General features: G+C 71.2%; 91 protein-coding genes, 1 tRNA gene and 1 pseudogene (2 of these 93 running past the window's edge). 70 read left to right on the forward strand and 23 right to left on the reverse strand.

Annotated elements, in window-relative coordinates:
• Together ACFZBB_RS16400 and ACFZBB_RS16405 are read left to right on the forward strand one after the other, a co-directional pair.
• Nucleotides 1–698, forward strand: the 3' end of a protein-coding gene (locus ACFZBB_RS16400; protein ID WP_391122558.1) for an aromatic amino acid lyase. The gene continues 994 nt to the left of window position 1, outside the view; the window shows 698 of its 1,692 coding nt (coding positions 995–1,692); its start codon lies off the left edge, out of view; it ends in the stop codon at nucleotides 696–698.
• Nucleotides 699–786: 88 nt separating this feature from the next.
• Complete coding sequence (locus tag ACFZBB_RS16405; protein ID WP_391122561.1) at nucleotides 787–2,289, forward strand: IMP dehydrogenase; 1,503 nt, start codon at nucleotides 787–789, stop codon at nucleotides 2,287–2,289.
• Nucleotides 2,290–2,325: 36 nt separating this feature from the next.
• Here ACFZBB_RS16405 and ACFZBB_RS16410 read toward each other — a convergent pair whose 3' ends face one another.
• Entirely contained in the window at nucleotides 2,326–3,618 is a 1,293-nt protein-coding gene (locus ACFZBB_RS16410) for a DUF4032 domain-containing protein (RefSeq protein WP_391122564.1), read from the reverse strand.
• A 176-nt stretch (nucleotides 3,619–3,794) separates the two neighbouring features.
• Between ACFZBB_RS16410 and ACFZBB_RS16415 the strand changes: the two genes are divergently transcribed.
• The 15 genes from ACFZBB_RS16415 (at nucleotide 3,795) to ACFZBB_RS16485 (ending at nucleotide 25,921) form a co-directional block, all read left to right on the forward strand.
• Nucleotides 3,795–5,516, forward strand: a complete 1,722-nt coding sequence (locus ACFZBB_RS16415) for a hypothetical protein (protein WP_391122567.1) — start codon at nucleotides 3,795–3,797, stop codon at nucleotides 5,514–5,516.
• 290 nt (nucleotides 5,517–5,806) lie between these two features.
• The gene (locus tag ACFZBB_RS16420) at nucleotides 5,807–7,417 is read left to right on the forward strand and encodes a DHA2 family efflux MFS transporter permease subunit (protein WP_391122570.1); all 1,611 of its coding nucleotides are present in this window, start codon (nucleotides 5,807–5,809) and stop codon (nucleotides 7,415–7,417) included.
• A gap of 792 nt (nucleotides 7,418–8,209) precedes the next feature.
• Nucleotides 8,210–9,568 carry a TrpB-like pyridoxal phosphate-dependent enzyme gene (locus ACFZBB_RS16425; RefSeq protein WP_391122573.1) on the forward strand — a complete coding sequence of 453 codons (1,359 nt, stop codon included), beginning with the start codon at nucleotides 8,210–8,212 and terminating at the stop codon, nucleotides 9,566–9,568.
• Complete coding sequence (locus ACFZBB_RS16430) at nucleotides 9,565–11,169, forward strand: aldehyde dehydrogenase family protein (protein ID WP_355344320.1); 1,605 nt, start codon at nucleotides 9,565–9,567, stop codon at nucleotides 11,167–11,169. Before ACFZBB_RS16425 ends, ACFZBB_RS16430 begins: the two co-directional genes overlap by 4 nt.
• Before the next feature lie 4 nt (nucleotides 11,170–11,173).
• Nucleotides 11,174–12,751 (forward strand): FAD-dependent monooxygenase, encoded by a 1,578-nt coding sequence (locus ACFZBB_RS16435; RefSeq protein ID WP_391122576.1) that lies wholly within the window; start codon nucleotides 11,174–11,176, stop codon nucleotides 12,749–12,751.
• A 2-nt stretch (nucleotides 12,752–12,753) separates the two neighbouring features.
• Nucleotides 12,754–14,193: an FAD-dependent oxidoreductase gene (locus ACFZBB_RS16440; protein WP_355344315.1), complete on the forward strand. Its 1,440-nt coding sequence runs from the start codon at nucleotides 12,754–12,756 to the stop codon at nucleotides 14,191–14,193.
• Nucleotides 14,183–15,307, forward strand: a complete 1,125-nt coding sequence (locus ACFZBB_RS16445; protein WP_391122580.1) for a hypothetical protein — start codon at nucleotides 14,183–14,185, stop codon at nucleotides 15,305–15,307. Before ACFZBB_RS16440 ends, ACFZBB_RS16445 begins: the two co-directional genes overlap by 11 nt.
• Before the next feature lie 37 nt (nucleotides 15,308–15,344).
• Nucleotides 15,345–15,719, forward strand: a complete 375-nt coding sequence (locus ACFZBB_RS16450) for a hypothetical protein (protein WP_188281828.1) — start codon at nucleotides 15,345–15,347, stop codon at nucleotides 15,717–15,719.
• Entirely contained in the window at nucleotides 15,719–17,095 is a 1,377-nt protein-coding gene (locus ACFZBB_RS16455) for an NAD(P)-binding domain-containing protein (RefSeq protein WP_391122584.1), read from the forward strand. Before ACFZBB_RS16450 ends, ACFZBB_RS16455 begins: the two co-directional genes overlap by 1 nt.
• Nucleotides 17,096–17,100: 5 nt before the next feature.
• On the forward strand, nucleotides 17,101–18,810 hold the full coding sequence (locus ACFZBB_RS16460; RefSeq protein WP_391122587.1) for an AMP-binding protein: 1,710 nt from the start codon (nucleotides 17,101–17,103) through the stop codon (nucleotides 18,808–18,810).
• Nucleotides 18,811–18,882: 72 nt separating this feature from the next.
• A complete protein-coding gene (locus ACFZBB_RS16465) occupies nucleotides 18,883–20,322 on the forward strand; it encodes an FAD-dependent oxidoreductase (protein ID WP_391044485.1) in 1,440 nt (479 codons plus the stop codon).
• Nucleotides 20,323–20,361: 39 nt separating this feature from the next.
• Nucleotides 20,362–21,093, forward strand: coding sequence for a spheroidene monooxygenase (locus ACFZBB_RS16470; RefSeq protein ID WP_391122590.1), 732 nt, complete (start codon nucleotides 20,362–20,364; stop codon nucleotides 21,091–21,093).
• Nucleotides 21,094–21,175: 82 nt separating this feature from the next.
• A complete protein-coding gene (locus tag ACFZBB_RS16475) occupies nucleotides 21,176–22,015 on the forward strand; it encodes an alpha/beta fold hydrolase (RefSeq protein WP_391123200.1) in 840 nt (279 codons plus the stop codon).
• 211 nt (nucleotides 22,016–22,226) lie between these two features.
• Nucleotides 22,227–24,449: an FAD/NAD(P)-binding protein gene (locus ACFZBB_RS16480; RefSeq protein ID WP_391122593.1), complete on the forward strand. Its 2,223-nt coding sequence runs from the start codon at nucleotides 22,227–22,229 to the stop codon at nucleotides 24,447–24,449.
• Nucleotides 24,446–25,921 carry a lyase family protein gene (locus tag ACFZBB_RS16485; RefSeq protein ID WP_391122596.1) on the forward strand — a complete coding sequence of 492 codons (1,476 nt, stop codon included), beginning with the start codon at nucleotides 24,446–24,448 and terminating at the stop codon, nucleotides 25,919–25,921. Before ACFZBB_RS16480 ends, ACFZBB_RS16485 begins: the two co-directional genes overlap by 4 nt.
• Before the next feature lie 260 nt (nucleotides 25,922–26,181).
• Here ACFZBB_RS16485 and ACFZBB_RS16490 read toward each other — a convergent pair whose 3' ends face one another.
• Nucleotides 26,182–26,721, reverse strand: a complete 540-nt coding sequence (locus tag ACFZBB_RS16490) for a DinB family protein (protein WP_391122598.1) — start codon at nucleotides 26,719–26,721, stop codon at nucleotides 26,182–26,184.
• 53 nt (nucleotides 26,722–26,774) lie between these two features.
• Nucleotides 26,775–27,455: a hypothetical protein gene (locus ACFZBB_RS16495; RefSeq protein WP_391122601.1), complete on the reverse strand. Its 681-nt coding sequence runs from the start codon at nucleotides 27,453–27,455 to the stop codon at nucleotides 26,775–26,777.
• 288 nt (nucleotides 27,456–27,743) lie between these two features.
• Here ACFZBB_RS16495 and ACFZBB_RS16500 point away from each other — a divergent pair, with 288 nt between their 5' ends.
• The 9 genes from ACFZBB_RS16500 (at nucleotide 27,744) to ACFZBB_RS16540 (ending at nucleotide 38,832) form a co-directional block, all read left to right on the forward strand.
• Nucleotides 27,744–29,006 (forward strand): HupE/UreJ family protein, encoded by a 1,263-nt coding sequence (locus ACFZBB_RS16500; RefSeq protein ID WP_391122604.1) that lies wholly within the window; start codon nucleotides 27,744–27,746, stop codon nucleotides 29,004–29,006.
• A 120-nt stretch (nucleotides 29,007–29,126) separates the two neighbouring features.
• Nucleotides 29,127–31,103 carry a fibronectin type III domain-containing protein gene (locus tag ACFZBB_RS16505; RefSeq protein ID WP_391122607.1) on the forward strand — a complete coding sequence of 659 codons (1,977 nt, stop codon included), beginning with the start codon at nucleotides 29,127–29,129 and terminating at the stop codon, nucleotides 31,101–31,103.
• A gap of 126 nt (nucleotides 31,104–31,229) precedes the next feature.
• A complete protein-coding gene (locus tag ACFZBB_RS16510) occupies nucleotides 31,230–32,294 on the forward strand; it encodes a WxL protein peptidoglycan domain-containing protein (protein ID WP_391122610.1) in 1,065 nt (354 codons plus the stop codon).
• A gap of 109 nt (nucleotides 32,295–32,403) precedes the next feature.
• Nucleotides 32,404–32,931 carry a hypothetical protein gene (locus tag ACFZBB_RS16515; RefSeq protein WP_391122613.1) on the forward strand — a complete coding sequence of 176 codons (528 nt, stop codon included), beginning with the start codon at nucleotides 32,404–32,406 and terminating at the stop codon, nucleotides 32,929–32,931.
• Nucleotides 32,932–33,060: 129 nt separating this feature from the next.
• Nucleotides 33,061–33,426, forward strand: coding sequence for a WXG100 family type VII secretion target (locus ACFZBB_RS16520; protein WP_223186817.1), 366 nt, complete (start codon nucleotides 33,061–33,063; stop codon nucleotides 33,424–33,426).
• A 27-nt stretch (nucleotides 33,427–33,453) separates the two neighbouring features.
• The gene (locus ACFZBB_RS16525) at nucleotides 33,454–33,768 is read left to right on the forward strand and encodes a WXG100 family type VII secretion target (RefSeq protein WP_188281815.1); all 315 of its coding nucleotides are present in this window, start codon (nucleotides 33,454–33,456) and stop codon (nucleotides 33,766–33,768) included.
• A 161-nt stretch (nucleotides 33,769–33,929) separates the two neighbouring features.
• Nucleotides 33,930–35,276 (forward strand): EsaB/YukD family protein, encoded by a 1,347-nt coding sequence (locus ACFZBB_RS16530; protein WP_391122616.1) that lies wholly within the window; start codon nucleotides 33,930–33,932, stop codon nucleotides 35,274–35,276.
• A 268-nt stretch (nucleotides 35,277–35,544) separates the two neighbouring features.
• Complete coding sequence (locus tag ACFZBB_RS16535; RefSeq protein WP_391122619.1) at nucleotides 35,545–38,334, forward strand: right-handed parallel beta-helix repeat-containing protein; 2,790 nt, start codon at nucleotides 35,545–35,547, stop codon at nucleotides 38,332–38,334.
• A gap of 174 nt (nucleotides 38,335–38,508) precedes the next feature.
• The gene (locus tag ACFZBB_RS16540; RefSeq protein ID WP_355344257.1) at nucleotides 38,509–38,832 is read left to right on the forward strand and encodes a WXG100 family type VII secretion target; all 324 of its coding nucleotides are present in this window, start codon (nucleotides 38,509–38,511) and stop codon (nucleotides 38,830–38,832) included.
• A gap of 43 nt (nucleotides 38,833–38,875) precedes the next feature.
• On the opposite strand, the gene ACFZBB_RS16545 is transcribed toward ACFZBB_RS16540, so the two are convergent.
• Nucleotides 38,876–39,499, reverse strand: coding sequence for a hypothetical protein (locus ACFZBB_RS16545; RefSeq protein WP_391122622.1), 624 nt, complete (start codon nucleotides 39,497–39,499; stop codon nucleotides 38,876–38,878).
• A gap of 147 nt (nucleotides 39,500–39,646) precedes the next feature.
• Here ACFZBB_RS16545 and ACFZBB_RS16550 point away from each other — a divergent pair, with 147 nt between their 5' ends.
• From ACFZBB_RS16550 to ACFZBB_RS16570, 5 genes are all read left to right on the forward strand, one after another.
• A complete protein-coding gene (locus tag ACFZBB_RS16550) occupies nucleotides 39,647–40,087 on the forward strand; it encodes a WXG100 family type VII secretion target (RefSeq protein WP_391122625.1) in 441 nt (146 codons plus the stop codon).
• A gap of 63 nt (nucleotides 40,088–40,150) precedes the next feature.
• Nucleotides 40,151–44,533 (forward strand): type VII secretion protein EccCa, encoded by a 4,383-nt coding sequence (eccCa, locus tag ACFZBB_RS16555; protein WP_391122628.1) that lies wholly within the window; start codon nucleotides 40,151–40,153, stop codon nucleotides 44,531–44,533.
• Nucleotides 44,526–54,512: a hypothetical protein gene (locus ACFZBB_RS16560; RefSeq protein ID WP_391122631.1), complete on the forward strand. Its 9,987-nt coding sequence runs from the start codon at nucleotides 44,526–44,528 to the stop codon at nucleotides 54,510–54,512. Before eccCa ends, ACFZBB_RS16560 begins: the two co-directional genes overlap by 8 nt.
• Nucleotides 54,513–54,927: 415 nt before the next feature.
• Complete coding sequence (locus ACFZBB_RS16565) at nucleotides 54,928–55,812, forward strand: RICIN domain-containing protein (protein WP_391122634.1); 885 nt, start codon at nucleotides 54,928–54,930, stop codon at nucleotides 55,810–55,812.
• A 775-nt stretch (nucleotides 55,813–56,587) separates the two neighbouring features.
• The gene (locus ACFZBB_RS16570) at nucleotides 56,588–57,526 is read left to right on the forward strand and encodes a phosphotransferase (RefSeq protein ID WP_391122638.1); all 939 of its coding nucleotides are present in this window, start codon (nucleotides 56,588–56,590) and stop codon (nucleotides 57,524–57,526) included.
• Nucleotides 57,527–57,536: 10 nt separating this feature from the next.
• Here ACFZBB_RS16570 and ACFZBB_RS16575 read toward each other — a convergent pair whose 3' ends face one another.
• Nucleotides 57,537–58,787 carry a hypothetical protein gene (locus ACFZBB_RS16575; RefSeq protein ID WP_391122641.1) on the reverse strand — a complete coding sequence of 417 codons (1,251 nt, stop codon included), beginning with the start codon at nucleotides 58,785–58,787 and terminating at the stop codon, nucleotides 57,537–57,539.
• A gap of 382 nt (nucleotides 58,788–59,169) precedes the next feature.
• Here ACFZBB_RS16575 and ACFZBB_RS16580 point away from each other — a divergent pair, with 382 nt between their 5' ends.
• The 4 genes and pseudogenes from ACFZBB_RS16580 to ACFZBB_RS16595 all read left to right on the forward strand — a co-directional run.
• Nucleotides 59,170–59,679 carry a bifunctional DNA primase/polymerase gene (locus tag ACFZBB_RS16580; RefSeq protein ID WP_391123203.1) on the forward strand — a complete coding sequence of 170 codons (510 nt, stop codon included), beginning with the start codon at nucleotides 59,170–59,172 and terminating at the stop codon, nucleotides 59,677–59,679.
• Complete coding sequence (locus tag ACFZBB_RS16585) at nucleotides 59,669–59,992, forward strand: hypothetical protein (protein WP_391122644.1); 324 nt, start codon at nucleotides 59,669–59,671, stop codon at nucleotides 59,990–59,992. Before ACFZBB_RS16580 ends, ACFZBB_RS16585 begins: the two co-directional genes overlap by 11 nt.
• Entirely contained in the window at nucleotides 59,989–60,288 is a 300-nt protein-coding gene (locus ACFZBB_RS16590) for a hypothetical protein (RefSeq protein WP_391122647.1), read from the forward strand. The genes ACFZBB_RS16585 and ACFZBB_RS16590 overlap by 4 nt, the downstream gene beginning before the upstream one ends.
• A gap of 85 nt (nucleotides 60,289–60,373) precedes the next feature.
• Nucleotides 60,374–60,562, forward strand: a pseudogene (locus tag ACFZBB_RS16595) (site-specific integrase); the annotation flags it as partial.
• Between the two features lie 254 nt (nucleotides 60,563–60,816).
• On the opposite strand, the gene ACFZBB_RS16600 reads toward ACFZBB_RS16595, so the two are convergent.
• A tRNA-Arg gene (locus ACFZBB_RS16600) sits at nucleotides 60,817–60,888 on the reverse strand.
• Nucleotides 60,889–61,077: 189 nt separating this feature from the next.
• On the opposite strand from ACFZBB_RS16600, the gene ACFZBB_RS16605 reads away from it, so the two are divergent.
• The 25 genes from ACFZBB_RS16605 to ACFZBB_RS16725 all read left to right on the forward strand — a co-directional run bounded on the left by ACFZBB_RS16605 (nucleotide 61,078) and on the right by ACFZBB_RS16725 (nucleotide 88,542).
• Nucleotides 61,078–61,470 carry a response regulator gene (locus ACFZBB_RS16605; protein WP_391122650.1) on the forward strand — a complete coding sequence of 131 codons (393 nt, stop codon included), beginning with the start codon at nucleotides 61,078–61,080 and terminating at the stop codon, nucleotides 61,468–61,470.
• A gap of 307 nt (nucleotides 61,471–61,777) precedes the next feature.
• Nucleotides 61,778–62,764, forward strand: coding sequence for an ArgS-related anticodon-binding protein NrtL (gene nrtL / locus ACFZBB_RS16610; protein WP_391122653.1), 987 nt, complete (start codon nucleotides 61,778–61,780; stop codon nucleotides 62,762–62,764).
• A 116-nt stretch (nucleotides 62,765–62,880) separates the two neighbouring features.
• Complete coding sequence (gene lysA, locus ACFZBB_RS16615) at nucleotides 62,881–64,272, forward strand: diaminopimelate decarboxylase (protein ID WP_355344221.1); 1,392 nt, start codon at nucleotides 62,881–62,883, stop codon at nucleotides 64,270–64,272.
• A gap of 302 nt (nucleotides 64,273–64,574) precedes the next feature.
• Nucleotides 64,575–65,867 (forward strand): homoserine dehydrogenase, encoded by a 1,293-nt coding sequence (locus ACFZBB_RS16620; protein ID WP_355344218.1) that lies wholly within the window; start codon nucleotides 64,575–64,577, stop codon nucleotides 65,865–65,867.
• Nucleotides 65,868–65,875: 8 nt separating this feature from the next.
• Nucleotides 65,876–66,982 carry a threonine synthase gene (gene thrC, locus ACFZBB_RS16625; protein ID WP_391122656.1) on the forward strand — a complete coding sequence of 369 codons (1,107 nt, stop codon included), beginning with the start codon at nucleotides 65,876–65,878 and terminating at the stop codon, nucleotides 66,980–66,982.
• A 564-nt stretch (nucleotides 66,983–67,546) separates the two neighbouring features.
• Nucleotides 67,547–68,470, forward strand: coding sequence for a homoserine kinase (gene thrB, locus ACFZBB_RS16630; protein WP_391122659.1), 924 nt, complete (start codon nucleotides 67,547–67,549; stop codon nucleotides 68,468–68,470).
• Between the two features lie 341 nt (nucleotides 68,471–68,811).
• The gene (gene rho / locus ACFZBB_RS16635) at nucleotides 68,812–70,875 is read left to right on the forward strand and encodes a transcription termination factor Rho (RefSeq protein ID WP_391122662.1); all 2,064 of its coding nucleotides are present in this window, start codon (nucleotides 68,812–68,814) and stop codon (nucleotides 70,873–70,875) included.
• Nucleotides 70,876–71,185: 310 nt separating this feature from the next.
• A complete protein-coding gene (locus ACFZBB_RS16640) occupies nucleotides 71,186–72,955 on the forward strand; it encodes a trypsin-like serine protease (RefSeq protein ID WP_391122665.1) in 1,770 nt (589 codons plus the stop codon).
• A 223-nt stretch (nucleotides 72,956–73,178) separates the two neighbouring features.
• Nucleotides 73,179–74,351, forward strand: a complete 1,173-nt coding sequence (locus ACFZBB_RS16645) for an LCP family protein (protein WP_391122667.1) — start codon at nucleotides 73,179–73,181, stop codon at nucleotides 74,349–74,351.
• Between the two features lie 228 nt (nucleotides 74,352–74,579).
• Nucleotides 74,580–74,804, forward strand: a complete 225-nt coding sequence (gene rpmE, locus ACFZBB_RS16650; RefSeq protein WP_188281959.1) for a 50S ribosomal protein L31 — start codon at nucleotides 74,580–74,582, stop codon at nucleotides 74,802–74,804.
• A 112-nt stretch (nucleotides 74,805–74,916) separates the two neighbouring features.
• A complete protein-coding gene (gene prfA / locus ACFZBB_RS16655; RefSeq protein WP_355344200.1) occupies nucleotides 74,917–75,996 on the forward strand; it encodes a peptide chain release factor 1 in 1,080 nt (359 codons plus the stop codon).
• 13 nt (nucleotides 75,997–76,009) lie between these two features.
• Entirely contained in the window at nucleotides 76,010–76,855 is an 846-nt protein-coding gene (prmC, locus tag ACFZBB_RS16660) for a peptide chain release factor N(5)-glutamine methyltransferase (protein ID WP_188281957.1), read from the forward strand.
• Between the two features lie 31 nt (nucleotides 76,856–76,886).
• Nucleotides 76,887–77,534 (forward strand): L-threonylcarbamoyladenylate synthase, encoded by a 648-nt coding sequence (locus tag ACFZBB_RS16665; RefSeq protein ID WP_188281956.1) that lies wholly within the window; start codon nucleotides 76,887–76,889, stop codon nucleotides 77,532–77,534.
• Complete coding sequence (locus ACFZBB_RS16670; RefSeq protein ID WP_188281955.1) at nucleotides 77,531–78,193, forward strand: protein-tyrosine-phosphatase; 663 nt, start codon at nucleotides 77,531–77,533, stop codon at nucleotides 78,191–78,193. Before ACFZBB_RS16665 ends, ACFZBB_RS16670 begins: the two co-directional genes overlap by 4 nt.
• Before the next feature lie 191 nt (nucleotides 78,194–78,384).
• Entirely contained in the window at nucleotides 78,385–79,689 is a 1,305-nt protein-coding gene (locus tag ACFZBB_RS16675) for an MraY family glycosyltransferase (protein ID WP_188281954.1), read from the forward strand.
• Nucleotides 79,690–80,020: 331 nt separating this feature from the next.
• Nucleotides 80,021–80,434 (forward strand): hypothetical protein, encoded by a 414-nt coding sequence (locus ACFZBB_RS16680; protein ID WP_391122671.1) that lies wholly within the window; start codon nucleotides 80,021–80,023, stop codon nucleotides 80,432–80,434.
• Nucleotides 80,435–80,650: 216 nt separating this feature from the next.
• On the forward strand, nucleotides 80,651–81,475 hold the full coding sequence (gene atpB, locus ACFZBB_RS16685) for a F0F1 ATP synthase subunit A (RefSeq protein ID WP_391044822.1): 825 nt from the start codon (nucleotides 80,651–80,653) through the stop codon (nucleotides 81,473–81,475).
• A gap of 74 nt (nucleotides 81,476–81,549) precedes the next feature.
• Nucleotides 81,550–81,801, forward strand: a complete 252-nt coding sequence (gene atpE / locus ACFZBB_RS16690) for an ATP synthase F0 subunit C (RefSeq protein WP_188281952.1) — start codon at nucleotides 81,550–81,552, stop codon at nucleotides 81,799–81,801.
• A 40-nt stretch (nucleotides 81,802–81,841) separates the two neighbouring features.
• Nucleotides 81,842–82,405: a F0F1 ATP synthase subunit B gene (locus tag ACFZBB_RS16695; RefSeq protein WP_188281951.1), complete on the forward strand. Its 564-nt coding sequence runs from the start codon at nucleotides 81,842–81,844 to the stop codon at nucleotides 82,403–82,405.
• A complete protein-coding gene (locus ACFZBB_RS16700; protein ID WP_355344188.1) occupies nucleotides 82,402–83,217 on the forward strand; it encodes a F0F1 ATP synthase subunit delta in 816 nt (271 codons plus the stop codon). Before ACFZBB_RS16695 ends, ACFZBB_RS16700 begins: the two co-directional genes overlap by 4 nt.
• 180 nt (nucleotides 83,218–83,397) lie before the next feature.
• Nucleotides 83,398–84,969 carry a F0F1 ATP synthase subunit alpha gene (gene atpA / locus ACFZBB_RS16705; RefSeq protein ID WP_355344185.1) on the forward strand — a complete coding sequence of 524 codons (1,572 nt, stop codon included), beginning with the start codon at nucleotides 83,398–83,400 and terminating at the stop codon, nucleotides 84,967–84,969.
• Between the two features lie 4 nt (nucleotides 84,970–84,973).
• Nucleotides 84,974–85,900: a F0F1 ATP synthase subunit gamma gene (locus ACFZBB_RS16710; RefSeq protein WP_391122674.1), complete on the forward strand. Its 927-nt coding sequence runs from the start codon at nucleotides 84,974–84,976 to the stop codon at nucleotides 85,898–85,900.
• 5 nt (nucleotides 85,901–85,905) lie between these two features.
• Nucleotides 85,906–87,348: a F0F1 ATP synthase subunit beta gene (gene atpD, locus ACFZBB_RS16715; protein WP_355344179.1), complete on the forward strand. Its 1,443-nt coding sequence runs from the start codon at nucleotides 85,906–85,908 to the stop codon at nucleotides 87,346–87,348.
• A 174-nt stretch (nucleotides 87,349–87,522) separates the two neighbouring features.
• On the forward strand, nucleotides 87,523–87,897 hold the full coding sequence (locus ACFZBB_RS16720; protein WP_355344176.1) for a F0F1 ATP synthase subunit epsilon: 375 nt from the start codon (nucleotides 87,523–87,525) through the stop codon (nucleotides 87,895–87,897).
• A 183-nt stretch (nucleotides 87,898–88,080) separates the two neighbouring features.
• Nucleotides 88,081–88,542, forward strand: a complete 462-nt coding sequence (locus tag ACFZBB_RS16725; protein ID WP_391122677.1) for a DUF2550 family protein — start codon at nucleotides 88,081–88,083, stop codon at nucleotides 88,540–88,542.
• A gap of 222 nt (nucleotides 88,543–88,764) precedes the next feature.
• On the opposite strand, the gene ACFZBB_RS16730 is transcribed toward ACFZBB_RS16725, so the two are convergent.
• The gene (locus tag ACFZBB_RS16730; RefSeq protein WP_391122680.1) at nucleotides 88,765–89,337 is read right to left on the reverse strand and encodes a cob(I)yrinic acid a,c-diamide adenosyltransferase; all 573 of its coding nucleotides are present in this window, start codon (nucleotides 89,335–89,337) and stop codon (nucleotides 88,765–88,767) included.
• A 206-nt stretch (nucleotides 89,338–89,543) separates the two neighbouring features.
• Between ACFZBB_RS16730 and ACFZBB_RS16735 the strand changes: the two genes are divergently transcribed.
• The 3 genes from ACFZBB_RS16735 (at nucleotide 89,544) to ACFZBB_RS16745 (ending at nucleotide 93,992) form a co-directional block, all read left to right on the forward strand.
• Complete coding sequence (locus tag ACFZBB_RS16735) at nucleotides 89,544–90,392, forward strand: 3-hydroxybutyryl-CoA dehydrogenase (protein ID WP_391122683.1); 849 nt, start codon at nucleotides 89,544–89,546, stop codon at nucleotides 90,390–90,392.
• Nucleotides 90,393–90,619: 227 nt separating this feature from the next.
• Complete coding sequence (locus ACFZBB_RS16740; protein ID WP_188281939.1) at nucleotides 90,620–90,919, forward strand: STAS domain-containing protein; 300 nt, start codon at nucleotides 90,620–90,622, stop codon at nucleotides 90,917–90,919.
• Between the two features lie 184 nt (nucleotides 90,920–91,103).
• Nucleotides 91,104–93,992 carry an ATP-binding protein gene (locus ACFZBB_RS16745; RefSeq protein ID WP_391122686.1) on the forward strand — a complete coding sequence of 963 codons (2,889 nt, stop codon included), beginning with the start codon at nucleotides 91,104–91,106 and terminating at the stop codon, nucleotides 93,990–93,992.
• A 2-nt stretch (nucleotides 93,993–93,994) separates the two neighbouring features.
• Here ACFZBB_RS16745 and ACFZBB_RS16750 read toward each other — a convergent pair whose 3' ends face one another.
• The gene (locus tag ACFZBB_RS16750; RefSeq protein ID WP_391122689.1) at nucleotides 93,995–94,960 is read right to left on the reverse strand and encodes a WYL domain-containing protein; all 966 of its coding nucleotides are present in this window, start codon (nucleotides 94,958–94,960) and stop codon (nucleotides 93,995–93,997) included.
• Nucleotides 94,961–95,030: 70 nt separating this feature from the next.
• Between ACFZBB_RS16750 and ACFZBB_RS16755 the strand changes: the two genes are divergently transcribed.
• The gene (locus ACFZBB_RS16755) at nucleotides 95,031–95,480 is read left to right on the forward strand and encodes a VOC family protein (protein WP_391122692.1); all 450 of its coding nucleotides are present in this window, start codon (nucleotides 95,031–95,033) and stop codon (nucleotides 95,478–95,480) included.
• A gap of 121 nt (nucleotides 95,481–95,601) precedes the next feature.
• Here ACFZBB_RS16755 and nucS read toward each other — a convergent pair whose 3' ends face one another.
• Nucleotides 95,602–96,264, reverse strand: coding sequence for an endonuclease NucS (gene nucS / locus ACFZBB_RS16760; protein WP_355344154.1), 663 nt, complete (start codon nucleotides 96,262–96,264; stop codon nucleotides 95,602–95,604).
• Nucleotides 96,265–96,539: 275 nt separating this feature from the next.
• Between nucS and ACFZBB_RS16765 the strand changes: the two genes are divergently transcribed.
• Entirely contained in the window at nucleotides 96,540–96,941 is a 402-nt protein-coding gene (locus ACFZBB_RS16765; RefSeq protein WP_188281928.1) for an SCO5389 family protein, read from the forward strand.
• A gap of 100 nt (nucleotides 96,942–97,041) precedes the next feature.
• Here ACFZBB_RS16765 and ACFZBB_RS16770 read toward each other — a convergent pair whose 3' ends face one another.
• On the reverse strand, nucleotides 97,042–98,088 hold the full coding sequence (locus tag ACFZBB_RS16770) for an LLM class flavin-dependent oxidoreductase (RefSeq protein ID WP_391122695.1): 1,047 nt from the start codon (nucleotides 98,086–98,088) through the stop codon (nucleotides 97,042–97,044).
• Between the two features lie 195 nt (nucleotides 98,089–98,283).
• Between ACFZBB_RS16770 and ACFZBB_RS16775 the strand changes: the two genes are divergently transcribed.
• Nucleotides 98,284–98,607 (forward strand): ATP/GTP-binding protein, encoded by a 324-nt coding sequence (locus ACFZBB_RS16775; RefSeq protein ID WP_391122698.1) that lies wholly within the window; start codon nucleotides 98,284–98,286, stop codon nucleotides 98,605–98,607.
• A gap of 99 nt (nucleotides 98,608–98,706) precedes the next feature.
• On the opposite strand, the gene ACFZBB_RS16780 is transcribed toward ACFZBB_RS16775, so the two are convergent.
• The 7 genes from ACFZBB_RS16780 to mce form a co-directional block, all read right to left on the reverse strand.
• Complete coding sequence (locus ACFZBB_RS16780; protein WP_391122701.1) at nucleotides 98,707–99,624, reverse strand: ABC transporter permease; 918 nt, start codon at nucleotides 99,622–99,624, stop codon at nucleotides 98,707–98,709.
• Nucleotides 99,621–100,856, reverse strand: a complete 1,236-nt coding sequence (locus tag ACFZBB_RS16785) for an ATP-binding cassette domain-containing protein (RefSeq protein WP_391122704.1) — start codon at nucleotides 100,854–100,856, stop codon at nucleotides 99,621–99,623. The genes ACFZBB_RS16780 and ACFZBB_RS16785 overlap by 4 nt, the downstream gene beginning before the upstream one ends.
• Before the next feature lie 172 nt (nucleotides 100,857–101,028).
• On the reverse strand, nucleotides 101,029–101,802 hold the full coding sequence (locus tag ACFZBB_RS16790) for an ABC transporter permease (protein WP_391122707.1): 774 nt from the start codon (nucleotides 101,800–101,802) through the stop codon (nucleotides 101,029–101,031).
• Between the two features lies 1 nt (nucleotide 101,803).
• The gene (locus ACFZBB_RS16795) at nucleotides 101,804–102,814 is read right to left on the reverse strand and encodes an ATP-binding cassette domain-containing protein (protein WP_391122709.1); all 1,011 of its coding nucleotides are present in this window, start codon (nucleotides 102,812–102,814) and stop codon (nucleotides 101,804–101,806) included.
• Nucleotides 102,815–102,996: 182 nt separating this feature from the next.
• Nucleotides 102,997–103,935 (reverse strand): cellulose-binding protein, encoded by a 939-nt coding sequence (locus tag ACFZBB_RS16800; protein WP_188281921.1) that lies wholly within the window; start codon nucleotides 103,933–103,935, stop codon nucleotides 102,997–102,999.
• 103 nt (nucleotides 103,936–104,038) lie between these two features.
• Entirely contained in the window at nucleotides 104,039–107,581 is a 3,543-nt protein-coding gene (gene scy, locus ACFZBB_RS16805) for a polarized growth protein Scy (protein ID WP_391122712.1), read from the reverse strand.
• 180 nt (nucleotides 107,582–107,761) lie between these two features.
• Nucleotides 107,762–108,232: a methylmalonyl-CoA epimerase gene (mce, locus tag ACFZBB_RS16810; protein WP_391122715.1), complete on the reverse strand. Its 471-nt coding sequence runs from the start codon at nucleotides 108,230–108,232 to the stop codon at nucleotides 107,762–107,764.
• A gap of 140 nt (nucleotides 108,233–108,372) precedes the next feature.
• Between mce and ACFZBB_RS16815 the strand changes: the two genes are divergently transcribed.
• Together ACFZBB_RS16815 and meaB are read left to right on the forward strand one after the other, a co-directional pair.
• On the forward strand, nucleotides 108,373–109,572 hold the full coding sequence (locus ACFZBB_RS16815) for an acetyl-CoA C-acyltransferase (RefSeq protein WP_391122719.1): 1,200 nt from the start codon (nucleotides 108,373–108,375) through the stop codon (nucleotides 109,570–109,572).
• 94 nt (nucleotides 109,573–109,666) lie between these two features.
• A complete protein-coding gene (gene meaB, locus ACFZBB_RS16820) occupies nucleotides 109,667–110,641 on the forward strand; it encodes a methylmalonyl Co-A mutase-associated GTPase MeaB (protein ID WP_355349662.1) in 975 nt (324 codons plus the stop codon).
• 51 nt (nucleotides 110,642–110,692) lie between these two features.
• Here the strand turns inward: meaB and ACFZBB_RS16825 are convergent, their stop codons facing one another.
• The 5 genes from ACFZBB_RS16825 to ACFZBB_RS16845 form a co-directional block, all read right to left on the reverse strand.
• Nucleotides 110,693–111,148 (reverse strand): MarR family transcriptional regulator, encoded by a 456-nt coding sequence (locus ACFZBB_RS16825; protein ID WP_391122723.1) that lies wholly within the window; start codon nucleotides 111,146–111,148, stop codon nucleotides 110,693–110,695.
• 88 nt (nucleotides 111,149–111,236) lie between these two features.
• The gene (locus tag ACFZBB_RS16830; RefSeq protein ID WP_391123206.1) at nucleotides 111,237–112,016 is read right to left on the reverse strand and encodes an AIM24 family protein; all 780 of its coding nucleotides are present in this window, start codon (nucleotides 112,014–112,016) and stop codon (nucleotides 111,237–111,239) included.
• An 11-nt stretch (nucleotides 112,017–112,027) separates the two neighbouring features.
• Complete coding sequence (locus ACFZBB_RS16835; protein ID WP_391122726.1) at nucleotides 112,028–112,678, reverse strand: AIM24 family protein; 651 nt, start codon at nucleotides 112,676–112,678, stop codon at nucleotides 112,028–112,030.
• Nucleotides 112,678–113,316 (reverse strand): AIM24 family protein, encoded by a 639-nt coding sequence (locus ACFZBB_RS16840; RefSeq protein WP_355349653.1) that lies wholly within the window; start codon nucleotides 113,314–113,316, stop codon nucleotides 112,678–112,680. The genes ACFZBB_RS16835 and ACFZBB_RS16840 overlap by 1 nt, the downstream gene beginning before the upstream one ends.
• A gap of 6 nt (nucleotides 113,317–113,322) precedes the next feature.
• Nucleotides 113,323–114,147 carry a DUF2127 domain-containing protein gene (locus tag ACFZBB_RS16845; RefSeq protein ID WP_391122729.1) on the reverse strand — a complete coding sequence of 275 codons (825 nt, stop codon included), beginning with the start codon at nucleotides 114,145–114,147 and terminating at the stop codon, nucleotides 113,323–113,325.
• A 209-nt stretch (nucleotides 114,148–114,356) separates the two neighbouring features.
• Here ACFZBB_RS16845 and ACFZBB_RS16850 point away from each other — a divergent pair, with 209 nt between their 5' ends.
• Both ACFZBB_RS16850 and ACFZBB_RS16855 read left to right on the forward strand, forming a co-directional pair.
• Nucleotides 114,357–114,701, forward strand: a complete 345-nt coding sequence (locus ACFZBB_RS16850; protein ID WP_391122732.1) for a DUF3817 domain-containing protein — start codon at nucleotides 114,357–114,359, stop codon at nucleotides 114,699–114,701.
• Nucleotides 114,698–114,991 (forward strand): MTH1187 family thiamine-binding protein, encoded by a 294-nt coding sequence (locus tag ACFZBB_RS16855; RefSeq protein WP_391122735.1) that lies wholly within the window; start codon nucleotides 114,698–114,700, stop codon nucleotides 114,989–114,991. Before ACFZBB_RS16850 ends, ACFZBB_RS16855 begins: the two co-directional genes overlap by 4 nt.
• Nucleotides 114,992–115,076: 85 nt before the next feature.
• On the opposite strand, the gene ACFZBB_RS16860 is transcribed toward ACFZBB_RS16855, so the two are convergent.
• On the reverse strand, nucleotides 115,077–115,343 hold the final stretch of the coding sequence (locus ACFZBB_RS16860; RefSeq protein ID WP_391122738.1) for a DUF5937 family protein. The gene runs 720 nt beyond the window's last position; only the last 267 of its 987 coding nucleotides appear in the window; its start codon lies beyond the right edge, outside the window — the gene reads right to left on this strand; the stop codon is at nucleotides 115,077–115,079.

Consider the following 115,343-nt stretch of genomic DNA (forward strand, 5'->3'; position numbering starts at 1 on the left):
GCATCCAGGACCCGTACGGCTTCCGGGCCTTTCCGCAGGTGCACGGCCCCGCGCTGGAGGCGGCCTGGTCACTGCGCCGGATTCTGGACGTCGAGGTCAACTGCCCCTCGGAGAACCCGCTGATCGGCGAGGAGGGACCGGACGGCGGCCCGGTCGCGTACCACCACGGCGGTTTCATGGCCACCCCCGTCGGGCTCGCGCTCGACCACCTCTGCCTCGCCGTACTCCAGACCGCGCAGCTGTCCGCCGCGCGGCTGACCGCCTTCGGCGACCCCGAGATCACCGGCCTGCGCTCCTACCTCGCCGGGGGCTCGGCGGCCAGCTCGGGCATGATGATCCTGGAGTACAGCGCCAATTCCGCCCTCGCGGAGATACGCGCCAGCGCCGTACCGGCCTCGGCCGGGCACGCGGTGCTCTCGCGCGGGGTCGAGGAGGCCGCGAGCTTCGCCTCCCAGGCCACCCGCCAGGCGCTGCGCGCCGTGGACGCCTACCGGCTCGTGCTCGCCTGCGAACTCGTCGCCGCCGTACGGGCGTTGCGCCTGCACCCGGCGCTTCCCGCGCTGTCGGCGGGCGCCGGTACGCACGCGCCGGTCTTCGCCGTCCTGGACTCCGCGCTGCCGACGGCCACCGAGGACCGGGCGCTGACCCCCGACGTGTCGCTCGCGGTGGACCTGCTGCCGGAGCTGGCGGCGCTGTGACATCCGCCGCCGGGACCGCGCGGAAGGCGACTGACCTGCGGCAGGGCGCCGCGCGGACGGACGGGCGGCACCTGTAGAGTCCGGGTGCATGGCTCAGATCATCGAAGGGGTCTCGCGCACCTTCAACGAGTTCCTGCTGCTGCCCAACCGGACGCGGACGGACTGTTCGCCGGAGGCGGTGGACCTGCGGACGCCCCTGGTCCGGCACGCACGGGACGAGCCGTCGCCGATCGAGCTGCGGACCCCGTTCACGTCCGCGATCATGCAGTCGGTGAGCTCCCCCGAACTGGCCATCGCGCTCGCGCGCGACGGCGGGCTGAGCTTCCTGCACCACAACCGGCCGGTGGCCGACCAGGTCGCGGACGTCCGCGCGGTGAAGAACTTCAAGGCCGGATTCGTGGTCAGCGACACCAACGTACGGCCGCAGGACCCGCTGGGCCGGCTGCGGGAGCTGATGCGGACCACCGGTCACAGCACGGCCGCCGTCACCCACGACGGCACCGGCACCGGGCGGCTGCTGGGCCTGGTGACCTCCCGCGACTTCCACCCGCAGCGCCACCGGTCCGACGAGCCGGTCTCCAGCCGGATGGTCCCGGTCGACGTCCTCGCCTGCGCGACCGACGACATCACCTTGTCGCAGGCCAACTCCCGGCTGTGGGACGAGCGTCTGGACTGCCTGCCGGTGGTCGACGCCGAGGGCCTCCTGCGCTATCTGGTCTTCCGCTCCGACTACTCGGACAACAAGCGCTTCCCCCACCAACTGGTCGACCAGGACAAGAGGTTGCGGGTCGGCGCGGGCGTCAACACGCACGACTACCGCGAGCGCGTCCCACGACTGGCCGAGGCCGGGGCCGACGTGCTCTGCTTCGACTCCTCCGACGGCTTCAGCGACTGGCAGGCCCAGGCCATCGCGTGGTCCAAGGAGCACTTCCCGCAGATCCCGGTCGGCGGCGGCAACGTCGTGGACGGCGAGGGCTTCCGCTTCCTCGCCGAGGCGGGCGCCGACTTCGTCAAGGTCGGCGTCGGCGGCGGTTCCATCTGCATCACCCGCGATCAGAAGGGCATCGGCCGCGGCCAGGCCAGCGCCGTCCTCGACGTCGCAGCGGCCCGCGACGCCTTCGCCGAGCGGACCGGCCAGTACGTGCCGATCTGCTCCGACGGCGGCCTGGTGCACGACTACCACATGTCCCTGGCCCTCGCGATGGGCGCCGACTTCGTCATGATGGGCCGCTACTTCGCCCGCTTCGACCAGGCGCCCGGCGCCAAGCTCCCCACCCGCGACGGCTTCGTCAAGGAGTACTGGGGCGAGGGCTCCAGCCGCGCCCGCAACTGGCAGCGCTACGAACAGGGCGGCCAGGGCCTGGTCTTCGAAGAGGGGGTGGACGGTTACGTCCCCTACGCGGGCGACCTCAGCGAAGGTCTCGCCGTCACCGTCGCCAAAATGAAGGCGACCATGGTCTCCTGCGGCGCCCTGACCGTCCGCGACTTCCAGGCCACCGCCCGCCTCACCGTCGTCTCCGAACAGAGCTTCCAGGAAAGCCACGCCACGGTCGCCCTCCGCGACGCCACCGACTCCTTCGACCGCGCCTGACGGTCCGCCACCGACTCCTTCGACCGCGCCTGACGGTCAGTCGCCCGCTGCGGGCGACATGGTCTCCGCCGGTTCCACGGCTTCCGCCGCCTCGACGGGCGCCAGGACCGCCGCCGGGTCGGGGAGGTGGGGGAGGACTTCGGTGGTGTAGCTCTCGACCGTGGCGTCGAGGCCCACGTCGTGCTGGGCGCGTTCGGAGAGGTACCAGCGGTGTTCGAGGAGTTCGTGGTAGATCTGCGCCGGGTCGATGCGGGCGCGCAGGTCCTGGGGGACGGAGCGGACGGCGGGGCGGAAGACGTCGCGCAGCCAGCGGTGGGCGAGGACTTCGGGGCGGGCGGCGGGCAGGCCGTCGGCGGGGGCGTGGTCGTCCTGGGTGGCCATCCAGGACTCCAGGTCGTTGAGGAGGCTGCGGGCCTGGTTCTCCTCGGTGTCGAGGCCGGTCAGGCGCAGGAGTTGGCGCTGGTGGTGGCCCGCGTCGACGACCTTGGGCAGGAAGGTCACGGTGTCGCCCGCGGGTGAGCGCTCGATCTGCATCTCGGCGACGTCGAAGCCGAGGTCGTTCAGGCGGCGGATTCTGCGGTCGATGTAGTGCCGCTTGCTGGCCGGGTAGACGGACTCGCGGGTCAGCTCGTGCCACAGGTCGGCGTAGCGGCGGACGATCGCCTCGCCGAACGGGACCGGGTCGACCGAGGGGTGCAGGGAGCCGCCCGCTTCGAGGTCCATCAGCTCGCCCGCGATGTTCACCCGGGCCAGCTCGATGTCGTACTCCCGCTGTCCGCGCGTGAGTTCGGGCTGGATCTGCCCCGTCTCGGCGTCCACCAGGTAGGCGGCGTACGCGCCCGCGTCCCGGCGGAAGAGCGTGTTGGACAGCGAGCAGTCGCCCCAGGCGAAACCGACCAGGTGGAGCCGTACGAGGAGGACGGCGAGCGCGTCCAGCAGGCGGTTGACGGTGTCGGGGCGCATCGTCGTCTCGAACATCGAGCGGTACGGCAGCGAGCCGTTCAGGTGCCGGGTGATGAGCGCGGGCTCCAGCGGGGTGCCGTCGGCGGCGGCCCGGCCGGTCACCACCGCGATCGGGTCCACGGCCGGTATCGCGAGCCGGTCGAGGTCGCGCAGCAGCCCGTACTCGCGTACCGCCGCCCACTCGCTGACCTCCTTGATCGCCACGACCTCGTCCCCGGCCCGCGCGAAGCGCACGACGTGCCGGGAGATGCCGCGCGGCAGCGCGACCAGTGAGGTGTCCGGCCACTCCTCCAGCGGCAGGTTCCACTCCAGGTCGAGCAGCGCCGACGGGTGCTCCGCGTCGGTGGCGGTGATCTGCAACGGCATGGTGTGCGCCTCTCGCTTCCTTGTCCGGTCCGGCCGTCCCCGATGCTGCCATGCCCCGCCGGGGAAGCGGTGGCGCCCACCCGGCCATACTCGGTATACATACTCGGTATGCATACCGAGTATGGTCTTTCCCGGTCGACCCGCTGTACCCGCCGCTTCCGGGGAAGGCGTCCGCTATGAGTGACGTGTCGGTCGTTCAGCCCGCGGTGCTGCCGCGGCCCACGCAGCGGACAGGTCAGGTACAGCCGGTCCCACGACGCAGGCGCTGGCCCGTCCCCGCGGTGGCGGTCGCCTGCGCGGCGCCGCTGTACGCGCTCTGGGCGTGGCTGCTGGCCACGGGCGGCGGCGACCTCGCGGCCCAGGTCGCGTGGGCCGGTTTCGCGGGGCGGCATCCGGGTGCGCCGTACAACCTCGCCTGGTACGGCGGCATGCACGCGATGGACTACAGCGTGCTCACCCCGCCGCTGATGGCGTACGCCGGGGTCCGGGCCGTCTCGGTCGCGGCCGGTCTGGTGGCGACCTGGGCGATGGCCGTCCTCTTCGTCCGGTCCGGCGTGCGGCGGCCGATGGTCCCGGCGCTGCTGGGCGCCGTGTGCCAGTGGTGCGACGTGGCCTCGGGGCGTACGACCTTCGCGGTCGGCGCGGCCTTCGGGCTGCTGGCGCTGTGCCGGGTGCGACGGGCGCCGGACCGCTGGGCGGGCGCCGCGGTCCTCGCGGCGGTGACGGCGATGTCCAGCCCGGTCGCCGCCCTCTTCTTGTGGGTCGCGGGCGCGGGCCTGTCGGCGGCGGGCCGCCGCACCGCCGCGCTCGCCCTGGCGGTGCCGCCGGTGCTGGTGCTGGGCGCGGTGTACGTGCTCTTCCCCTTCCAGGGCGAGCAGTTGATGAGCGCCGACGCGGCGGTCTGCCCGCTGGTGACCTCCCTGGCGCTGGCCCTGGCCGCGCCGCGGTCCTGGCGCACGGTCCGCGCGGGCGCGGTCGCGTACGCGCTCGGCACGGCGCTCACCGCGTGCGTGGCCTCGCCCGTCGGCACCAACGTCGAGCGGCTGGCCGGGATCGCCGGACTGCCGCTGCTGGCCGCCGCGCTGATGGAACGCGTGGCCCGACGCCCGCGCCGTAGCCCTTACGTGCGCCTGGACCGGGGCCCGACCCGTACGGCCGCCCGCGCCCCCGTGCTCGGCGCGGTCCTCGTCGTCGTGCTGACCGGCGCGCTCGGCCACAACGGCTACGCGCTGGCCGCCAAGACCGGCAGGGAACTGCGCATGTCCACCGCCGTCCCCGACTGGGCCTCGCACACCGAGGGGGTGACCCGCGCGCTGCGCGGACTGCGCGCCGAGCGGCACCGTATCGAGGTGGTTCCGGCCCGCGATCACCGCGAGTCGACGCTCTTCGCCGACGTCGCCCAGATCGCCCGCGGCTGGAACCGCCAACTCGACGTGAAGAGAGACCGGTTGTTCTACGGCGGGACGCTGCCGGACGGGACGCTTCCGGCCGCCGCCTACCGCCGCTGGCTCGACGACTGGGCGGTGGCGTATGTCGTGCTGCCCCACGGCGACGTGGGCGGCCCCGGCGAGGCGGAGGCCGCGCTGCTCGCGCCCGCCGCCCGCCCCGACTGGCTGCGGCCGATCTGGCGGGACCGGTACTGGACGGTCTTCGCGGTGGAGCGCCCGGTGCCGCTGGCCTCGGAGCCCGCGCGCGTGCTGCGGGCGGGTGAGGCCGACGTGACGGTCCGGCTGCCGAAGGCCGGGAGCACCGTCGTCCGCGTCGCCTGGTCGCCGTGGTTCCGGGTGACCGGCGGATGCGTGAGCCGCGCGGGCCGCTGGACGCGGATCACCGTGCCGTCCGCCGGCGACTACCGCCTATACAGCATATACAGTCGCGCTAAAAGGAGTTGCGGATAAAAAAGACGCTGTCTTTGCGAATCCGCGCGCATATGCCGACACCCGACGTACATCTTCGTGCGGGTGCGCGCGAGCATGTGTAGGGTATACGTTGTACACATGCTCAACCATGCCCCATGGGGCAATTGACGGCACCGGCGCCGACCGCGATCATCGGCCAGCACCCTGGATCGGCCTGTCCGCCGACGCGGGGCGCCTCGGCAGCGGTGCTTCCACCACGGCATGGTCACCATCCATAGTCAGCAGCCAGATTCGCCGGATACGGCGACTTTCCACACTCTGGAGTCGGCATGACCGAAACGCCCCACCCCCCCGCTGCTTTAAGGTGGTGGACCCTGGCAGTGGTATCCGTCGGCACATTCATGCTGATGCTGGACCTGAGTGTGGTCTCGGTCGCCCTGCCCGGCATTCATGATTCACTGCACGCCAGCTTCAGCGGTATGCAGTGGGTGTTCGACGCGTATGCGCTGACGCTCGCGGCTTTCCTCGTGACCGCCGGATCGGTGGCGGACAGGACCGGCCGCAAGCGGCTCTTCCTGATCGGCCTGGTCATCTTCACCGCGGCTTCCCTCGCCTGCGGACTGGCCGGGAATATCGGGGTATTGAATGTCAGCCGCGGAGTCCAGGGTGTCGGCGCGGCCATCATGTTCGCCGTGGGCCCCGCTCTGCTCGGTCACGAGTTCCGCGGCAAGGAACGCGCCACCGCGTTCAGCGCGTTCGGCGCCGCGGTGGGTCTCGCCGTCGCCACGGGACCGCTGATCGGCGGCGCGCTGACCAATGGCCCCGGCTGGCGCTGGATCTTCTATCTGAATGTGCCGGTCGGCCTGATCACCGTCCTGATCGCGATGCGCCAGGTCCGTGAATCGCGGCTGCCCAGCGCCGCCGCCCCCGACTTCGTCGGAATGGTCTCCTTCACGCTCTCGCTGGCCGCCCTGGTGCTGGCCATCATCCGCGGCAACACCGACGGCTGGTTCTCCGGCAGCAACATCGCGCTGTACGCGGTGGCCGCGGTGTGCCTGGCGGTCTTCCTCGCGGTCGCGCGCTCCCGCGGCGAGCAGGCGATGTTCGACACCCAGCTCTTCCGCAACCGCACCTTCCTGGGCCTGTCCGCGACGACCTTCCTGGCCAACGCCGCGGGTCTGCCGCCGATCTTCCTGGTCACGACGTATCTGCAGAGCGTCGAGGGCGCCTCCGCCTGGTCCGCCGGCCTGCGCTTCCTGCCGCTGACGCTGGCGATGTTCTTCTTCGGCGCGCTGGCCGGCGGGCTCACCGGCAAGGTGCCCTTCCGGGTCATCATGGCCACCTCCCAATTCGCCCTGGGCATCGGCCTGTTGCTCATCCACCTCAGCGGCGCGGGCGACAGTTGGACCTCGCTCATCCCCGCCCTGGTGGTCATCGGCCTGGCCTTCGGCCTGTTCAACCCGACCCGCGCCGCGCTCGCCATCGGTGTCGCGGAACCGGCCAAGGCCGGTGTCGCCTCCGGTATCAGCGAGACGTTCCAGCAGGTGGGAACGGCTCTGGGCATCGCGGTCGCGGGCGCGTTCTTCGAGAACCACGTCACCAGCGCCTTCAAGGCGTCCGACGCCGCGGCCACGCTCACCAGCGCCCAGAGCGACAAGATCGCCAACGGGATCAGCGCGGGCAGCATCGACGAGGCCGCGCACTCGGCGGGCCCCGGCCTGGCCGACAAGGTGCTGGCCGCCGGGCGCGACGCGTTCACCACCGGCTTCCACGACGCCATGACCCTGTGCGCCGTGTTCGCCTTCGTCGCCGCGGTGATCGCCGCGCTGACGCTGCGCCACAAGGACCTGCACGAGAGCGCGTTGACCGGCATCCTGCCCGAGCTGCCGGAAGAGGGCGAGGAGTCCGTTCGCGAGACGGCGCCGGCCGGACAGCGCTGACGGCACCCGCCGGACAGCGCTGACGGCACCGCCGGGCAGTGCTGACGGCACCCGCCGGGCGGCAGTGACCCGGCTCAGGAGGACCGCCCGCGGCGCCGTACGACAGGCGTCCGCACGGCGAGCGTGACAGTGGCGGCGGGCCCGCGGAAGCGGCCCGCCGCCACTGTCGTTGTCGCCGGGCTTCACAGGAATTCACTTTGACCGATCTGGTCAGTAATGCGACGGCGTCCCGGTGACCAGCCCATTTTGACTCCCGTAGGGAAAATGCGCTGGTCACCGGGATGAGTTCCGGTCATCGGGACGCGTTCCAGTATGGTATTGCCATCGGAACTGCCGGACGCTAGGCTGTCAAACAATTCCAGTACTGATACGGGGGTATGCGAGTGCTGGCACGAGAATATTCGAGGTCCGACACCTGGTCGGCCTCTCACGCACGGCTGATCGACCCCGCACCACCAGGCCGTACGGCCGGTGACGCCCGGACATCCCGTCCCTCCGTGCCTTCGGGCACGAATCCACGGGAACAGCAATCCGTGATCTCGCACAACTCGTGACTTCGGCTGGAGCCTGACGCGCCGCCGAGGCACTGAGTAACCGTTGTGCCGAGGCACGACTCCACCGCGCTTCACCGTTCCTCTCGCCGAGATTTTTCGCACCCAAAAGCCCAATGCCTGACTTTGTCATGCCGGAAATCAATTCCCCACGAGGGTGCCGGCCCGGTCAAGCATGCGCAGGTCCGTACGAGTGTCACTGCATTTCGTCAGCAACCACGCTCTTAAGGGGACGCAAGGTATGAAGCCGCTCGGCTTAATCGACCGTGTCGATCTTCCGGTCGATAAGATTCCCACCCGTTGGTACAACGTCATCCCGGATCTGCCCCGCTTGCCCGAGGAGTACATCGACAACTCCACCGGCAAGAAGGTCACGCGGGAGTGGCTGGAGCGGCTGTTCGTCAAGTCGATGGCCGCGCAGGAGACCTCGCTGGAGCGCTGGATCACGATCCCCGAGCCGGTACGCGAGGCGTACAAGCTCTGGCGGCCGACCCCGCTGATCCGCGCCATCGCGCTGGAGCGGGAGTTGGGCACTCCGGCCCAGATCTGGTTCAAGTACGAGGCCACCTCGCCCAGCGGCAGCCACAAGCTCAACTCCGCCCTGGCGCAGGCGTACTACGCCAAGCGCGACGGCCACACCCGGCTGGTCACCGACACCGGCGCCGGCCAGTGGGGCAGCGCCCTGGCCATCGCCTGCCAGATCTTCGGCCTCGACCTCACGGTCTTCATGGTGCGGGCGAGCTACCACACCAAGCCGTACCGCCGGAATCTGATGGAGACCTACGGCGCCGAGGTGCGGCCCAGCCCGGGCGACACCACGGACTACGGCCGCAAGCTCCTCGCGGAGTACCCCGACCACCCCGGCAGCGAGGCCACCGCGGTCAGCGAGGCGCTGGAGTGCGTCGACGCCGACGAGGGCACCCGCTTCGCGGTCGGCGCCTTCTCCAACCACTGCCTGCTGCACCACTCGGTGATCGGCCTGGAGCTGAAGGAACAGCTCAGGATGATCGGCCGGACCCCCGACTACCTGATCGCCTCGGTCGGTTGCGGGTCCAACCTCAGCGGCTTCGCCTCGCCCTTCGTCGAGGACAAGCTCAACGGCGCCGACATCACCATCCTGGCCGCCGAGCCGGAGGCGTGCGCGCCGCTGACCTACGGCGAGTACCGGCTGGACTTCGCCGACTCCAACGGCCGCGGCCCCGGTGTGCACACCTACACCCTCGGCCACGAGTTCGTGCCGCCGCCCATCCACGCGGGCGGCCTGCGCTACCACGGTTGCGCCCCGATCGTGGGTCTCATGCGGCACGAGGGGCTGCTCGACGCCGAGGCGTACGGGCAGGTGTCCGTCTTCGACGCGGGCACCACGTTCGCGAAGCTCCAGGGCTACCTCCCGGCCCCCGAGACCTCGCACGCCATCCGGGCCGTCATCGACAAGGCCCTGGAGTGCAAGCGGACCGGGCGCGAGGCCACCATCGTGTTCAACTACAGCGGCCACGGCCTGCTGGACCTGGGCGCGTACGGCCGGTACAACGAGGGCCTGCTGCGCGACGTCGAGAAGGAAGACTTCGTCGCCCCCAGCATGGAGGGCCTCCAGGCATGAGGTCCTACCCTCAGTACATCGACGGCAAGGACGTCGAGGGTGCTCGATGGACGTACGTCCTGCGCGCCTCGGCGTACCTGAAGGAGAACCGCCCGACGTTCAACCTCAAGCGGGCGCTGGAACTCGGGCGGCCCGTGGAGTCGACCGAGGCCGTGGTGGCCCGGTGCGCGGTGGGCGCCCCCGAGGACAACGACCGGGCGCTGGAAGCGGCCCGCAGGGCGAGCCGGACCTTCCGGCTCCTCCCGCAGGAGACCCGCAGTCAGATCGTCCTGGAGTTCAACGAGACGCTGGCCGAACGGTCAGAGGAACTCATCGACATCCTGATCGCCGAGGGGCACCCGCGCCGGCTCGCCCAGTGGGAAGTCAGCGGCATGCTGCGCTGCTGCGACGAGCCGACGGTCCGCTGGTACGAGAGCCAGCTCCACCAGGAGTTCGCGCCGCAGGGCCGCACGCTGGAACTGGTGCGCAAGCCCGACGGCGTGGTGTGCGTCAACCCCCCGCAGAACGCGGCGGGTTCGAACTCCACGCTGGGCGTGCTCGCCCTCCTGGCGGGCAACACGCTGGTGGTGAAGGCGCCGCGCACCACGCCGCTGAGCGTGATGTTCGTCTACCGCGACATCCTCGCGCCGATCCTGGAGAAGCACGGCGCCCCTCCTGGGACGCTCAACGTGATCTGCGGTCACACCGAGGCCGTGCTGCGGACCTGGCTCGCCAGTCCGCTGGTGGACGACATCCTGTTCTTCGGCGACAGCGCCGCGGGCCTCAAGCTCGGCGAGGACTGTCTGCGCAACGGCAAGAAGGCGATCCTCGAACTCGCGGGCAACGACGGCTTCGTGGTCTGGAAGGACGCGGATCTCGAAGCCGCCGCGCGGGCCCTGGAGGAGTCGTTCTACGGCTCCAGCCAGATCTGCATGGTGCCGAAGTACGCGATCGTGCACCCCGAGGTCGCCGACCGCTTCCTCGAGGTGTTCGTGGAGCGCGCCAAGGCCATCGTGCCCGGCTACCCGGAGAACCCGGAGATCCTGCTCAGCCCGGTACTGAAGGTCGACGGCTTCTTCGACTTCCTGTCCGAGGCCGAGACCAAGGGTGCGTCCGTGCTCTGCGGCGGCACGCGCGTGGACGTCGACGGCGAGACATCGAGCACCGGGATGTTCTGCCTGCCGACGGTGGTCAGGGTCGACGGACTCACCGAGTCGCGGGACCTGTCCTGCGTACGCGAGGAGACCTTCTTCCCGCTGCTGCCGGTCGTGGTGCCCGAGGCGACCACGGACGACGACGCGCTGCTGGAAGACATCATCGACTTCCTCAACGCCAACAAGTACGGGCTGCGCAACTCGGTGTGGACCGGCGACGAGCAGACCGCTCACCGGTTCGCCGACGGCGTGACCAACGGCGGCCTGCTGAAGGTCAACGACTCGCACATCGGGTTCAACTCCATCCTCTCCACCCACGGTGGCAACGGCCTCACCGGCGGACCGTACGGAGAGCTGAACTACGCGGGACTGCGCACCACGCACCTCCAGGGCATTTCGTGGGGTGACGGTGATCCGCGTCCGCTGGACTCGCAGATCGTCCCGGCCGGCGAAAGGGCGCGGAGCTAAGACCATGACGACCAAGGGCCTGGCCGGGAGCGAAATCCGGCGAAACCGTACGGACGCCGAGCACTTCGACGTCATCATCGTGGGCGCCCGCTGTGCCGGGTCGCCGCTCGCCACGCTGCTCTCGCGCGCGGGCCTGAAGGTCGTCGTGGTCGAGCAGGCGACGTTCCCCCGTGAGGTGCTCTCCTCGCACCTCATGGAGGCCGACGGACTCCTGTTCCTCAAACGCCTCGGTGTGCTCGACTCCGTCGAGAAGACCGGTGTGCGTTTCATGCGCCGCGCCGACACCAAGCTCAACGACTTCCACGTCGTCTCGCAGTTCCCGCTGCGCTTCGACGACGTGGGCGGCGCGACCTTCCTGCGTCGGCACCTGCTCGACTCGATCCTCCACGAGGCCGCGGTCGAGGCCGGCGCCGACGTCAGGATGGGCACCAAGGTCGTCGAAATGATCTGGGAGCGCGGCCGGGTGGCCGGTGTGCGCGCCCAGCACGACGGCAAGGAGACGGTGCTGCGCGCGCCGCTCGTCGTGGGCGCGGACGGCCGCAACTCGACGGTCGCGTACATGGTCGGCTCGCGCAAATACAACGTTGTACCCAACGAACGCTCCTACTACTTCACCTTCTTCGAGGGCGCCCACCCGTCCTCCGACGACACCTTCGTCTTCCACCGCTGGGGCGACCGGATGGTGTGGGCGGGCCCCGCGGACAACGGCCTGTACCTGGTCGGCGTCTCACCCGAGGGACACGAACGCGAGTACTTCCGGCGCAACACCGAAGCGGGTCTGCTGGCCCACATGCGGTCCTGCGAACCGACCGCGGAGGCGCTGGCCGACGCGAAGATCGCCACCAAGATCTCCGGGATCGTCAAATTCGAGGGCTACTTCCGGCAGTCCTCGGGACCCGGCTGGGTGCTGGTCGGCGACGCGGGCCACTTCAAGGACCCCTCCGCCGGCCGCGGCATCGGCGACGCCTTCCGCCAGGTGGAGCGCCTCGCGCCCGCCATCGTCGCCGCCCTCGGCCGCTCGGGCCCCGGTGTGTCGGCGCTCGGCCAGGACGAGACGCTGCGGCAGTGGACGCAGTGGCGCGACCGCCGCTTCGAGGGCCACTACTGGCTCGCGAACATCCTCGGCGAGGCGGGCGCGCTGCCCGCCGCCGTCCCCGAGGCGCTCAAGGGCATGGCCGAGCGCGGCGAGATCGGCCGCTTCCTCGACCTCTACCACCACCGCTCGAAGTACTACGAGGTCTTCCCGCTGACCGACATGGCCGTGATCACCGGACGGATGATGCTGTCCGGCAAGCACAAGCGGCTGCCGTTGGTGCGGGAGACCGTCAAGCTGCTGGCCCGCGAGCCGCGCCGCCGGTGGATCAACCGCCACCCGCAGTTGGTGTCCTCCGACGTCACCGCGGCCCCGCCGGTACGCGTACGGCCCGTCCCGGCCGCCGCCGCCGACCCGCTCCCGGCCCCGGCCCCGCAGAACGGCTCCAACGGCTCCACCGGCGCGAACGGGACCAACGGCTCCTCCGGCGACAACGGCTCCAACGGCTCCGTAGTGAAAGACGCCGATCAGAAGAACGCGGAGGTCTGAACGTGCTGCATGTGACAGACGAGCCCAGCGCGGAAGCCGATGTCATCGTCGTCGGCGCGGGCCTGGCGGGACTGACGGCGACCCGCGAGCTGAAAGAGGCCGGGTGGACCGTCAAGACGCTCGAAGCGCGCGAGCGCGTCGGCGGACGGCTCAAGGGCCTCGACGTGGGCGGCGGCAAGGCGGTCGACCTGGGCGGCGAGTACTTCGGCGACAAGAGCACGATGATCGCCGAGACCGCCAAGTCCGTCGGCGTGACCGGCTTTCGCAGCTACGACGAGGGCGAACGCCTCACCTTCGTCAACGGCCGCCGCCACGCGTACTCCGGCCTCTTCCCCTGGCGGATGGGCCCGGCCGCCATCGCCGATCTCGGCCAGGCGATCCTGAAGATCGAGCGCATGGCGCGCACGGTCCCGCCCGACGGCCCGTGGAACGCGCCGAACGCCGAGAAGCTGGACAGCCAGACCCTCTGGTCGTGGATGCAGCGCAACGTCACCACCTCCACCGCGCGGGCCTTCATCACCATGATGATCGAGGCCGCCTTCTGCGCCCGCCCGGCCGACCTGTCGCTGATGCACGTGCTCTACTACGCCAACGCCTCGGGCGGCTTCCGCTACCTGCTGGAGGTCAGCGGCGGCATCCAGCGCTACCGCTTCGACGGCGGCGCGCACAGCATCCCGAAGAAGATGGCCGCGCGGATGCCCGACGAGGTACGCGTCGGCGCCGCCGTCCGCACCATCGAGCAGCGCTCCGACTCCGTCGTGGTCTCGGGCCCCGGCTTCGAGTACCGCGGCCGGTGGGTCGTCGTCGCCATCCCGGTCACGCTCGCCGGACGCATCACGTACGCTCCCTCGCTGCCCGGCTACCGCGACCAGTTCGCGCAGCGGATGCCCGCGGGCGCCGCCATGAAGTGCCTGGCGGTCTACGACGAGCCGTTCTGGCGCGCCGCCGGGCTCAGCGGCCAGATCACCAGCAGCGACGGCCCGTTCCGGGTCGCCTTCGACACCTCGCCCGCCGACGGCAGCCCCGGCGTGATGTCGGCCTTCGTCACCGGCTCCGCCGCCCGCGCGCTGACCCGCCTGTCGCCGTCCGAGCGGCGTACCGCCGTACTCGACGGACTGGTCGCAGGGCTCGGCGCGAAGGCGGGCAAGCCCCGTGAATTCGTCGAACAGAACTGGCTGGACGAGGAGTTCACCCGCGGCTGCTACCACGGCTTCGGTCCGCCCGGACTGTACACGGCGTACGGCAAGGCGCTGCGCGAGCCGATCGGCCGGATCCACTGGGCGGGCACCGAGAGCGGTGTCCACCAGATGGGTTCGATGGGCGGCGCCGTCGACTCCGGCCGCCGGGTGGCCCGCGAGCTGTTCGCGCGGGCGGCCGAGGAACGCGGCGAGGAGCGCAAGCCGGACACCACGATCAGCGGCGCGGTGAGCCATGGCCAGTAGACCCAGACGCGCCGCCGCCCGGCCGCCGCTGCTCATCGTGGGCGGTTACGGAGTGGTGGGCGAGCACGCGGCGCGGCTGATCCGGCAGCGCCACCCCGACCTGCCGATCGTGCTGGCGGGCCGCAACCCCGAACGGGCGACGGCGCTGGCCGCGCGGATCGGCGCGAGCACCGCCGTCATCGACGTACGCGCCGAACGCCCGCTGGGGGCGCTGCCCGAGCGGCCCGCGGCCGTCCTCGCCGTCGTCAGCGATCCCGGCGACCACCTCATCGTGGACGCCATGCGCCGGGACATCCCGATCGCGGACATCAACCGCGCGGGCCACGCCGGGATTCTCGACGTCACCGTCGCGGTCTCGCGTGAACGGCCCACGTCCCCGGTGCTGTTGTCGGGCGCCTGGTACGCCGGGCTCAACGCGCTGATGGCCGCCGCGGCCGTCCGCGAACTCGGCCAGGCCGAGCGGGTGGAGATCGCGGTGCTGTCCTCGTCCGACGACAAGGTCGGTCCCGACTCCTGGGGCTTCGCCGAACGGCTGGCCTGGCCGTACTACGCGATGCGCGACGGCAGGCGGCAGCCCACGCACCCGCTGACCGGCCGCCGCCTGGTGCGCTGCGCCGACGGCAACGAGCGGCCCGCCGCGTATGTGAGCACCCTGGAGCAGACCACCGTGCCGCTCACCCTCGGCGTGCCGACGGTCGAGACCCGGATCGCGCTCCAGAGCGTGCCGTCGCTGTACGCGATGATCGGGCTGAAGCGGTCGGGCGCGCTGCGGGCGCTGACCAAGCCGCCGCTGCACGGGGTGCGGGCGGCGCTCTTCCAGAGCGCGGGCACCGGCGACTTCTGCGGGCTCACCGTCACCGCGCACAGCGCGAACCGCTCGGTCTCCATCGACCTGCTCGACACCCGCGGCCAGGGCCACCTCAGCGCGATGGGCGCCGTCCGCGCGGCCGAACGCGTGCTGAGCCGGGACCTGCCGGCCGGGATCTCGTTCCCCGAGCAGTCCGCGGAACCCGAGACGGACATCGAGATGTTGCGGCAGGCCGGAGTCGTCGTCCGGCTCACCGGCTTCGCCAAGGAATTCCCACCGACACCGGCTCCCAGTGCCACGACGTGATGTCGATGGCCGAGGCGCGAGAGGAACTCGCATCACTATGAACAAGAGCGATACGCCGGCTGTTCTGCTCAGCACCCTGCGTACGGTCGGCGCGGCGGCGTTCCTGGCGCCCGCCATCGGGGCGAAGAAGCTGCACATCAACGAGGACGCCGACGGCGAGTACCTGGTCCGGCTGTTCGCCGCCCGCAACATCGCCCTGATCGTGGGCGTCCTGGCCAGCAGGGGCGAGACCCGCAGGCTGCTGCTCAAGGCCGGCATCCTCTGCGACGGCCTCGACGTCGCGGCCGGCATCCTCGGCCACCGCAAGGGCCGGCTGAAGAAGTCCACCGTGGTCGACACCAGCGCCGCGGCCACCGCGACCCTGCTCGGCCTGCTGGCCCTGGCGAGCACCGAGCGCGCGGGGGAGTCCTGATGACCACCACGCACGAGTCGGCGGCCGATGCCGCGTCCGCGCCCGAGGACCGCAGGGACAAGGTCTGCGTCATCGGCGCGGGCTCCGCGGGCATCGCGATGTGCCGCTCGCTGAAGATCCGCGACATCGCCTTCGACGCCTACGAGCGGCGCTCGGAACTCGGCGGCCTGTGGCGGTATCCCGCGCAGGGCGGCAAGAGCTGCGCGTACCCGGCGCTGTTCGCCAACACCTCCAAGACCGTCATGCAGTTCCCGAGCTTCCCGATGCCGGACGACTACCCGGACTACCCCCACCACACCCAGGTGGCGCGGTACTTCGACTCCTACGTCGACCACTACGGGCTGCGCGAGCACATCCAACTGGACACCGAGGTCAGCCGGGTCGAGCAGGCGGCGGGCGGCGGCTGGGCGGTGACCTTCGGCGACGGCACGACGCATCTGTACCGCGCGGTGATGGTCGCCTCCGGCGGGCGGCACGGGCTGCCGCTCTTCGGCTCGTACGAGGGCAAGTTCACCGGCACCGAGATGCACTCCTACGACTACGAGGGTCCGGCGGACCTCGCGGGCAAGAAGGTCGTGATCATCGGCCTGGGCGCCACCTCCGCCGACATCGCCACCGAGGTGTCCCGGGTCGCGGAGGCCACGTACCTGTCGGTGCGCACCGGCCACTACGTCGTCCCGAAGATCCTCGAAGGCGGCCCGATCGACAAGCTGTCGCCGATGATGAAGAAGCTCTCGGTCGAACAGCGGCGTCCGCTGGTGACGTTGATGATCAAGCTGGTGCACGGCCACATGTCGGCGTACGGGCTGCCCGACCCGCCGTACAAGGTCGGGCAGGGGCCGCTGGTCGCCAGCAGCGAGCTGCTGCCCGCCATCGCGCACGGCAGGATCACCGCCAAGCCGGTGATCGACACGGTCGACGGCCGTACCGTCCGCTTCTCGGACGGCACCGAGACCGAGGCCGACGTGATCATCCACTGCACCGGTTACAAGATCGACTACCCCTTCCTCGACGACACGCTCGTCGGCGACGGCGACGACGCGCCCGCGCTCTACCACCAGGTGGTGCCGCCGGAGACCGAGGGCCTGTACTTCATCGGCCTGCTGCACTCGATGATGTCGCTGATGCCGCTGGCCGAGTTCCAGTCGGAGTGGGTCGGCGACCTGCTGACCGAGACCGTCAGCCTCCCCTCGCGCGCGCAGATGTGGTCGGAGCTGAGGAACGCCCGCCGCCGCCAGGACAAGAGGTTCCACGACTCGTCCGGCCATCTGCTGGTCGACCCCAACGAATACGAACGGCTCATGGCGGACGAGCGCCGCAAGTACGCAACCACCGATCGCACGGGTGTCGGCACGGCAACCCGCAGGAAGGGATGAGTCGTATGGGTTCGATCGCTGGCGACCGGACACGGTCCAAGATCCCGCTCTCCGCCCGGCGTCTGGACGCGGCCAAGATACTCAAGGCCCAGTTCAAGCCCGACCGGGTCGCCCTGGTCAAGCCGCTCAACGTCGGCCTGGTCGCCGAGCGCGCGGCCGAGAAGCACGGCCGGGTGCCGATCTACCTCGACCAGCCGTTCACCTGGGACCCCGAGCAGCGCGTCGAACTCGACTTCGTCGAATTCGCCACCCTGGTCGACCAGATGGCCGCCGTCCTGAAGTCCGCGGGCGTCAAGCGCTGGGACCGGGTCGCGATCGTCAAGTCGCCCAACTACGACATCCAGGCGTTGGCTTGGGCGGCCGCCAGGATCGGCGCGATCCCCGCGCTGCTGTCGGCCCGCCTGGACCCGGACATCATCAACATCCTGCTGGAGCGCCTCCAGGCGAAATTCCTGGTCACCGACCCCGAGGTCGCCAAGTACGCCCGGCTGGACGGCGAGCGGCTGCGGCACCTGGGCATGACCGCCATCGCCGACATCGAGGGCGGCATACCGGTGGCGGACCTGTGGGGCGGCCGGATTCCGGCGCCGAGTCCGCTCAAGGACGACGAGCCGATGCTGATCACCCACACGTCGAGCACCACCGGGGTGTCCAAGCTCGCCGAGGCGTCCGCCAAGGGCGTGTCCTACAACGCCCTGATGGAGTCGATCTTCCCCGGCTTCCACACCCCCGACGAGCTGTTCGCCAGCGCCATCTCGCACGTCCATGTGCGGGCCGCCATCACGCAGATGGCGTCCTTCTCGCGCGGCACCCCGCTGCTGGGCATCGCCAGGCCCGACGAGGAGACGATGCTGCGGCTGCTGCCCCAGTACCGGCCCACGATCCTGGAGTCGCACCCCAACAACTTCATGGGCTGGGAGCGGATCATCGACGATCCGTCGGAGCCGTTCTCCAGCATCCGGCTGTACTTCAACTCCTTCGACGCGATGCACCCGCGCACCATCCAGGCGCTGCTGGACGCGTCCAAGCGCAAGTACCCGGTCTGGCTCCAGTGCTACGGCATGACCGAGACGCAGGTGGTGTCGGTCCGCCCGTACACCCGTGGCTCGTTCGGCCGGCTCAAGGGCCGCGACACCCGCAGCGTCGGCTGGGAGGTGCCCGGCATCCGGGCCAGGATCGCCGACCCGGAGACCGGCAAGCGCCGCTCCGACCAGTCGGATCCGGGCATGATCCAGGTCAAGACCCCGGCCCGCGCACTGTCGTTCGTGGGTACGCCGGAGAAGTTCGCCGAGCGGCGGCACGGCAAGTGGTTCGACACCGGCGACTGGGGGCGGCGCGGCCGGCTCGGGCAGATCGAGATCCTGGACCGCATCGCGGACCGGATCGAGGGCGTCGAGAGCTGCCTGTGGATCGAGGACGTGCTGCTGGAGCGGATTCCCAACGCCGAGGAGATCGTGGTCGTCCCCGACGAGCAGGGCAAGCCGGTCCCGGTGGTCTGCATGCGCGACGGGAAGTCCCTCGACCCCGAGGTCTGGAAGTCCGCCTCCGCCGGGATCACCGGCCTGGGCGTCCCGTTGGAGGTCACGCCCGACGACCTCCAGCGCACCGCGACCGTCAAGGCCCGGCGCTACCTCCTCACCGAGATGATCAAGAACCGCGACAACGGCGGTCTGGAGTCGGTCAGCCAGGACGTGGTGCTGCGCGACGGCGCGTAACCACGGTTCACGTCACGGCCGGTGTACGGCGGAACCCAGCGCGGATCGACCCCCGAACTGTAGGAGAGGGCATTGCACGACATCAGCGAGTACCCATCGATAGAAGCCGATGTGATCGTCGTCGGTGCGGGTTTTGCCGGGATCACGGCCGCGCGCGAACTGAAGATGGCCGGGAAGAGCGTGGCGCTGCTCGAAGCCCGTTCCCGCCTCGGCGGCCGGTCGCTGAGCAAGCCCCTCGGGGACGGCAAGGTCGCCGAACTGGGCTGTGAGTTCTACGGCCAGGCCGGGACGATCAGCCACCGGGCCGCCCAGTCCGTCGGCATCAAGACCGCGAAGGTCTACGACACCGGCTACCGGCTGATCGACGACGGCGGCAAGATGCAGCCCTGGAAGGGCATGGCGCCCAAGGTCAGCGCGGCCACGCTGCTGGACTTCGGGCAGGCGGCGCTGCGCATCGAGCGGATGCGCCGCGAAGTACCGCAGGACGCCCCCTGGGAGGCCCCGCACGCCACCCAGTGGGACAGCGAGACCATGTGGTCCTGGACGCAGCGCAATGTCCGCACCAAGGGCGGCCGCGCCCTGATGCGGCTGATGATCGAGGCGGGCATGGCCGCCGCACCGGCCGACGTCTCCCTGCTGCACGTCCTCAACTACTCCAACGGCACCGGCGGGTTCAGGGCCATGACCCAGATCACCGGCGGCACCCTGGAGAACCGCTTCGTCGGCGGCTCGCACAACCTCGCGACGACCCTGGCGAAGACCGTCGACGACGAGACGTACCTCAACGCCGAGGTCCGCAGCATCCAGCACTCCGGTGAGCACGTCCGGGTGCGCGGCGCCGGATTCGAGGCGGTCGGCCGCTGGGTCGTGATGGCCGTGCCCGTGCCGCTGGCCGGGCGGATCGAGTACGACCCGCCGCTGCCCGAGCACCGCGACCACGTCAGCCAGCGCATGACGATGGGCGCCGCCATCAAGTACCTGGCCCTGTACGACGAGCCTTTCTGGCGCGCCGAGGGCTTCACCGGGCATGTGATCAGCCACTCCAGCCCGGTACGCGCCACGGTCGACAGTTGCCCGCCCGACGGCACGCCCGGCGTCCTCACCGGCTTCGTCACCGGGCCGCCCGCCCGGCAGGTCGCCAAGCTGCCCGCGGGGGAGCGACGCGCCCTGGTCCTGCGGGAGTTGGAGCGCTTCTTCGGGCCGCGCGCGGGCAAGCCGTACGACCTGCTGGAGCAGAACTGGATGGCGGAGCCGTACACCCGCGGCTGCTACCACGCCTACGCCCCGCCCGGTCTGTACACCGAGTACGGTCCCGCGCTCAAGCAGCCGGTCGGCCGGATCCACTGGGCCGGAGCGGAGTCCGTGCCCCACGAGTTCGGGTCGATGTCCGGGGCGATCTACTCCGGCCGCCGCGTCGCCACCGAGATCATCGGGCGCGAGACCGGCGAGGACCCCGGGCGGCTGCTGGTGACCCAGAAGACCGCCGTGCCCGTCGAAGAGCCCACGCGATGAGATCCGGAAGCGACCACGCCACGAAAGGCGACTGCCAGCGTGCCTGAGAACCTGGAAACACCCCGCATCGGCTCGGGCATGATCATGTCCCTGCACCTTGCCGAGGTCGGCCCCGCCAAGGCCATGAGCGCCCTGCGCAACGGGCCCAAGCCCGAGGCGCACGAGGGTCTGCACTGGGCGAGCCCCTTCCTGATGAGCCCGCTGCGCTCGCAGAGCGCGATGTTCGACGTCAAGCCCACCGGCGCCGCGATGATCGCCGCGTGGGACAACGACGAGGCGCTCGACCGCTTCCTGTCGCACCGGGTCGCCAAGCCGTACGAGAACGGCTGGCGGGCCCGGTTCGAGCCGGTCCGCACCCTCGGCGCCTGGCCCGGCCTGCTGGAGCTGCCGCGCCGCGAGATACCCGTGGACGATCACCCCATCGGGGTGCTCACCCTGGCCCGCGTACGCCTCAACCGGGTGGTGCCGTTCGTCGCCGCCGCCTCGCACGCCGAGCGCGACGCCGCCCAGCACCCCGCCTTCCTCGAAGGCACCTCGCTGATCAGGCCGCCCAATCAGGTGGCGACCTTCTCGCTCTGGCGCAGCGTCAAGGAAATGCGCCAGTACACCGTCGGTTCCTACCCCGGCGGCCACGTCAGGGCGATGAAGAAGCACGAGGAACGCGATTTCCACCACGAAACGCTCTTCGTGCGGCTCAGGCCGTACGCGGTCGACGGACATTGGAGCGGGCGCAATCCGCTCGATATGCTCAAGCCGCTGACCACCAACTGAGACCAATGCGGGGAGTGCTGACGGAGCATCCGTCGAATAGACCCCGCCACGGCGAGCCGACAGACGGGTTTGACGTATGACCATGGAACAGATCGAACTCTCGGCCGGGACGATCGACTACCAGGACACCGGCGGGGACGGGCCGGTGCTCGTCCTGCTGCACGGCCTCCTGATGGACGAGACCCTCTGGGCGGACGTGGTCGCCGATCTGCGCGCCGACCACCGGTGCGTGGTGCCGGTGCTGCCGCTGGGCGCCCACACCAAGCCGGTCAAGGAGGACGCCGACCTTTCGCCGCGCGGACTCGCCCGGCTGGTCGGGGAATTCCTCGAACGGCTGGATCTGGACAATGTCACCCTGGTCGGCAATGACACCGGCGGCGCCGTCGTGCAATTGCTCGTGGACGAAGGCGCGCCGCGCGTCGGCTCAATTGTGCTGGCGTCCTGCGACGCATTCGACAACTTTCCGCCGGGGCTGACCGGCAAGACCGTCGTGATGACCGGCAAGTTGTCGCCCACCTTCTTCGGCCTTTTCATGCAGCAGATGCGGCTGAAGCTGGTACGGCGCCAGCCGATCGCCTTCGGCTGGCTCACCAAGCGGGGCGACGCCGTCAGCAAGAACTGGATCAAGCCGATCCTCGCCCAGGCCGACGTGCGGCGCGACACGGTGCGGGTGCTCCGCGGTATCGCCGCCGACAAGAAGCTGCTGGTCGGCGTGAGCGAGGGGCTCTCCTCCTTCGACCGGCCCGCGCTGGTGGTGTGGGCCGAGAAGGACCGCGTCATGCCGCCCGCGCACGGCCGCCGGCTCGCCGAGATCCTGCCGCAGGGAAGCCTCGTCGAGATCGCCGACAGCTACTCGCTCCTCCCGCTCGACCAGCCCACCCAATTCGCCACCGCGGTACGGGAGTTCACCCGCAAGAGCTGATCCTCCCCATGCCGTGACGCCCCGACGACGGCGGTTCGGGGCACGTCCCCGAGCCGCCCGTACGCCTTGTCCTGCCCGAAAACACCCGCCCACAAGGTTCCCTCTAGCCTCCGCCTCCCCTCATGGCAACCGCCCGCGCCGGTCACCACCGGCGTGTCGCGCCCGCACCCGTGCCCGGTCGGGGGACCAGGCCACCGGATGGAGAAGACCCATGAGCATTGCGGCGGACCTCGCCGTCTGCCTCGTCGGCGCCGGCCCGCGTGGCCTGTCCGTACTGGAGCGGCTCTGCGCCCACGAGCGCAAGTCGCCCTCCTGCTCCTCGCTGACGGTCCACGTGGTGGACCCCGCCGAGCCGGGGGCAGGAAGCGTCTGGCGCACCGACCAGTCGCGGCATCTGCTGATGAACACCGTCGCCTCCCAGATCACCGTCTTCACCGACGACCGGGTGACTATCGACGGCCCCATCGAGCCTGGCCCGAGCCTGTACGAGTGGGCGAAGGGCCTGCTGGGGCCGGGGGACGGCGCCCCGGGGGCCGGGGCGCCGGACGGTGCCGTACCGGGGAGCCGCGTGCCCGACGCGCACGACCCGGAGGACCTGGCCGAGGCCCGGCGACTCGACCCCGACTCGTACCCCACCCGCGCCTTCTACGGCCGCTACCTGCGCTCCTGCTTCCTGCGGATCACCGGCAACGCGCCCGCGCACGTCACCGTCGAGGAACACCGCTCGCGCGCGGTGGCCGTCGCCGACGCCATGGGCGACCCGGACGGGCCGCAGAGCATCCGGCTGGACAACGGCGCGTGGCTGCACGGCCTGGACGCGGTGGTCCTCGCCCAGGGCCATGTCGCCGCGCGCCCGACCCCGCGCGAGGAGCGGACCGCGACGCTGGCCGGGATCCACCGGCTGACGTACATCACCCCCGCCAACCCGGCGGACGTCGACCTGTCCCGGATCGCTCCCGGCGAGACGGTGCTGCTCAGGGGCCTCGGCCTGAACTTCTTCGACCACATGACGCTGCTCACCGCGGGCCGCGGCGGCACCTTCCGCAGGGAGGGCGACCGGCTGGTCTATCTGCCCTCCGGGCGCGAGCCGTCGCTGTACGCGACCTCCCGGCGCGGGGTCCCGTACCACGCGCGCGGCGAGAACCAGAAGGGCGCCTACGGCCGTTACCACCCGCGGCTGCTCACCCCCGCCTACATCGCGGCCTCCCGCGACCGGGCGACCGGCGGCCCTGGCCTCCACTTTCGGACCCATCTGTGGCCGCTGATCTCCAAGGAGGTCCAGAGCGTCTACTACCAGGCGCTGCTGCACGCCCAGGACCGCGCGGCGGAGGGCGCGGAGCTGGGCGTGCGCTTCCTGGAGACGGCCGGTGCGCGCGAGGAGACCGAACTCCTCGACAAGTACGGCGTCGAGCCGGAGGAGCGCTGGAGCTGGGAGCGGCTGCTGACGCCCTACCTGGGACGGCGGTTCGCCGACCGGGAGGAGTTCAGGGTCTGGCTGCTCGGGTACTTGGCGCGCGACGTGCGCGAGGCCAGGGCGGGCAATGTCAGCGGCCCGCTGAAGGCCGCGCTCGACGTGCTGCGCGATCTGCGCAACGAGGTGCGGCTGGCCGTGGACCACGGCGGACTCGACGGCACGTCACACCGGGACGAGCTGGAGGGGTGGTACACCCCGATGAACGCCTTCCTGTCCATCGGGCCGCCCGCCTCCCGCATCGAGGAGATGATCGCGCTGATCGAGGCGCGGGTGCTGGTGGTCACGGGGCCCGGCACCGAAGTGCGCCTCGACCCGGCCAGGCCCGCCTTCGTCGCCTCGTCGCATGTCGTGCCGGGGCCGCCGGTCGTGGCCTCCGCGCTGATCGAGGCGCGGCTGCCGGAGCCGGACCTGCGCCGGACCGCGGAGCCGCTGCTGAACTATCTGATGGCGACCGAGCAGTGCGCGCCGTACCGCATCCCGACCGGCTCGGGCGGCGGATACGAGTCCGGCGGCCTCGCCGTCACCGAGCGCCCCTACCGGCTGCTCGACCCGCGCGGGCAGGCGCATCCGCGCCGCTTCGCCTACGGTGTGCCGACCGAGTCCGTGCACTGGGTCACGGCGGCGGGCATCAGGCCCGGCGTCGACTCGGTGACGCTCGGCGACTCGGAGTCCATCGCGTGCGCGCTGCTCGCGCTGGCGGCGGGCGGCCGGGGCGCCGGTGACCAGGAGCCGCGGGGCGCGGTCCCCGCGGCCAGGCGGGCCGGGTCCGGGTCCGGGGCTTCGGGCAGCGGGATTTCCGGGAGCGGGGTCTCGGGCAACGGGGCCGCAGGCAACGGGACTTCCGACGAGGGGGCCACGGGTGCCGGTTCCGGCGTCGGCGCTTCCGCCGCTGTCGCCGAGGCTTCGGGCGCGGACCCCGCCGTACTGGCCGAGACCCACACCTTCGGAGTGATCGTATGAGCAGCCGGCCCAGTGAGCAGGACACCCTCATCGACGCCGGGCTGCTCTCGCCGGTCCGGGCGGGCACCCCGGTCGAGGCGGCGGTGTCCGACATCGCCTGGCTCCAGGCGATGCTGGACGCCGAATCCGCGCTGGCCCGCGCGCAGGCCAGGCTCGGCACGCTGCCGAAGTCGGCGGCCACGGCCATCGCGGCGGCGGCGTACACCGACCTGATGGACCTGCGCGCGCTGGCGCTCGCCTCCCGCGAGACCGCCAACCCGGTGGTCGGCCTGGTCCAGGCGCTGACCCGGGTGGTCGCCGAACACGACCCGGCGGCGGCCGAGTACGTCCACCGCGGCTCGACCAGCCAGGACGTCCTCGACACCGGGATGATGCTGGTCGCCGCGCGGGCGCTGCGGCTGATCCGCGGCGACCTCGCGCGGGTCGAGCGCGCGCTGGCCGCGCTCGCCGCCGAGCACCGCGACACCCCGATGGCGGGCCGCACCCTCGCGCTGCACGCCGTGCCGACCACCTTCGGCCTCAAGGCGGCGGGCTGGCGGCAGGGCGTACTCGACGCGGACGCCCGGCTGGCCGCGCTGCTCGACCACGGGCTGCCGGTCTCGCTCGGCGGCGCCGCGGGCACGCTGGCCGGATACCTCGCGTACGCGCGGGTCGACGGGTACGGCGCCGGGGCCGTGGAGACCGCCGCCGGTACGGGAGTTGACGACGGCGGGCAGACCGGTGACCCGGGGGAGTACCTGGACGAGCTGGTCGCGGCCTTCGCCGACGAGACCGGCCTCGCCAGGCCCGTACTGCCCTGGCACGCGCTGCGTACGCCCGTCGCGGACCTGGCGGCGGCGCTCGCGCTCACCGCGGGCGTCCTCGGCAAGATCGCGGTCGACGTGCAGTCGCTGGCCAGGACCGAGGTCGCGGAGGTGGCGGAGCCGGGCGTCGCGGGGCGCGGCGCCTCGTCGGCGATGCCGCACAAGCGCAATCCGGTGCTGTCCACGCTGATCCGCAGCGCGGCGCTCCAAGTCCCGGTGCTGGCAGCTGGTCTGACGCAGTGTCTGGTGGCGGAGGACGAGCGCTCGGCCGGGGCCTGGCACGCCGAGTGGCAGTTCCTGCGCGAGTGCCTGCGGCTGGTCGGCGGGGCCTCGCACACCGCGGCGGAACTGGCCGAGGGGCTCGCCGTCCACCCGGTCCGTATGCGCGCCAACCTGGACATGACGGGCAGTCAGGTCGTCTCCGAGCGGATCGTGGCCGTCCTCACCCCGCACCTCGGCAAGGCCGCCGCCCGCGCGTTGCTCACCGCGGCCTCCACGGAAGCCGCCGACTCCGGCCGCCCGCTCGCCGACGTCCTCGCCCAATCCCCTGACCTGGCGGGCCACTTCGGCCCGGACGAGCTGGCCGCCCTGTGCGACCCGACCGCGTACTCGGGCGCGGCGGGCGCCCTGGTCGACCGCGCGCTGCGCGAGGACGGGGCGAGGCCGTAGCGGGGACCGCGCCGGTCGCGGGCGTGGCGGGGCGTCCGGTGCCCGTCTTCGCGGGGGAGTGCGCCCCGCCGTGGCCCGGCATGACGGGCCGTCCGGCGCCCGTCGTCGCGGGGGAGTGCGCCCCGCCGTGCCCTGGCGTGACGGGCCGTCAGGCAACCGTTCCCGCAGCCGAACGCCCCCGCCGGTCGCCGTGGTGACGTGGCGTCAGGCATCCGCCCTCGTGGCGCCCCCACAACTCGCCGCCGCGCGGGGCGCGCCCGCTACTCCCCGGTGAGGCCGTCCACCGACTCGCGGATCAGGTCCGCGTGGCCGACGTGCCGCGCGTACTCCTCGACCATGTGGAAGAGGATCCAGCGAAGGCTGGGCGCCCGGCCCGCGGCGTCCGCGCGCCGCGAGAGCGTGTCGAGCCCGCCCTCGGCCAGCGCCGCGGCGGTCAGTTCACGCGAGCGCGCGACGCAGTCCTCCCAGAGCGTACGGATCTGCTCGGGGGTGTCGTCCGCGGCCGAGTGCCAGTCCCAGTCGGCGTCCGCCGACCAGTCGACCGTGTCCCACGGCGCCTCCGGCGACCGCCCGGCCAGCCACTGCGAGAACCACCACTGCTCCACGTACGCCAGGTGCTTGAGCATGCCGCCGAGCGTCATGGTGGAGGTGGGAAGGGCCGCCGCGAGCCCGGCCGCGTCGAGTCCCGCGCACTTCCACGCCAGCGTCGCCCGCTGGAAGTCGAGGAAGCCCAGCAGTGTCTCGGTCTCCCCGCCCGTCTCGGGGGGAAGCGGCCGGCCCTGCTCGTCGATGTCGGTCATGAGCAGGGAGTATAGGAGCCGCCCGCGGTTCCGGGCGGTCGCCGCGGCTGCGCCTACACCTTGTCGAGCCAGATCACGATCCCGGTCAGGTCGCTGAGCACGGCCGCGACCCCCGCCCTGATCGAGGCCGCGCAGCGCGCGGCGGTGAACGAACCGGCGTCGTACGTCGAGGACATGCCGAGCCCTTCGCCGCGGAAGGACGCGCCGGACCAGTCGACGGCGGTGACATTGTGCGTCGGCTCGGCCAACTCCGCGCCCACGACGAGGAATTGCTGCGACAGGTGGTTCGCGGTGACCGGCACGAGCGGGTCGATCAGGTCGTTCCCCGCGCTGACGATGAGGTCCGCGTGCATGTCGAGCGCCCTGGTGACGCTCGGCAGCAGGTCGGCCGCACTGTCCGCGACGACGGTCCTGAGCTTGACGTGCTCCTCGTCGGCCCACTTCTTGACCGCGTCGACCAGCGACCGCGTCGGCCGGTCGGTGCCCGCGCTGAGCAGCACCACGCGGTAGCCCTTCGGCGGGTGGACGCCCTCCCACGAGCCGGGCGCCGGGGTGACGGTCGACTCGGGCGCGGGCGGCGACACGCTGTCCACGAAGCGCGGGCCGAGCGTGCCGACGGGCGAGGGTTTGGCGCGCGGCCGCGACCAGTCGTCATCTGAGCCGCAGCCGGCGGTTCCGAGGGCCAGCGCGGTGACCGCCGCCAGCATGGCAACGGCCCGAAGCGGGGGGCGCACGTCGATCGTCCTCCGAGATGAGTGGTGAGCGGTGAGCGCTGAGCGATAGGTGCTGAGCGCTGAGCGATAAGGGGTGAGCGAGGTGCCGAGGGCTTGCTGTGAACGGTGTGACGAGAGAACGCCCTGGTGAGAGCCGTGGGCGGGTGCCGCGGGTCCATCCTGCGACGCCGATCGCCTCCGTGGGGAACCCCGAACGCCTTTGCGGACCTTGTTGGCCCAGGGTTCGCCGACCCGCCGGTTTCAGTTCACCCGTGACGTGCAGCGTGCTCCTCCTACCCAAGGAGTCCCATGTCAGAGCGGGTCCGTCGCGCCGTCATCTGCATCGCCGCGGCGCTGATCGGTTTCCTCGGCGCCGTCCAACCGGCGTTCGCCCACGGCTTCTCGTCCACCGCGTACGTCCATGTGACGGCGGCGGACGAAGGCCATGTCCGTACTTCTCTCAAGCTTGAATACGACCTTTTTGTCATATCCGCTGCCGATGCCGAACATGACGACGACCTCTTCCGTACCGGCAACGGCGCCTTCGACGCCGGTGACACCACAGCGCAGGGCGCGGCCCTCAACGCCCACAAGAAGTCGGCCGTCGCCTATGTCACCCAGCGCTTCTCGGTCACCGCCGCGGGCAGGGCGTGTACGCCGGAGCAGATCGGCGACTTCACGATGGACCGGCAGGAGGGCGTGCCGTACACCGTCCTGCTGCTGGACTGGGACTGCCAGGAGCTGGCCGGTGACCACCGGGTCCGCAGCGGTCTGTTCCCCGACAGCGAGACGTACGTCCGCGGTACGAAGACGATCGTCACGTACGACCTGGACGGCCGCTCCGGCAGTGCGGCGCTCGACGCGGCGCACCCGTCCTTCTCGATCGACCAGCCCTGGTACGCCTGGTTCTGGGAGTTCTTCCGGCTGGGCGCCGAGCACCTGCTGACCGGCACCGACCACATCCTGTTCCTGCTGGCGCTGATCGCCGGGTCGCGGCGGCTGCGCGAGATCGTGCTCGCCGCCACCAGCTTCACGCTCGCGCACTCGGTGACCTTCATGCTCGCCGCGCTGGGGGCGGTCGACGTGCCGTCGCGGCTGGTCGAGCCGGTCATCGCGCTGTCGATCGCGGTGGTCGCGGGCTGGCACCTGTGGCGGATACGGCAGCGCGGCAGCCACGCCTCCGACCTGGATCTGGGCGCTTCGGACGTGGGCGCCTCCGGCTCAGGACCCGGCTCCGGCGGGCGCGGCTTCCTGCGCGACCACCTCGCCCTCGACCGGGCGGGCTGGCTGCGGCTCGCGGTGGTCTTCTGCTTCGGTCTCGTCCACGGCCTCGGCTTCGCGGGCGCTCTCGGCATCGACCAGGCGTGGTCCTGGACGCTGCTCGGCTCCCTCCTGGTCTTCAACGTCGGCATCGAGGTCGTGCAGTTGTCGATCATCGCCGTCGTCTTCCCGCTGCTGGCCCTGCTGCGCCGCCGTTCGCCGACCGCCGGGCTCTGGGTGACCGGCACCGTTTCCGCAGGTGTAGCGCTTATGGGACTCGTGTGGTTCCTGCAACGGGTGGGCGGTGGCTGAGCCTTCAACTGAGGTGAAGTTCAGGTCAGGCGAAGATCGCATTTGCCGCCTGTTTACCAACCGATGGGAGCTTGATGACCTCAGCTCCATGCAGTTCCGTCCAAAAAGGAACAAACACAGATGAGATCGATCAGATCGGTACGGACCCACGGGTCCGTACGACGCCGCGTGGTCACCGGTGCCACCGCGGTCACCATGGGTCTGGCGCTCGCCGTCGGCGCGGGACTCACCTCCCCCGCCGTGGCCGCCGACCCCGCCGCCCTCACCAGCATCATCCTCGGTGTCGGCGCGAACGAGACGCAGCGCACGGTGACCTGGTACTCCTCGGCCGACACGGCCCAGGTCATCCAGGCCGCCCCGACCGCGACCCTGGTCAACGGTGAATTCCCGGCGGACGCCGCCACGTTCGACGCCATCGGCGGGGCGAACATCGCCACCAGCGGCGGCTTCAACCGGCACGCCACCATCACCGGCCTGAAGGAGAACACGGCGTACTCCTACCGTGTCGGCTCCGTGGGCAACTGGTCGCAGACCTACGCCTTCAAGACGCAGGACTTCGAGGGCGACTACGACTTCCTGTTCTACGGCGACCCGCAGATCGGCTCCTCCGGCAACCTCGCCAAGGACCAGGCGGGCTGGAAGGACACGCTCGACGTCTCGCTGGCCGCCAACCCGAACGCCGAACTGCTGGTGTCCGGCGGCGACCAGGTCGAGACCGCGAACACCGAGTCGCAGTGGGACTCCTTCCTGGCCCCCGACAAGCTCCGTCAGTACCCGTGGGCCGCGACCATCGGCAACCACGACGTCGGCGGCAAGGCGTACGAGCAGCACCTGTACACCCCGAACACCGACCGCTCGGCGCCGTACTACGCCAACGGCAACCCGGGCTCGAACACCTCGGGCGGTGACTACTGGTACATCTACAAGGACGTGCTGTTCATCGACCTGAACAGCAACAGCTACGCCGCCTCCTCGGGCGGCGGCGGTGACGAGGCGCACGTCAAGTACGTCACCGACATCATCAACAAGCACGGCTCCGAGGCCAAGTGGAAGGTGCTCACGTACCACCACGCGATCTACTCCCCGGCCAGCCACGCCAAGGACTCGGACAACAAGCAGCGCCGTACCGACTTCACCACCGCCTTCTCGCAGCTCGGCGTGGACGTCGTCCTCCAGGGCCACGACCACAGCTACTCCCGCAGCTACCTGATCAAGAACGGTCAGAAGGCGGACGCGGCCGAGCAGCCCGGCCAGGCGGACGTGTACCCCGGTCCCGGCGGTGTGCTCTACGTGACGGCCAACTCGGCGTCCGGCTCGAAGTACTACGACATCACCAAGCCGGACAGCAGCGGCACCGGTGTCACGGGCCAGGGTCCCGACCCGCTGAACCCGGACAGCTACTGGTACAACTCGGTGCAGAACCAGGAGCACGTGCGCTCCTACGTCAAGGTCCAGGTGCGCAACGACAAGCTCGTCGTCGAGAACCTGCGCAGCGGCACCTGCACCGCGCCCAACGCGGCGGTCGAGCTGGGCCAGGTCTCCTGCGTCAACACCCCCGAGGGCCAGCCGATCGGCTCGGTCGTCGACAAGGTGACGGTGCACCCGTACCACGGCGCCGGCCAGGACCTGGCGGTCAAGGTGCCCACCGCGCCCCCCGGCGAGTTCGGCTGGACCATCGACGGCTACAACGGCCTGGTGGACCTCGGTACCGCCAAGGACCACGACGGTGACTACTTCGACGCGGCGGGCACGATCAACCCGATCGTCGTGACGGACAGCCGCCGCTCGCTCGCTCCCTGGTCGATCTCGGCCAGCGTGGGCGACTTCACGGACGGCGCCAAGAAGTTCTCCGGCGCGTACCTCGGCTGGACGCCGAAGATCCTCGCCCCCGGCGCGGGTGCCAAGGCCGGCGGCACGGTCAACTCCGGTTACGACGGCGGCTCCGGCCTGTCCGTCTCGCGCGGCCTCGGCTGGGCGGACCAGGGTCACACCAAGGGCACGGCCAAGCTCGGCGCCGACCTGGATCTGAAGATCCCGGGCAGCGTCGCCAAGGGCGACTACCGCGCGACTCTCACGATCACCGCGCTCAGTAGCTGATCCCGCCCGCTTGACCGCTCCACCTGAGTGACCCCGCACCACCCGGTGGGGCAGGCGCCCGCGGGCGTCCGCCCCACCGGTTCCTCAGCTCCGACAGCTCCGACCAGAACGCCCGAGGACCCCGACATGCATGTGCCCGTGACCCGCCGGACGACCGTCGTCGCCACCTTCGTCCGTACCGCCGTCCTGGCGCTGCTCCTCGCCCTCGCGGTCACCGGTCTGTCCGCGCGACCGGCCGCCGCCGCCGAGGGCGACGTCGCCTGGACCGTACGCACCGCGTCGAACAGCTTCGGCGCCGACCGGTCCAGCTACAGCTACGCCGTCAACCCCGGCGGCAAGGTCGAGGACGCGATGGTCGTCGCCAACCGGGGCAAGGCGCCGGTCGACCTCGGCGTGTACGCCGCCGACGGCTTCACCACCGACAAGGGCCAACTCGACCTGCTGCCCGCCGACAAGAAGTCCCGCGCGATCGGCGTGTGGGCGCGCGCGGCGCACGAGCGCGTCGTGGTCCAGCCGGGCAAGACCGTCGAGGTGCCCTTCACCCTCGCCATCCCGGCCAACGCGACGCCCGGCGACTACGTGGGCGGCATCCTCACCTCGCTGACCCAGCCCGACGACGCGCAGGGCATCAACGTCGACCGGCGGCTCGGCATCAAGATCAAGCTGCGGGTCAGCGGCGCGATCAAGCCCACGCTCGCCGTCGAGGACCTGCGTGTCTCCTACGGCGGTACGGCCGCCCCCTTCTCCCAGGGCGACGCCACCGTCACCTACCGCATCCGCAACACCGGCAACGCGATCGTGTCGACCCGTCAGTCGGTCAAGCTGAAGGGCCTGTTCGGCTGGTTCGCGGTCACCGGCGGCAAGACGGCCACGCCGCCCGAGCTGCTCCCCGGCGAGAGCTGGAAGGTGAGCGTGCCCGTCCACGACGTGGCCCCCGCCGTCCGCCTCACCGCGACCGTGACCCTCACCCCGCTGTTCACCGACGCCTCCGGCTCCACCACCCAGCTCAAAACCGTCCAGTCCACGGCCCACACCTGGGCCTTCCCCTGGACCCTCACCGCCCTCGTCCTCGTCCTCCTCGCCCTGGCCGTCGCCGCCTTCCTCCTCACCCGCCGCACCCGCACCAAGCGCAAAGCCGCCGAGGACGCCCGCGTCCGCACCGCCGTAGAACAGGCCCTCCGCGAGGCGTGAGCCCTCTAGGGCAGGCGCGAGGGGCACGTTTGTCAAAATTCTTTGACAGCCGAGCGCGTTGTCAGGGAACCTTGAGGAACGTTTTTCCCGGTGCGGAGAGGGCTGAGCCATGGAGTGGGTGGACGAGACCCGGCGCCACACCGGTTATGTGACAGCGGTGTTGGCCGACGGCGCGGAACCGGCGGCGCCGCCCGAGGGCCGTAAGCCCTGGTGGTCGTACAACGGAGCGGACGGCCCCCGCGCGATCGGCGTCAAGGGCGCCTGCGAGTGCGGCTGGCGCGGCGCCGAGACCCACCCCATCATCCGGGGCGACGACGACGCCACCGAGGGCAACGACTCCCGCACCGGCCCGATGGCCGACTGGGAGTACCACGTCACCGCGACCGAAGGCGCCGTCCCCCACGACGTCGAGCAGATGCTCGCCGCCCTGCGGCGGCGCGTCGAGGAACTCTCCCGCGACCAGCCCCTCACCGCGCTGCGCGTCGTCGCCCGCCTCGAAGAGACCGCCCCCGCGCTCAGCCGCGAAGCCGTCCGCGCCGCCCGCCGCTCCCTCGTCTCCTGGGAGGCCATCGGCCGCGCCTTCGGCACCAGCCGACAGACCACCCACGCCCGCTTCGCCCGCCACCTCCCCGACTGACCGGCTCGGCCCCCCGCTCCCGACGCGTTCAGAACCTGCTCAGACTCTGCTCACTGCGGCTCGTGCGGCCCGGACCGGGCCCAAACGGTGTTTGACTGCCGGGGTATCGGGCGAGGAAGGGCGGATTCCATGGCTGACCAGCCTTCTGTGAGCGTCGGTGGTGTCACGTACCGGGTCACACCCGAGTACCTGGCCACCGCCTCCAGCAACACGATGTCCACGGCGAGCGAGATCGCCGGGCAGTTGGCGGAGCTGAAGACGTATGTGAGCAGTCTGGAAGCGAGTTGGCAGGGCATCGCCCACAACCAGTTCCAGACGCTGATGGCGGAGTACGACGTCTACGCGCGGATGCTGCACGACGCCCTGGAGGGAATCTCCAAGGGCCTCCAGGGCAACTACGTGAACTACAAGGACTCCGAGCAGCAGAACCTCAACAACCTCGCCGCGCTCGGCGAGGACCTGCCGAAGGCACCGTCCGGCACCAACTTCAACTGATCCGGGCCGCACAACGAGGAGCGATTCATGGCCGATATCGACGGCACGCCGATCTACGTCGGTGAAGGACTGGCGGCGGCGGGCGGCGTGATCAACGCCAGGGCCGGGGAGATCTCCGGCGAACTCCAGTCGCTGAAGTCGCAGTTGGCTCCGATGGTGGAGGCGTGGCGGGAGAGCCAGGCCGCCACCTACTACCAGGACATGCAGAACGAGTGGGACCTGGCGGCCGACGGCCTGTTCGGGCCCGACGGTGTGCTCGGCCGCATCGCCCAGGCGATGCATGTGAACTGGAGCAATTACAGTGACGCCGAGTGGTCCAACATCTCCACCTGGCGCCACTGAGGCCGGAACCACCGAAACCACGCGTCACAAAAACCACACGCCACCGAAACCAGGCGCCGCCGAACGCCGTCTTTGACGTCGGCGTCTCCGACCCCGGCGGCACCGACCCACCGCGGCCCGCGGACGCGCGGCCGTGAGGTCCGACACCGAAGGAAACATCCGTGCCCGATGAACGCTGCCGGGTTACCGTGGTCGGCGAACGCAGGCGGATCGACCTCGCGCTTCCGGCGCAGGCCCCGATCGCCGAGTACGTTCCCCGACTCGCCTCCCTGTGCGGGCAGTCCGAGTCCGAGGCGCTGCCGCCGGTCTGGTCGCTCGCCGAGTCGGGCGGCGCTCCGATGGCCCCCGGCGACTCGCTGTCGGCGGCGGGCATCGTGGACGGCGCCACCTTGTACCTGCGCGACCAGCGGGCGGCGGAACTGGGCGAGTTGACCGTCACCGACCTGGACGAGCAGGTCGCCAGCGCCCAGGACGACGGCGGCCTGTGGAGCTCCCGCCGCCGCGCCCAGTGCGTCGTGGGCGCGGGCCTGGTCTTCATGGTGGCCGCGGCGGCCTGGCTCGGCGCGCTGCGGCCGGCCGGCCCGTGGGCGGCGCTGTTCGCGCTCGCCGCGCTCTGCTCGGCGCTGCTCGCCTGGTACGCGGAGCGCAAGAACTGGCCACTGCCGCGCGCCGTACGGCAGTTCTTCGCGCTCGCCACCGTTCCGCTGCTGGCCTGCGTCGGCCTGGACGGACCGGTGCACGGCCCGGTCGCCACCCCCGTACTCGTCTCCGTCTTCGCCGTGCTCGGCGCGGTGATCGGGCTGGTCGCGCTGCCGTCGCCCGCCACCGTGGTGCTCAACCTGCTCACGCTGGTGGCCGCGCTGCTCACCGTGGCGCTGACCGCCTCGCACGCCGGTCTGACCGGCTCCGCCGCCGTCGTGTCCGTGGCGCTCTTCCTGACCGCGGGGCTGCTGCCCAGGGCCGCGGGTCAGATCGCGGTGCTCGTGCCCTCGGGACCCGACGTCAGCGCGCCCGCGCTGGACGACGGGACCGTGGCCGCCGTCGTCCACCGCAGCAACGCGCTGCTCACCCTGCTCAGCGTGGTGAGCGGAGTGTTCCTCGCGGCGAGCCTGCTCACCCTCAGCGCCTCCCACGACGTCTACGCCCTCGTGCTGGCGGGCTGCGTCAGCGTCGGACTGCTGCTCCAGGCCGCCACCGTACGCGTACTGAGCGCGGTGGTACCGCAGTTGGCCGCCGGGGTGCTGGGGCTCGTGGCGCTGACCGTACGGGTGCCGCTGTACGCGTTCGACTCGCGACTCGCGGGCCCGCTGGCCGCCTTCGGCGTGGGCGCCGTCCTGGTCGCCTGCGGACTGTTCCTCGCCTTCGGCGCGGCCCTGCGGCCCGTCGAGCCGGACCGCCCGACCTGGCCCGCGGCCGTCACCAGCGTGCTGTTCGTGGCCGCCGTACCGCTGGCCGCCGGGGTGTTCGGCCTCTTCGGCTGGCTGGTCGACCTGGGGAGCGGCCTGTGACCGAGCGACTCGCGGCCGAGCGGCCGGTGAGGGAACGGCCTCTGGCAGAACGGCCGTTGGCCGGGCGGCCGGTGACGGAACGGCCGGTTACCGGGCGACCGGTGAGGGAACGGTCTCTGGCAGAACGGCCGTTGACCGACCGGCCGGTGGTCGAGCGGGCGCCGTATGAGCGGCCCGCGTCCGGTCGGCCCGGGACCCGGCACGTCCGGCCCGTGACCCGCTCCTCGACCCGCCGCGTGACCCGGCGGGCGACTCCCGGGAGCGCCCGGTGAAGGCCGCCGCCCAGCGCGTGGCGCCGGGCAGTTGGGGCGGCCACCGCACCATCGCGGCGGCCGTGCGGAGCGCGGACACCGGCGCCGTCATCACCGTGCAGGCGGGCACGTACAGCGAGAGCCTGCTGCTTGACAAGGATGTCACCCTGGTCGCGAAGGGCGCCGTACGGCTGGTCGCCGTCCGCGGCCCGGCCGTCACCGTGCACGCGGGCCGCGCCGAGATCCGCGGCTTCACCCTCGTGTCCGCCGTGCCCCGCGAGGCCGCGCTGCTGGTGCGCGCGGGCGAACCGGTGCTGCGGGACTGCGAGATCACCGGCGGCCGGATCGAGGTCGCGGGCACCGCCGCCCCGCTGCTGAGCGGCTGTTCGGTACGGAATGCCGAGGGCGCGGCCGTCCGGCTGACCGGCACCAGCCGCACCACGCTGGAGAATCTGACCATCGGCGGCTGCGTCGGCGACGGCCTTGTGGTCGAGGACGAGGCGCGCGCCGAGCTGACCGACGCCCTGGTGGACGGCGCCAGCGGGCGCGGCGTCCTGCTCACGGGCGGCGCGCACGCGACGCTGACCCGCTGCGACGTACGCGGCAGCGGCGGCACCGCCGTCGTGGTCGAGGGACACGCCACCGCGGCGCTGCGCGACTGCCGCCTGCACGAGACGGGCGCCGCGGGAGTGTGGGTCCGCGAGACGGCGGGCCGCCTGACCCGCGCGGCCTCCGGCGCGGGTCACCGGCCCCTCGCCCACTCCGAGGACGCCGAACCGGCCGCGCCCGCCACCGGATCCGCCGCCCGCCCGGGCCACGACACCCCGGGCGTACGGCTGCGCGACTGCGAGATCTTCCGCACCGAGGGGGCCGGCGTACTGGCCGACGGCAGCAGCTCCGTCCTGCTCGACGGCTGCCATGTGCACCACACCACCGGCGCCGCGATCCTGGTCACGGCCGAGGCCACCGCCGAGTTGACCGGCGTGCGGGCCGTCGACTGCCAGGACACCGCGCTGGCCGTCAGCGGGGCGGGCCGGGCCACCGCGCACGACTCCACCTTCGCCCGCAGCGGCGCCAACGGCCTGTACGCGGTGGCCGAAGCGGAGGTGACACTGACCGGCTGCACCGTACGGGACACCGCGTACACCGGCGTGCACCTCGGCGGCGGGGCCCGCCTGCACGCCAGGGGCTGCACCGTCAGCGGTTCGCCCGAGTACGGCGTGCGGGTCACCGAGCGGTCCGAACTCCTCGCGGACGACTGCGAGATGACGGACGCGGGCCTGGCCGGGGTGTACGTGCAGGACGGCGACGCGGCCGTCCGCGGCTGCCGGGTGTCCGGCGGCCGGGAGGGCGTACACCTGCACACCACGCACCGCCCGCTGCTCGCGGAGTGCGAGATCACCGCCTCCGGCGAGACCGGCGTCCGGGTCGGCCGGGACACCGGCGCCCGGCTGGAGAACGTCACCGTCACCGGCAGCGGCACCGCGGGCCTGCTGCTGGAGGAGGGCAGCACGGCCGTCGTGGAGGGCGGCGCGGTCCGCGAGCCGCGCGGCAGCGGCGTCGTCGTACGCGCCGGGGCCCGGCCCCGCGTACGCGGCCTCACCGTCGAGGGCGCGGCGAAGAACGCGCTGTTCGTCGAGGAGGGCGGCGAGGGCCTGTACGAGGACTGCCACCTCACCAAGAGCCGCTTTCCCGCCGTCTACGCCGGTGCCCGCTCGCGTTTCCTGCTGCGCCGCTGCACCGTGGACGGCACCGACACCGACCTGCTGCGGGACGACGAGGCCGACGTGCGGGCCGAGGACTGCCTGGTCCAGGACGCGACCGATCCGCTGCTGCCGACCCTCGCGCCCCCGGCGGCGGGGGAGGAGGGCCGTGTCGCGGTGCCCGCCGTCGCCGGAGCGCCCCGCTCGGCCGCGGAGAAGGCCGAACAGGCCGCAGAGGAGACCGAGTCGACCGCGGAGGCGGCCCGCGCGAAGCTCGCGGAACTCCATGTGGAGCTGGACCGCCTGGTCGGCCTGGACAGCGTCAAACGCGACGTGGTCACGCTGACCAAGCTCATGCAGATGGTCAAGGTCCGCCAGGAGGCCGGGCTCGCGGCGCCGCCGCTGAGCAGGCACCTGGTCTTCGCGGGCAATCCCGGCACCGGCAAGACCACGGTGGCCCGCCTGTACGGCGGCTTCCTCGCCGCCCTCGGCCTGCTCGAACGCGGACACCTGGTCGAGGCCGACCGGGGCGACCTGGTCGGCGAGTACGTCGGCCACACCGCGCCCAAGACGACGGCGGTCTTCCGGCGCGCGCTGGGCGGGGTGCTCTTCATCGACGAGGCGTACTCCCTGGTGCCGCAGGGGCAGTTCACCGACTTCGGCTCCGAGGCCATCTCGACGCTGGTGAAGCTGATGGAGGACCACCGCGACGAGGTGGTGGTCATCGTCGCCGGATACCCGAGCGAGATGAACCGGCTGCTGGAGTCCAACGCGGGCCTGGCCTCGCGCTTCACCCGCACCCTGCTCTTCGACGACTACACCTCGGAGGAGCTGGTGCGGATCGTGGAGCACCAGGCCGTCGACCACGAGTACACCTTCGCGCCGCAGACGACGGCCGCGCTGCACGACTACTTCGCGGCCGTCCCGCGCGGCGAGCAGTTCGGCAACGGGCGCAGCGCGCGGCAGGTGTTCCAGCGGATGACCGAGCGGCACGCGTACCGCGTGGCCGAACTCGACCTGAGCGCCGTCGATCTCGCGGCGGCCGACGTGGAGTTGCTCACCACGCTGCTGCCCGCCGACCTCCCCCCGGGAGGCGCCGCTTGACCGCGCGGGCGGACGTACGCCCCGCTGCCCGGCGGGCGGACCGTACGGCGGCGGACCCGGCGCAGGACTTCGGCACAGGACCGGCACAGGACCCCGGCACAGGACTTCGGCACAGGACCGGCACAGGACCCCGGCGCAGGACTTCGGAGCGGCTGAAAGGAAGGTGACCCGCGGATGTCGGACCAACCGACCCCGGAAGAGTGGCGCGCGGACCTCGCGGCGCTGAACGACGCGATCGGCGTGGTGAAACGCGAGTCCGGCACGATCACCACCACCATGAACTCGATCGACGCCAAGGTGAAGCAGATCGGCGCCGACTGGTCCAGCCCGTCGCACGAGTCGTTCGCGGCGATGATGACGTGGTTCCACAAGGTCCAGCACGAACTGGACGAGTTGCTCAAGGACATCGCCTCGCGGATGACGACGTCGTACAACAACTACCACGACTCCGAGCACGTCAATCTGAACAACCTCAGCGACGGCGGGACCCATGGCTGAGTGCCGCCGCCGCGCACCGCGTGGGCGGTACGCGGCGGCGCGTTCAGCCCGCGGGCGGCGGCGGGAAGCGCGACTCCCGGTCGGTGTGCGCGTACACCTGCCCCGAGTGGTTGAGCAGCGCGATGTACTCGCCGAGCTTCTCCAGCGTGGAGCCGATCTGGAGCAGGGCGCGGTCCTGGGCCGGGTTCATGTCCGAGCCGAATTTCACGCCGGTCTCGGCGAACGGGTTGTCGTGCGTCTTGCCGACCGACGGGTCGTACCCGGACGAGAGCGAGGTGTGGCCCTCGCCCTCCGCGTTCTTGTCCTGGGCGCCCTGCCCGAAGACATGGCCCTTGACGGCCATGACCCGCTTGCGCAGCTCCTCGTACCGGTCGACCGCGCCGCGGGCCTCGGTGAGCATCGACTTCTCCGCGACACGCACCGCGCTCAGGTCGATCTTCAGGTCCGCCGCGGCCTCGTACGAGTTCGGGTCGGGGCCGGAACCCGAGTCGGAACCGCTGTCCGTCGGGTCGGTGTTGAAGGACGGAGGGGCGGACCAGATGACCTTGTCGGTCGGCACGAGACCGTCGAGGTTCTTGTCGTGGTCGGGGTTGGGCGTCTCCGACCCGTCCGCGGGCGGATCGGGCAGCGGAGTGGTGTCGTATTTCGAGGTGATCGGATCGGTCACGTCGTCTGCCTCGTCTCTCTCGCGCCGACCGCACGGCCGGTTCGCCAAGCATGGGGCCGGCAGGACACCGCCAGGTTTACCACTTATATGAGGAATTGTCAGCATGCTGGTGCCGCACCGGTATCCGCTTCCCGAGAAAGGCGCGTCATGGCCGATTCCGGCACCGCCGACTACGACACCTCCGTCCTCAACATCTCCCCGACGGGCCTGAAGTCCGACGCCACCGACCTGGTCACCCTCAGCAAGACCGTCCTGTCGAGCCTCACCACCATCCGGGGCCAGTTGGAGGGACTGCACGTCGCCTGGCAGGGCCAGGCCGCCTCGGACGCCGACGAGGTCAACAAGAAGTGGGTGTCGGTCATGACCGAGCTGTTCGGCACGGAGGACGACCCGCACAAGGGAGTTCTGTCCGCGCTGGCCGACGGGGTCGGCATGGCCGCGTACAACTACACCACCGCCGAGGACGGCATCGCCGACGCCTTCAAGTCGTTCCGCACGGCCTTGACCAGTGACGACGGGAAGTCCAGCGACAAGCCGCCCGCCGCGGTCACCGACCCCAACAAGACGGCGGTCACCATGGAGTTCTAGGACCGGCGCACCGCCCCCCGCCCCCTCGCCCCCACCGCCCCGACAGCCCGCTAGGCAGCCATCGTGAGTCGAATCGCCTTCCACCGCCCCGTCCGCATCACGCCCCCGCCGATGCCGGAGGGCCGGACGAAACTGGCCGGCCTGCCCCAGCGGCCACAGCCGCAGGGCGCCGCGGGCTGGCTGATGCTCCTGCTGCCCCTGCTGTCCAGCATGAGCATGGCCGCGTACATGATCGCCTACGGCAAGGCGTGGATGATCCTGCTGGGCATCGCCTTCGTCGTGGTCTCCGTGGGCATCACCATCGGCGTCCGGATGCAACTGCGCAGCCACCGCCGCCGCAACCAGTACCGGCAGCGGGAGCGGTACCTCGAGTACCTGGCCGGGGTGCGCAAGCAGGTCATGCGCTCCCAGCTCGGCCAGCGCGCCGCCGACGCCTGGCGGCACCCGCACCCGGACCGGCTCTGGGCGATTGCCACCCGCCGCCGCCGGGTGTGGGAACGCCGCCCGGGCGACGACGACTTCCTGCGCCTGCGGCTCGGCACCGGCACGGTGGCGGCGGCCGACGCGCTCCAGATGCCGGGGCAGAACGACCCGACCATCGACGTCGACACGCCCTGCCGGCACGCCGCGGCCGAACTGGTCCGCGCGCACGGCACCGTCGCCGGCCAGGCCGCCTGGCTCGACCTGCGCGCCGCGGGCGTGGTGAGCCTGCTGGGCCCGCGCGACCGCACCCGCAAGCTCGCCCAGACCCTGCTCCTCCAGCTCTCCGTACTGCACGCCCCCGACGACGTGCGGATCGCCGTCGTCACCGGCGGCAACTCCGACTGGGACTGGGCCAAGTGGCTGCCGCACGCCCAGCAGCCCGACCAGGCCCAGCGCCGCGAACAGGAAGTCGTGCCGCTGCTCGCCGACGACCTCGCCGGCCTCCAGGACCACCTTCAGGCCACCCTCGACCGGGCGGTCGCCGCCCGCGCCGAGCGCAACGCCCGCCTGATCTCCCAGCGCGACACCAGGCCCCGCAGCCATGTGGTGGTCTTCCTCGACGGATACGAGCCAGACGCGCCGTGGGCCCGCTCGGTGCTGCTGTCCGACCTGCTCACCGAAGCGGGCCCCGACCTCGGCGTGCACGTGGTGTGCCTGGTGGAGGAAGAGGGCTCCGAGCCGGGCCGGGTGGACGTACGCGCCCGCACGGACGCGCGCGGCGGCCTCGCGCTGGAAGGCCGTACGGCCGCGCTGCACGCCACGGTCGAGCAGGCCGTCGTGGACGAGGTCGCGCCCGGCGTCCTGGAGGCCACCGCCCGTTCGCTGGCCCCGCTGCGGTTGACCGGCGAACGCGAACAGGTCCTGTCGGAACACGTCTCCCTCTCCGACATGCTCGGCGTCCCCGACATCGCCCACTTCGACCCCGCCGCGCTGCGCCGCGCACCCGACGACAGGGAACTGCTCTCCGTCCCCATCGGCGTCACCGGCACCGGCGAACCGCTGACCCTGGACCTCAAGGAGTCCGCGCAGGGCGGCATCGGCCCGCACGGACTGATCGTCGGCGCCACCGGCTCCGGCAAGAGCGAACTGCTGCGCACCCTGGTCACCGGACTCGCCATGGCCCACGCGCCGGAGCACCTGGCCCTGGTCCTGGTCGACTTCAAGGGCGGCGCCACCTTCGCGGGCGTCACCGAACTGCCGCACGTCTCCGGCCTGATCACCAACCTCGCCGACGACCTCGCGCTCGTCGACCGGATGCGCGACGCGCTGCGCGGCGAACAGCAGCGCAGGCAGCGGATGCTGCGCGAGGCGGGGAACGTCGACTCCGTCCGCGAATACCAGTTGCGGCAGGCGGCGGGCGCCACCGACATCGACGGCAAGCCGCTGGAGCCGCTGCCCTATCTGCTCATCATCGTCGACGAGTTCGGCGAACTCCTCTCCCAACGCCCCGATTTCATCGACCTGTTCGTGCAGATCGGCCGGGTCGGCCGCTCACTCGGCATGCATCTGCTGCTGGCCACCCAGCGGTTGGAGGAAGGCAGGCTGCGCGGCCTGGAGTCCCACCTGTCGTACCGGATCTGCCTGCGCACCTTCAGCGCCGCCGAGTCCCGCGCCGTCATCGGCACCTCCGACGCGTACACGCTGCCCGCCATCCCCGGCTCCGCCTACCTCAAGGTGGACGAGTCGGTCTACGAACGCTTCCGCGTCGCGTACGTCTCCGCGCCCTACCAGGACCACGACGCCGACAGCGCGGGACCGGCCCTGGAACCCGTGCCCTTCGCCGTGCACGGCGACCTCGCGCCGCTCGCCGCGGAGGAGACCGAGACGCCCGGCTGGGACTGGGACCCGGAGGGCGGCTCGACCGAACTCCAGCTCGCCGTCGAGCGGTTGGCAGACAAGGACACCGCAGGCCACCAGGTGTGGCTGCCGCCGCTGCCCCCGCGCTTCACCCTCGACCCGCTGCTCGGCGAACCGGAGGCCGACCCGGAACTGGGCCTGCGCTGCGCCCTGTGGCCGTACTCCGGCGAGCTGAAGTTCCCGGTCGGCGTGCTGGACGTGCCCTCCCGGCAGGAACAGCAGCCCCTCGTACTGGACCTGGCGGGCCGTCAGGGCCACATCGCGCTGGTCGGCGCCCCGCAGAGCGGCAAGTCCACCTTCCTGCGCACCGCGATGCTCAGCGCCATGCTCACCCACACCCCCGACGAGCTCCAGTTCTACGGGATCGACATGGGCGGCGGCTCGCTGCACGGCCTCGGCGACGCACCGCACGTGGCGGGCATCGCGGGCCGCCGCGACGACGAGCGGGTCCGCAGGGTGCTGGCCGAGATCACCGGCCTGGTCACCGCGCGCGAGCAGATGTTCCGCGACCTGGGCATCCAGTCCGCCGCCGAACTGCGCGCCCGCCGCGCCTCGGGCGAAGTCCCCGACGGCGTACGGTCGGCCGACGTCGTGCTGGTGGTCGACAACCTCGCCGCCCTGCACACCACGGACGAGAACGCCGTCGTCACCCTCACCGAGATCGCCACCCGCGGCCTCGGCGTCGGCGTCCACCTCTGGCTGACCGCCAACCGCTGGGCCGAGGTACGGATCGGCCTGCGCGACAGCATCCCCGGCCGCCTCGAACTGCGGCTCAACGACCCCACCGAGTCCGAGATCAGCCGCCCCGCCGCCCGCGCGCTCGGCCAGAGCATCCCCGGCCGGGGCCTGGCCGCCGCGGGCCTGACCCACCACATCGCGCTGCCCCGGCTCGACGCCGTCGACAGCGTCGAAGGGCTCGCCGAGGCCGGGCAGGCGCTGGTGGCCCGGCTCGCCGAGAGCTGGCGGCGGCCCGCCGCCCCGGCGCTGCGCGTGCTGCCCGCGCGGATCACCGTCCGCGAGCTGACGGCCGCCGCCGCGCTGCCGCCCGCCGAACGCTGGGAGGGCCACGGCCCCGCCCTCGGCGCCCGCGAAGTGCCCATCGCCCTGCGCGAGTCCGACCAGCGCCCGGTCGGCCTCGACCTGACCGCCGACGCCCCGCACTTCGTCGTCTTCGGCGACTCCGGCTCCGGCAAGACCGCCTTCCTGCGCGCCTGGATGCGCGGCCTGGCCGCCCGGCACAGCGCGCGCGACCTGCGCTTCATGGTCGTCGACTACCGGCACAGCCTGCTGGGCACCGTGCCCGACGAGTACATCGGCGCCCGCGGTGGCAACGCCGACCTGGTCGCGGCCCAGGCACAGGCCCTCGCCGAGACGCTGCGGACCCGGATGCCCCCCGCCGACGTCACCGCCACCCAACTCGCCGCGCGCGACTGGTGGCACGGCCCCGAGCTGTACGTCGTCGCCGACGACTACGACCTGGCCGCAGGCACCATGGGCCACGGTCCGCTCGCCGCGCTCGCCGAATTCATTCCCCAGGCCGCCGAGTTGGGCTTCCACCTCGTGCTCGCCCGCCGCGTCGGCGGTGCCAGCCGCGCCCTGCTGTCCGACCCCCTGCTGAGCAAGCTCAAGGAGATCGGCACCGACGGGCTGCTGCTGTCCGGCGACCACCGCGAGGGCGTCCTGATCGGCGACCAGCGCGCCTACCGGCGTCAGCCGGGCCGCGGCACGCTGATCCGCCGCAGCTCCGCCGTCCCCGCCGTCGTCCAGGTCGCCATCGACGAGCTGAGCGAAGAGGCCCCGGAGGGAAGGGTCCCTGGCGGAAGGGTCCCTGGCGGAACGGGCCTTGGCGGAACGGCCCCTGGCGAAACGGCCCTTCGCGAAGGCGGCGAGCCGGTGCGCGTACCGGGTCCCGCCGTCGAGCCGGTGCCCGCCGGTGTCGTGGCGGGGCACGGCGACGACCCGGGTTCCCCCGAACCCGCCGCCGGGCAGCCCGACGTGGCCCGGTACGTCACGGGACCGGTGACCCGCCTGGGCGGCGGCCCCGAGAACAGCACCCGTCCGAGTAGCAGCGGTACGCCCGAGGAAAGCGGCCCCGACCATGGCTGACGCGGATTCCGTACTCAACACCATCAAGCTCGACGACATCTACGAACTGGGCAACGCCTGGATCCGGATGGGCGACGACCTCCACGAGCGCAAGGTCGCCGTCAACGGCTACGTCGCCGAGCTCGGCATGACCGGCAAAGCCGGCGACGAAGCGCGCCTGGCCTGGCAGGAGGGCGTCGCCCCGACCATCGACAGCGCCGCCGAGACCGCCTGGACCATCGGCCAGACGATCAACCGCTACGCCGACGAACTGCACAAGGCCGCGGCGGAGTACGCGAAGAAGCTCAACGCCGCGATGTGGGCCGACATCCTCGGCGCCCTGCTCGGCGCCGTGTTCTTCGCCCTCGGCCCGCTGCTCAGCGGACTGCTCGCCATGATCGGCCAGTTGCTGGCCCGGCTGATCCCGATCATGGCCCAGATGGCCGCCCGGATCGGCACGGTGGCCACCGCGGTCATCGAGATCACCGGCAGCGCCGTCATCGGCGCCGCGTCCAACCTCGCCTTCGACATCGCCGTCGGCAAGATCGGCGCGGACATCGCCGGTACCGACTACGAGGTCGACTGGAGCATGGAGGCGTGGAGCCTGGGCATCGGCGGTGCCTTCGGCGGCATCAGCGGCGGGCTCGGGGCCTTCCACTACACCCCGCGTCCGGGAAAGCCGGGCTCCGGCCCCAAGACCGGCGCCCCGCCGCCCGTCTCACCTCCGCCTCCCACGCCGATCGGCGGCAAACCGCTGGGCGGCGGCGGTGGCGGCGGCGGGAAGTCCCCGATCGGTCCGCCCCCGTCGCGGATCGGCGGCGGCGGCCACTCGACGCCGATCACCGACGGATCGGGCAAGGGCGGCCCCGCCCCCGGCTCGGGACCGATCGTCACCAAGAACTCCTCCGGCGGCGAGTTCAGCGGCACCAACAGCGGACCCGGCGGCGGCCACCACAGCAGCGACGTCGGCGCGCCCGCCCCCAAGGGCGGCGACTCTTCCGGGGGTTCGAAGGACCCCGGCAGGACGCTGGGCGGTCCGCCGGCCAATCCGTACGGGGTGAAGACGCGTCCGGTCGGCGACGGGGGTTCGAACGGCTCGTCGGGCTCGTCTGGTTCATCGGGTTCGTCGGGCAAGGGCGAGTCCGATCACGGCAGGACGCTGGGCGCGCCGCCCGCCAATCCGCACGGGGTGAAGTCCCGCCCGTACGGTGACGGCGGTTCGAACGGGTCGTCGGGCTCTTCGGGCAAGGGCGACGGCTCACCGGGGGGTGCGAAGGACCCGGGCAGGACGCTGGGCGCTCCGCCCGGCAACCCGCACGGCGTGAAGGATCGCCCGTACGGCGAGAGTTCCGGCGATTCGAGCGGGTCCAACGGGTCCAAGGGGCCCGGCGGGTCGTCCAAGCCGCTGAGCCCCAACCCGATGGACAATCCGGGCAGGCGGCTGGGCGGTCCCGGCGAGAATCCGTTCCCCGGCCCCGGCACGAAGGCCGAGGGCGGCGGCCCGGTCAGGGCGCAGCCGACCGGGCCCGGTTACGACTACCCGGCGACCAGTTCCCACGGCCGTCCCGACGGGTCGGGCTCCGGCAACCCGATGGACGGGCCGGGGCACCGCCTCGGCGGTGGCAAGCCGGACCCCAACAGCGTCTGGAAGGAGCCGAATCCGGACGCGCCGGGCAACAACGGTCCGTCGAAGGCCCAGCCGACCGGGCCTGGTTACGACTATCCGGCGACCAGTTCCCACGGCCGCTCCGACGGATCGTCCGGATCGGGCACCGAAGGGAAGCCCGGCGGGCCGGGCGGGTCGAATCCGATGGACGGGCCGGGGCACCGCCTCGGCGGCGACAAGCCGGACCCCAACAGCCCCTGGAAGGAGCCGGGTTCGGGCAACCGCGGCGGTGGTCCGCGCGACAACGGATCGACGGCGCCGCCCGCGCCGAAGGCCCCGGCGCCTACGGGTCCCGGCCATGACCAGCCCGCGACGCTCGGCGACAAGCCGGGCGGGCGGCAGAACGGCGGCGACGCGGCGGGCTCGGGCGGTGGCGGCAATCTGCGGTCCAACCAGGGCAACAGCAGCCACACGCAGATCGAGACCGCGCCGACACCGCACGAGCCCGGTTCCGGCACGAACTCCGGCTCCGGCAGGGGCAGTCACTCCGAGGGCGGCCAGAGCGCGCCGCCGCCCCGGAAGGAGACGGCGGAGACCGCACGGCCTCCGGGCGAGGCTCCGCCGACCCCGGTGGCCCCCGCGCCCAAACCGCCGGTGCCCTCCGGCAAGGAGGGCGGGAACCCGCAGGGAGGGAATTCCCAGGGCGGGAACCCGCAGGGAGGCAACCACCAGAGCGGAAATCCGCAGGGAGGGAATTCCCAGGGCGGGAATTCCCAGGGCGGGACCTCCGAGGGCGGGACATCGAAGCCCCCGGCTTCGAGCGGCACCGGCCCCGACCCGATGGCGAATCCCGGCCGGACGCTGGGCGACGGGAAGCCGGTGCCGGCCAGGGAGCCGCGTTCGGGTGGTTCTTCCGAGTCGTCGCCGGTGCCGTTGAGTCCGAATCCGATGGACAATCCGGGGCGTCGGTTGGGTGGTCCGGGTGAGAATCCCTTCCCCGCGCCGGAGACGAAGCCGCAGGGTTCCGGCGGCCCGGAGTTGCACTCCGACCCGATGGCGAATCCCGGCCGGACGCTGGGCGATGGGAAGCCGGTGCCGGGCACGGAGCCGCGTTCGGGTGGTTCTTCTGAGTCGTCGCCGGTGCCGTTGAGTCCGAATCCGATGGACAATCCGGGGCGTCGGTTGGGTGGTCCGGGTGAGAATCCGTTCCCCGCGCCGGAGACGAAGCCGCAGGGTTCCGGCGGGTCGCAGTTGCACTCCGACCCGATGGCGAACCCCGGCCGGACGCTGGGCGGCGCAAAGCCCGCGCCGGATTCGGGCTGGAAGGAGCCGGGTCGGGGCGGATCGTCCGGGACGTCATCCGGGACGTCATCCGGGACGTCGTCCAAGCCTGTCAGCTCCGATCCGATGGAGAATCCGGGACACCGCCTGGGCGGCGGCATCCCGGACCCGAACGGCCTGTGGAAGCCGCCCGGTTCAGGCAACCGGGGCGACGGCTCGCACGGGGGCGGACCGAAGCTGCCGCCCGCGCCGAAGCAGCCGACGCGTAAGGGTCCCGGTTACGACGGTCCGGCGACGCTCGACGACGTACCGGGCGGCCGGTCGAACTCCGGCAGCGGGAGTTCGGGCGACGGCCCCGGCAATCTGCGGTCCAACCAGGGCAGCAGCAGCCACACGCAGATCGAGACGGCGCCGCCGCCGCACGGGCCCGGTTCCGGTAAGGACTCCGGTTCCGGAAAGGGCAGTCGGCCCGACGGCGGCCAGACCGTACCGCCGGTCGGCAAGGAACCCCCGGCCGCCGCACCGCACACGAAGGAGGCCCCGCCGACCACGGTGGCCCCCGAGCCCAAGTCGCCCGCGCCCTCCGGCAAGGAGGGCAAGCAGCCCCAGAGCGGCAAGTCGACGTCGGAGACCACCACCGAGCCGGCCCCCGCCTCGTCGGACAAGGGCAAGGGCAAGGAGCCCGCGACGGACGGGGGCAAGGGCAAAGGCAAAGAGCCCGCCACGGACGGGGGCAAGGGCAAGGAGCCCGCGACCGACGAGGGCAAGGGCAAAGGCAAGGAGCCCGCGTCGGAAGAGGCTCCGCCCTCGGAGCACGTGCCGCCGGGCGAACAGCCGCATGAGCAGGACGGATCGGGCCACGGTCCCGGCCTGAGCGAATTCGACAAGGTGATCCTGGCGCACGAGATCAACCGCGAATTGCACCGGCTCGATCCACGCCGCCCTCCGGTCCGCCCCGGGGACGTGGACGAGCTGCACGCCCAACTGCCCGACTGGCGGCGGCGCATGCCGTTGCGGCCACGCGGTGAGGCGATCGCGCAGACGATGGTGACGGGCAAGCCGCTGTCGCTCCCCGGCGGGTCCTCGCATTCGGGTTCGGGAGGATATTCCAGGACGTCCGTCTTCACCGACCCGAGGGAGCAGAGCAGGCTGCCGGTCTCGTCCTCCGGGCGCCGGTCGAGCCGGCGGTCCTATCCTTCCCCCGGGTCGGTCCAGCGGCCTGGCCTGCTGTCCTACCCCTCCTCCGGGCTCGGCCGCCGACCGGTCGGGCCGCCCGCCCCCGCGCCGAGGAGGCAGCCCAGCAGCTCTGGGTCGCGCGGGCAGTCGTACGCCCCGCCGCCGTCGGGATCGAGCCGACAGCCGTACCCGCCGCCGAGTTCGAGCCGACCGCGCACCCCCGCCTCTGACATCAGGGATGTGGAGATGACGGACGCGCCGCCCCCCATCCTTACGCCGCGCCCGCCCCACGCGCCGCCCCGGCAGTACGCCCCCTTCTACGCGCCGACCGCGACGGTCCGGCCCCACGGCATCTCCGACGGCCATTGGCACGACATCCTGGAGGCCCAGCGGATCTCCGAGCGTTGGCACACCGATTACTACCGGCGGATGGGCCTTCAAGAGGAGGCGATCCGCCAGAACCTGCGGAATCAGGGAATTCCGGTCTCTCCGCACGACACATTGCCGTTCGAGCCGCTGCCGCGTGAGATCGAGTTGCTGAACTTCGGTCATGAGGTCTTCGCCGACGTACGCCGCATTCTCCACGGGGGTCAGTCGAATCAGGCGTCCTCGGTCGCGGCGACGGGCGGGGCGCTCCAGATTCGCCTTTCCCTGGCCCGGCAGGTCGCTCCCCGGGAGCAACCCAGAAATACCATGGAACAACTGGGGCAGAGCGCGGCCACGGCATCCATCACCGGCACGGGCAACTGCGGTGAGCACGCGGCCTTGACCTACACGCTCGTGAACCGGCACAGGCTGCCCGACGGCATGCGTATCTGGCACGTGCCTCTGAATCTGCACTGGGGTGAACGCGGCGACAACCCCGTCGCCCCGTACACCGACCATGTGTTCATCGCGGTCGGCTATCCCGAGCGGCCTCGTAACATCGTCATGCTCGACCCGTGGGAGGTGAACGCGACTCCGATTTTCGCCGGGGACCCCGCTTTCCGCTTCCCGTTCCTGGTCGGTCCGCGCAATGCGCCGTCGATCAACCCGCGGGCCATTCTTCTGCCGAATGACGGAATCGACTACCTGGCCATCGGCCATCGTCAGATCGGGCACGAAGTCCACGACATCATGGATTTCACCGGTACGCCTCTCCCCGCCAGCCAGTACCGGGGGGTGTACAACATGTATCAGGACTTCGCCATGCCGGCGCCCGTCCGGAACATGTATCCGGCCGGGCCCGCGTGGGACGCCTATTTCGCGCACCGGCACCCCCAGCAGCCCGGCTTGATCCGGCCGGGTGGTTCGTCGGGGCAGCCGTCGGGCTTGATCCGGCCGGGTGGTCCGTCGGGGCAGCCGTCGGGCCTGATCCGGCCGAGCGGTTCGTCGAGTCGGCCGAGCAGCTCTTCGGGTCGACCGGCCGGGCCGTCGCGTCAGCCGAGCGGCATGTCGCGTCAGCCGAGCGGTTCTTCGCGTCAGTCCAGCGGCTCACCACGTCAGCCGAGCGGCATGTCGCGTCAGCCCAGCGGTTCTTCACGGCGGCCGAGCGGCTCGTCGCGTCGGCCGAGCATGCCGTGGGATCAGCCGGGTGGGCCGGCCCGTACGTTGGGCGGTTCGCCGGACACGGGGATCGATCCGATCCGGGAGCAGTGGGGCATCGGGCGGGTCGTCACGCTGGCGGAGCCGCGCTCCGACACGGGTCTGGTGCGCGGTCCTGCCCCGGAGACCGGTCCGCGTACGACCGGTCGACCTGGTGAGTTCGTGGTGTTCGACCTGCCGCTTCCTCCGGCCGACACGCCTTCGTCGTCACGGCCGTTGGGGTACGAGGTCGATCCGGGCGGCTGGATCAGGCTGCCGGACGGCACCGTGCTGTCACCTCATGGCTGGGTCAGCTTCGGGGACGACTTCATCCACACCCCGACCGGCGTGATCATGCACGGCGACAGCGGCTGGATCGGCGAGGTCGGCAACATCGAGCAGATCGCCGAGACGTGGCACCACTTCGACCCGTCCGCGGCCCCTCACCTGCCGGTGCCCTCCGGCGACGGCCTGCACATGGTGCCGGTACACCCCGGCGACCAGGCGGTGCACATCCCGCTGCGGCCCCGTACCGACTCGGAGACGCACGCGGCGGCCCCGATCGCGCCCCCCGGCTCCGAGACGCCGCGGCCCCGTGGCCCCGTGCCGACCGGCGCATCGGGCACGGCGGGCACATCCGGTTCACCGGGTCCGTCCGCCAAGGGCAAGGAGCGCGCGACGGAGGGGACTTCCGGCTGGGACGAGACGCCCGCGGCGGCCTGGGCGCCCGTCGCCCGGCCGATGGTGGCGACGCCGTCCGCCGCGCCGTCGCCTCCGGCGCAGGGGACGTCCGGCCACGGTTCCGACCTGAGTGAATTCGACCAGGTGGTCCTGGCCCAGGACATCAACACGGAGCTGCACCGGCTGGACGCGACGCATCCGCCGGTGACGGTGGCCGATGTGCCGGAGCTGCACGCGCAGTTGCCCGACTGGCGGCAGCGTATGCCGCTGCGGCCGCGTGGCCAGGCCATCGCGCAGATGATCGTGACCGGTCGTCCGATGTCGCTCCCGGGCGGGTCATCGTCGTATTCGGGTTCGGGAGGGTATTCCAGGACCTCCGTCTACTCCGATCCGAGGGAGGAGAGCAGGCCGCCGGTGTCGTCATCCGGTCGCCGGTCGAGCCGCCGGTCCTATCCCTCTTCCGGGTCGATCGCCCGGACGGGCGTGTTGTCCTACCCCTCCTCCGGGTTCACCCGCCGACCGAGCAGGGAGTCCTCCTTCGCCGAGCCGAGCAGGCAGCAGTACCCCTCGTCGGGATCGAGCAGGCAGCAGTATCCGCCGTCCGCCGGATCGAGCCGACAGCCGTATCCGCCCTCCGCGGGGTCCAGTCGGCCGCCGTACCCGCCCTCCGCGGGGTCGAGTCGGCCGCCGTACCCGCCGACCGCGGGGTCGAGCAGGCAGCCGTATCCGCCGTCGGCGGGGCCCAGTCGGCCGCCTTCGCGCTCCTTCGAGCCGGAGGACGTGGTGATGGCGGACGCGCCGCCCTCGCCCCGTCTGCCGAGCTGGCAGCCCGCCCCCTTCTACGTACCGACCGCGACGGCTCCGCCGCCCGGCATGGCGCCCGAGCAGTGGTTCGCCATCGAGCAGCTCAACCGTCAGTCCGTGCAGTGGCACACCAACTACTACGCGCAGCGGGACGCGGCCGAGGCGGCGAGTCGCGGCGGACGGCGGGTGGGGATGGGTGACCCCCTTCCGCCCGACATGCTCCCGTCGGAGCCTTTGCAGAACGAGCTGTGGCTGATGGACCTCGGCCATGAGATCTTCGCCGGCGTACGCGAGATCCTGCACGGGGGCCAGTCGAATCAGGCGTCCTCGGTCGCGGCGACGGGCGGGGCGCTCCTGGTGCGCAACCACCTGGCCCGTCAGGTTCCTCGCGTTCAACCCCGCAATATCCAGGAGTCGTTGGGGCAGAGCGCGGCCCAGGCGTCTCTCGTCAACACCGGCAACTGCGGTGAGCACGCGGCCCTGACCTACGTCCTCCTGAACCGGAGGCAGCTGCCCCCGGGGATGCGGATCTGGCACGTGCCGCTCAACCTCCACCCGGGCGAACACCCGTTGCACGCCATCGCGCCGTACACCGACCACGTGTTCATCGCGGTCGGCTATCCCGAGCGGCCTCGTAACATCGTCCTGCTCGACCCGTGGGAGGTGAACGCGACTCCGATCTTCGCCGGAGACCCCGCATTCCCCTTCCCGTTCCTGGTCGGTCCGCGCAACGCGCCGTCGATCACCCCGAGGGCCGTTCCGCTCCCGCACGACGGGGTGGACTACCTGAACGTCGGTCTCAGCCAGATCGACACGGGCGCGATCCTCAACATCATGGACTTCACCGGCACGCCTGTCGCGGCCAGTCAGTACGAGGGCTTGTACAACATGTACCAGGACCTCGCGATGCCGTCGCCCGTCCGGAACATGTATCCGCCCGGGCACGCTTGGGACGTCTACTTCGCGCACAGGCACCCTCGAATGCCGGGCTCGAACCGGCCGATTGGCGGTTCGTCAGGTCGGCCGGGAGGGCCTTCGAGCCGGCCGGGAGGTTCGTCGCGGCGGCCGAGCGTGTCCTTGAGCCAGCCGGGCGGTCTGTCGCGCCGGTCCAGCGTGTCCTCGGGGCGGCCGAGCGGGCTGTCGCGGCAGCCGAGCGGTATGTCGGGACAGCCCAGCGGGTCTTCGAGCCGGCCCAGCGGGTCTTGGGACCGTCCGAGCGGGTCTTGGGACCGTCCGAGCGGGACTTCGGGTCGACCGAGCGGGTCGTCGAGCCGACCGAGCGGGTCGTCGGGTCGGCCGGGAAGTGCGGCGGGGCGGCCGAGTGGCTCCTGGGATCTGCCGGGCAACCGGTGGGGAGCGCGGGGCGGTTCGCCGGACACGGGGATCGATCCGATCCGGGAGCAGTGGGGCATCGGGCGTGTGGTCACGCTGATGGAGCCGCGCTCCGATACGGGTCTGGCGCGGGTTCCTGCTCCTGCGGCGGGTCCGCGTACGGCCGACGGGCCCGGCGAGTTCGCGGTGTTCGACCTGCCGCTGCCTCCGGCCGACACGCCTTCGTCGTCACGGCCGTTGGGGTACGAGGTCGATCCGGGCGGCTGGATCAGGCTGCCGGACGGCACTGTCCTGTCTCCGGGTGGCTGGGTCAGCTTCGGGGACGACTTCATCCACACCCCGACCGGCGTGATCATGTACGGGGACAGCGGCTGGATCGGCGAGGTCGGGAACATCGAGCAGGTCGCCGAGGTATGGGACGAGCTCGATCCGTCCGCGGCCGCGTACGTGCCGGTGCTCTCCGACGACGGCCTGCACATGGTGCCGGCCCTGCCGGGAGACGAGGCGGTCCACGTTCCCGTGACGCCTCGTACCGGCACCTCTTCCGCGGCGCCGCGCGTGCGGGCGGGCGCGGACGTCCCGCCGGGGAAGGGCAAGGAGCCTGCTACGGATCAGGCCCCGGCGGCGGGCGAGGTCCCTGTCACGTACGAGGCTCCTGTCACGGAACAGCCGCCCGTGTCCCGTCCGGTACCGGTCGAAGCCGTGGCACCGGCGGTACCGGCGACGCCCGTGGCCGTACGTCCGTCGCACGCCGCCCCCGAACTCCCGTCCCCCGAATTCCCGTCCCCCGAACTCCCTTCCCCCGCACGCTCGCAGGAGGACGGGCTGGCCGAGCGCGGGCTGGCACCGCTGTACATCCTCGACCAAGGGGACGCGGTGACACACGCGTTGACCGCCGTCGCGCCGGTGGAGAGCGGACGGCTCGTGGGGCACGGACGGCCCGCCGGGTCGCAGGAGTTGCGGGACGCCCTGGCCGACGCGCTCGTAGCCGACGCGCAACGGCCGCCGGGGGAACGGCGGTTGTGGCCGGCGCTCACGGGTCTGACCGCCCCTGGACGGACGGCGCCGCTCGTCGGCTCCGAGGAAGCGGCCGTCGAAGCCGTACGTACGGGGACCGGGTCCGATGACGCGGACTGGCTCGTGCTCGCGGTGGCCGCACCCGTGCTCGGGCTCCGGGTCACCGTACTGACGCCGGACGGAACCCCCTGGATGACAGGACCGGACGACGGCCGCCCCGTCCTGCTCTTCCAGCAGACGGACCCCGCTCCGTACACCGCGCGGTGGGCGGCGACCGAGCCCGTCGACGCCGTACCGGAGCAGCGGCCCGTACCGCCCGTACAGCCGCTGTCGGCACAGGGGTTGGCCCAGGCGCAGGCCCCGGTGCCCTCGGCACCCGACCGGCACGTGGCGGCCACCGTCCCGTCCTCGCCCCCGTCCGCGCCGCTGCGATTCGGCTTCGGCACGTCCAGCGGCCCGCGGCACCGGGGCGCCTCCGGCGGGGAACCGGCGCCCGAGGTCTTCTTCGGCTCCGAACCGCGCCCGGCCACGAGGCGGTGAGGGCGAGAGGGCCGATCGCCCCAGACACCTCGGCGGATCCGGTGCCCGCACCGGCACCGGATCCGCGAGAGGAACCGCGGCACCGGCACCGGATCCGCGAGAGGAACCGCCGTAGCGGGGGTCACGTGCCGTGTGATATTCGTGGTGCGCAAGAGGAGCGGGGGGCTCCGGGCACCAAGCGGTACGGGCACGGCCGCGCACGGCACGCGGCCGGTGGACGCCGCACCGGGCCGGGCGGCGCCGTCCCGCCGGTCCTTCTGCTCATGTCGTGCCCATTCCGTGCCCATCCGGTTTCGGGGGCGGCCGTTGGCCTCGGTCCTGGTGCTTGACTGGCCGGGTGTGACCTGAGGGCCTTCATGTGCGTCTGAGCGATGGGCATCTCTTTGTTGGACTCTTGGCGAGTGGGGTACGGGCGTTGAGCGACACCGATCAGGACGAGGCGAAGCGGCGGCGGCGGGCACGGTTCGTCGAGGTGCTCACGAGCAGTGCCCGTCAGCCGGGGGAGCGTTCCCGGCTCGGCTCCAGGGTCGCGGGCGCCACGGCCGTACTGGCGCTCGCCGCGGGCGCCACCATGGGGATCGGCGCATGGCGCGGCCACCAGGCCGACCAGGACGCGAAGGAGCTCACGGCCGCGCAGACCAAGGCGGCGGACCGGTTCGCCCACCTCCCCACCGGCTCCGTCAGCCCGACCGCGAAGAAGCCGACGCCGAAGCCGTCGCATTCCGCCACGCCCAAGGCGCCGGTCCACACCACCCACTCGCCGACGCCTTCGCCGAAGCGGTCCAAGAAGGCGACCGCCACTCCCACGCCGACCATCGCCGTCTACCCCTCCACCGCGCTGCTCCTGAACGCCGCGACGGCGCTGTGCGCCGACATCCCCTACTTCGGCGCGGGCAAGGCCGGCGGGTCCGTCAACACCCACAAGTGCGACGGCACCAGCAACGACAACCAGATCTGGAACATGCGCGTCCAGCCCGTCGGCAAGGGCCCGGGCGGCACCGACCTCGTCCTCTTCGTCAACGCCAAGGACGATCTCTGCCTCGACATGCCCAACCGCGGCCCCCAGCCCGCCGGCACCACCCTCAACGAGGCCGACTGCGACGGCACCCTCGCCGACAACCAGCTCTGGTGGCTCGAACCCGTCGGCAACAGTGCCGTCCACATCCGCAGCTACATCAGCGGCAACCTCTGCATCCGCCCCGGCAACGTCAGCCCCGGCGGCTCCGACCGCCGCCTCATGATCGCCACCTGCGGCACCGACGACGAGTCCCGCTGGTTCCTCTACCCCGTCTCCGCCTGACCCCGCCGCCCGCCCCTCCCTCGGCCACGCGTGAACGCACTCCGGCGAGGTGCACAACTGGAGCGGCCCCACGCGGAGGCCGTGCCGATCCCGCATGTTCGGTACGGCCGACGACGGCCGCCTGTTCAAATGCAGGTACGGCAACATCGTCGCGCCGGCGTGGTTCGTCCTGGTGGGGGGCTATGGCAGGCGCCGGTGTCCCCGTCAGCTTTCGCCGAATCCATTCGCGGCGATTGAGCGTGAACAGATAGCATCTGCGCTGCTGAGGTGGGGTGCGTATGACATTGGCGAAAAAGGGATCACGACGGATTGTGGTCGATGGCGTGACCTACCGGTGGCGGCTGCGGCGCAGGCCGACGTACGACCAGCTCATCGGCTGGGCGCCTTGCACATACGCGGTCGAACGTGCTGATCGATCCGGCGCAGTTCTCACCGTCAGAACAGATCAACGGCACATGCGGAACGTGGTCCATTCGGCGGGAAGCCCGGTGCTCCAATCAGATGTCGCCTCGGCTGTGCGCGCTGCCCTCACACGTGGCTGGGCACCCGAGAATCCCGGTCCCCTGTTCCGCCTCGACCAGTCGAAAGCCTTCTCCCCTTGGCCTGGAAAGACGTTCACCGACCCGTCGTGACCTGCGATCGCCGGCAAACGGCCGCCGCAGTCCGCATCCGAGCTGAGCAGGAGCCGTGGCTGTCGCTTGCCGTGGGGAAGATCATCACGTCCCTATGACGTGAGGGCCTGTAGGGGTCCCCGTACACCCGTATCGTCAGTCGCATGGTGTCTGGTGCGGCTGGCGACGGTCAAACAGGTAGTGGAGCTGTGGAGTTCACGGCCGAGACGACCCTCGCCGTGTTGCGTGAGGCATGCGCGTCGATCGGCCTGGACTCGACCGGTGCCCGGTTGCTGAGGCTCGGCTCCAACGCGGTGTACGCCCTTGCCGACCGGCCGGTGATCGTACGTATCGCTGCCGATCCCGATGCGCTGGCAGAGATGGAGCGTGCCGTACGGGTAGCCCGATGGCTGGGTGCGGAGGACTTCCCGGCGAACCGCGTGCTGGCGGGGGTGTCGCAGCCAGCGGTGGTCGACGGGCGTGTGGTCACGTTCTGGGAAAGCGTCCAGGACGCGGAAGAGTACGCGACCGTGACCGAGCTGGCCGACCTGTTGAAGCGGCTTCACTGGTTGGAGGAGCCGGAGTCGCTGGGGCTGCCGTACTTCGATCCGATGGCGAAGGTGCGGGCCTCGCTGAATGGTCTCGGTGACGGCGTCCACCCGGAAGACGAGGCGTTCCTCGCTGAGTTGGCCGACCAGTTGGAGAAGGACTACGGTCGGCTCGACTTCGTTCTGCCCTTCGGCGTCATCCACGGCGACGCGAACATCGGCAACGTGCTCCGCGCCCGCTCCGGGCAGGCGGTCCTCATCGACCTCGACGGCTTCGTGCTGGCCCCGCGGGAGTGGGACCTGATCCTCACCGCGATTTACTACGACCGGTACGGGTGGCACACGCGGGAGCAGTACGAGTCGTTCGTCCACCACTACGGCTTCGACGTCATGAACTGGCCCGGCTATCCGGTCCTCGCCGACCTGCGCGAGCTGATGATGACGCTCTGGATGGGTGGGAAGGCCGCAGCCGAGCCGCGAGCGGCCGAGGAGTTCGCCCGCCGCGTGAAAGCGATCCGCACAGGCGCCACACGCCGTGATTGGCGTCCCTTCTGACTACGCACTCCTACGCACTTTCGCGGCCGGTCGCCAGCCATAGCCGGTGGTCTGCCGCCTGTTCGTGCAGCTCACGCACAGCGGTGGTCGTGCCATGCGGGGTCAGCGCGGCACGAAACTCGCGTAGGTAACTGACGCACCGGGCGGACCGTAGCTGCTCGCCCAGGTCCAGCGCGTCCAGGGCCACCCGGCACGCCTCCTCGACGTCGCCCGCCCGGAGATGCGCGTCGGCGAGCACCATCGTCACGAAGAAGTCCGACCGTACGTGGCTGCCGCTCATCGCGTTCCCAGCGTGTTCGACGGCCTGGCGGCCGCTGTTGACGTCGCGGAAGCAGTGCGCGGCCTCGGCGGCGAGTTCGGCGTCATCGAAATAGGTGATCCACTCCGGCTCGTCGCCGGAGTTGCGGCGGTCCAGGAAGCGCGCCGCCTCGGCGAGGGCTTGTTCGCAGCCGCGCTTGTCGCCGGTCCGGGCCAGGGCCCGTGCCTCCATCGCGTGGAACTGCGCCACGAGCGTGGGCGTGGCCACGCCCGAGATGCCCATACGTGCCGCACGGGCAAGTGTCGCCGCCTCCGTATGGCGGCCGAGGAACGTGGCCTGGTGGCTCATCGCCGACAGGATGCTGCCCGCGAGCCGGCGGTCGCCGCCGTCCTGTGCGAAGCGAAGCGCTTGCAGGAAATACCGCTGAGCGAGTCCGTGGTGGCAGGCGTCGTACGACATCCACCCGGCAAGGAGCGTCGCTTCGGCGACCGTGGAGAACAGTGCGCGACCAACGCCCTCGGTGTACCGGCCGCCGAGCAGCGGCGCTACATCGCGGCTGAGGTACTGGATCACCGCATGCCGGGCGTGCTCGCCCCCAAACTGGTCGTCCAGCGAGGCGAACGTATCGCTGGTGGCCTTTACCATGGCTACGTCCGCCAGACCGACGCGCGAACTCGTACGGTCGGCGGCCTGCGTCGGCGCCGGCTCGGGCGCGACCAGCCACCGTAACGACGCGTCGCTCCAGGCATGTTCGGATGGCTCTGAGGTCAACAGCGGCTCGTAGCCGTTCAGATCGGCTCGCCACAGGCGGTCAACGGCCGAGACCGCCGCGTCCGGCGTCGGCGGATAGCGGGCTTCGAGGAGTTGGGGCTCACCGTCGACCGCGCTCGGCCGGAGCCCCAATTCGGTTCCGGTGACGCCGAGCGCCTCGCAAAGGAGCGGACCGTAGAAGTCGTCGGGCTGGCTGTGCCCGTTCTCCCAACTCGCAATGCGACGCTTCACGCTGGCGTCCGTAGGAAGTGCGCTTCCACGCTGGTGCGCAGCCCGACGCAGCTCGTTGACGAGCCTCAGTTGGCCCCATCCTCGTTGCTTTCGCGCTGCCCGGATCTGGGCGCCGTCTTCGCCGATCACGTATCCCACCCGGCCTCTTCGCTGCGTCGCGCGATTAGTGGCTGACTCATCACCTTACGTGATCGATGCGTTACGCGCTTGATCTCGCCGCAGACTGAGGGACCGGCGGGGGGACGGCGGATGACGCGTACTGCTCCTGCTCGTCACCTCACGTCATCTGTCGTCATCTGCCCAGCTCAGGGGGCGCGGTTCGACGCTGGTGGCGGTGGCGGACAGTCCGTGGCCGGACGCTTTGGGGTGATGGCGCGTGCAGATGATGACACGCCGGGGAATCGAATGGCTGAGCTTGGCGTCGGAGGACCCGACGCAGTGCCGCATGCTGTGGCTCGACGACCCACGGCAGCCCCAACTCGTCGCCACCGGGGCGCTTTTCGACGTCTTGGCCGTCGATCAACAAACGGGGATGGAAACCTTCGACCAACTCCGCCGGCGCGGAATGCCGGTCGGCGCGGTGATGGTCGACCGCGGCGCGAGCCGTATGGGCTTCTTCCTCCCGCCCGAGTCCGGCCCGCGCTTCGCGGACTCACTGTCCCGTGAGACCTCGACTCCGCCCGACTACCGCATCCTCGGCGAAGGTTCGTACGTCGTCGTCCCCGGCCCCATGGCCTTGACCGGCGACCGGTTCGAGTGGCTGAACGCACCCACCCACTCCCAGCACGGCTCGCCGCTGCAAACCGTCGCCCTGGCCGTGATGCTCGCCGCCTCCGCCAAACTTCTCGCCCGCGCTGAAAAGTACGGCCAGGAGACAGCCGATGCCGAGTGACGGGCGACAGGAGCGTGACGCGGCCCTCTGGTCGCCGATCGACAGCCACGAGTGGTACGCGGCCCGCGATGCCGTGACTTCCCTCCGCCGCGTGCTGGTCGTCCTTGGCATGGAACGGGACTTCCCCTTCCTCCGCGCCGACATGAATGCCTTCGGCCACGGCTTCATCGACCTCGGCCGCATCTCGCCGGAAACCGCCGAACGCCTTGCCGGTCTTGTGCGTCGGGCGGTGGCGTCAGGATACGAAATCCCCTGCGCTGGAACGTCCTTCGATCCCCCGGAAGGTTCTGAGGAACGGAGGAACGAGGCATGACCGACCCTCGCGGAGTGTGCGCCGAGCGCGCCGAAAGGCTCACGCCTGGAGTTCCCTACGTCCGTGGATGGGCTGCCGCCAAGCGCGGCGCCGACGAGTTGGCGCGCGAACTGAGCTTTCTCGGCCTGGCCTCCGATTTTCCGGGTCTCAGACCGGACGTGAACGTATCCGGTGATGGTCTGGTCTGCATCGGAGTCGTCAGGCCGGAGGCGGCCGAGATCCTGGCTCGGCTGATCAGTGCCGGACTGGCCCATGAGATGGCGGAGGGCGTTGCTCCTACCCTTCGTCCGCAGTAGCAGCGGAGAAGACCCTGCGTGTCCGAAGCCGTACGGCGGCCGGCTCACTGATTCCGGTTCCTTTGCCGCCCGGCCGGGACCGGCGCTGCGCCACGCGGGCGTCTCCCAGTGGCTCAACTCCGGAGTCCCTGCACCGGAGGTCGCCGCCCGCGCGGGTCACTCGGTGGACGTGCTCCTGAAGATTTACGCGAAGTGCATCGACGGCCAGGAAGCCGAGATGAACGACCGGATCATGCGAGGGCTTGGAGAGGGGGCGAAGCGAACGGATGAGTGACGATCCACGCCAGTCGACTGGCGTGGATGGTGCGAGCCCCGGAGAAATTCGGGGCTCGCCTCGTTGTGCCGGAATGACCGGTTGACGTGCCGAAACACCGTTCAAGATCAACACGCTATTACAACGTGATCACTGACATGAGGCTGCGTTCGGTGGCTTTCGGCTGCGCAGCCACCACGACAAGCAGAAACCCCGCCGCCAGCGTTTCCGCTGGTTGCGGGGTTCACAAAGCACTCACGTGAGAATTCACGAAGTGCCCCCGGCAGGATTCGAACCTGCGCACACGGCTCCGGAGGCCGTTGCTCTATCCCCTGAGCTACGGGGGCGACGGGAAGAACATTAGCAGGTTGGGGGAGGTGGGCCGGACAGGGTTTGGGTGGGGGAGGGGAGGCGGGGGGTGCTGGGGGGAGGGGGGTTCACCCGTGGCGGGGAAGAAATGGGCAAAACGCGGACGCATCGAGAGGGGCACGCCTACTCTTCGAGGTGTGGCGGGTGCGTCCGGCCGGGTGCTTGTTGTGGATGACAACAAGGTGATCCGGCAACTGATCAGGGTCAACCTGGAGCTGGAGGGCTTCGAGGTCGTGACCGCGGCTGATGGTGCCGAGTGCCTGGAGATCGTGCACAGTGTGCGGCCGGATGTGGTGACGCTGGATGTGGTCATGCCGCGGCTGGACGGGGTACGGACGGCGGCGCGGCTGCGGGCGGACCCGGATCCGGAGACGCGGCGCGTGGGCATCGTCATGGTGAGCGCCGGGTCCCTGCCGGAGGGGACGGGCGGGGTGGACGCGTATGTCGCGAAGCCCTTCGAGCCCGCCGACCTCGTGGAGACCGTACGTGGGCTGGTTCGGCGCGGCCCCGTGCCGCCCGAGCCCCGCGGGCAGACGGCTTCCGCCCCCGGTTCCGCGTAAGCCCGGTGCCTGAGCAGGCCTGGGGGACCGTACCCGAGCCCGTTCGGTAGGGCCCCGTTCCGTAGGGGGCGAGTGCCGCGCCCGCCCCGCCCCGCCCCCATAACGCCGCTTCGCGCGGTGGCACCTGTCCCCGCGTAGAGCCAGAGCCGCACCCGCACCTGCCCGCCCCGCCCCACAAGGCCCGTGCGGCCCCCGCGCTGCCCCCCGCGTCGAAAGACGCCCCCCGCCCCCCCGCAAAGCCGCGGCCGCGGCCCCCTGGGAAAACCCGGTCGCCCCGGGGCCCACCCCCTCGCCTAGGCTTTGCCGCGTGACCCCCGCTGAGCTGTCCCGCACCGTGCTGAGTACGGTGCGCCGTGCCGTCGCGGCGGGGGAGCTGGGGGTGGAGGTGCCGGAGCGGGTCGTGGTGCAGCGGCCCCCGCGGCCGGGGTGCGGGGACTACGCAACGAACGTGGCGTTGCAGCTCGCGGGAGCCGCGGGGCGCCCGCCGCGACAGGTCGCCGAGATCCTCAGCAGGCGGCTCAGCGCCGAGCCCGGCATCGCGCTGGTCGAGATCGCGGGCCCCGGCTTCCTCAATATCACCCTCAACGCGTGGGCGTACGCGGACGTCGTCCGGCAGGTGCGCGCCCAGGGCCCGGAGTACGGGACAGGGGACGGCCTGGCCGGTGAGGCCGGCGGCGTGGCCGCGGAAGAAGGGGCCGTACGGGCCCAGGCCGTCGCCGAGGCCGTGAACCGGCTGCTGCGCGCCGCGGGCGCCGCACCAGGAGCCGCCGAGGAACGCGTGACGGCGGCCGAACCCCAGGACGACCCCGTCGCCCGCCTCGGCCCCGACGCCGCCCGCTGGTCGCTGCTCCGGCCGCCCGCCGAGGACCCGCCCCGTACGGATGACACGTTCCTCGCACAGCGCGAGAGCAACCCGCTCTTCCGTATCCGCTACGCCCACGCCCGCACCCGCGCGCTGCTCCGTAACGCCCATGACCTGGGCGTGGAGATCGAGAGCACGGTGAACGACCCGTACCACCACCCCGCGGAGACCGAACTGCTCGGCCTGATCGCCGACTTCCCCCGCGTCATCGAGACCGCCGCACGGCGCCGCGCGCCCGACCGGCTCGCCCGCCATCTGGAACGGCTGTCCGACGCCTTCCTCCGCTTCCACGACGAGTGCCCCGCGCTGCCGAAGGGCGACGAGAAACCCTCGGCCGTCCACGCCGCCCGGATCCGGCTCGCCGACGCCACCGGCATCGTGCTCGCCAACGGCCTCCACCTCCTCGGCATCAGCGCACCCGACCGCGTCTGACGTCCGGAAGCCCGGCGAACGACAGCGGGCCGACGACGAGGCCGAGCCCACAACTCCAGCACCCCATAGAACAACCCCCGAAAAACAACCCCCGATCTGCGAAGAAAGACGACACCGTGAGCCGTTCCGCACACCCCGCCGGGCCCCGCCACGCCGATGTGCTGCCCGAGGGCCACTACGCCGCCCCGCCCGCCGACCTCAACACCCTCGACACCCGCGTCTGGTCCCGCACCGTCACCCGTAACGCCGACGGCGCCGCCGAAGTCGGTGGCCTGGACGTGCGCGCGCTCGCCGAGGAATACGGCACGCCCGCGTACATCCTCGACGAGGCGGACTTCAGGGCCCGCTGCCGCGCGTGGCGGGCGGCCTTCGGGCACGACGCGGACGTCTTCTACGCGGGCAAGGCGTTCTTGTCCCGCGCAGTCGTGAAGTGGCTGCACGAGGAGGGGCTGAATCTGGACGTCTGCTCCGGTACGGAGCTGGCGGTGGCGCTGGAGGCGGGGATGCCCGCCGAGCGGATCGCGCTGCACGGCAACAACAAGTCCACCGCGGAGATCGAGCGCGCGGTGGAGACCGGCGTCGGGCGGATCGTGCTGGACTCGTTCCAGGAGATCGCCAGGGTCGCCGCGGAGGCGGACCGGCAGGGCAAGCGGCAGCGCGTGCAGATCCGGGTGACGGTCGGCGTCGAGGCGCACACCCACGAGTTCATCGCGACCGCGCACGAGGACCAGAAGTTCGGTCTCGCGCTGGCGGGCGGGCAGGCCGCGGAGGCGGTCCGCCGGGTGCTGAAGCTGGAGAGCCTCGAACTGGTCGGCATCCACAGCCACATCGGCTCGCAGATCTTCGACATGGCCGGCTTCGAGGTGGCCGCCCGCCGTGTCGTGTCGCTGCTCGCGGAGGTACGCGACGAGCACGGCGTCGAGCTGCCCGAGATCGACCTCGGCGGCGGCCTCGGCATCGCGTACACCACCGACGACGACCCGCGCGAGCCGCAGGAGATCGCCAAGGCGCTCGGCGAGATCGTCACCCGCGAGTGCGAGGCGGCCCGGCTCGCGGTGCCCCGGCTCTCGGTCGAGCCGGGCCGCGCGATCGTCGGACCGACCGCCTTCACGCTGTACGAGGTCGGCACGATCAAGCCGCTGGACGGCCTGCGCACGTACGTCAGCGTCGACGGCGGCATGTCGGACAACATCCGCACCGCGCTCTACGACGCCGAGTACAGCGTCTCGCTGGTGTCCCGTACGAGTGACGCCGAGCCGATGCTCAGCCGGGTCGTCGGCAAGCACTGCGAGAGCGGCGACATCGTCGTCAAGGACGCCTTCCTCCCTGCCGACCTCGCGCCCGGCGACCTGCTCGCCGTACCGGCCACCGGCGCGTACTGCCGGGCCATGGCCAGCAACTACAACCACGCGCTGCGGCCCCCGGTGGTCGCGGTCACCGACGGCCGGGCGCGGGTGATCGTCCGCCGCGAGACGGAGGACGACCTGCTGCGACTGGACGTCGGCTGACCCCGAAGCCGCCGAAAAGCCGCCGGAGGCCGACGGGACGCCGACCGCGCGCAGCGGCCCGCGATGGTGAAGAATTCACCGTCCCCGCAAGCACGTTGAGGCGATTCGGCAGTACGAGGGCCCGCTGACGCGTAATCTCACGGGCCGAACGCGCTCGGTGACGTGAAATATCGCCGGGTGAACGGCCGGTCTCACTCACCGGACAGGGCGTGGCATCTCCCGTCCGGTGAGTGAGACTGGTTCCCATCCAAGAGCTGTACGGACCCCGGGTCCGCACGGAGCTGTACGAGAGACGAGGTCGGATGATGCGTACGCGTCCGCTGAAGGTGGCGCTGCTGGGCTGTGGAGTGGTCGGCTCAGAGGTCACGCGCATCCTCACGACGCAGGGCGCCGACCTCGCCGCGCGGATCGGTGCCCCCATCGAACTGGCCGGGATCGCGGTACGCCGCCCCAACCGGGTCCGCGAGGGCGTCCCCGCCGAACTCCTCACCACGGACGCGACCGCCCTGGTCAAACGGGGCGACATCGACGTCGTCGTCGAGGTCATCGGCGGCATCGAGCCGGTCCGCACGCTGATCACCACCGCCTTCGAGCACGGCGCGTCCGTGGTCTCCGCGAACAAGGCGCTGCTCGCCGCCGACGGCGCGAAACTGCACGCCAAGGCCGCGGAGCACGGTGTCGACCTGTACTACGAGGCCGCCGTCGCCGGGGCGATCCCGCTGATCAGGCCGCTGCGCGAGTCGCTCGCGGGCGACAAGGTCAACAGGGTGCTGGGCATCGTCAACGGCACGACCAACTTCATCCTCGACAAGATGGACTCCACCGGCGCCGGGTACAGCGAGGCGCTGGACGAGGCGACCGCGCTCGGATACGCCGAGGCCGATCCGACCGCCGACGTCGAGGGCTTCGACGCCGCCGCGAAGGCCGCGATCCTCGCCGGAATCGCCTTCCACACCCGCGTGACCATCGACGACGTGCACCGCGAGGGCCTCACCGAGGTCACCGCCGCCGACATCGCGTCCGCGCGGAAGATGGGCTGCACGGTGAAGATGCTCGCCATCTGCGAGCGCCGCCCCGACGGGCGCTCGGTGACCGCGCGCGTCCACCCCGCGATGATCCCGCTCAGCCACCCGCTGGCCTCGGTGCGCGAGGCGTACAACGCGGTCTTCGTCGAGGCGGAGGCGGCCGGGCGGCTGATGTTCTACGGTCCTGGTGCGGGCGGTGCACCCACCGCCTCCGCCGTCCTCGGCGACCTGGTGGCCGCCTGCCGCAACAAGCTGGCGGAGACCACCGGCGCCGGCGAGTCCGCGTACACGCAACTGCCGGTGAGTCCGATGGGCGATGTGGTCACCCGCTACCACATCAGCCTCGACGTGGCGGACAAACCGGGCGTCCTGGCTCAGGTCGCGACGGTCTTCGCCGAGCACGACGTGTCCATCGACACGGTGCGGCAGCAGGGTAAGGACGGCGAGGCCTCTCTCGTCGTCGTCACTCACCGCGCGCTCGACTCCGCCCTCTCGGCGACGGTCGCCAGCCTGCGGAAACTCGACACCGTACGCGGCGTCGCCAGCATCATGCGTGTGGAAGGGGAGTAGGGCCCGCTATGAACAGCACCATGAACAACGGAACCGTCGACCGGCCCCGAATGTCCGGCACCCACCAGTGGCGCGGCATCATCGAGGAGTACCGGGACCGGCTGCCGGTCGCCCCGGGCGCCCCGGTGGTCACGCTGCTGGAGGGTGGCACCCCGCTGGTCCCCGCCCAGCTCCTGTCCGAGCTGACCGGCTGTGACGTCTTCCTGAAGGTCGAGGGCGCCAACCCCACCGGCTCCTTCAAGGACCGGGGCATGACCATGGCCATCTCCAAGGCCAAGGAAGAGGGCGCGCAGGCCGTCATCTGCGCCTCGACCGGCAACACCTCGGCGTCGGCCGCCGCCTACGCGGTGCGCGCGGGCATGGTCTGCGCGGTGCTGGTGCCGCAGGGCAAGATCGCGCTCGGCAAGATGGGCCAGGCGCTGGTGCACGGCAGCCGCATCCTCCAGGTCGACGGCAATTTCGACGACTGCCTCGACCTGGCGCGCGGGCTGAGCGAGAAGTACCCGGTGGCGCTGGTCAATTCGGTCAACCCGGCCCGTATCGAGGGGCAGAAGACCGCCGCCTTCGAGATCGTCGACGCGCTCGGTGTCGCCCCCGACATCCACCTCCTCCCGGTCGGCAACGCGGGCAACATCACCGCGTACTGGAAGGGGTACAGCGAATACGCGGCGGACGGTGTGTCCGCCTCGCGGCCGCGGATGTGGGGCTTCCAGGCGCACGGCGCCGCGCCGATCGTCAACGGCGCGCCGGTACGTCAGCCGCAGACGATCGCCACCGCGATCCGGATCGGCAACCCCGCGTCCTGGCAGCAGGCCGAGCAGGCCCGCGACGAGTCCGGCGGCCTCATCGAGGCCGTGACCGACCGTCAGATCCTGTCCGCCTACCGGCTGCTGGCCGCGAAGGAGGGCGTCTTCGTCGAGCCCGCCTCCGCCGCCTCGGTCGCCGGGCTGCTCAAGGCCCGCGAAGAGGGCAAGGTGGATCCCGGTCAGCGGATCGTCTGCACGGTCACCGGGAACGGGCTCAAGGATCCCGGGTGGGCCGTGGAGGGTGCTCCGCAGCCGGTGATCGTGCCGGTCGATGCCGATGCTGCCGCGCAGCGGCTCGGGCTGGTCTGAGCCGGACCCTCCCCGGGCGGTGAGCCGATCTTTTCCGGGGCGCCGGGGCGCCGGTGCGCGGTGTCGCGCTGACGCAGGGCCAGGTTTTTAGGGGCGCGGGGAACTGCGCGCTCAGCCACCGACGGTGGCGCGGCCTAACAACCGGCCCCAGCGGGGCAGTTGCGGCTGTTTCCGGGCTGACAGCCCGGTGGGGGCTTGTCGCGCAGTTCCTCTCCCAGCCTTCGGCCGGGAGGTACCCCCGGCGGCCCCGAAAGGACCGGCTCGCCGTCCTCGGCGGCGCGGCGCCCCTGAAAGATCGGCTCGCCGTTCTCGGCGGCGATGAGGCCCTGAGAAGAGCGGCTCGCCGCAAAGGAGCGGCGGGGCGCACGGGGGAGGGGCGACACGCATCACGCGCTCTTCGTGCGCCCTATGTCGCAGGAGAACCTTCCTTCGATAGGCTTACCTCAGCGGCACCGCAGTGTGCCCGACTCCGGCAGTTGCCAATGGGCAGTGCCTCCCCCGCCCCGCCGCCCGGCGATGAAGCCGCGCCCGCAGGGCGAACCGCACGAGGAGATTCGTCGAACGATGGCCGGTCCCGCGTTCCGCGCCGCCGCAGTACGAGTGCGCGTCCCCGCGACCAGCGCCAATCTGGGCCCCGGTTTCGACGCCTTCGGCCTGGCGCTCGGCCTGTACGACGACGTCGTGGTCCGCGTCGCCGACTCGGGCCTGCACGTGGACATCGCGGGCGAGGGCGCCGACACCCTGGCCAGGGACGAGAAGCACCTGGTCGTACGGTCGTTGCGGACCGCCTTCGACCTGCTGGGCGGCCAGCCGCGCGGCCTCGAGGTGGTGTGCGCCAACCGCATTCCGCACGGCCGCGGCCTCGGTTCGTCCTCCGCCGCCATCTGCGCGGGCATCATCGCCGCCCGCGCGGTGACGATAGGCGGCCCCGCTGTACTCGACGACATCGCACTGCTGGAGCTGGCCACCGAGATCGAGGGCCACCCCGACAACGTCGCCGCCTGCCTGATGGGCGGCTTCACCCTGGCGTGGACCGAGGGCGGCGCGGCCCGCGCGATCCGGCTGGACCCGGCGCGCTCGCTGGTCCCCGTGGTGTTCGTGCCCGCCACCCCCCTGCTCACCGAGACCGCCCGCGGGCTGCTGCCGCGTACCGTCCCGCATGTGGACGCCGCGGCCAACGCGGGCCGGGCCGCGCTGCTGGTGGAGGCGCTCACCCGGCGCCCCGAGCTGCTGCTGCCCGCCACCGAGGACCGCCTGCACCAGGACTACCGCGGGCCCGCCATGCCCGAGAGCCTGGCGCTGGTGAACCGGCTGCGCGCCGACGGCGTACCGGCTGTGATCTCCGGTGCGGGGCCCACGGTGCTGGCGCTCACCGAGGAGGGCGCCGCCGACAAGGTCACCCGGCTCGCCGGCGAGGGCTGGGCGGCCGACCGTCTGGCGCTCGACACGGCCGGAGCCAGTGTCCTGCCGCTCGCAGGGGGGCAGTGACACGATTGCCGGTCGTAGAGAGGGGGAATGTTTGTTGGATCCGGTAGTGTTAACCTCAAGCCTGCATTCGACGCCCAATGGGCGCGATGCACTGTGTCCCTTCCGTGGGACCGCTTATCTTCCGGGAGCCTCCCACACCGCATAGGCAGCAGTCCTGCGCAGTGTCGAGCACGCTCCGGAGTCGGCACCAGAACCCTTGTCGTGCCGAGCCCCGAATGTATTTCTGCCGCCGTCAGGCGGACCACCGCCCCGGCTCTGAGCAGCGGAAACGCCCAGATCCGGACAGCACGACCGGTCGCCGAGCCAGACAGGCCGACGTCCGCTCCAGGGAAGGACCCTTCGTGAGCGACACCACCGATCTGATGGGCGTGCGCGCAGAGAACTCTGTCGCCGCGTCCGATGCCGACGCGCCTGCTACCGGTGCTGCCACGGCCAGTGCCTCACGGCGACGCCGGTCCGGGACCGGTCTTGACGGCATGGTCCTGGCCGAGTTGCAGCAGCTCGCCTCCGGTCTCGGGATCAAGGGCACCGCGCGGATGCGCAAGAGCCAGTTGATCGAGACCATCAAGGAGAGGCAGGCGGGCGGCGGCGCCGCGACGGCCCAGGCCGCCGCGCCCGCGGCAGAGGCCCCCGCGGCCGAGAAGCCCAAGCGCCGCGCGACGTCGCGGGCCCGGCTGGCCGAGGCGCCCGCCGAGGTGGACGGTGCGGCCAAGGCCGCCCCCGCCAAGGCCGCCGCCACCGCGCCCGCGGAGCCCAAGCAGATCGAGATTCCCGGCCAGCCCGCCGGTGAGCAGGCCAAGTCGGCCGCGAAGGCCGAGCGCGCCGCTGAGGCCGCGGCCGACACCGCGGAGGGCAAGACCGACAGCCGTACCGAGGCCAAGGACGCCAAGGGCGACGGCAAGCAGCAGCAGAACGGCGGCGCCGCCGGGTCCGGCGACGAGCGCCAGGACCGGCAGCGCGGCCAGCGCGGTGACCGCCGTGAGCGGCAGCGCGACCGCCGCGGGCGCGGCGAGGACGGCGCCGAGGGCGGCAACCGCGACGGCGGCAACCGGCAGAACCGCGACCGCGGCGACCGGGGCAACCAGCAGCAGGGCGGCGGCCAGGGCGGCCAGAACCAGCAGCAGGGCGGCCAGGGCGGCGGCGGCAACGCGCAGGACGACGACGAGTTCGGCGACGGTCGCGGCCGTCGGCGCGGGCGCTACCGCGACCGCCGTGGGCGGGGCAACCGCCGCGACGAGTTCGGCGGCGGCGAGGTCCAGGTCTCCGACGACGACGTGCTGATCCCCGTCGCGGGCATCCTGGACATCCTCGACAACTACGCCTTCATCCGGACCTCCGGCTACCTGCCGGGTCCCAATGACGTGTACGTCTCGCTCGCCCAGGTCCGCAAGAACGGCCTGCGCAAGGGCGACCACGTCACCGGTGCCGTACGGCAGCCCAAGGACGGCGAGCGCCGCGAGAAGTTCAACGCGCTGGTCCGGCTGGACTCCGCGAACGGGATGGGCGCCGACTCCGGCCGCGGCCGTCCGGAGTTCAACAAGCTCACGCCGCTGTACCCGCAGGACCGGCTCCGTCTGGAGACCGACCCCGGCGTGCTGACCACCCGGATCATCGACCTGGTGTCGCCGATCGGCAAGGGCCAGCGCGGTCTGATCGTGGCCCCGCCGAAGACCGGTAAGACCATGATCATGCAGGCCATCGCCAACGCGATCACCACGAACAACCCCGAGTGCCACCTGATGGTCGTCCTGGTCGACGAGCGTCCCGAAGAGGTCACCGACATGCAGCGGTCGGTGAAGGGCGAGGTCATCTCCTCGACCTTCGACCGCCCCGCCGAGGACCACACCACGGTCGCCGAGCTGGCCATCGAGCGGGCCAAGCGGCTCGTGGAGCTGGGTCACGACGTGGTCGTGCTGCTCGACTCCATCACCCGTCTGGGCCGCGCGTACAACCTGGCGGCGCCCGCCTCCGGCCGCATCCTGTCCGGTGGTGTCGACTCGACCGCGCTCTACCCGCCGAAGCGGTTCTTCGGCGCGGCGCGCAACATCGAGGACGGCGGCTCGCTGACCATCCTGGCCACCGCGCTGGTCGAGACCGGCTCGCGGATGGACGAGGTGATCTTCGAGGAGTTCAAGGGCACCGGCAACATGGAGCTCAAGCTCGACCGCAAGCTCGCGGACAAGCGGATCTTCCCCGCGGTGGACGTCGACCCGTCCGGTACCCGTAAGGAAGAGATCCTGCTGGACCGGGACGAGTTGGCGATCGTCTGGAAGCTCCGCCGCGTTCTGCACGCGCTCGACTCCCAGCAGGCGATCGAGCTGCTGCTGGACAAGATGAAGCAGACGAAGTCCAACGCGGAGTTCCTGATGCAGATCGCGAAGACGACGCCGGGCAACAACGACTGACCTTCGGTTCAGGACAGACGAGAAACAGCTCGGCCCGCCGGATTCCCGGCGGGCCGAGCTGTTTCTTTGCTCAAACATGTGTTCTCAGCTACCTGTGAGGCTGGTCCGGGCCAAGCTGGCAGTCATATGATCTGCCAGTCGCAGGTGGGGGGAACCATCTTCGGACGTCCGACCCGGCCGCAGGGCTGTGCTTCAGCCTGCCCGCGCCCCTTTTCGCCGACGTTCGGTCAGCTACTCGCTCCTGTGCACATCTCCCGTGCGGCCACCGCCCGTTGGCGGCCGTCGCGCATTTCTACGACAGGAGTTCTGAGTGTTCTCTGCCCATGAGGGCCGGGGGCGCTGGCGGCACAGCCGTACAGCGGTCCTCGCAGCCACGGTCGCCGCGGGCGCCGTGAGTCTGTTCCTGGCGACGCCGGCCCAGGCCGGCGACCCGCAGCCGCCCGTTCTCCACCCGGCCGGGCACACCAGTGCGCCGTCCCAGGCGGAACTGCGCGCCCGCGTCGCGGGCGCGGTGGCGGCGGACGACGGCCCGTCCCGCACCAAGCTCTCCGCCGGCCCGCACACGGTCGACCCGAAGATCATCGGCGGCACCACCACGACGATCTCCAGCGCGCCGTGGATGGTCCAGCTCTGGTACTTCGACGGCAAGGGCACCGCCTCGACGACGGACGACGACAGCTTCTTCTGCGGCGGCACCGTGGTGTCCCCGTCGAAGGTCCTGACCGCCGCCCACTGCGTCGCGGGCTTCAACTGGAATCTGCACGGTGTCGTCCTCAGCGGCACCGACCAGCTCCCCACCGACAGCGCCGACGGCACCACCACGGATCTGCACGGTGGCACCGTCACCGGCGTGTGGCGGCAGTGGAGCAACCCGACGTACGACAACCCCGAGTTCGACAACGACGTCGCGGTACTGACGCTCGACGTCCCCACGACGGCCAAGCCGCTGCCGATCACCACGGCGACCGACAGCGCCTCGTACGTCACCGGCACCCAGGGGACCGTCTACGGCTGGGGGCGCACCAGTTCCGGCAGCCAGGACATATCGCAGACGCTGCGGAAGGCGACCCTGCCGGTCGCCGCCAACACCGCGTGCACAACGGCGTACGGGTCGACCTTCGTCGCGGGCCACATGGTCTGCGCGGGAGCTCCCGCGTCCGGCGCGGACGCCGGGACCACCGCGACCTGCAACGGTGACTCGGGCGGTCCGCTCGTGGTCGCCGGGAAGCTCGTCGGCGTCGTCTCGTGGGGCGTCAAGGACTGTGTCGAGAAGGGCACGTACAGCGTCTTCAGCCGGGTCAGCGCCTACGTCGGCGCCGTCAACCCCCGGATCGACGACGCGAATCTCAGCCTGGACGACAAGGCCGACCTGGTCGCCGTGACGCCGGCCGGATCGGCGTACGAGTACGTGTCGACCGGCGGCGCCTTCGCCCCGAAGGCGTCGATGGGCGACTTCAGCGGACTGAACCTGGTCCGCCAGAGCGACCTGGACCGGAACGACTACCAGGACCTGGTCGTCCGCACCACGGACGGCCGGCTGTTCTGGCTGGACGGATACAGCGGCGACAATGTGCTGATCGGTCCGGGCTGGAACGTCATGAAGTCGATCATCACGCCGGGTGACGTCAACGGCGACGGTCTGCCGGACGTGGTCGCCACCGACACCAGCGGGAACTCGTGGCTCTACCCCGGCAACGGCAAGGGCACCCTCGGTGCCCGCACCAAGATCGGCGGCGGCTGGGACATCTTCAACGGCCAGATCTACGGCAAGGGCGATCTGACCGGCGACGGCCGTCCCGACATCATCGCGCGGGACAGCACGGGCGCCCTGTGGCTCTACAAGGGCACGGGCCTCGCGTCCGGGCCCTGGGCGGCCCGAACGAAGATCGGGACCGGCTGGAACGCGTACAACGCCTTCGCGGCCGTCGGTGACATCACCGGCGACGGCAAGGCCGATCTGATCGCCCGGGACGCCTCGGGCACGCTGTGGCTGTACAAGGGCACGGGCTCCGCGTCCGGCCCCTACGCGGCCAAGGTCAAGATCGGGACCGGCTGGAATGCGTACAACCTCTTCGGCTGAGTTTCACGCAGGGTGATCAAAAGAGCGCCCGCGTACCCCCTGACCTGGGGGTACGCGGGCGCTCGCACGTCTTCCCCCGGTCTCCCCGGATGCCGGGAAGGGGAACCTCGGCGGAGGATGGAGCGTCTGACACTTCGGGACGAATGCCCGCGAAGCTCACGAAGCCACCGTGAAGACCGTGAAGACCGTGAACGCCCACGACGCCCAGGAGACGGAGGGAGCCATGTCCGATGACCAGCTGCCGACCGGGGCCACTGCCGTCAGCGACGGCAAGGGCAGCAGGCGGCACCAGCGCACCCGGCGCCGCCGGGTGCTGCGCGTGGTCGCCTGGGGCACCGCGGGCCTGGTGCTGCTCGGCGGCGCGGGCGCGGGCTACCTCTACTTCCGGCTCAACGGCAACATCAAGAGCGTCGACATCGACTCCGCGCTCGGCACCAACCGCCCCGCGGCCCTGGACAACGGCGCGATGGACATCCTCGTGCTCGGCTCGGACTCCCGGTCCGGCGCCAACAGCGAGTACGGCCACGGCGGCGGCGGCGCCCGCTCGGACACCGCGATGATCGTGCACCTGAACAAGGGCCACAAGGCCGCCAGCGTGGTCAGCATCCCGCGCGACACCCTCGTCCCCCGGCCCGTGTGCTCCAAGCCCGGCGGGGGCACCGTACCGGCCGTGCGGAGCGTCATGTTCAACAGCGCCTACGAGGTCGGCGGCCCGGCCTGCGCGGTCAAGACCGTCGAGGCCATGACGGGCCTGCGGATGGACCACTACATCGAGGTGGACTTCACCGGCTTCAAGAACCTCATCAACGCGCTGGGCGGCGTCCCGCTCACCACCACCCAGGCCATACACGACACCAAGAGCCACCTGGACCTGGCCGCGGGCACCCACACCCTCAACGGTGAGCAGGCGCTCGGCCTGGTCCGCACCCGGCACGGCGTGGCCGACGGCAGCGACCTGGGCCGGATCCAGCTCCAGCAGGCGTTCATGAAGGCGCTGATGAACCGGGTGAGCGGGATCGGCCTGCTGACCAGCCCCACCAAGCTGATCGACGTCGCCGACACCGCCACCAGCGCCATCACCACCGACTCCGACCTCGCCTCGGTCGGCTCCCTGATGGGCTTCGCGCAGAGCGTGCGCGGCCTGGACTCTACGAACGTCCACATGGTGACACTGCCGGTCCAGTACGCGGTCAGCGATCCCAACCGGGTGGAGCCGATGCAGGCGCAGGCCGCGATGGTGTGGGCCGCGCTGCGGGCCGACCGGCCGATCCCGGCCGCCGCCACCAAGGGCTCGGCCGCCGACGAGGTCAACGCCAAGAAGGTGGTCGGCGGCGGCGCCACCGCGGACCCGGCCACCTCGCCGAGCCCGGGCCTCAGCCCGAGCACCACGCCGTGACCTGACCTGACCTGACCTGACCTGACCTGGCCGGGCCCGGTCCCGGCCCGCTCCGGGACCCGCGCCCCGCACCCGCTCCGACCTGCGCTTTCGAGCCGGGAATTATCCGGGCCCACCCCTCGTTTTGGGAGATACGGCCAGTCCTGGCAGACTGGACCGCTGGCTCCGGTTCACGTGCACGCAAACCCGCGGTACGACCCGGCGCCCTCCCGAACCTAGGAGCATCCCTTGAAGCAAGGCATCCACCCCGAGTACTTCGAGACCCAGGTCACCTGCACCTGTGGCGCCTCGTTCACCACTCACAGCACCGAGAAGAGCGGCCAGATCCGCGCGGACGTGTGCTCCGAGTGCCACCCGTTCTACACGGGCAAGCAGAAGATCCTCGACACCGGCGGCCGTGTGGCCCGCTTCGAGGCCCGCTTCGGCAAGGCCGCCGGGTCCGCCAAGAAGTAGCGACCCGCAAGCGCCGGTTCCCGGTCGCCCAGTCATGGGTGACCGGACCGGCGCTTTGTCGTCCCGGGCCAGCCAGGCCAGGCAGCCACTTCATCCAGCTAGGGAACCGAAGATGTTCGAGGCGGTCGAGGAACTGATCGGCGAGCACGCCGACCTCGAAAAGCAGCTTGCCGACCCCGCGGTCCACGCGGACCAGGCCAACGCCCGCAAGCTGAACAAGCGTTACGCCGAGCTGACCCCCATCATCAGCACGTACCGCTCCTGGCGGCAGCTCGGCGACGACATCGGTACCGCCCGCGAACTCGGCGCCGACGACCCGGACTTCGCCGCCGAGGTGAAGGACCTGGAGAAGCAGCGCGACGAGGTGACCGAGCGGCTGCGGCTGCTGCTGGTGCCCCGCGACCCCAGCGACGACAAGGACGTCATCCTCGAGGTCAAGGCGGGGGAGGGCGGCGAGGAGTCCGCGCTGTTCGCCGGCGACCTGCTGCGGATGTACCTGCGCTACGCCGAGCGCGTCGGCTGGAAGACCGAGATCCTCGACGCCAACGAGTCCGACCTCGGCGGCTACAAGGACGTCCAGGTCGTGGTCAAGGCCAAGAGCAACCACGAGCCCGGCCAGGGCGTCTGGGCCCGCATGAAGTACGAGGGCGGCGTGCACCGCGTCCAGCGGGTGCCCGCCACCGAGTCGCAGGGCCGTATCCACACCTCCGCCGCCGGTGTGCTGGTCACCCCGGAGGCCGAGGAGGTCGAGGTCGAGATCGGCCCCAACGACCTGCGGATCGACGTCTACCGCTCGTCGGGCCCCGGCGGCCAGTCCGTCAACACCACCGACTCCGCGGTCCGCATCACCCACCTTCCCAGCGGCCTGGTCGTCTCCTGCCAGAACGAGAAGAGCCAGCTCCAGAACAAGGAGTCGGCGATGCGCATCCTGCGCTCCCGGCTGCTGGCCGCCGCGCAGGAGGAGGCCGAGAAGGAAGCCTCCGACGCCCGCCGCAGCCAGGTCCGTACCGTCGACCGCTCCGAGCGCATCCGTACGTACAACTTCCCCGAGAACCGCATCTCGGACCACCGGGTCGGGTTCAAGGCGTACAACTTGGACCAGGTGCTCGACGGGGACCTGGACGCGATGATCCAGGCCTGCGTGGACGCCGATTCGGCGGCCAAACTGGCCGCCGCCGGCGACGGCAGCTAAGGGGGAAGGCAGAGTGAACCTGCTGCTCGCCGAGGTGGCGCAGGCCGCCCAGCGACTGGCCGACGCGGGCGTGCCGTCGCCACGCTTCGACGCCGAGGAACTCGCCGCGTACGTCCACGGGGTCAAGCGCGGCGAACTGCACGGCGTCGCCGACACCGAGTTCGACGCCCGGTACTGGGAGGCCGTGGCGCGCCGCGAGGCACGCGAACCGCTCCAGCACATCACCGGCCGGGCCTTCTTCCGCTACCTCGAACTCCAGGTGGGGCCAGGGGTGTTCGTGCCCCGCCCGGAGACCGAGTCCGTGGTCGGCTGGGCGATAGACGCCGTACGCGCCATGGACGTCGCGGAACCGCTGATCGTGGACCTGTGCACCGGCTCCGGCGCCATCGCGCTGGCGCTGGCCCAGGAGGTGCCGCGCTCGCGGGTGCACGCCGTGGAGCTGTCCGAGGACGCCCTGGAGTGGGCCCGCAAGAACGTCGAGGGCAGCAAGGTCGACCTGCGGCAGGGCAACGCGCTGACCGCGTTCCCCGAACTCAACGGCCACGTCGACCTGGTGATCTCCAACCCGCCCTACATCCCGCTCACCGAGTGGGAGTACGTGGCGCCCGAGGCCCGCGACCACGACCCCGAACTCGCCCTGTTCTCCGGCGAGGACGGCCTGGACACCATCCGCGGCATCGAGCGCACCGCGCACCGGCTGCTGCGGCCCGGCGGCGTCGTCGTCATCGAGCACGCCGACTCCCAGGGCGGCCAAGTGCCGTGGATCTTCAAGGAGGACGCGGGCTGGGCGGACGCGGCCGACCACCCCGATCTCAACAACCGCCCCCGTTTCACCACGGCCCGTAAGGCGACACCATGACGGGGACACAGCATCTTCTGGAGGTCAGCTAATGGCACGGCGATACGACTGCTCGGATGCGACCGACCGGGCCACCGGCCTGCGCGAGGCCACCTCGGCCGTCAAGCGCGGTGAACTCGTCGTCCTGCCCACCGACACCGTGTACGGCATCGGCGCGGACGCCTTCGACGCCGAGGCGGTCGGCGACCTGCTGGAGGCCAAGGGCCGCGGGCGCAACATGCCCTCGCCCGTCCTGGTCGGCTCCCCGAACACCCTGCACGGCATCGTCACCGACTTCTCCGAGCAGGCGTGGGAGCTCGTCGACGCCTTCTGGCCCGGCGCGCTCACCCTGGTCACCAAGCACCAGCCGTCGCTCAACTGGGACCTCGGCGACGCCCGAGGCACCGTCGCCGTCCGGATGCCGCTGCACCCGGTCGCGATCGAGCTGCTGACCGCCACTGGGCCGATGGCCGTCTCCAGCGCCAACCTCACGGGACACCCCTCGCCGCAGGACTGCGACGCCGCCCAGGGCATGCTCGGCGACTCCGTGGCGGTCTACCTCGACGGCGGCCCCACCCCGTCCGCCGTCGCCTCCTCGATCGTGGACGTGACGGGGAAGGTCCCGGTACTGCTGCGGGCCGGGGCGATCAGTGCGGAGGAGCTGCGCAAGGTGGTCCCCGACCTGGAGGAGCGCAGTTGACTGCGCCCGACGGGCGTGGCATACCGGGCCTCGCCGCCCGCGCGGGGACCCTCCCCGGACAGGGCGGTGACGCCTTCCGCATCCTCCACGTCTGCACCGGCAACGTCTGCCGCTCGCCGATGGCCGAGCGGCTGACGCGGCATGGGCTGGCGCGCCGCCTCGGCGACGGCGCCACCGGCATCGTCGTGGAGTCCGCGGGCACCTGGGGCCACGAAGGCGCGCCGATGGAGGCGCACGCCGCCGCCGTACTCGCCGAGTACGGCGCCGACCCGACCGGTTTCACCGGCCGGGAGCTGCTCGACGACCACGTGATCGACGCCGACCTCGTCCTGACCGCGACCCGCGACCACCGCTCCCAGGTGATCTCGATGGGACACGCGGCGGGTCTGCGTACCTTCACGCTCAAGGAGTTCACCCGCCTGGTGCGGGCCATAGACCCCACCACGCTGCCCGAGGGCAGTGTCACCGACCGCGCCCGCGCCCTGGTCGGCGCCGCCGCCGCGCTGCGCGGCTGGCTGCTCGCGCCCAGCCCCGACGCCGACGAGGTCCACGACCCGTACGGCGCTCCCATCTCGTACTTCCGCAGCATCGGCGACGAGATCCACACCGCGCTCGACCCCGTCGTCACCGCCCTGACGGGCATCCCCGCGGCCGTCTGAGCCCGCAACGGCACGCCCGGGACAACCCCTTCACATTCCCCGTACAGCCGATGTGCAACCGTGGGCACTCCCTGTGAGTCTTGATTGATGTTCGCCGTCTCGGCCCGGCCACCACTAGGGTGTGACGCTGTGAGGATCCCCCGGACGTGTGCGCAGCGCTGCTACGCCCCCGAAGTCGTCGGAGGCTGCTCGTGCGCGAGTATCTGCTGACCCTGTGCGTCGCCGCCGCCGTCACGTATCTGCTGACCGGCCCGGTACGGAAGTTCGCCATCGCGGCGGGCGCGATGCCGCCCATCCGCGCGCGTGACGTGCACCGCGAGCCCACGCCCCGGCTGGGCGGCATCGCGATGTTCGGCGGGCTGTGCGCCGGTCTGCTGGTCGCCGCGCACCTGAGCAACATCGGGGACGTGTTCTCGCAGTCCAACGAGCCGCGCGCGCTGCTGTCCGGCGCCGGGCTGATCTGGCTGCTCGGTGTGCTGGACGACAAGTGGGGCGTCGACGCGCTGGTCAAACTCGGCGTGCAGATGATCGCCGCGGGTCTGATGGTCTTCCAGGGCCTGACCATTCTGTGGCTGCCGGTGCCCGGTGTCGGCCCGGTCGCGCTCACCCCGATCCAGTCGACGCTGCTGACCGTCGCGCTGGTCGTCATCACGATCAACGCGGTCAACTTCGTGGACGGCCTCGACGGTCTGGCCGCGGGTGTCGTCTGCATCGCCGCCATCGCGTTCTTCATGTACGCGTACCGCATGTGGTACGGCTACGGCGTCGAAGCCGCCGCGCCCGCCACGCTGTTCAGCGCGATCCTGATCGGCATGTGCGTGGGCTTCCTGCCGCACAACATCCACCCGGCGCGGATCTTCATGGGCGACTCGGGGTCGATGCTGATCGGGCTGGTGCTCGCCTCGTCCGCGATCTCCATCACCGGGCAGGTCGACCCGGACGCCATCACCGACTTCACCGGATCCAGCCGCAGCACCGTGCACTTCATGGTGCCGGTCTACATGCCGCTGCTGCTGCCGCTGACGATGATCGCGATCCCGGCCGCCGACCTGGTGCTGGCCGTGGTCCGCAGGACGTGGAAGGGGCAGTCGCCGTTCGCCGCCGACCGCGGCCACCTGCACCACCGGCTGCTGGAGATCGGGCACTCGCACAGCCGGGCCGTGCTGATCATGTACTTCTGGTCGGCGCTGTTCGCCTTCTCCGCGGTGGCGTTCTCGGTGAACTCCTCCAGCCTCGGCATCGTCATGGTGATCGTCGGCCTGAGCGCGCTGGGTCTGCTGGTCCTGCTGCTGCCGCGGTTCCGGCCGCGCGCGCCGCACTGGGCCGAGGCATTCGTACCGCCGCGCTATCGTCGCCGACGCCGCCGGCTGGCCGCCGCCGCTGCCGCGGCCGAGCGGGAGATGCGCTCCGAGGACCGTCCGCCGCTGCACGGATCGACCGCGATCGGCGACCGTTCGCGACTGCCGGACCGGCGTCCCGTCGAGAGCCGCCGGTAGTCGTCGGGCAGGCTCCGCCCGTCGTCGGCAGCCGGTAGTTGACCGCCGTCGACAAAGCCCTTTAAGTCCGGCATATCCGGCAATTTCCCCGAAGTAGGCAAATAGGACGTCAGTTGAACGGCGTGTCGATACCTCTCCCATGTGACAGTGAGCACATCTCCATGGTAAAGCCCTGGCTAAATACTTTGTGATACCGTTCACGAAAGCCGGGAAACAAGCCGAAAGACCGTAGTGAGATGGTCTTCCGGCGTGAGGCACGTCCCCAAACCCGGATTACGCTCGTCTCCGACGACACCCGCTTTCCCCAACTCCCGCCGGAGGAGCTGCCACCATGCAGTCCAACGACGTCCGAACTCTCCTCAACTGCACCGTCCCCACTGCCGCGGCCGGTGTCATCGCCACCGCTGTGAGCGGAGCGGTGGCCGGTGGCAAGGGAGCGATCGGCGCCGCCGCCGGCACGTTGGTCGTGATCGCCTTCATGGCGATCGGGATGGTGGTGCTCCAGCGCACCGCCAAGGCGTACCCGTCGCTGTTCCAGATGATGGGCCTCGTGCTCTACACCGTGCAGATCCTGCTGCTGGCGATCGTGCTCGCGGTGTTCAAGCACACCTCGCTCTTCAACACCCGCGCGTTCGCCTTCTCGCTGCTGGCCGCGGCGCTCGTCTGGATCGCCGCGCAGGCACGCGCGTACATGAAGACCAAGATCCTTTACGTCGAGCCCGAGTCGGCGGGAACACCGTCGTGAGCCGCGGGTTCGGTAGGGCCGGTGTAAAGACCCTGCCGCTCGTTTGCTATCGTCCGGACTCAACTGCGGCGGAGCTGCCGCGAGCGGCGCTCAAGCCTGCCCTGCCGCTCGGTTCAGCGCCGACTCGCCGCGTACACATCCGACCCACCAGTCCAGTGCCGTTCCGTGGCCGTCAGGCCCGCCGACACATCGAGGTTGCCGTACCCATGCGCCACGCTGAAGGAGCTCGCGGTGAGTGCTGACCAGGTTCTCGCCTTCGAGACGAACTGCCACCTCTTCGACGGGTGCGGCTTCCCGGCCCCCGGACTGCACTCGTTCGTCTTCGAGCCGATCTTCTCGATCGGCAGCTTCCACTTCAACAAGCCGATGCTGCTGGCGCTGTTGAGCACGATCGTGGTCGTCGGATTCTTCTGGGCCGCGTTCAACAAGCCCAAGGTGGTCCCGGGCAAGGTCCAGATGGTGGGCGAGGCGGGCTACGACTTCGTCCGCCGCGGCATCGTCTACGAGACGCTCGGCAAGAAGGTCGGCGAGAAGTACGTCCCGCTGATGGTCTCGCTGTTCTTCTTCGTCTGGATCATGAACATCTGGTCGGTCATCCCGGTCGCCCAGTTCCCCGTGACGTCGATCATCGCCTTCCCTGTCGGGCTGGCCGCGATCGTCTACGTCACGTGGATGTACCTGACGTTCAAGAAGCACGGCTTCGTCGGCGGCCTGAAGAACATCACCGGCTACGACAAGACGCTCGGCGCCGTGCTGCCGCTCTCCATGACCATCGAGTTCTTCTCGAACGTCCTGGTGCGGCCCTTCACCCACGCGGTCCGGCTCTTCGCCAACATGTTCGCCGGTCACACGCTGCTGCTGCTGTTCACCATCGCGAGCTGGTACATGCTCAACGGCATCGGCATCGCCTACGCGGGCGTCTCGTTCGTGATGACCATCGTGATGACCGCCTTCGAGCTGTTCATCCAGGCCGTTCAGGCGTACGTGTTCGTGCTCCTGGCCTGTAGCTACGTCCAGGGCGCGCTCGCCGAGCACCACTGAGCACCGCCCCCACGACCCGATAGATGTCCGGTGGCCAACCCCCACCGGTCCGAGAAAGATAAGGAAGAACCGGCATGTCCGCTCTCGCGCACGCGACGCTCGCCGCCACCCAGATCAAGGGCAACCTCGGCTCGATCGGTTACGGCCTCGCGGCCATCGGCCCCGGCGTCGGCATCGGCATCATCTTCGGTAACGGCACCCAGGCCCTCGCCCGCCAGCCCGAGGCGGCCGGTCTGATCCGCGCCAACCAGATCCTCGGCTTCGCCTTCTGTGAGGCGCTCGCCCTGATCGGTCTGGTCATGCCGTTCGTCTACCCGGCCACCTGATCCCGGCCGACGAACAGAAACCTAGACGGAAGGCACTGATGTGATCGCCCAGGTACCGCTGGCGACAGCGGAGAACCCGCTCATCCCGCCGATCCCCGAGCTCATCATCGGCCTGATCGCCTTCGCCATCGTCTTCTTCTTCCTCGCCAAGAAGCTCCTCCCGAACATCAACAAGGTTCTGGACGAGCGCCGTGAGGCCATCGAAGGTGGCATGGAGAAGGCCGAGGCCACCCAGGCCGAGGCCCAGCAGACGCTGGAGCAGTACCGCGAGCAGCTCTCCGAGGCCCGGCACGAGGCCGCGCGACTGCGCCAGGAGGCGCAGGAGCAGGGCGCCGCGCTGATCGCGGAGATGCGGGCCGAAGGCCAGCGCCAGCGCGAGGAGATCGTGGCCGCGGGTCACGCGCAGATCGAAGCCGACCGCAAGGCCGCCGCCGCCGCGCTGCGCCAGGACGTCGGCAAGCTCGCCACCGAACTGGCGGGCAAGCTCGTCGGTGAGTCCCTGGAGGACTCCGCCCGGCAGAGCCGTACCATCGACCGCTTCCTCGACGGCCTGGACAACGCGGCTCCCGCCGCCGGTTCCGCGACGGCCGAGGCGGCGCGATGAACGGCGCGAGCCGCGACGCGCTGGGCGCGGCCCGCGAACGGCTCGACGCGCTGACGGACGTCCAGTCCGTCGACGTGGCCAAGCTCGCCGAGGACCTGGCCGCCGTCACCGGGCTGCTGGACCGCGAGGGCACGCTCCGTCGCGCCCTGACCGACCCGGCGAAGTCCGGCGAGGCCAAGGCGTCGCTGGCGCGGCAGCTCCTCGGCGGCCAGATCGGCGGCGAAAGCCTCGACCTGCTCACCGGCATGGTCAGGTCCCGCTGGTCGCGCTCGCGCGACCTGGTCGACTCGGTCGAGGAACTGGCGTCGAGCGCCGACCTCGCCACCGCCCAGCGGGCCGGTCACCTCGACGACGTCGAGGACGAGCTGTTCCGCTTCGGCCGGATCGTCTCCGGCAGCACCGAACTGCGCTCCGCTCTCACCGACCGCGTCGTCGGCGCTCCGGCCAAGGCCGCACTGCTGCACACGCTGCTCGGCGGGCGGGCCAATCCGGTCACCGAACGGCTGGTCGTCCGGCTGGTCACCACGCCGCGGGGACGTAGCCTGGAGTCGGGGATCGAATCCCTGTCCAAGCTGGCCGCGGCCCGCCGTGACCGGATGGTCGCGGAAGTGGTGTCGGCGACTCCGCTCAGTGACCAGCAGAAGCAGCGCCTCGGCGCCGCGCTGGCCCGGATCTACGGCCGCCAGGTGCATCTGAACCTGGACGTGGACCCCACGGTCCTCGGCGGAGTCCGGGTGCAGGTCGGTGACGAGGTCATCAACGGAGCCATCTCCGACCGTCTCGACGAGGCGGCCCGGCGGATGGCGGGCTGACAGCCGGTCGCTCCACCAGGACCGCGCGGCACCAGCCACGCAGAACGCAGTACGAAGCACGACGACGCAGTACGAGCGGCCCGAGTTGGGCCGACGGAGCCTAACAGAGCCTTTCTGGGGGTTGACCCCAGAAACCCCCAAGAAGACTTTCGGGCCCAACAAGGAGAGCAGGGAACCCAGATGGCGGAGCTCACGATCCGGCCGGAGGAGATCCGGGACGCGCTGGAGACCTTTGTCCAGTCGTACAAGCCGGACGCCGCCTCGCGCGAGGAGGTCGGCACGGTCAGCGTTGCCGGAGACGGCATCGCGAAGGTCGAGGGTCTGCCCTCGGCCATGGCGAACGAGCTGCTGAAGTTCGAGGACGGCACCCTCGGTCTCGCCCTCAACCTGGAAGAGCGCGAGATCGGCGCGATCGTCCTCGGCGAGTTCAACGGAATCGAGGAGGGCCAGCCGGTGCAGCGCACCGGCGAGGTGCTCTCCGTCGCGGTCGGCGAGGGCTACCTGGGCCGGGTCGTGGACCCGCTCGGCACCCCGATCGACGGCCTCGGCGAGATCGAGACCGACGGCCGCCGCGCCCTTGAACTGCAGGCCCCCACGGTCATGCAGCGCAAGTCGGTGCACGAGCCGATGCAGACCGGCCTCAAGGCCGTGGACGCGATGACCCCGATCGGCCGCGGCCAGCGCCAGCTCATCATCGGCGACCGGCAGACCGGCAAGACCGCCCTGGCGATCGACACGATCATCAACCAGCGCGACAACTGGCGTTCCGGCGACCCGAAGAAGCAGGTCCGCTGCATCTACGTCGCCATCGGCCAGAAGGGCTCCACCATCGCGGGCGTGCGCGCCTCGCTGGAGGAGGCCGGCGCCCTGGAGTACACGACGATCGTCGCCGCCCCGGCGTCCGACCCGGCCGGCTTCAAGTACCTCGCCCCGTACACCGGTTCTGCCATCGGCCAGCACTGGATGTACCAGGGCAAGCACGTACTGATCGTCTTCGACGACCTGAGCAAGCAGGCCGACGCCTACCGCGCCGTCTCCCTGCTGCTGCGCCGTCCGCCGGGCCGCGAGGCCTACCCGGGCGACGTCTTCTACCTGCACTCCCGCCTGCTGGAGCGCTGCGCCAAGCTCTCCGACGACCTGGGCGCCGGTTCGATGACCGGTCTGCCGATCGTCGAGACCAAGGCGAACGACGTGTCGGCGTTCATCCCGACCAACGTCATCTCCATCACCGACGGCCAGTGCTTCCTGGAGTCGGACCTGTTCAACGCCGGTCAGCGCCCCGCGCTGAACGTCGGTATCTCGGTCTCCCGCGTCGGCGGCTCCGCGCAGATCAAGGCCATGAAGGGCGTCGCCGGACGGCTGCGCGTGGACCTGGCCCAGTTCCGCGAGCTGGAGGCGTTCGCCGCCTTCGGTTCCGACCTGGACGCGGCGTCCAAGGCCCAGCTCGAGCGCGGCCAGCGGATGGTCGAGCTGCTCAAGCAGGGCCAGTACGCGCCGTACGCGATCGAGGACCAGGTCGTCTCCATCTGGGCCGGCACCACCGGCAAGCTGGACGACGTACCGGTCGAGGACGTCCGCCGCTTCGAGCGCGAGCTGCTCGACTACCTGCACCGCGAGCACAAGTCGCTGCTCACCGCGATCGTCGAGACCGGCAAGCTGCCGGACGAGACCGTCGAGGTGCTCACCGACGCGGTCGCCGCCTTCAAGAAGCAGTTCGAGACGTCCTCGGGCGCGCTGCTGGTCGAGGGCTGATCGCATGGGCGCACAGATTCGGGTTTACAAGCGCCGGATCAAGTCCGTCACCGCCACGAAGAAGATCACCAAGGCGATGGAGATGATCGCCGCCTCGCGCATCGTCAAGGCGCAGCGCCAGGTGGCGGCCTCGTCCCCGTACGCCGATGAACTGACCCGTGCGGTCACGGCGGTGGCGACCGGCTCCAACACCAAGCACCCGCTGACCACCGAGGCCGAGAACCCGACCCGCGCCGCGGTCCTGCTCGTCACGAGCGACCGCGGTCTGGCGGGCGGTTACTCGTCCAACGCGATCAAGGCGGCCGACCGGCTCATCGAGCGGCTGCGCGCGGAGGGCAAGGAAGTCGACTCGTACCTCATCGGCCGCAAGGCCGTGGCGTACTACAGCTTCCGCGAGCGGACGGTCGCCGAGTCCTGGACCGGCTTCTCCGACAGCCCCGGCTACGGCGACGCCAAGAAGGTCGCGGCGCCGCTGATCGAGTCGGTGCTCAAGGACACGGCCGACGGTGGCGTGGACGAACTGCACATCGTCTTCACGGAGTTCGTGTCGATGATGACGCAGTCCCCGGTCGACGCCAGGCTGCTGCCGCTCTCGCTGGACGAGACGGCCGCCGCCGGTGCCGAGGAGCGGACCGCCAAGGGCGAGATCCTGCCGCTCTACGAGTTCGAGCCTTCCGCCGAGGGCGTGCTGGACGCGCTGCTGCCTCGCTACGTCGAGAGCCGCATCTTCAACGCGCTGCTCCAGGCGGCGGCTTCGGAGCACGCGGCCCGCCGCCGTGCGATGAAGTCCGCGACCGACAACGCGGAAGACCTCATCAAGTCGCTCACGCGGCTTGCCAATGCGGCCCGACAGGCCGACATCACCCAGGAAATCAGCGAGATCGTCGGCGGCTCCAGTGCGCTGGCCGACGCGAACGCGGGGAGTGACTAACCACTATGACCACCACTGTTGAAACCGCTACGGCCACCGGCCGCGTCGCGCGGGTCATCGGCCCGGTCGTCGACGTGGAGTTCCCCGTCGACGCGATGCCGGAGATCTACAACGCGCTGCACGTCGACGTGGCCGACACGGGCGCCGAGTCCGGCACGAAGACGCTGACGCTGGAGGTGGCGCAGCACCTCGGTGACGGCCTGGTCCGCGCCATCTCGATGCAGCCCACCGACGGCCTGGTCCGCCAGGCCCCGGTGACCGACACCGGCGACGGCATCACGGTGCCCGTCGGCGACGTCACCAAGGGCCGGGTGTTCAACACCCTGGGCCAGATCCTGAACGAGCCGGAGGCCGAGTCCGAGGTCACCGACCGCTGGGCGATCCACCGCAAGGCGCCGAAGTTCGACGACCTCGAGTCGAAGACCGAGATGTTCGAGACCGGCCTGAAGGTCGTCGACCTGCTGACCCCGTACGTCAAGGGCGGCAAGATCGGTCTGTTCGGCGGCGCCGGTGTCGGCAAGACCGTGCTCATCCAGGAAATGATCATGCGTGTGGCCAAGCTGCACGAGGGCGTCTCGGTGTTCGCCGGTGTCGGCGAGCGCACCCGTGAGGGCAACGACCTCATCGCGGAAATGGCCGAGTCGGGCGTGCTGCCGCAGACCGCGCTGGTCTTCGGTCAGATGGACGAGCCCCCGGGCACCCGTCTGCGCGTGGCGCTGGCCGGTCTGACCATGGCGGAGTACTTCCGTGACGTGGCCAAGCAGGACGTGCTGTTCTTCATCGACAACATCTTCCGCTTCACGCAGGCCGGTTCCGAGGTCTCCACGCTGCTCGGCCGTATGCCGTCCGCGGTGGGTTACCAGCCGAACCTGGCCGACGAGATGGGTCAGCTCCAGGAGCGGATCACCTCGACGCGTGGTCACTCGATCACCTCGATGCAGGCGATCTACGTCCCCGCGGACGACCTGACCGACCCGGCCCCGGCGACCACCTTCGCCCACCTCGACGCGACGACCGTGCTTTCGCGGCCGATCTCGGAGAAGGGCATCTACCCCGCGGTGGACCCGCTGGACTCCACGTCCCGCATCCTGGACCCGCGCTACATCGCGCAGGACCACTACGACTGCGCCATGCGCGTCAAGGGAATCCTGCAGAAGTACAAGGACCTCCAGGACATCATCTCCATCCTCGGCATCGACGAGCTGGGCGAAGAGGACAAGCTCACCGTCTTCCGCGCCCGCCGGATCGAGCGCTTCCTGTCGCAGAACACCCACGCGGCGAAGCAGTTCACCGGTGTCGACGGCTCCGACGTGTCGCTGGACGAGTCGATCTCCGCGTTCAACGCCATCGCCGACGGTGAGTACGACCACTTCCCGGAGCAGGCGTTCTTCATGTGCGGTGGCCTGGACGACCTCAAGGCCAACGCGGCGAAGCTCGGCGTCAACTGACGCGGGAGCCTCGCGCAGGCCGCGCGTCCGCGTCGGTAGGAGCGCGCGCGACAGCGTAAAAGGGGGGCGGTGAGTCCCGTGGCGAAGCCCCGGGGCGCCCGCCCCCTCTCGCACCCCTTATTCTGTGTCTTACGCATCCACTGAGGACGGTGGGTGCCAACCCGAGGAGCCGTCTTGGCCGATCTTCACGTCGAGCTGGTCGCCGCGGACCGTAGTGTCTGGTCCGGCGAGGCCACCATGGTCATCGCCCGTACCACGTCGGGTGACATCGGCATCATGCCGGGACACGAGCCGCTCCTCGGGGTGCTCCAGTCCGGCCCGGTGACGGTGCGCACCTCTGACGGCGGCACTGTCGTGGCCGCCGTGCACGGTGGCTTCATCTCCTTCTCTGACGACAAGCTCTCGATTCTCGCGGAGATCGCGGAGCTGGCGGACGAGATCGATGTGGCGCGCGCCGAGCGTGCTCTTGAGCGGTCGAAGTCGGAGACCGACGCCGCGGCCGAGCGCCGCGCCGAGGTCCGGCTGGCCGCCGCCGCGGGAGCGCACTGACCGGACCGCAGGACGGTCCGCAGGTCGGCGCGACCGGCGGACCGGGCAACCGCACCACCACAACCGCATCAGCAGACGTACCAGGCGTGACCGAACGATCACGGTGCCGCGGACTGCCCTCCTGGGGCGGTCCGCGGCTCCGGTACAGCAAGGGCAGTAACCCATTTCTAGGCGAGGAGGTCGGTGGACGTGATCCTCTCCTTTGAGGTGGGTGGCGCGGTGATCGCCGCCGCGCTGCTCGGACTCTTCGTCTTCGGACTGCGCCGCCGGCTGATCCAACGGCCAGGCGGCACTTTCGACTGCAGCCTGCGCCCCGCTCCCGATCAGGACGCGGAACCGGCCGGCGGTGGCGGCAAGGGCTGGGTGTACGGAGTCGCGCGCTACAGCGGTGACCGGGTGGAGTGGTTCCGGGTCTTCTCGTACGCGCCCCGCCCGCGGCGGGTGCTGCTGCGTCCGGCGATCGAGGTACTGGGGCGCCGGGACCCGCAGGGCTCGGAGGAGCTGGCGCTGCTGTCGGACGCGGTGGTGCTCTCCTGCGAGCATCAGGGCACCCGGCTGGAGCTGGCGATGAGCGACGACGCCCTGACGGGTTTCCTCGCCTGGCTCGAAGCGGCGCCACCCGGCCAGCGGGTCAACGTGGCGTAGCACCTGTTCCTTGCCGTGCCTCTGGGAGGCGCGGCTTCGCGCGTTTCAGGGGCCGGTGCGTCGCTCGGTGCGGGTTTCGGCCGGGCGGATTCCCGGGCGCGCCCGGTGAGGACCGGAGGCCGACGGGCGGCGGTGTCGACCCCCGGCCGTATGGGTCAGCCGGAGCCTAGAAAGGTCTGGACCACCGGTCAAGAGGTCTGGACCATACCGGGCCCCCTGGCGTCAGCGGTTCTCGCCGGGGACCCACAGGACGTCCCCGCGGGACTTGTTGGCGGTGCGGGCGAGGATGAACAGCAGGTCGGAGAGCCGGTTGAGGTAGGTCGCGGTGAGCGGGTTCATCGTGTCCGCGTGGTCCTCCAGGGCGGCCCAGGTGGAGCGTTCGGCGCGGCGGACGATGGTGCACGCCTGGTGGAGCAGGGCGGCGCCGGGCGTGCCGCCGGGGAGGATGAAGCTGCGGAGCTTCTCCAGATCGGCGAGGAAGCGGTCGCACTCCTCCTCCAGCCGGTCGACATAGGTCTGCTCGACCCGCAGCGGCGGGTACTCCGGGTCGGGGACCACCGGAGTGGCGAGATCGGCGCCGACGTCGAAGAGGTCGTTCTGCACGCGCACCAGGACGGTGGCGACCTCCTCGGGCAGCGCGCCGAGCGCGAGCGCCACACCGAGCGCGGCGTTGGCCTCGTTGGCGTCGGCGTAGGCGGCGATCCGGCTGTCGGTCTTCGCGGTCCGGCTCATGTCGCCGAGCGCCGTGGTGCCGTCGTCGCCGGTACGTGTGTAGATGCGGGTGAGGTTGACCATACGGTCGAGCGTAGAGCGTGCCCGCCCGACGGACCGTCTCCCGCCCCCGTCCGACGGCCGGTTGACGCCCAGTGCGACGAAGGACACACGGTGACACCGCTTACTTCATGCTGCGCGCGGAGGTGAACGGGCGTTAAGGTCCGGCGAGATCAGCGAATTCGGCCAGTCGGCCGCAATGGCTCGGCCCCAATGGAGAGGTGTGTGCCGTGGCGAAGAAGCTCGCCGTCGTCGGAGCGGGACTGATGGGCTCCGGTATCGCGCAGGTGTCGGCCCAGGCGGGGTACGACGTGGTCCTGCGGGACGTCACCGACGCGGCGCTCAAGCGCGGCACCGACGGCATCCGCGCCTCGTACGAGAAGTTCGTCTCCAAGGGCAAGCTGGACGCGGCGGACGCCGAGGCGGCGCTGGCCAGGATCACCGCGACCACCGACCTCGACGCCGCCGCGGACGCGGACATCGTCGTGGAGGCAGTCTTCGAGCGGATCGAGGTCAAGCAGGAGATCTTCCGCGCCCTCGACACGATCGTGCGCGACGACGCGGTCCTCGCCTCCAACACCTCCGCGATCCCGATCACCAAGATCGCCGCCGTCACCCGCAACCCCGAACGCGTCGTCGGCACCCACTTCTTCTCGCCGGTCCCGCTGATGAGCCTGTGCGAACTCGTCCGCGGCTACAAGACCAGCGACGCCACGCTGGAGCGCGCCCGCGCCTTCGCCGAGGAGATCGGCAAGACCTGCGTCGTCGTCAACCGCGACGTGGCGGGCTTCGTCACCACCCGGCTGATCTCGGCCCTGGTCGTCGAGGCCGTCAAGCTCTACGAGTCGGGCGTCGCCTCCGCCGAGGACATCGACATCGCCTGCAAACTCGGCTTCGGCCACGCGATGGGCCCGCTCGCCACCGCCGACCTCACCGGCGTGGACATCCTGCTGCACGCCGCGGGCAACATCTACACCGAGTCGCAGGACGAGAAGTTCGCGCCGCCGGAGATCATGCGCCGCATGGTCGACGCGGGCGACCTCGGCCGCAAGAGCGGCAAGGGCTTCTACTCGTACTGAGTTTCCACCCGCACCGGGCACCGTATGGAACGCGCATCCTGGGCACGCGTACTAAACAACGTCACCCCCAGGAGTGAATTCGGTATCGGTTCGCTCACAGACGGCAACTTCTCCATGCGGCGGACCGTCAGTTGTGTGAAGACATACGGATGATCCGTGCCGTCGCCGTCCCGCGGCGGCCATGCCACGAGCCGGGCCCACGAGCCGGCACTCCTCGGGGAGCGACTATGCACATCAAGGGCGACCACGCCGAGCTCGTCGTCGGGGGCCGCCTCGACGTCCGGAGCGCGGCGGACGCCCGTTCGGCCCTGCACACCGCCGTCGACTCCGGCCGCGGGGACCTGGTGCTCGATCTCACGGAGCTGGACTCGTGGGACGCCACCGGTCTCGGCGTGATCATGGGCGCCCACCGCAGAGCGGGCCGCGCCAACCGGAGGCTCGTGCTGCGCGGGGTCCCGCCGCGCATGCAGCGCCTGCTGGTCGCCACCCGGCTGCACCGAATCCTCGCGATCGAGGCCGAAAGGTGACGTAAGGGCGGCACCGTGGCCCCGGCACTTCATGAATACTGTGGCAGCCTTTAGAGTTTGCCGCAGATTGCCAGCAGGCGTGCCACCCCGTACGCCAGAAAAGGGGAATCGGGCCGGGTCCGGCAGCGGACACAGGGCGGCCCGATCGGGCCCCCGCACGTCACGCACCTGGGGGGCGTACGAGATGGACCACCGCACCGGCGAGTCGGGCGAGCGCCCGATACCGGACGTCGACGACCTGACGGTCGCCGACGCCGACGCGCGCCCCGCCACCGGCCCCGACTTCGGCCAGGGCGTCGAATTCGGGCACGGCGCGGACTTCGCCGCCGACTTCGGCCCGGCCCCCACGCCCGGCCCGGGAACCGGCTTCGGCTCCGACTTCGCCGCGGGCTCCGGCTCCGACTTCGCCCCCGACCACGGCAATGGCCCCGCCACCGGGTCTCTGCCCGCCCTCACGGACAGCACCCTGGCGCTGCGCGGCCCCCGCGCCTCCCGCGACCCGCTCACCCCGGAACTGGGCGGCACCTCCAGTGGCGGCAACGCCCGCGTGCTGCGCGTCACCACCTCCGACTACCTGCTGACCGTCAACCCGATCGACGGCACCGAGGTCACCCTCTGCCCGCCCGCCGAGCGCCCGCTGCCGCTGCGCCGCACCCCCGAGGAGCGCGTCGCGCACCTGGCCGCGGGCCGCCCGTCGCCGCCGCCGGGGCCGCCCGCCCCCGAACTGCCGCTGCTGGAGCGCGACGAGGAGCGCGAGCGGCTGATCCGGCTGCTGGCCAGGGGCCGTTCCGTACGGGTCACAGGACCGTCCGGCGCGGGCCGCACCGCACTGCTGGAATCCGTCGCCAACGCCTGCGCCGACCTCGCCCCCGACGGCGTGCTCTGGCTGTCCGGCTACCGCCGCACCCCCGCCGACGTGCTCCAGGAACTCTTCGCCACCGTCTACGCCACCGACGGCCACCGCCCCGACCGCGCGGACCTGCCGGGCCTGCTGCGCGACACCGGCGCCGTCGTCGTCATCGACGACCTGGAATTCGGCGGCGCCGGGCTGGAGGAACTGCTCTCCGCGGCCCCCGAGTGCGCCTTCCTGATGTCCGCGACGCCCGACGTCACCACACCGTCCGCCGACTCGATGATCGAAGAGGTCTTCCTGTCGGGCCTGACCCGCGTCGCCTGCGTCGACCTGCTGCAATTCGTCACCGGGCGGCCCCTAGGCGAGGACGAGACCGCGTGGGCGGCCGACCTGTGGTTCGAGTCCGAGGGTCTGCCGCTGCGCTTCGTGCAGGCCGGCGCGCTGCTGCGGCAGCGGGACGCGCTGCGCCAGCCGCCCGAGCCCGACTGGGACGACTCGGTGTGGGAGAACGGCTCGCCGACCGGCCCGCAGGGCGCCGGAACGCCGCCGATACCCGACCTCACCGGCTTCGACATACCCCAGGGTCCCGACGCACCCACCGGGCACGGTGCCCAGGACCCCGCGGACGCGCTCCTCGCCGGCCCGGACACCGCGCTGACCCCCGTGATACCGGAGATACCGGGGTCCGCCCCCAAGCCCGGCCCCGCCGGATACACCGGCCCGCCCGTCGACCTGCCGCTGCCGTCGCTCGCCGAGAGCGCGGCCCCCGCGGAACTGCTCGCCACCCGGCTGAGCGAATCGGCCCGCGAAGCCCTCGCCTTCGCCGTGGCACTCGACGGCGAGTGCCCGCACCCCTCGCACCTGCCCGCCCTCGTCGGTGACACCCACGGCGACGCGGCCCTCGGCGAACTCACCGCGGTCGGCCTGGCCGTACCGGTCTCCGCGCACTTCCGGCTCGCCGCCGGAGTCGTCCAGCAGCTCGCGCCGCGGCTCACCGCCGACGGCGAGCTGAGCGCGGTCCAGTCGCACACCGCGGCCCTGCACTACGCCTGGTGGACCGGGCACCCCTCGGTCGGCCCCGAGCGCGCCGCCGCCGAGTCCGAGGCGATCCTCGCCGCGATGTCCGCCTGCCGCGACGGCGGCAACCCCAGCGCGGCCGTCCTGCTCGCCCGCACCGTCGCGCCCGCCTTCGCCGCCGCGCTGCACTGGGGCGCCTGGGAGCGGGCGCTGCGGATCGGCCAGGAGGCCGCACGGCTGTCGGGCGAGGTCGCCGAAGAGGCGTACTTCCACCACGAGCTGGGCGTCCTCGCGCTGTGCACCGGCAACACCGACCGCGCCCGCGCCGAACTGGAGGCGTCCATCGCCCTGCGCGGGGCCCTCGCCGACCGACAGGGCACCGTCGTCGGCCGCCGTACGCTCGCGCTGGTCAACGACCGGGACGGCGGCGGCACCCCGAACCTGCCCGCGCTGCTCGAACTCCCGCCGGGCGGCTCCGGCGGTACGGCGCCGCTCGCGATCACGGCGGCCACGACGCCGCTGACGGTGATCAACAAGAGCGGCACCCCGGCCCCGCAGGGCGAGGCCGGGCGCCCCGCCACGCACCGCCGACGCCGCAATCTGGTGGTGGTCGGCACCGGCGTCGCGCTCGCGGCGGCCCTCGCCACGATCGTCACCATGGGCGCCACCTCGGGCGACGGCCCCAAGCCCAACCAGGTCCAGCCGGTCGAGTCCGCCCAGCAGGACGACCCCTCGACCGACGCCCCTACGGACGATCCCTCGACGGACGGCCCCACGGCCGCCTCGCCGTCCGCCTCCGCCACGTCCCCGACGCCGTCGACACCGGCCGGGACGACGGGCGGCCCGACAACGGCCCCCGGAGCCCCGTTCACGCCCCCTGACGGCGGCCTGACGTCGGCACCGGGCGATACGCCGACGCCGCCGCGCAACACGCAGACGTCGAGGCCGCCGACGGGTACGACAAAGCCGACGACACCCTCGACGCCGCCGACAACTCCGCCGACGACGCCGACCACCACACCGCCCACGGATGCCCCGACGACTCCGCCGACGACGGACCCGTCATCGGCCGACGTCTCTTCTCCGCCGAACCTCACCCCCTCCGGCGCCGCCCCCACCAGGACCGGCACCTTCACCCCGCCGACGACGGACGCCGGAACCACCGGCCCCGGAGCCACGGACACCGTCGCGCCGACCGGCTGAGGTCAGCCGCCCTCCGCCATGGCGGCGAGGCGGCGGGCCAGGCGGGCGGCGGCCTCGCGCAGCTCCGGCGGTTCGAGCACCTCGGCCTCGAAGCCGAGCGCGGCCACGCGGGCGGCGGTCACCTCCAGGGAATCCGCGCCGATGACAAGGACGCACCAGCCGTCGCGCTCGTCGTCCTCGACGCGTCCGACCTGCGGCGGCACCATGTCGCTCACGAGCTCCGGCCGGGCGCGCAGCCGGACGCGGGCCAGGTGCGCGTACGGGGACTCGGTGACGGAGCGCCGCACATAGGCGACCGGGTCGGGGTGCTCGCGGGGCCGGAAGCGCCAGGTGGTCGTCTGCGCGTCGCGCATCCGGTCGAGCCGGAAGGTGCGCCAGTCGTCGCGGTCGACGTCCCAGGCCATCAGGTACCAGCGGCGTCCCGTGGTGACCATCCGCACCGGTTCGACCGTACGCTCGCGCGCCGTGCCGCCGTTCCGGCCGCTGTACGCGAACCGTACGCGTACGGTGTCCCGGCAGGCCCGCGCGAAGGTCATCAGCAGGTCCGGGTCGACTTCGTCGGTGGGGCCGACCAGGGTGTCGGTGGCGCCCTGGACGGCCCGCACCTCGGCGCGCAGCCGGGGCGGCATCACCTGGTCGAGCTTGGCGAGCGCCCGCAGCGCCGCCTCGCTCGCGCCCGCGACCGTGCCGCCCGACGCCAGCCGCAGCGAGACCGCCGTCGCGATGGCCTCGTCGTCGTCCAGCAGCAGCGGCGGCAGCCGGGTGCCCGCGCCGAGCCGGTAGCCGCCGCCGACGCCCGGGACCGCGTGCACGGGGTAGCCGACCGCGCGCAGCCGCTCCACGTCGCGGCGCACCGAGCGGTCGGTGACGCCCAGTTCGGCGGCGAGTTCACCGGCCGTCCAGGACGAGCGGTGCTGGAGGAGCGACAGCAGCCGCAGCACCCGTTCGGTCGTCGCTTCTACGGTCATCGGGTGATCGTTCCACACCGTCCGGCCATCACGGAACGTATCTGTCCGCTATATGCGCCACGCTGGGACCATGAACGAGCACCAGGAAGTCCGCGACCTCCAGATCACCTTCGACTGCGCCGACCCGAACGCGCTGGCCGTCTTCTGGGCCGAGGCCCTCGGCTACCGGCTCCAGGACCCGCCCGAGGGCTTCTCGTCCTGGGACGAGGCCCTGGAGTCGATGGGTGTACCGCCCGAGCTGCGCAACGAACGCTCCGCCGCCGTCGACCCCTCGGGCGTCAGGCCCCGGCTCTTCTTCCAGCGCGTCCCCGAGGGGAAGCAGGCCAAGAACCGCGTCCACCTCGACGTCCGCGCCGCCCCCGGCCTGGAGGGCGACGAGCGGATGGCGGCCCACGAAGAGGAGGCCGGCCGCCTCGTCGCCCTCGGCGCCACCCGCCTCGCCCGCCACGAGCCCGCCCTCCTCAGTCCGGGCCACATCGTGATGACCGACCCCGAGGGCAACGAATTCTGCCTCGACTGACCCCCGCCCGGGCCGGCGCCCGTCTGCCGCGCCGGCTCGACTCCCTCGAAGCCGCGGACTAGCGCCGCGGGTCAAAGGGGCGGGTCAGAGGGGCGGGCCAGAGGGGGGGCAGCGCGGCGGGCTAGAACAGCCGCAGCTTGTCGTCGGAGATGCCGCGCATGCCGTCGTAGTCCAGGACGACACAGCCGATGCCGCGGTCCGTGGCCAGCACGCGGGCCTGGGGCTTGATCTCCTGGGCGGCGAACACCCCCCGGACCGGGGCGAGATGGGGGTCGCGGTTGAGGAGTTCGAGGTAGCGGGTGAGCTGCTCGACACCGTCGATGTCGCCGCGCCGCTTCAGCTCGACGGCGACGGTGGCGCCCGAGGCGTCGCGGCACAGGATGTCCACCGGGCCGATGGCCGTGGGGTATTCGCGGCGGATCAGGGTCCAGCCCTCGCCGAGGACTTCCATCCGGTCGGCCAGCAACTCCTGGAGGTGCGCCTCGACTCCGTCCTTGATCAGGCCGGGGTCGACACCGAGTTCGTGCGAGGAGTCGTGCAGGACCTCCTCAATGGTGATGATGAGCTGCTCACCGGCCTTGTTGACGACCGTCCAGACGCCGTCGTCGCCCTCTTTGAGCGTGCAGGGCGGGGACATCCAGTTGAGCGGCTTGTAGGCCCGGTCGTCGGCGTGCACCGACAGACTGCCGTCCGCCTTGATGAGCAGCAGCCGGGTGGCGGAGGGCAGGTGGGCGGAGAGCCGGCCCGCGTAGTCGACGGAGCAGCGGGCGATGACGAGACGCATGGTGCGCAACGCTACTGGACGCGCCGCCCCGTACGCGATCCGGCCCCGTGCGATTGACCCCCGCACGTTTCGCCCCCGCACGTCCCGTGCGCCCCTGTGCGTACGACTCCGGACGACTGCGGAAACTTGGCCGGTTAAGTGTGCTACCTCCTGGTGCGGTCGGACCAACGACCCTACGGTTGAAGCGGAGGCCGGACGTGCGGGAACGCTGGTCCGGCCTCTGGCAACCCGTCCGTCTGGCTCCGTGTGATCACGGGGTCACGAGAGGAGTACCCATGTCGCTCGACGTCTCACCGGCCCTCCTCGAACAGGCCGAGCGAGGCGAGGTCGACGAACAGGAATTCGTCGACTGCGTCAGGACGTCCCTCCCTTACGCGTGGGAGATGATCAGCTCGTTGGTGGCACAGCTCAAGGTCGACGGCGGTGCCTTCGCCGACAACCAGGTGCCGCCGCCGAGTGAGAAGGAACGCGGCCAGTTGCTCCGTGCACTGGCCAGCGATGCGATACGAGGGGCCCTACAGCGGCACTTCGGGGTGCGGCTCGCCTTCCAGAACTGCCACCGCGTGGCGGTCTTCCCACTGGACACGGTGGACCCCGGGATCGCCGAGAGCTACGGCAAGTTCACTTCCGTCAGGTCCCAAGTGCTCAACCAGTCACCGGAGTTCAGGGACTGCTGACTTAACGCCCCGCCCGGCGAACACCGCCGGTCACGGCCCTAGCGCGCACTGGGCGTCGGCACAATGCGGCCCGCTCCCGCAACCGGACCCGCCCGCGTAATCAGGCCAGTTCCGGGAGCACGTCGGCGCCCAGCCTGGCCACATTGTCCAAGGTGGCGGTGAGGTCCCCCGAGCCCTCCACCAGGAGGGCGAAACGGGTGATACCGGTCCGTTCGGCGGTCGCCGCGAGGCGGTCGGCACACAGCCGCGGCGGACCCACCGGGTGCAGATCGCAGAGCAGTTCGGTGTAGGCGCGCGGGTCGCGCATGGCCCGCGCGCTGCCGTCCACCGTGCGATGGGCGCCGAGCCCGCGCTGGAGCCAGCCGGGCATCGACTTGAGCAGCGTCTCCACCGCGTCCGACCTGGTGTCCCCGACCTGGGCCACGCCCGCCGAGACATGACCGGCGGCCGACACGGCGTCGGGGCAGTGCCCGGCGGCCAGCGCGGTCTCCCGCCAGACCGCCACCATCGCGGCCTTCTCCTCGTCCCCGCAGTGCATCCCCAGCAGCATCGGCAGCCCTCGCTCCGCGGCCAGCCGGACGGTGGCAGGGGAGGTGCAGGCGACCACGACGGGCGGCCCCGAGCCCGCCACCGGCTCCGCCGCCGGGTCGTACAGCTCGTCGGGGCGCGGTACGACGGACACCTCGCGGAAGGCGTAGCGCGGACCGTCCGCGCCGACCGCGGGCTCGCGCAGCCAGCGCAGCAGCAGGTCGAGCGATTCGGGGAAACCGGCCTCGAAGGCGGCCAGTCCGGTGCCGAAGACCTCCAGGTCCACCCACGGGCCGCCGCGGCCGACCCCGAGGGTGAAGCGTCCGCCGGACGCGAGGTGCAGCAGCGCGGCCTGTTCGCCCAGCGCCACCGGATGCGCGGTCGGCAGCACGCTCACCGCGGTGCCCACGCCGATCCGCCGCGTACGCCCGAGCAGTAGCCCGGCGAGGGTGACGGCCGACGGGCACACGCCGTACGGGACGAAGTGGTGCTCTGCCAGCCATACCGTGTCAAGTCCCGCGACGTCAGCGGCCTCGGCCGAGGATATCGCCCGGTGCAGCGCCTCTCCCTGGCCCTGACCGGGGAACTGGGCCGCTATGACGAAAGTCCCAACTCGCATTGCTCATCCCTCCTCCCTTGGTAACGCCTGGCACGTGCCAAAGGCACGGCTTTCTGGGACGTTTTCATGATTTTCGGCAGTCATATCGGAGATGAGCCGTTCTGGTGTGCGCGAGGCGGGTGTTCCGGTATGGACCGACCGGCCGCGTACGCTTGACGGAGAGTCCGCGAAGCCCAGCAGAGCGCGAGGTGTCCCGTGTCGCCGCGTCGAAACCGCCCGCCCGGCGGACACCGCCCCGCCGACCGTACGGAGCAGCAGGAGTCGGGGTTCGGCGTCGGCAGCACCGTGGAGTGGCAGGGCGAGGAGTGGGTGGTGCGCCCGGTCGCGGGCAGCGCCTCCGGCAAGCACTACCGGTGCCCCGGCTGCGACCAGGAGATCCCGCCCGGCGTCGGGCACGTGGTGGCCTGGCGGGAGTACGGGGGAGTGGACGACCGGCGGCACTGGCACCGGGCGTGCTGGAACGCGAGGGACCGCCGCACCAGCAAGGTGCAGCGGTCCCGTAACGCTCCCCGGCACTGAACCGGGGCCATGTCCGGCGGCTGAAGCGGCTGAGCCGTCCGGTACGCCTCGGGCGGCGCCGGTCTTCAGACGTTCCTGGTGGTCAGACGTTCCTGATGCTCAGACGTCCCTGCTGTTGAGGGTCGCGTACGCCGCTCCCAGCAGCACCGCCGTGACGCAGGCCAGCGTGATGAGCTGGGGCAGGCCGTTCTGGTCGCCCTCGCCGATCATCGGGAAGTGGTAGAGCGAGGCCAGCGAGTTGGGCGCGGAGAACCGCACCAGCTTGTTGCGGGCCTCGTCCAGGCTGGACGGCAGGAAGATCGCGATCAGCAGCGGCAGCAGGACGACGCCCAGCATGGTGGTGATCGCCCCGGCCGAGTGCCGCAGCAGTGTGCCGACGGCGAGCGCCAGCAGGCCGAGCAGCGCCACATAGAGGCCGACGCCGACGGTCGCGCCCAGCCATTCGGTGCCGCTCGCGGCGGTCACGCCGTCCTTGATGACGACGCCCGGATGCGGGTCCTCGAGGTCGTATCCGGAGACCCGCTTGCCGGACATCACGCTCCAACTGATCAGCGCGGTCATCGTGCAGGCGACCGTGGTGGTCACGAAGGACAGCAGGAAGAAGACGATCGCCTTCGCCGTCAGGACCCGCGAGCGCTGCGGGCACGCGGTCAGGGTGGTACGGATCATGCCGGTGCCGTACTCGGAGGTGATCACCAGCACGCCCAGCGTGATGATCGCCAACTGGCCCAGGATCAGGCCGAACAGGCCGGGCGCGAGCACCGGCACGCTGGTGTCGTTGCTGTGGTCTATCGGCACGACCACCAGCAGATTGATGCCGATGACCAGGACGAGCATCACGCCGAGCGTCCACACCGTGGAGCGCACCGTGCGGATCTTCGTCCACTCCGAGCGCACCGCCTGCCCGAGGGTGGTCTGCGCGACGGGCGATTGCGAGGCGAACTGCGGCTGCGGCGGCTGCTGTTGCTGGTAGCCGCCGTGGGGGGCGGAGGCCGGGAACTGGGCCGGGGCGGTCATCGGGCGTCCTCGCTGTCGGACTTGTCCATGTTCAGGGCGGCGGGTGCGGGCGGAGCGGCGGGTGCGGCGGGCTGAGTCGCGGGAGCGGCGGGAGCGGCCGACGGCGGCTGGGGAGCGTACGACTGCTGCGGTACGGGCGCGGCCATCGGCTGCTGCTGGTACCCCCAGCCGGGCTGCTGCTGCCCGTAACCCGGCTGCCCGTACGGCTGTTGCTGTCCGTACGGCTGCTGCCAGCCCTGCGCGCCCGGCGGAGGTGCGTAGCCGCCGGGGCCCTGGACGGCGTACGGCGCCGCGTGCTGGAGGCCCTGGCGCGGGTCCTGCGTCGAGCGGTAGTCGACCGCGCCGCTGGTCAGGCGCATGTACGCCTCCTCCAACGACGCCTGGTGCGGCGACAGTTCCCAGATCCGGACCTCGGCGTCGTACGCGATGTCGCTGATCCTGGGCAGTTCGAGGCCGGTGACGCGCAGCGCGCCGTCCTGCTCCGGCTGTACGGCGGCGCCCGCGTCGGTGAGCGCCTTGCTGAACTTCTCCCGCTCACCGCCCTCGGCGGGCGTGCGGACCAGCGCGTAGCCGGTCGAGTGGTGCGCGATGAAGTCCTTGACGCTCATGTCGGCGAGCAGTTGGCCGCGGCCGATGACGATGAGGTGGTCGGCGGTCAGCGCCATCTCGCTCATCAGGTGGCTGGAGACGAAGACCGTACGGCCCTCGCTCGCCAGCTTGCGCATCAGATTGCGCACCCAGTGGATGCCCTCGGGGTCGAGGCCGTTGACCGGCTCGTCGAAGAGCAGCACCTCCGGGTCGCCGAGCAGCGCGCCCGCGATGCCGAGCCGCTGGCCCATGCCCAGCGAGAAGCCCTTGGAGCGGCGGGAGGCCACGTCCTGGAGGCCGACGACCCCCAGCACCTCGTCGACCCTGCGGGCCGGGATGCCGGAGAGCTGCGCCACGCAGAGCAGGTGCTGGCGGGCGCTGCGGCCCCCGTGCACCGCCTTGGCGTCCAGCAGGGCGCCCACCTTGCGCGGCGCGTTCGGCAGCCGCCGGTACGGCACTCCGCCGATGGTCACCTGGCCGGAGGTCGGCTCGTCCAGGCCCAGGATCATCCGCATCGTCGTGGACTTGCCCGAGCCGTTCGGGCCGAGGAATCCGGTGACGGTGCCAGGCCGTACCTGGAACGACAGGTTGTACACGGCTGTTTTCGCGCCGTACTGCTTGGTCAGGCCGACTGCCTGGATCATGCTCCGCCCCTCGCTGCAACGGAGGCGACTCGCCCCCGTGAGGGAGGAAGCGTAGCCGGTGGGGGTTGGTTCCCCCCACCGTCCCCCAGAGTTGCACCTGGGAGGTGCCCCATTGCAACAATCGGGACTCGGCCGACGTGCGGGGCCGCCCGGGAGGCGGCCACGTACCGCGTCAGGCGTCGCGCTTGGCCAGCACCACGTAACCGCCGATCAGCGCCACGATCACCCAGATCGCCATGATGCCGATGCCGCCCCAGGGGCCGTACGCGCTGTGGTCGCCCGAATCCGGCACCACCTGCATGATCTTCTGGCCCGCCTGGTCGGGGAGGTACCTGGCGAACGTCTTCACCTTCGGCACCGCCGACAGGATCGGCGAGACCAGGAAGAAGAACGGCATCAGGATGCCGAGACCCAGCATCGGGCTGCGCATCATCGCGGCGGCGCCGACGCACAGCAGCACCATCAGCGTCATGTAGAGCCCGGCGCCGAAGACTGCCCGCAGCACCCCAGAGTCGCTGATCGACGTCTTGTGCGAGCCGAGCAGCGCCTGGCCGAGGAAGAACGCGACGAAGCTGGTGGCCATGCCGACCACCAGGCCCAGCAGGCCCGCGATGGCGACCTTGCAGAAGTAGAACATCCCGCGCTGCGGAACGGCCGCCAGCGACGTACGGATCATGCCGGTGCTGTACTCGCTGGAGATCACCAGCACACCGAAGACGATCAGTGCCAACTGGCCGAGCGACATGCCGAAGAAGCTGGTGTTCGTGGCATCGAAGGTCGCCCTGTCAGTGGCGGACCTGTCGTGGAACGTGTTGTTGATCACCAGACAGATCAGCGCGCCCAGACCCACGGTGACGATGAAGGCGAGCGCCAGCGTCCAGACCGTGGACCGTACCGACTTGATCTTCGTCCACTCCGACTGGAGGACGGCGGTAGGAGACGCCATGTCAGTTCCCCTTCCCGGAGCCGGAGTTGCGCCAATCCGCACCCCACTGCGGGGCGGGGGCGCCGGGTTGCGGCGCGGCACCACCCGGACCGGGCGGCGGCGCGAGCACACCGCCCGCGTGGTACTCCACCGAGTCCGCGGTGAGCTGCATGAACGCTTCCTCCAACGATGCCCGCTGCGGGCTGAGTTCGTGCAGCACCACCTGATGCTGCGCGGCCAGCTCGCCGAGCTGCGCCGTGTCGCCGTCCTGGATCTCGAACGTGCCGTCGCTCGTGGTCACCGGGGTGAACCCCGCCGTGGCCAGCACGTCCTTCAGCCGCTCCGGCTGGGGGGTGCGAATCCGCACGTAGGAGCGGGAGTTCTTCTCGATGAAGTCGGCCATCGAGGTGTCGGCCATCAGCCGGCCGCGGCCGATCACGATCAGATGCTCGGCGGTCAGCGCCATCTCGCTCATCAGGTGGCTGGAGACGAAGACCGTACGGCCCTGCGCGGCCAGCCCCTTCATGAGATTACGGATCCAGTGGATGCCCTCGGGGTCGAGACCGTTGACCGGCTCGTCGAACATCAGGATCTCGGGGTCGCCGAGCAGCGCGCCCGCGATGCCGAGCCGCTGGCCCATGCCCAGCGAGAAGCCCTTGGAACGTTTCTTCGCCACGGCCGTCAGACCGACCGTCTCCAGCACCTCGTCCACCCGGTGCCGCGGAATGCGGTTGGACTGCGCCAGGCACAGCAGATGGTTGTACGCCGTCCGCCCGCCGTGGATGGCCTTGGCGTCCAGCAGTGCGCCGATGTACTTCAGCGGCTCGCTGAGCTGCGCGTAGTGCTGACCGTCGATGCGTACGTTGCCCGCGGTCGGGTTGTCCAGCCCGAGCATCATGCGCATCGTCGTGGACTTGCCCGCGCCGTTGGGCCCGAGGAAGCCGGTCACCACGCCGGGGCGCACGGTGAAGGTCAGATTGTCGACGGCGGTCTTGTCCCCGTACCGCTTGGTGAGCCCCTGCAACTCAATCATGGGGGCGAGGCTAGCAACCGCCCCGGAGTAAACCGAAACCCCCGCCCGGGATGGGCGGGGGTGTCGGGCAACCCGTCGGCGAACGTTCAGCCCGTGTTCAGAGGCTTCAGTCCCTGTTCAGACGCCTTGACCCTTCCTGCGGGCCGCGGCTCCTGTCCGGGCCTGAGCCCCTGACCGAGAGATCAGCGGGACTGCTGCGCCGGGACGCCACGCGAGATCGGCTCGTCGTCGGCCGGAGCACCGGCCGCGGCGACCGCGGCACCGGTCAGCGTCGCCAGCATCTCGCGGACGTTGGTGAGCTGAGCGTTGATGCTGTCGCGGCGGTTGGTGAGCGCCGCCAGCTCGCGCTCGGACTCGCTGCGGATCCGGTCGGCCTTCGCGTTCGCGTCCGCGACGATGTCCTCGGACTGACGCTGAGCGGTCTCCACGGTCTGACGCGCGCGACGCTCGGCGTCGGTGCGCAGCTTCTCCGCCTCCAGGCGGAGCTGCTCGGCGCGGTGCTCGATCTCCGCCAGGCGCTTCTCGGCCTTGGCCTGACGGCCCGCCAGGTCACGCTCGGACTGCTCGCGGCGCTTGGCCAGGTTCGTCTCGAAGTCCGCGGCGGCCTGGGCGGCCTTGGCGCGGGTCTCCTCGAAGAGGGCGTCCGCCTCCTCGCGCTTGTTCTGCGCGTCCTTCGTGGCGTCGGCGCGGAGCTGCGAAGCGTCGCCCTTCGCCTTGTCGACGATACGGACGCCCTCGTCCTCGGCCTTCGACTTGCGGTCGGCGGCGAACGCCTCCGCGTCGTTGCGCACCTGGTTGGCGGCCGACTCGGCCAGCTCGCGGTGCTGCTCGGCGGCGCGGCGGGCCTCCTCGCGCAGGTCCTTCGCCTCCTCCTCGGCGAGGCGCAGGATCTTCTCGACACGGGCACCGAGACCCGCGTACGACGGCTCCGAGTCATTGACCTGGGCCTGGGCGTTCTGGGTTTCGAGGTGCAACTCCTCGATGCGCTTCTCCAGCGCGGTGATCCTCGTCAGTGCGCTGTCACGGTCGGCGACGAGCTTCGTGATGCGGTCGTCCACCTGTCCGCGGTCGTATCCGCGCCGAACGAGCTCGAAGCCGAAGGGGGAGGAAGTGTCGCTCATGGGGATCCTGTCGATTCAGACCGGTTGAGGTGATAGGGGGAATCCTAGGGGCCCAGGCGGCGTGTCACCGAGCCATTGCCTATTAGGTATGGAGAATGTCCGCTCAATCGAGTGGAGCATCGTCGATGCGCTTGCCACTCGAACGAGTGGTTCCCGCGCCCGCACCAGCGGTGACACCGCCACCGGGTGCCTCGAACGACTCCAGCGCCTCCAGCACGTCCTGGACGCGAGAGATCTCCGCGTTGATGTCTTCTCTGCGGCGCACGAGGATCTCCAGCTCTCGTTTGCCCTCGGTCACGATGCGATCGGCTTCGGCGCGGGCCTCCCCCTTGACCCGCTCGGCCTCGCGCTCGGCCTCGGCCTTCTTCTGCTCGGCCTCCTTCAGGAGGCCCTCGACCTTCTTCACCGCGGCGATACGGACCTTGCTCGCCTCGGAGGTGGCCGTGGACTTGATCTCGGCGGCCTTCTGCTCCGCCTCGGCGAGCTGCTCGGTGGCGGCGGTGACCAGCTTGTCGACGCGCTCGCCGACGGTCTTCATCGCCTCCGCGGCCTCCTTGCGGGCCCGGTCGTGCAGCTCCTCGACCTCGGACTCCACGCGCTGGCGCAGCTCCTCGGTACGTTCCCTTATGGCCGTCGCGTCGTGCCTGGCCTCGCCGAGCATGGTGTCCGCGTCGGTCCGCGCCCGCTCGACCAGGCCATTGCCCTCCGCCGTCGCCTCGTTGACCAGCCGCTCGGCCTCCCCGCGGGCCGCGCCGACCATCGCGTCGGCCTGCTCCTCGGCCGTCGCCGCGGTCCTGCGGGCCTCCGCCTGCGCCTTGCCGATCAGCTCGTCCGCCTGTTCCGCGGCCTCGCTGCGGCGCTTGTTGGCCGCCTCGCGCGCCTCGTCGAGGATGCGCTGCGAATGCGTCCGCGCCTCCTCGGCCTCGCGCTCCGCGGTGTCCAGCGCGTCCTTGGCGAGGATACCGAGCCGTTCGGCCTCCTCGCGGGCCTTGGTGACCAACTGGTCGGCCTGGCCCGCCGCGTCGGTACGCATCCGGTTGGCGTCCTCGCGGGCCTCGGCGCGCAGCCGGTCGGACTCCTCGATCGCCTCGGTGACCGTACGGTCGGCCAACTGCCGTGCCGCGTCGGCCTCTTCCTGGCTCTCCCGGCGGATCCGCGCCGAGTCCTCCGACGCCCGCTCCCGCTCGGAGTTGGCGTCCGCGCGCAGCCGGTCCGCCTCGCCCTGGGCCTCGCCGCGCACCCGCTGGGCCGCGTGCTCGGCCGCCGAGCGGAGCCCGGCGATCTCCTCCTCGGCCTCCTGGTGCAGATGCGCGACCGCGTCGCGGACCTGCTGCGCGGTGGCCTCGGCCGCCGCGACCGCCTCCGCGGCCCGCTGGTCGGCCTCCGCGCCCAGCCGGTCGGCCTCCGCCGCCGCGTCCTCGACGCGCTTGCGGGCGGCGGCCAGCAACTCCTCGCTCTCGCGGCGGGCCTGCGCGCGCTCCTGCTCGGCCTCGCCGCGGGCGGCGCCCAGCAGCTCCTCGGCCTCGCGGCGGCGCCTGGCCGCCTCCTCCTGCGCTGCGGCCAGCGCCTCCGCGGCCTCCGTACCGAGGCGCTCGGCCGCCGCGGCGGCCTCCGCGCGTACCCGGTCCGCGTGCTCCTTGGCCTCCGCGCGCCGCTGCTCGGCCTCCGCCGCCGCCTCCGCCTGGAGCCGTACGGCGACGCTCTCGCCCTCCGCGCGGGTCTGCGCCGCGTCCGCCGCGGCCTCGTCCCGCAGCCGTACCGCCTCGGCCTCGGCCTGCTCCTGGAGGGTGCGGACCCGCTCGGCGGTCTCCTGGCGCAGCCGCTCGGCCTCCTCGGCGGCCTCCCGGCGCAGCCGCTCCACCTCGGTGTCCGCGTCGCGCAGCGACTGCTCGGCGGCGGCGAGCCGGGTCTCGGCCTCCTCGCGGAGCCGTACCAGGTCGGTCTCGGCCTCCTCGCGCATCCGGGCGACGAGCGTGTCGCTCTCCGCGCGCTGCCGCTGGGCGGCCCGCTCGGCCTCCTCCGTGACCGTCGCGGCCTGCCGCTCCGCCTCCTGGCGCAGCTCCTCGGCCTCGGCGCGGGCGTGCTGGAGGGCCTCCTCGGCCTTGGTGTTCAGCGCGGAGGCCCGCTCGACGGACTCGGTACGCATCCGGTCGGCCTCGGTGGCCGCGCCCTGCCGCAGCTCGTCGCCGTCCGCCTTCGCCTTGGCCAGCAGCTCCTCGGCGCGGCTCGCGGCCTCCTCGATCTGCTGGACGGCCTCCCTGCGGGCCTCACCGCGGATCCGCTCGCCCTCGGCGACCGCGTCGGCCCGCAGCTGCTCGGCCTCGCCGCGCAGCCGCCTGGCCTCCTCCTGGAGCTCGACGGTCCTGGCCCGGTACTCCTCGGTGTCGTCCTGGGCGGCGCCGCGCAGCTCCTGCGCGGACGCCTCGGCCTCGCTGCGCAGCCGCTCGGCCTCCGCCTCGGCCTCGCGCCGGATCCGCTCGGCCTCCTCGCCCGCCGACTTCGTGGTGGAGCGGGCGTCCTCCGACGCCTTGGTCAGGATCTCCTCGGCCGACCTGGCGGCCTGCGCCAGCTGGGCGGCGGCGTCCTCGGACGCGGCGGCGCGGGCGGTCTCCTGCGCCTCGGTACGGATGCGCTCGGCCTCGGCACGGGCGTCGGCGACGGTCTGCTCGGCCTCGGCCTTGGCGCTGTCCACCTGCTTGGTGGCCTCGCCGACCATGCGGGCGATCTCGGCCCTGGCCGTGCGGGTGCGCTGCTCGTTCTCCGTCTCGGTGGCCGCCAGGCGCTTGGCGGCGCCGGCCGTGGCCTCCTCGCGCAGCCGCTCGGCCTCCGCGCGGGCGGTGCGCAGCGCCTCGTCGGCCTCCCGCAGCCGCTCCTCGGCCAGCCGGGACAGCTCGATCGCCCGGCTTCTGGCCTCGTCGGACTCGCTGCGGGTGGAGGTGCGCAGCTGCTCGGCCTCGCTGGTGGCCTCCTGCGCCTGCGTCGAGGCGGCGGTCAGCAGCCGCTCGGCGTCGGCGCGGGCCCGGCGCAGCAGCTGCTCCGCCTCGTTGCGCGCGGCCTGCGCCTCCGAGGTCAGCCGCTCGCGGGTCTGCTCGGCGACGCGGGTGGCCTCGGCGCGGGCGGCGGCCAGCGCGGCCTCGGACTCGGCGCGGGTCTCGTCCAGCAGGCGGCGGGCCTGCGACTCGCTGCGGGCCCGCAGCTGCTCGGCCCACGCCACGTTCTCGTTGACGTGCGTCTCTACGGTCGCGCGGCGCTCGCCCAGCTCCTCGTCGAGCTGCCGCCGCCGAGCGATGGCCTCGGCGTGCCACTCCGCCTCGAAGCGGGCCTGGTGCTCGGCCTGCTCCTGGAGCAGCCGCTGGGTCTGGGCGCGGGCGTCGCGCAGTTCGCGCTCGGCGTCGGCGCGGAGCTGGTCGGCCTGGATCTGGGCGTTGCGCAGGAGCTGGTCGGCCTGGTGGCCGATGTTGTCGTAGGCAGGGCGGGACGCCAGATTGCGGCGCGCCTCGTGCAGCTTGGCGCGCAGCACCTCGACCTGGTATCCGAGGTCGTCGGCGTGGTCGACGGCCTTGCCCCGCTCGGTACGAAGCCGCTCCATCTCGGCTTCGAGCTGAGAGAGGTGGTCGTCAGCCTGGTAGCTGTCGTTGCCCCGCACTCCGCGGTCCCATCGGTCTCCTGGCGTACTCACCCGCCAACCGGGTGAGATTCCTCGGCACTCCGTTTGAAGACAGAGCTCTACGAGGAATGGTGTCAGATCAACGTCGCGGAGCGCGAGCGTACCCGCGTGCCCACCCCGGTCGGCCCGGCCACTCTACCGGGCAGGACGGGGGTTGGGTCAGTGGTCCCGGGAGCCCTTTGCGGTCTCTGCCGCGGTCTTTTCCGCCGAGGTGACCAGCTCGGTCAGTACGCCGTGGCAGTCCTTGGGGTGCAGGAACGTGATCCGGGAGTCCATCGAGCCCCTGCGCGGCTCGTCGTAGAGCACCCGTACGCCCTTGTCGCGGATCGCGGCGGAGTCGGCGTCCACGTCCGCGGTGCCGAAGGCGATGTGGTGCACGCCCTCGCCGTTCTTGGCCAGCCACTTGCCGACCGCGGAGTCCTCACGGGTGGGCTCCAGGAGCTGGAGGTAGCTGGCGCCCCCGTCGGAGGTGCCGTTGATCCTGAGCATGGCCTCGCGTACGCCCTGCTCCTCGTTCACCTCGCTGTGCGCCACTTCGAAGCCGTAGGTGGCACGGTAGAACTCGACGGTCGCGTCCAGGTCGAAGCAGGCGATGCCGATGTGGTCGATGCGGGTCAGCCCAGTAGCCATGGACACAGTGCACCGCACCGGTGTGTGGTCACGCAACGTGCGCGCCGTCACACGTTCCGACGGGTGACCGAGCGGCCTACCCCTCAGTACATTGACGATAACCCTCGTTAACTTCTCTCTTCAGCCGAAGGGGCCGCACCATGACCAGCCAGGCACGTACATCCGTGATCGTCGCAGGTGCCCGAACCCCGATGGGCAGGCTCCTGGGCAGCCTGCGCACCTTCTCCGGGTCGGACCTCGGCGGTGTCGCGATCAAGGCCGCGCTCGACCGCGCCGGAATCGGCGGCGACCAGGTGCAGTACGTGATCATGGGCCAGGTGCTCCAGGCGGGCGCGGGCCAGATCCCGGCCCGCCAGGCGGCGGTCAAGGCCGGCATCCCGATGAGCGTGCCCGCGCTCACCGTCAACAAGGTGTGCCTGTCCGGCCTCGACGCCATCGCGCTGGCCGACCAGCTCATCCGGGCCGGCGAGTTCGACATCGTGGTCGCGGGCGGCCAGGAGTCCATGACCAACGCCCCGCACCTGCTGCCCAAGTCCCGCGAGGGACACAAGTACGGCGCGATCGAGATGCTGGACGCGATGGCGTACGACGGGCTGACCGACGCCTTCGAGAACATCGCGATGGGCGAGTCGACCGAGACGCACAACGGGCGGCTCGGCATCGAGCGCGCCCCGCAGGACGAGTTCGGCGCGCTGTCCCATCAGCGGGCCGCCGCCGCGCAGAAGAACGGCGTCTTCGACGCCGAGATCACCCCGGTGGAGATCCCGCAGCGCAAGGGCGACCCGGTGGTCTTCAGCCAGGACGAGGGCATCCGGCCGGAGACCACCGCCGAGTCGCTGGGCAAGCTGCGGCCCGCCTTCAAGAAGGACGGCACGATCACCGCCGGTACGGCCTCGCAGATCTCCGACGGCGCCGCCGCCGTGGTCGTCATGAGCCGTGCCAAGGCGGAGGAGTTGGGGCTGGAGTGGATCGCCGAGATCGGCGCCCACGGCAATGTCGCCGGCCCGGACAACTCGCTCCAGTCCCAGCCGTCCAACGCCATCAAGCACGCGCTCGGCAAGCAGGGCCTGACCGTGGACGACCTCGACCTCATCGAGATCAACGAGGCGTTCGCGGCCGTCGCCGTCCAGTCGATGAAGGACCTGGGCGTCACACCCGAAAAGGTGAACGTGAACGGCGGCGCCATCGCCCTCGGCCACCCGATCGGCATGTCGGGAGCACGTATCGTGCTGCACCTGGCCCTCGAACTGAAGCGGCGCGGCGGCGGTACGGGAGCGGCGGCGCTGTGCGGCGGCGGCGGACAGGGTGACGCGCTGATCATCACGGTCGCGGGGAACTGACGGGCCCGGCCCTTCGGCTCCACGGCTTTTCCGGGTTCTTCCCGGGTCTTTTCGGGCTTTTTCGGTAGTGAGCGGGAAGAGGGAGCGAACAGACGTGGTGGACGTCCTCACCTTGGTCGAGCAGGCGCGGCAGGGGCGGCCGAGGGCCGTGGCCCGGCTGATCTCGCTCGTGGAGGGGGCGTCCCCGCAACTCCGCGAGGTGATGGCCGCACTCGCGCCGCTGACCGGCGGCGCGTACGTGGTCGGCCTCACCGGGTCGCCCGGCGTCGGCAAATCCACGTCGACCTCGGCGCTGGTCACCGCGTACCGCAAGGCGGGCAAGCGGGTCGGCGTCCTGGCCGTCGACCCGTCGTCGCCGTTCTCCGGCGGCGCCCTGCTCGGCGACCGCGTCCGTATGTCGGAGCACGCCTCCGACCCCGGCGTCTACATCCGCTCCATGGCCACCCGCGGCCACCTCGGCGGCCTCGCCTGGGCCGCCCCCCAGGCCATCCGGGTGCTGGACGCGGCGGGCTGCGACATCGTCCTCGTCGAGACCGTCGGCGTCGGGCAGTCCGAGGTCGAGATCGCCGCGCAGGCCGACACCTCCGTCGTGCTGCTCGCCCCCGGCATGGGCGACGGCATCCAGGCCGCCAAGGCCGGAATCCTGGAGATCGGCGACGTCTACGTGGTCAACAAGGCCGACCGCGACGGCGCCGACGCCACCGCCCGCGAGCTGAACCACATGCTCGGCCTCGGCGAAGCCCGCGAGGCGGGGGACTGGCGGCCCCCCATCGTCAAGACCGTCGCCGCGCGCGGCGAGGGCATCGACGAAGTCGTCGAAGCCCTGGAGAAGCACCGCGCCTGGATGGAGGAGCGCGGCGTCCTGGCCACCCGCCGCCGGGCCCGCGCCGCCACCGAGGTCGAGCACATCGCCGTCACCGCCCTGCGCTCCCGCATCGGCGACCTCCGCGGCGACCAGCGCCTGGACTCCCTCGCCGAGCGCGTCACCGACGGCACCCTGGACCCCTACGCGGCGGCCGACGAACTGATCGCCGGCCTCACCTCGAACGAGCCCCGGGACCTCTCCTGAGGCCCTGAGGCACTGAGGCCCTGAGGCACTGAGGCACTGAGGCCCGCGGGGCTATTTCTCGCGGACCGTGCGGAGGTGGTCGGCCACCGGGGCCATGGCGCGGCGGTAGGTCGCGAGGTCCTCCGGGGCGATGAGGTCGATGAAGTGCGCGCGGACCGCGGCGACATGACGGGGGGCGACCTGGCGCATGGTGGCCCAGCCCTGGTCGGTGAGGACCGCGTAGAGACCGCGGCGGTCGGACTCGCAGTTCTCGCGGCGGACGAGACCGGCCGCCTCCATGCGGGTGATCTGGTGCGAGAGGCGGCTCTTGGACTGGAGCGTGGAGCGCGCCAGATCGCTCATGCGCAGCCGCCGCTCCTCGGCCTCGGAGAGGTTGACCAGGATCTCGTAGTCGTTGTTGGTCAGGCCGAAGGACTGGAGGTCCCGCTCGAGTTGGTACATGAGCAGCCGGCTGACGTCCAGATGGATGCGCCAGGCGCGCTGCTCGTCCTCGGTGAGCCAAGCCATAGCGCTTTCAGCTTCTGCTGTCACGGTCTCCATAGAGTGAATTCTACCGGCGGTCACACCGCGGATGATCGTCAGGGTAGCGGGACGGTCACCGTCCGAAACGGCCCTGCCCGGGTGCGCCCGCGCCGGGGACGCCGGGTCCGGCCTGTCCCGGCACGCCGCCGGTGTCGACCTCGGCCATCAGCGTCTCGGTGGACTGGAGCAGCACCTGCCCCGCGCCGACGAACTCGAACTGGTGCTCCTCGCCCGACGCCCCGCCGATCCCGGTCATCGCACGGATCCCGCCGAGGACACCGCGCAGATACGCGTGGTCGTAGTGGTGGCAGGGCGACGGGCAGTCCGCCCAGCCGACCAGCGCCTGCGGGTCGACCCGGATCGGCGGCTCCACGAAGTGCACCGCGCCGTTGGACGCGGCCACGAACTTCCCCGTGCCGATCAGCGTCAGAAAACCGGGAATGATCGACTGCTTGAGCGCCAGCGTGGGCTCGAAGGCCAGCAGATTCCCCGACCTGATGGTCAGATTGCCGTCCTCCAGATCGTACGAATTGATGTCGTACGACCGGTCCGCGAGCAGCATCTTGCCGCGCCCCTGCGCCACCACCCAGTCCGCGGCGTGCAGCGGCGAGTGGAAGCTGGTGGCGACCAGCCGGTCCAGCGGGCCGTGCCCGATCGCGTGGAAGTCGACCTGCCCGTAATAGGCGATCATCTTCCCCTTCTGGAGGAACCACTGCCCGTCCAACTCCACGCAGAAGGCGTACGGGTTGACGTTGTCGTTCACCGGCAGGGTGTACGGGTCGTACACCACGGGGTCGCCGCTGTCGCCCGGCACGCCACCCGGTACGCCGCCCCCCGGAGGGCCCCAGCCCATCGGACCGCCGCTCACAGCTTCTCCTCCGACGCCTGTACGTAGACCATTCCCTGCCCGGACAGCTCCAGTTGGAACGCCTCGCCCGAACCGCGCCCCACCATCTCGCGCCAGCCGAGCGCCGCGGACAGCTTGTTGCGTACGTCGCCGCGGTGGGCGACATACGCCTGCGGGTCGACGTGCACCGGGTGCTGCGGGGCGATGGGCAGTTCGATGACACCGCCGTGCGCCATGACGGCGACCGACCCCTTGCCCTGGAGCGTGGTGGTGAACAGGCCCTGCCCGGTGACCTGACCGCGTATGACGCCCATGACACCGCCCTGCGAACCCATGAACATGGTGCCCTGCCGGAGCGAGCCGTCGAAGGCGAGCAGCCGGTCGGCCTCGACGTACAGCGTCTCGCCCGCGAGGTCGATGGAGTGGATGTGGTGCCCGCCGTGCCCGAACATCACCGAGCCGTCGCCCTCGATGGTCATCAGCGGCGTCGCCTCGTTGGCGACCCGGCGGCCGATCATCGACATCACCCCGCCCTGCCCGCCGGTGATGCTCGGCGTGAAGGAGACCTCCCCGCGGTACGCCAGCATCGCCCCGCGCTGGCTGAACATCCGCTGACCCGGGGCGATCGCGGCCTCCACCATCTTGGAGTTGATCCTTGTGAACGGCATCAGAGCTGACCCCCGATCGTGGTGCGCTCGCTGGGCTGCACGTACACCAGCCCCTCGCCCTCGAAGCGGATCTGGAAGCTCTCGCCCGAACCCTCGCCGATCACCGTGCGCCAGCCCACCGACTGCTGGAGCTGCTGCCGCAGATTGCCGGTGTGCGCGATGTACGCGCCCGGGTCCACGATCAGCGGCGTCGCGGCCGACACCCGCAGCACGATCGCGGGCCCGTCGGACATCACGGCCGCCTGCCCGGTGCCCTCGACGGTCGTGGTGAACAGGCCGTTGCCCTGCGAGGCGCCGCGCAGCCCGGTGAAGGTGGTGCCGGTGCGCAGCGCGGAGTCGGTGGCCAGCAGATTGCTCGCCTCCACGTACAGCTTCTCGCCGTTCAGCCGGACCAGATTGATCTCGGTGGCCCGGTCGGCGAAGTAGCACGTGCCGTGCCCCTTCACCTCCATGACGGCCATCGACTCACCGGTGATCCGGCGGGTGACCAGGCCGCGCAGGCCCTCGCCGCCGCCGGTCATCTTCTTGAACGTCATCTCGCCCTCATAGGCGACCATCGCGCCGTTCTTCGCCTTGACGGTGTCGCCGGTGAGGTCCACGGCGAGCACCCGGGTGCCCTGGAGCCGGAAGCGTGGCATCGCGGATCAGACGCCGTCCGCCGTGGACCGCTGCCGCACCGGCAGCGGCGGCTTGGGCGCGTGGTCGCCCGGCACCTCGCCCGCGGCCTCCTCGACCTCCAGCAGCGACGCGCTCCGGCGTTCTGCCTCGAAGGCCTTGTGGCCGCCGCGCAGCCCGAACAGCCGCTTGCCGAGCAGGATGTAGAGGACGGCCAGCACATTGAGGGTGATCGTGGCGACTTTGAACCAACTGACCCGCTCGGTCAGCTCATAGCCCTCGATCGGCAGGAACGCGGCGGTCGCCACCACCGCCAGATACTCCGCCCAGCGCTTGCCCCACCACAGGCCGAAGCCCTCGATGATCTCGATCAGCGCGTACGCCAGCAGCAGCGCGGCGACGAGCTGGAGGGTGGAGTGCTTGTAGTCGAAGGTCTTGCGGATGGTGTCGACGACCGGCGAGTGGTCCAGGTCGTAGTGGAAGTGCTCGGCGACCGGCTTGAAGACGGTGAGGTCCTTCTCGAACAGGTCGCGCACCGCGTTCTGCGAGTTGCTGAACCGCCAGACCGCCCAGGCGGCGATCAGGACCAGCAGGCCGCGCAGGATCCGCTCGACGGCCAGGAAACGCAGGATGAACAGGTCGCGCAGCGCCCGGCCGCGCGGCACCTCGGGGGCGCGGTCGGCGGGGCCGCTGCCGTGCGGGTCGCCGAGGACGAAGTCGCCGCAGCGCAGACAGCGCCACACCGTGCCGACGGCGGTGCTCGCGTGCAGCTTCTGCCGCAGGTGGTTCTCGTCGGGCGCGTAGGTGATGTGCCCCTTGCGGGCGCAGTGCCGCCGGTCCCAGTCCATCGTCATCGTGTCTCGGTCCCCGTTGGGTGGTCGGTCAGGTCGTGCGGATCACGTCGTGCGGTGGTGCGTACGGGTCGTGTCGTGGACAGGGACGCTATCGCCCGCCCCTCGGTTTCCTACCCCCGGGGCGGACCATCGATACGGGCCGGTGATAATGGGGTGGTCTTGTGATCACGTTCACAAGGCGGTTTCCCGTCACCAACAGTGAGGTTCTCGTGGACCTGAAGACCGCCACCGCCCTGCGCAGGCTCCGTCTGATCTCCGCCCCGGAAGCGGTGTCGTTCCTGCTGCTGATGGTCTGCTCGGTGCTCAAGCGGACCACGGACTTCAACGCGGTGCCCGTCATGGGCATGGTGCACGGAGTCCTGTTCGTCCTCTACGTCGTCCTCTGGGCGGACGCCTGGCGCCGCGCCAAGTGGTCGCCGGCCCGCGGCGCCCTCTTCTTCGTGCTGTCCGTCCTGCCCACCGGCGGCTTCTTCGCCGAGCGGATGCTGCGCCGCGAGTCCGAGGAGTCGGTCGTGGCCGCGCGCGGCGCTCAGGGCGAGGCGGTCGGCGCATGATCGTCGCCTTCTCCGTCACCCCACTGGGCGTCGGCGAGGACGTCGGCGAGTACGTGGCCGACGCCGTCCGCGTGGTCCGCGAGTCCGGGCTGCCGAACCGTACGGACGCGATGTTCACCTCCGTCGAGGGGGAGTGGGACGAGGTGATGGACGTCGTACGGCGGGCCGTCGCCGCGGTCGAGGCGCGTGTGCCCCGGGTGTCGCTGGTCCTCAAGGCCGACATCAGGCCGGGCGTGACGGACGGACTGACCTCGAAGGTCGAGACGGTGGAGCGCCACCTCTCCGAGTAGCGGAGCGGCGGGGCGGAGGAGTGCCGGAATGGCGGACGCCCGGATGGCGGCGGGCGCCGTCGGCGGCCCCTTGTCCCGCGCGCGCTCAGAACAGCCCGCCGGTCGTGAGCGCGATCCCCAGCGGCGTCCGTTCGTACAGCACCTGGTGCCCGTAGCGCCGTGACGCCAGCAGCCCCGCGTCGCGCAGCACCGCCAGATGCGCGGAGACCGACGACAGCGCGAGGGCGTGCCGGTGGGCCAGCGCCGTCGTGGTGCTGGGCGCGTCGAGGCCGCTGAGGATCGCGGCCCGGTTGGCGCCGAGCAGCGCGATCATCGCGGCGGACGCGGTCGGCCCGGTCTCGGCCCACAGCCC

It is taken from the genome of Streptomyces sp. NPDC008139, assembly GCF_042957025.1.
Lineage (GTDB): Bacteria > Actinomycetota > Actinomycetes > Streptomycetales > Streptomycetaceae > Actinacidiphila.

Bases quoted from the DNA above. Each gene is read 5' to 3' on its own strand.
- ACFZBB_RS16405 (WP_391122561.1), top strand. From the start codon at position 787: ATGGCTCAGATCATCGAAGGGGTCTCGCGCACCTTCAACGAGTTCCTG.
- ACFZBB_RS16410 (WP_391122564.1), bottom strand. From the start codon at position 3,618: ATGCCGTTGCAGATCACCGCCACCGACGCGGAGCACCCGTCGGCGCTG.
- ACFZBB_RS16415 (WP_391122567.1), top strand. From the start codon at position 3,795: ATGAGTGACGTGTCGGTCGTTCAGCCCGCGGTGCTGCCGCGGCCCACG.
- ACFZBB_RS16420 (WP_391122570.1), top strand. From the start codon at position 5,807: ATGACCGAAACGCCCCACCCCCCCGCTGCTTTAAGGTGGTGGACCCTG.
- ACFZBB_RS16425 (WP_391122573.1), top strand. From the start codon at position 8,210: ATGAAGCCGCTCGGCTTAATCGACCGTGTCGATCTTCCGGTCGATAAG.
- ACFZBB_RS16430 (WP_355344320.1), top strand. From the start codon at position 9,565: ATGAGGTCCTACCCTCAGTACATCGACGGCAAGGACGTCGAGGGTGCT.
- ACFZBB_RS16435 (WP_391122576.1), top strand. From the start codon at position 11,174: ATGACGACCAAGGGCCTGGCCGGGAGCGAAATCCGGCGAAACCGTACG.
- ACFZBB_RS16445 (WP_391122580.1), top strand. From the start codon at position 14,183: ATGGCCAGTAGACCCAGACGCGCCGCCGCCCGGCCGCCGCTGCTCATC.
- ACFZBB_RS16450 (WP_188281828.1), top strand. From the start codon at position 15,345: ATGAACAAGAGCGATACGCCGGCTGTTCTGCTCAGCACCCTGCGTACG.
- ACFZBB_RS16455 (WP_391122584.1), top strand. From the start codon at position 15,719: ATGACCACCACGCACGAGTCGGCGGCCGATGCCGCGTCCGCGCCCGAG.
- ACFZBB_RS16460 (WP_391122587.1), top strand. From the start codon at position 17,101: ATGGGTTCGATCGCTGGCGACCGGACACGGTCCAAGATCCCGCTCTCC.
- ACFZBB_RS16475 (WP_391123200.1), top strand. From the start codon at position 21,176: ATGGAACAGATCGAACTCTCGGCCGGGACGATCGACTACCAGGACACC.
- ACFZBB_RS16480 (WP_391122593.1), top strand. From the start codon at position 22,227: ATGAGCATTGCGGCGGACCTCGCCGTCTGCCTCGTCGGCGCCGGCCCG.
- ACFZBB_RS16485 (WP_391122596.1), top strand. From the start codon at position 24,446: ATGAGCAGCCGGCCCAGTGAGCAGGACACCCTCATCGACGCCGGGCTG.
- ACFZBB_RS16490 (WP_391122598.1), bottom strand. From the start codon at position 26,721: ATGACCGACATCGACGAGCAGGGCCGGCCGCTTCCCCCCGAGACGGGC.
- ACFZBB_RS16500 (WP_391122604.1), top strand. From the start codon at position 27,744: ATGTCAGAGCGGGTCCGTCGCGCCGTCATCTGCATCGCCGCGGCGCTG.
- ACFZBB_RS16505 (WP_391122607.1), top strand. From the start codon at position 29,127: ATGAGATCGATCAGATCGGTACGGACCCACGGGTCCGTACGACGCCGC.
- ACFZBB_RS16510 (WP_391122610.1), top strand. From the start codon at position 31,230: ATGCATGTGCCCGTGACCCGCCGGACGACCGTCGTCGCCACCTTCGTC.
- ACFZBB_RS16515 (WP_391122613.1), top strand. From the start codon at position 32,404: ATGGAGTGGGTGGACGAGACCCGGCGCCACACCGGTTATGTGACAGCG.
- ACFZBB_RS16520 (WP_223186817.1), top strand. From the start codon at position 33,061: ATGGCTGACCAGCCTTCTGTGAGCGTCGGTGGTGTCACGTACCGGGTC.
- ACFZBB_RS16525 (WP_188281815.1), top strand. From the start codon at position 33,454: ATGGCCGATATCGACGGCACGCCGATCTACGTCGGTGAAGGACTGGCG.
- ACFZBB_RS16540 (WP_355344257.1), top strand. From the start codon at position 38,509: ATGTCGGACCAACCGACCCCGGAAGAGTGGCGCGCGGACCTCGCGGCG.
- ACFZBB_RS16550 (WP_391122625.1), top strand. From the start codon at position 39,647: ATGGCCGATTCCGGCACCGCCGACTACGACACCTCCGTCCTCAACATC.
- ACFZBB_RS16560 (WP_391122631.1), top strand. From the start codon at position 44,526: ATGGCTGACGCGGATTCCGTACTCAACACCATCAAGCTCGACGACATC.
- ACFZBB_RS16570 (WP_391122638.1), top strand. From the start codon at position 56,588: ATGGTGTCTGGTGCGGCTGGCGACGGTCAAACAGGTAGTGGAGCTGTG.
- ACFZBB_RS16580 (WP_391123203.1), top strand. From the start codon at position 59,170: ATGATGACACGCCGGGGAATCGAATGGCTGAGCTTGGCGTCGGAGGAC.
- ACFZBB_RS16585 (WP_391122644.1), top strand. From the start codon at position 59,669: ATGCCGAGTGACGGGCGACAGGAGCGTGACGCGGCCCTCTGGTCGCCG.
- ACFZBB_RS16590 (WP_391122647.1), top strand. From the start codon at position 59,989: ATGACCGACCCTCGCGGAGTGTGCGCCGAGCGCGCCGAAAGGCTCACG.
- ACFZBB_RS16620 (WP_355344218.1), top strand. From the start codon at position 64,575: ATGATGCGTACGCGTCCGCTGAAGGTGGCGCTGCTGGGCTGTGGAGTG.
- thrC (WP_391122656.1), top strand. From the start codon at position 65,876: ATGAACAGCACCATGAACAACGGAACCGTCGACCGGCCCCGAATGTCC.
- thrB (WP_391122659.1), top strand. From the start codon at position 67,547: ATGGCCGGTCCCGCGTTCCGCGCCGCCGCAGTACGAGTGCGCGTCCCC.
- ACFZBB_RS16645 (WP_391122667.1), top strand. From the start codon at position 73,179: ATGTCCGATGACCAGCTGCCGACCGGGGCCACTGCCGTCAGCGACGGC.
- prfA (WP_355344200.1), top strand. From the start codon at position 74,917: ATGTTCGAGGCGGTCGAGGAACTGATCGGCGAGCACGCCGACCTCGAA.
- ACFZBB_RS16665 (WP_188281956.1), top strand. From the start codon at position 76,887: ATGGCACGGCGATACGACTGCTCGGATGCGACCGACCGGGCCACCGGC.
- ACFZBB_RS16680 (WP_391122671.1), top strand. From the start codon at position 80,021: ATGCAGTCCAACGACGTCCGAACTCTCCTCAACTGCACCGTCCCCACT.
- atpE (WP_188281952.1), top strand. From the start codon at position 81,550: ATGTCCGCTCTCGCGCACGCGACGCTCGCCGCCACCCAGATCAAGGGC.
- ACFZBB_RS16700 (WP_355344188.1), top strand. From the start codon at position 82,402: ATGAACGGCGCGAGCCGCGACGCGCTGGGCGCGGCCCGCGAACGGCTC.
- atpA (WP_355344185.1), top strand. From the start codon at position 83,398: ATGGCGGAGCTCACGATCCGGCCGGAGGAGATCCGGGACGCGCTGGAG.
- ACFZBB_RS16710 (WP_391122674.1), top strand. From the start codon at position 84,974: ATGGGCGCACAGATTCGGGTTTACAAGCGCCGGATCAAGTCCGTCACC.
- atpD (WP_355344179.1), top strand. From the start codon at position 85,906: ATGACCACCACTGTTGAAACCGCTACGGCCACCGGCCGCGTCGCGCGG.
- ACFZBB_RS16730 (WP_391122680.1), bottom strand. From the start codon at position 89,337: ATGGTCAACCTCACCCGCATCTACACACGTACCGGCGACGACGGCACC.
- ACFZBB_RS16740 (WP_188281939.1), top strand. From the start codon at position 90,620: ATGCACATCAAGGGCGACCACGCCGAGCTCGTCGTCGGGGGCCGCCTC.
- ACFZBB_RS16745 (WP_391122686.1), top strand. From the start codon at position 91,104: ATGGACCACCGCACCGGCGAGTCGGGCGAGCGCCCGATACCGGACGTC.
- ACFZBB_RS16750 (WP_391122689.1), bottom strand. From the start codon at position 94,960: ATGACCGTAGAAGCGACGACCGAACGGGTGCTGCGGCTGCTGTCGCTC.
- ACFZBB_RS16755 (WP_391122692.1), top strand. From the start codon at position 95,031: ATGAACGAGCACCAGGAAGTCCGCGACCTCCAGATCACCTTCGACTGC.
- nucS (WP_355344154.1), bottom strand. From the start codon at position 96,264: ATGCGTCTCGTCATCGCCCGCTGCTCCGTCGACTACGCGGGCCGGCTC.
- ACFZBB_RS16765 (WP_188281928.1), top strand. From the start codon at position 96,540: ATGTCGCTCGACGTCTCACCGGCCCTCCTCGAACAGGCCGAGCGAGGC.
- ACFZBB_RS16770 (WP_391122695.1), bottom strand. From the start codon at position 98,088: ATGCGAGTTGGGACTTTCGTCATAGCGGCCCAGTTCCCCGGTCAGGGC.
- ACFZBB_RS16780 (WP_391122701.1), bottom strand. From the start codon at position 99,624: ATGACCGCCCCGGCCCAGTTCCCGGCCTCCGCCCCCCACGGCGGCTAC.
- ACFZBB_RS16785 (WP_391122704.1), bottom strand. From the start codon at position 100,856: ATGATCCAGGCAGTCGGCCTGACCAAGCAGTACGGCGCGAAAACAGCC.
- ACFZBB_RS16790 (WP_391122707.1), bottom strand. From the start codon at position 101,802: ATGGCGTCTCCTACCGCCGTCCTCCAGTCGGAGTGGACGAAGATCAAG.
- ACFZBB_RS16795 (WP_391122709.1), bottom strand. From the start codon at position 102,814: ATGATTGAGTTGCAGGGGCTCACCAAGCGGTACGGGGACAAGACCGCC.
- ACFZBB_RS16800 (WP_188281921.1), bottom strand. From the start codon at position 103,935: ATGAGCGACACTTCCTCCCCCTTCGGCTTCGAGCTCGTTCGGCGCGGA.
- mce (WP_391122715.1), bottom strand. From the start codon at position 108,232: ATGGCTACTGGGCTGACCCGCATCGACCACATCGGCATCGCCTGCTTC.
- ACFZBB_RS16815 (WP_391122719.1), top strand. From the start codon at position 108,373: ATGACCAGCCAGGCACGTACATCCGTGATCGTCGCAGGTGCCCGAACC.
- ACFZBB_RS16825 (WP_391122723.1), bottom strand. From the start codon at position 111,148: ATGGCTTGGCTCACCGAGGACGAGCAGCGCGCCTGGCGCATCCATCTG.
- ACFZBB_RS16830 (WP_391123206.1), bottom strand. From the start codon at position 112,016: ATGGGCTGGGGCCCTCCGGGGGGCGGCGTACCGGGTGGCGTGCCGGGC.
- ACFZBB_RS16835 (WP_391122726.1), bottom strand. From the start codon at position 112,678: ATGCCGTTCACAAGGATCAACTCCAAGATGGTGGAGGCCGCGATCGCC.
- ACFZBB_RS16840 (WP_355349653.1), bottom strand. From the start codon at position 113,316: ATGCCACGCTTCCGGCTCCAGGGCACCCGGGTGCTCGCCGTGGACCTC.
- ACFZBB_RS16845 (WP_391122729.1), bottom strand. From the start codon at position 114,147: ATGACGATGGACTGGGACCGGCGGCACTGCGCCCGCAAGGGGCACATC.
- ACFZBB_RS16855 (WP_391122735.1), top strand. From the start codon at position 114,698: ATGATCGTCGCCTTCTCCGTCACCCCACTGGGCGTCGGCGAGGACGTC.